At 57.3% G+C, this 115,343-nt stretch carries 91 protein-coding genes, 2 tRNA genes and 2 pseudogenes (2 of these 95 running past the window's edge); 43 read left to right on the top strand and 52 right to left on the bottom strand.

All coding sequences use genetic code 11. The features are described 5' to 3' along the window. Positions 1-353, bottom strand: partial view of a PD-(D/E)XK nuclease family protein gene (locus F1C16_RS08685; protein WP_185283930.1) — the 5' portion only. The gene continues 2,668 nt to the left of window position 1, outside the view; only the first 353 of its 3,021 coding nucleotides appear in the window; the start codon lies at positions 351-353; its stop codon lies off the left edge, out of view. 57 nt (positions 354-410) lie between these two features. On the opposite strand from F1C16_RS08685, the gene F1C16_RS08680 reads away from it, so the two are divergent. Then, entirely contained in the window at positions 411-1,337 is a 927-nt protein-coding gene (locus F1C16_RS08680; protein WP_185283929.1) for an alpha/beta hydrolase, read from the top strand. Positions 1,338-1,423: 86 nt separating this feature from the next. On the opposite strand, the gene F1C16_RS08675 is transcribed toward F1C16_RS08680, so the two are convergent. The 10 genes from F1C16_RS08675 to F1C16_RS08630 form a co-directional block, all read right to left on the bottom strand. After that, positions 1,424-3,289, bottom strand: coding sequence for a glycoside hydrolase family 97 protein (locus tag F1C16_RS08675; RefSeq protein WP_185283928.1), 1,866 nt, complete (start codon positions 3,287-3,289; stop codon positions 1,424-1,426). Between the two features lie 127 nt (positions 3,290-3,416). Next, positions 3,417-5,618, bottom strand: a complete 2,202-nt coding sequence (locus tag F1C16_RS08670) for a GH92 family glycosyl hydrolase (protein WP_185283927.1) — start codon at positions 5,616-5,618, stop codon at positions 3,417-3,419. Between the two features lie 83 nt (positions 5,619-5,701). After that, a complete protein-coding gene (locus F1C16_RS08665; RefSeq protein ID WP_185283926.1) occupies positions 5,702-6,865 on the bottom strand; it encodes a glycoside hydrolase family 76 protein in 1,164 nt (387 codons plus the stop codon). A 109-nt stretch (positions 6,866-6,974) separates the two neighbouring features. Next, positions 6,975-8,114 (bottom strand): SusE domain-containing protein, encoded by a 1,140-nt coding sequence (locus F1C16_RS08660; RefSeq protein ID WP_185283925.1) that lies wholly within the window; start codon positions 8,112-8,114, stop codon positions 6,975-6,977. Positions 8,115-8,231: 117 nt separating this feature from the next. Continuing rightward, positions 8,232-9,839 carry a RagB/SusD family nutrient uptake outer membrane protein gene (locus tag F1C16_RS08655; RefSeq protein ID WP_185283924.1) on the bottom strand — a complete coding sequence of 536 codons (1,608 nt, stop codon included), beginning with the start codon at positions 9,837-9,839 and terminating at the stop codon, positions 8,232-8,234. Positions 9,840-9,857: 18 nt separating this feature from the next. Next, a complete protein-coding gene (locus tag F1C16_RS08650; protein WP_185283923.1) occupies positions 9,858-13,307 on the bottom strand; it encodes a TonB-dependent receptor in 3,450 nt (1,149 codons plus the stop codon). 97 nt (positions 13,308-13,404) lie between these two features. Then, a complete protein-coding gene (locus tag F1C16_RS08645; protein ID WP_185283922.1) occupies positions 13,405-14,457 on the bottom strand; it encodes a FecR family protein in 1,053 nt (350 codons plus the stop codon). A gap of 129 nt (positions 14,458-14,586) precedes the next feature. Then, complete coding sequence (locus F1C16_RS08640; protein WP_185283921.1) at positions 14,587-15,192, bottom strand: RNA polymerase sigma-70 factor; 606 nt, start codon at positions 15,190-15,192, stop codon at positions 14,587-14,589. Between the two features lie 99 nt (positions 15,193-15,291). Then, complete coding sequence (locus F1C16_RS08635; protein ID WP_185283920.1) at positions 15,292-17,487, bottom strand: molybdopterin cofactor-binding domain-containing protein; 2,196 nt, start codon at positions 17,485-17,487, stop codon at positions 15,292-15,294. A 180-nt stretch (positions 17,488-17,667) separates the two neighbouring features. Next, positions 17,668-18,147, bottom strand: a complete 480-nt coding sequence (locus F1C16_RS08630) for a (2Fe-2S)-binding protein (protein WP_185283919.1) — start codon at positions 18,145-18,147, stop codon at positions 17,668-17,670. Positions 18,148-18,287: 140 nt separating this feature from the next. On the opposite strand from F1C16_RS08630, the gene F1C16_RS08625 reads away from it, so the two are divergent. Further along, positions 18,288-18,800, top strand: coding sequence for a vitamin K epoxide reductase family protein (locus tag F1C16_RS08625; RefSeq protein WP_185283918.1), 513 nt, complete (start codon positions 18,288-18,290; stop codon positions 18,798-18,800). Positions 18,801-18,925: 125 nt separating this feature from the next. On the opposite strand, the gene F1C16_RS08620 is transcribed toward F1C16_RS08625, so the two are convergent. The 3 genes from F1C16_RS08620 to F1C16_RS08610 all read right to left on the bottom strand — a co-directional run bounded on the left by F1C16_RS08620 (position 18,926) and on the right by F1C16_RS08610 (position 24,206). Beyond that, the gene (locus F1C16_RS08620) at positions 18,926-20,185 is read right to left on the bottom strand and encodes a TCR/Tet family MFS transporter (protein ID WP_185283917.1); all 1,260 of its coding nucleotides are present in this window, start codon (positions 20,183-20,185) and stop codon (positions 18,926-18,928) included. 75 nt (positions 20,186-20,260) lie between these two features. Continuing rightward, positions 20,261-23,701: an exodeoxyribonuclease V subunit beta gene (locus F1C16_RS08615; protein WP_185283916.1), complete on the bottom strand. Its 3,441-nt coding sequence runs from the start codon at positions 23,699-23,701 to the stop codon at positions 20,261-20,263. A gap of 79 nt (positions 23,702-23,780) precedes the next feature. Continuing rightward, positions 23,781-24,206 carry a thioesterase family protein gene (locus F1C16_RS08610; RefSeq protein ID WP_185283915.1) on the bottom strand — a complete coding sequence of 142 codons (426 nt, stop codon included), beginning with the start codon at positions 24,204-24,206 and terminating at the stop codon, positions 23,781-23,783. A gap of 205 nt (positions 24,207-24,411) precedes the next feature. Here F1C16_RS08610 and F1C16_RS08605 point away from each other — a divergent pair, with 205 nt between their 5' ends. Both F1C16_RS08605 and F1C16_RS08600 read left to right on the top strand, forming a co-directional pair. Beyond that, positions 24,412-24,606, top strand: a complete 195-nt coding sequence (locus F1C16_RS08605; RefSeq protein WP_185283914.1) for a cold-shock protein — start codon at positions 24,412-24,414, stop codon at positions 24,604-24,606. A 486-nt stretch (positions 24,607-25,092) separates the two neighbouring features. Then, entirely contained in the window at positions 25,093-27,045 is a 1,953-nt protein-coding gene (locus F1C16_RS08600) for a DEAD/DEAH box helicase (protein WP_185283913.1), read from the top strand. A gap of 177 nt (positions 27,046-27,222) precedes the next feature. Here F1C16_RS08600 and F1C16_RS08595 read toward each other — a convergent pair whose 3' ends face one another. Beyond that, complete coding sequence (locus F1C16_RS08595; protein WP_185283912.1) at positions 27,223-27,678, bottom strand: PA2169 family four-helix-bundle protein; 456 nt, start codon at positions 27,676-27,678, stop codon at positions 27,223-27,225. Positions 27,679-27,809: 131 nt separating this feature from the next. Further along, positions 27,810-29,285 carry a DUF5723 family protein gene (locus F1C16_RS08590; RefSeq protein WP_185283911.1) on the bottom strand — a complete coding sequence of 492 codons (1,476 nt, stop codon included), beginning with the start codon at positions 29,283-29,285 and terminating at the stop codon, positions 27,810-27,812. 267 nt (positions 29,286-29,552) lie between these two features. Here F1C16_RS08590 and F1C16_RS08585 point away from each other — a divergent pair, with 267 nt between their 5' ends. Beyond that, positions 29,553-30,269, top strand: coding sequence for a bacteriorhodopsin (locus tag F1C16_RS08585; RefSeq protein ID WP_185283910.1), 717 nt, complete (start codon positions 29,553-29,555; stop codon positions 30,267-30,269). A gap of 32 nt (positions 30,270-30,301) precedes the next feature. Next, a complete protein-coding gene (locus F1C16_RS08580; RefSeq protein ID WP_185283909.1) occupies positions 30,302-31,300 on the top strand; it encodes a Brp/Blh family beta-carotene 15,15'-dioxygenase in 999 nt (332 codons plus the stop codon). Here F1C16_RS08580 and F1C16_RS08575 read toward each other — a convergent pair. Both F1C16_RS08575 and F1C16_RS08570 read right to left on the bottom strand, forming a co-directional pair. Next, positions 31,297-32,544, bottom strand: coding sequence for an NAD(P)/FAD-dependent oxidoreductase (locus F1C16_RS08575; protein WP_258049079.1), 1,248 nt, complete (start codon positions 32,542-32,544; stop codon positions 31,297-31,299). The genes F1C16_RS08580 and F1C16_RS08575 overlap by 4 nt on opposite strands. An 84-nt stretch (positions 32,545-32,628) precedes the next feature. Continuing rightward, positions 32,629-33,474 (bottom strand): SDR family oxidoreductase, encoded by an 846-nt coding sequence (locus F1C16_RS08570; protein ID WP_185283908.1) that lies wholly within the window; start codon positions 33,472-33,474, stop codon positions 32,629-32,631. Between the two features lie 107 nt (positions 33,475-33,581). Between F1C16_RS08570 and F1C16_RS08565 the strand changes: the two genes are divergently transcribed. Next, positions 33,582-34,451: an SDR family oxidoreductase gene (locus tag F1C16_RS08565; protein WP_185283907.1), complete on the top strand. Its 870-nt coding sequence runs from the start codon at positions 33,582-33,584 to the stop codon at positions 34,449-34,451. Between the two features lie 182 nt (positions 34,452-34,633). Here F1C16_RS08565 and F1C16_RS08560 read toward each other — a convergent pair whose 3' ends face one another. After that, entirely contained in the window at positions 34,634-35,488 is an 855-nt protein-coding gene (locus F1C16_RS08560) for a DUF1571 domain-containing protein (protein ID WP_185283906.1), read from the bottom strand. A gap of 63 nt (positions 35,489-35,551) precedes the next feature. Next, on the bottom strand, positions 35,552-35,851 hold the full coding sequence (locus tag F1C16_RS08555) for a hypothetical protein (protein WP_185283905.1): 300 nt from the start codon (positions 35,849-35,851) through the stop codon (positions 35,552-35,554). A gap of 107 nt (positions 35,852-35,958) precedes the next feature. Between F1C16_RS08555 and F1C16_RS08550 the strand changes: the two genes are divergently transcribed. Continuing rightward, entirely contained in the window at positions 35,959-36,714 is a 756-nt protein-coding gene (locus F1C16_RS08550) for a glycosyltransferase (RefSeq protein WP_185283904.1), read from the top strand. A 152-nt stretch (positions 36,715-36,866) separates the two neighbouring features. On the opposite strand, the gene F1C16_RS08545 is transcribed toward F1C16_RS08550, so the two are convergent. Both F1C16_RS08545 and F1C16_RS08540 read right to left on the bottom strand, forming a co-directional pair. Continuing rightward, entirely contained in the window at positions 36,867-38,165 is a 1,299-nt protein-coding gene (locus F1C16_RS08545) for an amidohydrolase family protein (RefSeq protein ID WP_185283903.1), read from the bottom strand. 108 nt (positions 38,166-38,273) lie between these two features. After that, positions 38,274-40,508 (bottom strand): S46 family peptidase, encoded by a 2,235-nt coding sequence (locus tag F1C16_RS08540; RefSeq protein WP_185283902.1) that lies wholly within the window; start codon positions 40,506-40,508, stop codon positions 38,274-38,276. 168 nt (positions 40,509-40,676) lie between these two features. Between F1C16_RS08540 and F1C16_RS08535 the strand changes: the two genes are divergently transcribed. Continuing rightward, positions 40,677-41,198: a DUF421 domain-containing protein gene (locus F1C16_RS08535; RefSeq protein WP_185283901.1), complete on the top strand. Its 522-nt coding sequence runs from the start codon at positions 40,677-40,679 to the stop codon at positions 41,196-41,198. Positions 41,199-41,348: 150 nt separating this feature from the next. Here F1C16_RS08535 and F1C16_RS08530 read toward each other — a convergent pair whose 3' ends face one another. From F1C16_RS08530 to F1C16_RS08500, 7 genes are all read right to left on the bottom strand, one after another. Then, positions 41,349-41,846, bottom strand: a complete 498-nt coding sequence (locus F1C16_RS08530; protein ID WP_185283900.1) for a YkvA family protein — start codon at positions 41,844-41,846, stop codon at positions 41,349-41,351. Positions 41,847-41,979: 133 nt separating this feature from the next. Continuing rightward, positions 41,980-45,045: a T9SS-dependent choice-of-anchor J family protein gene (locus F1C16_RS08525; protein WP_185283899.1), complete on the bottom strand. Its 3,066-nt coding sequence runs from the start codon at positions 45,043-45,045 to the stop codon at positions 41,980-41,982. Positions 45,046-45,247: 202 nt separating this feature from the next. Beyond that, on the bottom strand, positions 45,248-46,444 hold the full coding sequence (locus F1C16_RS08520; RefSeq protein ID WP_185283898.1) for a hypothetical protein: 1,197 nt from the start codon (positions 46,442-46,444) through the stop codon (positions 45,248-45,250). A gap of 140 nt (positions 46,445-46,584) precedes the next feature. Then, the gene (locus F1C16_RS08515; protein WP_185283897.1) at positions 46,585-47,418 is read right to left on the bottom strand and encodes a type 1 glutamine amidotransferase; all 834 of its coding nucleotides are present in this window, start codon (positions 47,416-47,418) and stop codon (positions 46,585-46,587) included. Positions 47,419-47,533: 115 nt separating this feature from the next. Beyond that, on the bottom strand, positions 47,534-48,637 hold the full coding sequence (locus tag F1C16_RS08510; protein WP_185283896.1) for a carboxylate-amine ligase: 1,104 nt from the start codon (positions 48,635-48,637) through the stop codon (positions 47,534-47,536). A gap of 261 nt (positions 48,638-48,898) precedes the next feature. After that, entirely contained in the window at positions 48,899-49,909 is a 1,011-nt protein-coding gene (locus F1C16_RS08505; protein ID WP_185283895.1) for a RimK family alpha-L-glutamate ligase, read from the bottom strand. Between the two features lie 158 nt (positions 49,910-50,067). Continuing rightward, positions 50,068-50,778 carry an esterase family protein gene (locus tag F1C16_RS08500; RefSeq protein ID WP_185283894.1) on the bottom strand — a complete coding sequence of 237 codons (711 nt, stop codon included), beginning with the start codon at positions 50,776-50,778 and terminating at the stop codon, positions 50,068-50,070. 136 nt (positions 50,779-50,914) lie between these two features. On the opposite strand from F1C16_RS08500, the gene F1C16_RS08495 reads away from it, so the two are divergent. Continuing rightward, a complete protein-coding gene (locus F1C16_RS08495; RefSeq protein WP_185283893.1) occupies positions 50,915-51,805 on the top strand; it encodes an esterase family protein in 891 nt (296 codons plus the stop codon). Beyond that, positions 51,723-52,439, top strand: coding sequence for a DinB family protein (locus F1C16_RS08490; protein ID WP_258049077.1), 717 nt, complete (start codon positions 51,723-51,725; stop codon positions 52,437-52,439). The genes F1C16_RS08495 and F1C16_RS08490 overlap by 83 nt, the downstream gene beginning before the upstream one ends. 361 nt (positions 52,440-52,800) lie before the next feature. Here the strand turns inward: F1C16_RS08490 and F1C16_RS08485 are convergent, their stop codons facing one another. Beyond that, on the bottom strand, positions 52,801-53,424 hold the full coding sequence (locus tag F1C16_RS08485) for a helix-turn-helix domain-containing protein (RefSeq protein WP_185283892.1): 624 nt from the start codon (positions 53,422-53,424) through the stop codon (positions 52,801-52,803). 164 nt (positions 53,425-53,588) lie between these two features. Further along, positions 53,589-54,023, bottom strand: coding sequence for a DUF3127 domain-containing protein (locus tag F1C16_RS08480; RefSeq protein WP_185283891.1), 435 nt, complete (start codon positions 54,021-54,023; stop codon positions 53,589-53,591). 162 nt (positions 54,024-54,185) lie between these two features. Here F1C16_RS08480 and F1C16_RS08475 point away from each other — a divergent pair, with 162 nt between their 5' ends. Next, positions 54,186-55,145 carry an isoaspartyl peptidase/L-asparaginase family protein gene (locus tag F1C16_RS08475; RefSeq protein WP_185283890.1) on the top strand — a complete coding sequence of 320 codons (960 nt, stop codon included), beginning with the start codon at positions 54,186-54,188 and terminating at the stop codon, positions 55,143-55,145. A 136-nt stretch (positions 55,146-55,281) separates the two neighbouring features. Then, entirely contained in the window at positions 55,282-55,878 is a 597-nt protein-coding gene (locus F1C16_RS08470) for a hypothetical protein (RefSeq protein WP_185283889.1), read from the top strand. Between the two features lie 39 nt (positions 55,879-55,917). On the opposite strand, the gene F1C16_RS08465 is transcribed toward F1C16_RS08470, so the two are convergent. Further along, positions 55,918-56,880 carry a cyanophycinase gene (locus F1C16_RS08465; protein WP_258049076.1) on the bottom strand — a complete coding sequence of 321 codons (963 nt, stop codon included), beginning with the start codon at positions 56,878-56,880 and terminating at the stop codon, positions 55,918-55,920. A 91-nt stretch (positions 56,881-56,971) separates the two neighbouring features. Further along, on the bottom strand, positions 56,972-58,768 hold the full coding sequence (locus F1C16_RS08460; protein ID WP_185283888.1) for a M1 family metallopeptidase: 1,797 nt from the start codon (positions 58,766-58,768) through the stop codon (positions 56,972-56,974). A gap of 395 nt (positions 58,769-59,163) precedes the next feature. On the opposite strand from F1C16_RS08460, the gene F1C16_RS08455 reads away from it, so the two are divergent. The 3 genes from F1C16_RS08455 (at position 59,164) to F1C16_RS08445 (ending at position 62,856) form a co-directional block, all read left to right on the top strand. Beyond that, the gene (locus F1C16_RS08455) at positions 59,164-60,930 is read left to right on the top strand and encodes a murein L,D-transpeptidase (protein ID WP_185283887.1); all 1,767 of its coding nucleotides are present in this window, start codon (positions 59,164-59,166) and stop codon (positions 60,928-60,930) included. A gap of 446 nt (positions 60,931-61,376) precedes the next feature. Next, positions 61,377-61,964 carry a helix-turn-helix transcriptional regulator gene (locus F1C16_RS08450; RefSeq protein WP_185283886.1) on the top strand — a complete coding sequence of 196 codons (588 nt, stop codon included), beginning with the start codon at positions 61,377-61,379 and terminating at the stop codon, positions 61,962-61,964. A 718-nt stretch (positions 61,965-62,682) separates the two neighbouring features. Further along, positions 62,683-62,856, top strand: a complete 174-nt coding sequence (locus tag F1C16_RS08445) for a hypothetical protein (protein WP_185283885.1) — start codon at positions 62,683-62,685, stop codon at positions 62,854-62,856. 103 nt (positions 62,857-62,959) lie between these two features. Here the strand turns inward: F1C16_RS08445 and F1C16_RS08440 are convergent, their stop codons facing one another. Both F1C16_RS08440 and F1C16_RS08435 read right to left on the bottom strand, forming a co-directional pair. Continuing rightward, entirely contained in the window at positions 62,960-63,442 is a 483-nt protein-coding gene (locus tag F1C16_RS08440; protein WP_185283884.1) for a hypothetical protein, read from the bottom strand. A gap of 144 nt (positions 63,443-63,586) precedes the next feature. Further along, positions 63,587-64,999, bottom strand: a complete 1,413-nt coding sequence (locus F1C16_RS08435; RefSeq protein WP_185283883.1) for a DEAD/DEAH box helicase — start codon at positions 64,997-64,999, stop codon at positions 63,587-63,589. Positions 65,000-65,310: 311 nt separating this feature from the next. Here F1C16_RS08435 and F1C16_RS08430 point away from each other — a divergent pair, with 311 nt between their 5' ends. Beyond that, positions 65,311-65,838 (top strand): NUDIX domain-containing protein, encoded by a 528-nt coding sequence (locus tag F1C16_RS08430; RefSeq protein ID WP_185283882.1) that lies wholly within the window; start codon positions 65,311-65,313, stop codon positions 65,836-65,838. A 105-nt stretch (positions 65,839-65,943) separates the two neighbouring features. Here the strand turns inward: F1C16_RS08430 and F1C16_RS08425 are convergent, their stop codons facing one another. After that, positions 65,944-66,501 (bottom strand): hypothetical protein, encoded by a 558-nt coding sequence (locus F1C16_RS08425; protein ID WP_185283881.1) that lies wholly within the window; start codon positions 66,499-66,501, stop codon positions 65,944-65,946. 176 nt (positions 66,502-66,677) lie between these two features. Between F1C16_RS08425 and F1C16_RS08420 the strand changes: the two genes are divergently transcribed. Next, on the top strand, positions 66,678-68,123 hold the full coding sequence (locus F1C16_RS08420) for a 3' terminal RNA ribose 2'-O-methyltransferase Hen1 (RefSeq protein ID WP_185283880.1): 1,446 nt from the start codon (positions 66,678-66,680) through the stop codon (positions 68,121-68,123). 89 nt (positions 68,124-68,212) lie between these two features. On the opposite strand, the gene F1C16_RS08415 is transcribed toward F1C16_RS08420, so the two are convergent. Continuing rightward, positions 68,213-68,662 carry an SMI1/KNR4 family protein gene (locus F1C16_RS08415; RefSeq protein ID WP_185283879.1) on the bottom strand — a complete coding sequence of 150 codons (450 nt, stop codon included), beginning with the start codon at positions 68,660-68,662 and terminating at the stop codon, positions 68,213-68,215. A gap of 73 nt (positions 68,663-68,735) precedes the next feature. Here F1C16_RS08415 and F1C16_RS08410 point away from each other — a divergent pair, with 73 nt between their 5' ends. The 3 genes and pseudogenes from F1C16_RS08410 (at position 68,736) to F1C16_RS08395 (ending at position 73,449) form a co-directional block, all read left to right on the top strand. Further along, positions 68,736-71,378 carry a polynucleotide kinase-phosphatase gene (locus tag F1C16_RS08410; protein ID WP_185283878.1) on the top strand — a complete coding sequence of 881 codons (2,643 nt, stop codon included), beginning with the start codon at positions 68,736-68,738 and terminating at the stop codon, positions 71,376-71,378. A gap of 69 nt (positions 71,379-71,447) precedes the next feature. Further along, positions 71,448-72,221: pseudogene (locus F1C16_RS22985) on the top strand (DNA polymerase beta superfamily protein). A 142-nt stretch (positions 72,222-72,363) separates the two neighbouring features. Then, positions 72,364-73,449: a DNA polymerase beta superfamily protein gene (locus F1C16_RS08395; protein ID WP_185283875.1), complete on the top strand. Its 1,086-nt coding sequence runs from the start codon at positions 72,364-72,366 to the stop codon at positions 73,447-73,449. 195 nt (positions 73,450-73,644) lie between these two features. Here F1C16_RS08395 and F1C16_RS08390 read toward each other — a convergent pair whose 3' ends face one another. Beyond that, positions 73,645-73,884: a hypothetical protein gene (locus tag F1C16_RS08390; RefSeq protein WP_185283874.1), complete on the bottom strand. Its 240-nt coding sequence runs from the start codon at positions 73,882-73,884 to the stop codon at positions 73,645-73,647. A gap of 199 nt (positions 73,885-74,083) precedes the next feature. Beyond that, positions 74,084-75,109, bottom strand: a complete 1,026-nt coding sequence (locus tag F1C16_RS08385) for a LacI family DNA-binding transcriptional regulator (RefSeq protein ID WP_185283873.1) — start codon at positions 75,107-75,109, stop codon at positions 74,084-74,086. Between the two features lie 396 nt (positions 75,110-75,505). Between F1C16_RS08385 and F1C16_RS08380 the strand changes: the two genes are divergently transcribed. The 15 genes from F1C16_RS08380 (at position 75,506) to F1C16_RS08305 (ending at position 98,467) form a co-directional block, all read left to right on the top strand. Next, the gene (locus tag F1C16_RS08380; protein WP_185283872.1) at positions 75,506-78,733 is read left to right on the top strand and encodes a TonB-dependent receptor; all 3,228 of its coding nucleotides are present in this window, start codon (positions 75,506-75,508) and stop codon (positions 78,731-78,733) included. Between the two features lie 27 nt (positions 78,734-78,760). After that, positions 78,761-80,542, top strand: coding sequence for a RagB/SusD family nutrient uptake outer membrane protein (locus tag F1C16_RS08375; RefSeq protein WP_185283871.1), 1,782 nt, complete (start codon positions 78,761-78,763; stop codon positions 80,540-80,542). Positions 80,543-80,654: 112 nt separating this feature from the next. Then, entirely contained in the window at positions 80,655-80,999 is a 345-nt protein-coding gene (locus tag F1C16_RS08370; RefSeq protein WP_185283870.1) for a cupin domain-containing protein, read from the top strand. Between the two features lie 25 nt (positions 81,000-81,024). Next, complete coding sequence (pelA, locus tag F1C16_RS22980) at positions 81,025-83,064, top strand: pectate lyase (RefSeq protein WP_258049075.1); 2,040 nt, start codon at positions 81,025-81,027, stop codon at positions 83,062-83,064. A 34-nt stretch (positions 83,065-83,098) separates the two neighbouring features. After that, positions 83,099-84,631 (top strand): tagaturonate reductase, encoded by a 1,533-nt coding sequence (locus F1C16_RS08355; RefSeq protein WP_185283869.1) that lies wholly within the window; start codon positions 83,099-83,101, stop codon positions 84,629-84,631. A 6-nt stretch (positions 84,632-84,637) separates the two neighbouring features. Further along, positions 84,638-86,287 carry a UxaA family hydrolase gene (locus F1C16_RS08350; RefSeq protein WP_185283868.1) on the top strand — a complete coding sequence of 550 codons (1,650 nt, stop codon included), beginning with the start codon at positions 84,638-84,640 and terminating at the stop codon, positions 86,285-86,287. A 304-nt stretch (positions 86,288-86,591) separates the two neighbouring features. After that, positions 86,592-88,031 (top strand): glucuronate isomerase, encoded by a 1,440-nt coding sequence (gene uxaC, locus F1C16_RS08345; protein ID WP_185283867.1) that lies wholly within the window; start codon positions 86,592-86,594, stop codon positions 88,029-88,031. Between the two features lie 171 nt (positions 88,032-88,202). Further along, positions 88,203-89,216 carry a sugar kinase gene (locus tag F1C16_RS08340; protein WP_219733465.1) on the top strand — a complete coding sequence of 338 codons (1,014 nt, stop codon included), beginning with the start codon at positions 88,203-88,205 and terminating at the stop codon, positions 89,214-89,216. 140 nt (positions 89,217-89,356) lie between these two features. Then, complete coding sequence (locus F1C16_RS08335; RefSeq protein WP_185283866.1) at positions 89,357-90,016, top strand: bifunctional 4-hydroxy-2-oxoglutarate aldolase/2-dehydro-3-deoxy-phosphogluconate aldolase; 660 nt, start codon at positions 89,357-89,359, stop codon at positions 90,014-90,016. Between the two features lie 4 nt (positions 90,017-90,020). Continuing rightward, the gene (locus F1C16_RS08330) at positions 90,021-91,343 is read left to right on the top strand and encodes an MFS transporter (protein ID WP_185283865.1); all 1,323 of its coding nucleotides are present in this window, start codon (positions 90,021-90,023) and stop codon (positions 91,341-91,343) included. A gap of 2 nt (positions 91,344-91,345) precedes the next feature. Next, positions 91,346-91,813 carry a nuclear transport factor 2 family protein gene (locus tag F1C16_RS08325; protein WP_185283864.1) on the top strand — a complete coding sequence of 156 codons (468 nt, stop codon included), beginning with the start codon at positions 91,346-91,348 and terminating at the stop codon, positions 91,811-91,813. Between the two features lie 36 nt (positions 91,814-91,849). Then, positions 91,850-92,863 (top strand): class 1 fructose-bisphosphatase, encoded by a 1,014-nt coding sequence (fbp, locus tag F1C16_RS08320; RefSeq protein ID WP_185283863.1) that lies wholly within the window; start codon positions 91,850-91,852, stop codon positions 92,861-92,863. A 37-nt stretch (positions 92,864-92,900) separates the two neighbouring features. After that, the gene (locus F1C16_RS08315) at positions 92,901-94,559 is read left to right on the top strand and encodes a glycoside hydrolase family 28 protein (protein ID WP_185283862.1); all 1,659 of its coding nucleotides are present in this window, start codon (positions 92,901-92,903) and stop codon (positions 94,557-94,559) included. Positions 94,560-94,776: 217 nt separating this feature from the next. After that, complete coding sequence (locus F1C16_RS08310; RefSeq protein ID WP_185283861.1) at positions 94,777-96,702, top strand: glycoside hydrolase family 88 protein; 1,926 nt, start codon at positions 94,777-94,779, stop codon at positions 96,700-96,702. A gap of 112 nt (positions 96,703-96,814) precedes the next feature. Next, positions 96,815-98,467 carry a glycoside hydrolase 43 family protein gene (locus F1C16_RS08305; protein WP_258049074.1) on the top strand — a complete coding sequence of 551 codons (1,653 nt, stop codon included), beginning with the start codon at positions 96,815-96,817 and terminating at the stop codon, positions 98,465-98,467. 116 nt (positions 98,468-98,583) lie between these two features. Here the strand turns inward: F1C16_RS08305 and F1C16_RS08300 are convergent. Further along, positions 98,584-98,657, bottom strand: a tRNA-Asp gene (locus F1C16_RS08300). 47 nt (positions 98,658-98,704) lie between these two features. Then, a tRNA-Asp gene (locus tag F1C16_RS08295) sits at positions 98,705-98,778 on the bottom strand. Between the two features lie 253 nt (positions 98,779-99,031). Between F1C16_RS08295 and F1C16_RS08290 the strand changes: the two genes are divergently transcribed. From F1C16_RS08290 to F1C16_RS08270, 5 genes are all read left to right on the top strand, one after another. Next, positions 99,032-99,979, top strand: coding sequence for an acetyl-CoA carboxylase carboxyltransferase subunit alpha (locus tag F1C16_RS08290; protein WP_185283860.1), 948 nt, complete (start codon positions 99,032-99,034; stop codon positions 99,977-99,979). Between the two features lie 171 nt (positions 99,980-100,150). Beyond that, positions 100,151-100,999, top strand: coding sequence for an MBL fold metallo-hydrolase (locus tag F1C16_RS08285; RefSeq protein WP_185283859.1), 849 nt, complete (start codon positions 100,151-100,153; stop codon positions 100,997-100,999). A 113-nt stretch (positions 101,000-101,112) separates the two neighbouring features. After that, positions 101,113-101,871: a patatin-like phospholipase family protein gene (locus F1C16_RS08280; RefSeq protein ID WP_185283858.1), complete on the top strand. Its 759-nt coding sequence runs from the start codon at positions 101,113-101,115 to the stop codon at positions 101,869-101,871. 76 nt (positions 101,872-101,947) lie between these two features. Next, the gene (locus tag F1C16_RS08275) at positions 101,948-102,520 is read left to right on the top strand and encodes a 1-acyl-sn-glycerol-3-phosphate acyltransferase (protein ID WP_185283857.1); all 573 of its coding nucleotides are present in this window, start codon (positions 101,948-101,950) and stop codon (positions 102,518-102,520) included. 193 nt (positions 102,521-102,713) lie between these two features. Beyond that, positions 102,714-103,241, top strand: coding sequence for a hypothetical protein (locus F1C16_RS08270; protein WP_185283856.1), 528 nt, complete (start codon positions 102,714-102,716; stop codon positions 103,239-103,241). Positions 103,242-103,346: 105 nt separating this feature from the next. On the opposite strand, the gene F1C16_RS08265 is transcribed toward F1C16_RS08270, so the two are convergent. The 3 genes and pseudogenes from F1C16_RS08265 to F1C16_RS22970 all read right to left on the bottom strand — a co-directional run. Then, positions 103,347-104,012 carry a DUF4159 domain-containing protein gene (locus F1C16_RS08265; RefSeq protein ID WP_185283855.1) on the bottom strand — a complete coding sequence of 222 codons (666 nt, stop codon included), beginning with the start codon at positions 104,010-104,012 and terminating at the stop codon, positions 103,347-103,349. A 51-nt stretch (positions 104,013-104,063) separates the two neighbouring features. After that, positions 104,064-104,510 carry a 16S rRNA (uracil(1498)-N(3))-methyltransferase gene (locus tag F1C16_RS22975; protein WP_258049073.1) on the bottom strand — a complete coding sequence of 149 codons (447 nt, stop codon included), beginning with the start codon at positions 104,508-104,510 and terminating at the stop codon, positions 104,064-104,066. A 136-nt stretch (positions 104,511-104,646) separates the two neighbouring features. Beyond that, positions 104,647-104,775, bottom strand: a pseudogene (locus F1C16_RS22970) (RNA methyltransferase PUA domain-containing protein); the annotation flags it as partial. Positions 104,776-104,910: 135 nt separating this feature from the next. On the opposite strand from F1C16_RS22970, the gene F1C16_RS08255 reads away from it, so the two are divergent. After that, entirely contained in the window at positions 104,911-106,035 is a 1,125-nt protein-coding gene (locus F1C16_RS08255; protein WP_185283854.1) for an SDR family oxidoreductase, read from the top strand. Between the two features lie 86 nt (positions 106,036-106,121). On the opposite strand, the gene F1C16_RS08250 is transcribed toward F1C16_RS08255, so the two are convergent. After that, entirely contained in the window at positions 106,122-106,913 is a 792-nt protein-coding gene (locus tag F1C16_RS08250; protein ID WP_185283853.1) for a S1/P1 nuclease, read from the bottom strand. A 202-nt stretch (positions 106,914-107,115) separates the two neighbouring features. Here F1C16_RS08250 and F1C16_RS08245 point away from each other — a divergent pair, with 202 nt between their 5' ends. Further along, positions 107,116-108,834, top strand: a complete 1,719-nt coding sequence (locus F1C16_RS08245) for a peptide MFS transporter (RefSeq protein WP_185283852.1) — start codon at positions 107,116-107,118, stop codon at positions 108,832-108,834. Positions 108,835-109,118: 284 nt separating this feature from the next. On the opposite strand, the gene groL is transcribed toward F1C16_RS08245, so the two are convergent. From groL to miaB, 7 genes are all read right to left on the bottom strand, one after another. Continuing rightward, entirely contained in the window at positions 109,119-110,765 is a 1,647-nt protein-coding gene (gene groL / locus F1C16_RS08240; protein WP_185283851.1) for a chaperonin GroEL, read from the bottom strand. Positions 110,766-110,816: 51 nt separating this feature from the next. Next, positions 110,817-111,107 (bottom strand): co-chaperone GroES, encoded by a 291-nt coding sequence (gene groES, locus F1C16_RS08235; protein ID WP_185283850.1) that lies wholly within the window; start codon positions 111,105-111,107, stop codon positions 110,817-110,819. 269 nt (positions 111,108-111,376) lie between these two features. Next, positions 111,377-111,781: a preprotein translocase subunit SecG gene (secG, locus tag F1C16_RS08230; RefSeq protein WP_185283849.1), complete on the bottom strand. Its 405-nt coding sequence runs from the start codon at positions 111,779-111,781 to the stop codon at positions 111,377-111,379. Between the two features lies 1 nt (position 111,782). Further along, on the bottom strand, positions 111,783-113,021 hold the full coding sequence (locus F1C16_RS08225; RefSeq protein WP_185283848.1) for a hypothetical protein: 1,239 nt from the start codon (positions 113,019-113,021) through the stop codon (positions 111,783-111,785). A gap of 157 nt (positions 113,022-113,178) precedes the next feature. After that, entirely contained in the window at positions 113,179-113,664 is a 486-nt protein-coding gene (locus F1C16_RS08220) for an LptE family protein (RefSeq protein ID WP_185283847.1), read from the bottom strand. A gap of 94 nt (positions 113,665-113,758) precedes the next feature. After that, the gene (locus tag F1C16_RS08215; protein ID WP_185283846.1) at positions 113,759-115,072 is read right to left on the bottom strand and encodes a sigma-54-dependent Fis family transcriptional regulator; all 1,314 of its coding nucleotides are present in this window, start codon (positions 115,070-115,072) and stop codon (positions 113,759-113,761) included. Between the two features lie 108 nt (positions 115,073-115,180). Next, on the bottom strand, positions 115,181-115,343 hold the 3' end of the coding sequence (gene miaB, locus F1C16_RS08210) for a tRNA (N6-isopentenyl adenosine(37)-C2)-methylthiotransferase MiaB (protein WP_185283845.1). The gene runs 1,298 nt beyond the window's last position; 163 of the gene's 1,461 nt are visible here — the last part of the coding sequence; its start codon lies beyond the right edge, outside the window; the stop codon is at positions 115,181-115,183.

Genomic DNA, 115,343 nt, shown 5'->3' with positions numbered 1-115,343 from the left:
AACTGGTCGAAATCCAGGCGGGCGTCGATGTCGCGCAGGATGTCGAACAGCAAGAGTTGCAGGGCAATGGGTTCCTCTACCTGCACGCCCGCCAGCTCTACCATATAGTCTTCCATGGCCGCGATGCGCGGGCTCCACACGGCCTGGCCTACCTCGGCGGCCAGAGACAGTTCGTTCTTCAAATACACCACCGCCCGGCGCGTGGGCACTACCACCACCACATCCGACAACTCCCCGCCGGGGTAGCGCGCCAGCAGGTCGCGGGCGGCCTGGGCGAGGAAGGGCAGGGGCCGCGCAGTGGGTGGCGCGGTGGTATTTTCGGGAAAAGTAGCAGTAGATCGGGTAGAAGGCATATACTTGGTGCAGCAAACGGCAACTTAAAGGTACGCTACTCCGTCAACCCTCACACCATGAAAAAATTCCTCCTCGCTACGTTCTTCCTCGCGGCTTCCGCTGCGCCGCTCGCTGCCCAGCAGCAAATCCTACCGCTCTATACCGGCACTATTCCCAACTCCAAGCCCAATAAAAGCGTCACCGAAACCGCCGAGAAGCGCCCCGACGGCGGCGAGTTTGTGCGGCAGGTGGTACAGCCCAAGCTGCTGGTCTACCCTGCGCCGGCCGACAAAGCCAACGGCACCGCCGTGGTGGTATGCCCTGGCGGTGGCTACGGTATCTTGTCGATGGTGAACGAGGGCTACCAGGTAGCCGAGAAACTGAACGCCATGGGTATCACGGTGTTTGTGCTGAAATACCGCCTGCCCGACGACCGTACCCAACCTGACAGAAGCATTGCGCCGTTGCTGGATGTGCAGCAGGCCATTCGGATGGTGCGTGAGCAGGCTGCCAAGTTCAACATCAACCCCAACCGCATTGGGGTAGCGGGTTTCTCGGCTGGTGGGCACCTGGCTAGCACAGCCGGTACGCACTTCGCGAAGCCAGTAGGAAACAAGCCTGGCCCTACCTCCGTGCGCCCCGATTTTCTGATTCTGGCCTACCCCGTTATCACGTTTGCCGATAGCCTAACGCATGGCGGCTCACGGGATAATCTGGTGGGTAAAAATGCTTCGACTGAGCAAATAAAGCTGTATTCCAACGAGTTGCAGGTATCGGCCCAAACGCCGCCTACCTTCCTAGTACACTCCGAGGACGACGGGGTAGTACCGGTGCAAAATAGCCTGCTGTTCTACCAAGCCTGCCTGCACCACAAGGTGCCCGTAGAAATGCACCTCTACCCCAAAGGTGGCCACGGCTACGGCTTCTATAACCGCACAACAAAGGACGATTGGGCGGAGCGGCTACGTAACTGGTTGGATATGAACGGGTGGCTGACGAAGTAGCTCGTAATAAAGTTAGATTAAAAAGCAGTGCCCCTCCTTTCTCAAGGAGGGGCACTGCTTTTTAACTGATACCGGTAGCAGCCGGGCTACTCCTTGGTAAACCGACCAAGGTAGCCGCCGCCCTCCACTAGCTTGAGCGTCAGCTTACTTTTCTTGCTGACGCTGCTCTTTTGGATAGCATCTGCCTTTGGGTTACCGGCTTCATCGGCTAATGTAGCGGCCTGGTAGCTGCCCGTGCCAAGAAAACCCAGATCAACAGCGACGGACTGGGCTTTTTCGCCGTTCAGGGCGGCAAGGTACCAAGTGGTGCCGCTGCGGCGCGCCAACAGGGAGAGAGTACCTATTTCACTGGCTGGCAACACAATCGTTTCGTCCCACACGGTGGGCATGTTCACAATCAGGTCTTTGGCTTTGCTGGCCAGCATGTCTTCGGGGTTGGCGGCTACGCACAGAAAGGGCGAGGTGAACGTGGCCAGCGAAGCCATTTGGTGGGCGAACGTAGTGCCTTTGCCAATGTCGCGGAAAGTGAGGGGAGTGTAGTCGCCGTGGCCGGCCAGGTAGCGTGTGAAGGGTAGGGTAGCATTATGGGCCGGCCACACGGTTGCGTTTTCCAGGCCCCGAACACCCTCGCGCGACAGCTCATTGGGCCAGGTGCGCGACTCGCCAGTGGGCTTATTGGCGCCGTGAAAGTCCAGCATCAGCTGTAATTCGGCGGCATCGTGTAGAGCAGCCTGGTAAAAGTCGATAATCTCCTGCGACTCAGTGTCGAAGAAGTCGATTTTTAGTCCTACTACGCCTGTGTCCTTGCAGCGCTTAAAGAAGGCTTTGCGGGCAGTAGGATCTTTCAGGCCGGGGGTGCCGTCGTGGTCGGGGTAGGCTTTCCATACCCACACCTTTACCTTTTGGGCGTCAGAATACGTCACCAACTCTTGCAGCAACGCCCACGGGTCTTTGCCGCCATCGTTCCAGCGCGACCAGCCTTCATCTACCAAGTTATATTGAATGCCTAGCTGCCCGGCCCACTGCGAAAAACGCTTCATGTTCTCGAACGTCACGCCGCCGTTGCCGGCCAGCCACGACCACACGCTCTTGCCCGGTTTAATCCAGCTAGTAGCCAGCCCCTGCGGAAACAGTTTCGGATCGGGTTTGGGCGACACGTTGTGCACAATGTCGCAGTTCACCAGCGTGTTCAGGTCGGACCCTACCTCGATGATGCGCCAGGGCGTTTCGACGGAGCCGGTTTTCTTCGTGTCGCCGGTCAGATGGGCCTTGAACACGCGCTGCCCCTCCGCCACTAGCGACATGCCCGCAAAGTCGGTTAGGCCACCCTCGGTAATGGCCACATAACCCTGCTTGTTGGGTAGCTGCACCGTGAGCGGTGGCCCGGCTTTCTGGCCAGCCGGTACGTCTTCGATGCGCTGCTTTTGATACTTACCTTCGTAGTTGCCGATATCGGGCTGGCTCCACACGATGCTACCCGCAGGTAGGGTGAAGCGGGTATCATCGGCCGTGGTAGTACTGGCGCCGGTTTTGTTGACCACGTAACGCAGCGCCACACCATCGTTGAACACGCGCGTTTCCACTTGAAACCCGGACGTATTACCGCTTCCCTGCACCGGCACAATAGCCTGGTTGTACTGGTTCACGGCTTTGCTGTGTACGCCGCGCCACGGGTAGGTTTCGTTAACCGACGTGCGCTTTACAGCACCGAACGCACGGCCTTCGCCGATTTTCTGCTGATCTACCTGCAAGCCAAGCGTCGAGGGCTCAACGACTGCTTTGCCCTTGTACACTACACGGTATTGCAGCTGACCTTGCGTCAAGAATAGTTCTACCTGAAGCTTCTTGTCAGGACTAAGAACTGAGGTTGGCTTAGTTTGCGCCAGTAAGTGGTGGATAGGTAGGGTTTGACTTAGCAATAGAGCAAAGCCGAACAAGGGAAGTTTGCGCATAGTAGGGTTGAAAGATGGTTAGGGTAAGGTGCGGGACAGATGGAAGCTACAGTTAGAAAGCTAGACTAACTCCCTTCCTTTTTTAAGGAGGGGAATTCTAGCCTAGTCTAGCTTTAACTATAGTTGATTATTGTGTAATAACCGCTACTTCGCCGCCGTCGCGGAATAGCGCATAAGGTACAAAATACCCTTGGTTGGCGGTCCCGTTCACCTGAATGCTGCGCAGGTTGCGGCCCGTGCCGGTGTGCTTCACCGTCAAGGTTTTACCGCCGGGCATGTGCCACTGCACCTCCTCGAATACCGGCACGCTCACGATGTAGCGCGCATCGGCCGCCGAGAAGGGGTAGAGGCCCGTGGAGCTGAACACGTACCAGGCCGACATCTCGCCGGCGTCGTCCATGCCGGAGTAGCCCAGCTGGTTTTTGCCCATGCCGTAGAAGCGTTCCATAATCTCGTCGAGGCGGCGTTGCGACTTCTCGGGTTTGTCGATAAAGTAATAAGAGAAAGGCGTTTCGTGGTCGGGCTGGTTGCCGTGGCAGTACTGCCCAATGAAGCCCGATACGTTGCGAGCAATATAGCTCGGGTTCCAAGGCACCGTAAACAGCGAATCCAGTTTGGCCTCGAAAGCCTGTGGGCCGCCGTATAGCTTCACCAAACCCGGCATATCGTGGGGGGCGAAAAACGACACCTGCCAGGCGTTGGCCTCGCGGTACATGTACTCGTAGTAGGGATACTCTGGGTTGAAGTTCTTCACCCACTGCCCGTTGGCCAAGCGGCCGCGCATGAAATTGGTGCCGGAGTCGAAGACGTTGCGGTAATTCTTCGAGCGCGCCATGAGGGTGCGGTAGTTGGCAGTGTCTTTCAGAATTTTTGCCAACTGCGCCACGGCGTAGTCGTCGAAAGCGTATTCCAACGTTTTCGACACGCCGGCTTTGCCCTTGGTTTCCACCTGGGGGTTAGGCGCTTCTTCGGTAGCGATGTAGCCTTTCTCGATGTATTCCTTGATGTGGGGGCGCGTGCCGCCTTCCACATTGGCGTTGCGCAGAAGTAGGCGGTACACGTCCTGCACATCAAAATTGGTGAGGCCGCGCTGGTAGGCGCCCGCGATAAAGGCCGCGCCATGGTCGCCGTGGAAGAAGGTAGGAATGAAGCCGGTCTTCTTGCCCACGTCGTGCAACGACTTAATGACATCCGTACTGGCCTCGGGCGCGAGCATGCTCATCAGCACGTCCTTGTTGCGGTAGGTGTCCCACAACGACGGCTCGGTGTAGTAGTTGAAGTCGGCTTTCACCACGTTGCCTTTCGTGTCGCGGTACTCGCCGTTCAGGTCGCTGCGCAGGGCCGGCCACAGGAAGGAGCGGTACAGGCAGCTGTAGAACATTTCCTTCTGCTTGGGCGTACCGCCCTTCACGTCTACCCGCGCCAGCATGGTTTCCCAAGTGTCGGCGGCAGCGCGGCGCACCTGCTCAAACGAGCGGCTACCGATTTCTTGCGCCAGGTTTTGCTTGGCATTCTCGATGCTCACGAACGAGATGCCGACGCGCAGCTCCACCGGTTTTTTGCCGCCATCGGGCAAGTGTAGCACGGCCAGGCCATCCTTTGTGCCCGGTCCGCGCACATCCAGGTTTTGGATATTCTCGCTGAGCATTCCGTAGAAAAACACCGTTTGCCGACCGGTTTCCTGAAAACCCTGCACGGCCGCGTCGCCTACCTTTTCCATCGCCCAATTGGTTACCCGCTCGTTGGACTGCGCCAGCTTGAACACGATGCTGCGGTTGTCCTTCTGCGCAAACCGGTACCGGTGAAACCCGGCCCGTAGGGTAGAAGTCAGCTCCACCTGCACGCCGTAGTCCTGCAGCATTACGCCGTAGTAGCCCGGCGAGGCCGATTCGGTTTTCTTGTCGAAGCGCGAGGAATAATCGCCCTTTGCATTGGCGCCCCCCGTTACGGGTAGCACCGGTAGGTGGCACAGGTTCCAGTGGCCTTTGTTGGTGTGCGCAAATGCCACAATCACCGAGTCCTCGTAGTCGTAGCCCGCGCCGGTATGAAACTCCGTGATGGGGCTCAGCTGCACCATGGCATTGGGTAGGGAACTGCCCGGAAACACCAACCCGGCCCACGCGCCGCGCCAGTCTGGGGGCGTGGTGTAGCCCATGTCTTTGGGGTCGTTCAGCGGCCCCGTCCCCATAAAGGGGTTGGCGTATTGCAGATGGCTGCCCAACTTCTCACTACGTCCGCCGTTGGCAGTGCCGGCGGGCGGGGTGGTTTTGGTGCAGGAGAAGACGGCCAGCGCAGAAAGAAGAAGGCAATAGCTAGGTCGTTTCAGCATGAGTTTGGGGGTAATAATAACCCTGACAGGGGCTTGAAATCCTGTCAGGGTTAAGAGTTTTACAATTAAGGAGACAAACTCCTTTACAGCACGTTGCGGGACTGCAAATCGGCCAGCGCTTCCAGCATCATCACGCCGCTCATTTCAGTAGAGCCGTCCACGGTGGTACCGGGTAGGGTAGTCCAGTTAGTGTTGAAGATATATTGCGGCCGGCGCGTGCCTTTGGAATAGAGGCTTTCGCCGTTGAACTTCAGAAAGGACACGTAGTTGGCCCGGTTGGTGGCACTCACGGCCGGCTCAGTAGCCAAAATGGTTAGGTAGCGCACCAAAACACCTTTGAACAAGCCACCGTCGCCGCCACCTTCATCCTTCATAATACCACCCGGCGAGAGCTGGGTGTTGTTGAGCACGTAGGCGGCCGTGCGGTTGGCATCATCGAGGTAGGAGGTTTGCTGGGTGGCGCGGTACAGCGCCACGCCCGCTCCTATAAAGGTGCCCTGATTGTAGGTGAAAAGCCAGTTCTTGTCAATCTGGTTGTTGTTCTCCCGGTTGACCCCGTCCCACACTTCCCCATTGGCAGGATCTACCAGGGTGGCTTTCTGCCAGGCATAAATCTTTTTAGCCCACTCCAGGTCATCGGGGTTGCGGTCGAGCATGTAGAGACGGGCGGCCAGAATGGCGGCGGGAGCGTTGGCGGGCGTGTTTTTGTAGCTGCGCTGCGTTTTTTTCCACGCAATGCCACCGCCCTGCTGCTCGTTCCAGCCCAGCTTAATGTCGTTCCAGAGCAGAGTAGCAATGTTTTTGTACTCCGCTTCCCTGGTCACCTCGTAGGCGCGCAGGCAGGCCAGCGCATGCCACTCCATGTCGTCGTAGAACTCGTTGAGGTAGGTGTTGCCGTTTTTGGCTTTCGCCCCCTGTATCAACTGCCGCATACGGGTAAGGTAGTCGGCGCTGCTGGTGCGCTGAAAGCCGTCGATCAGTATATCGAGGCCGTGCGCTTGCCACCAGTAGTTGAAATTGTTTTGGCCGGCGTTGTTTTGCCGATAGTAGTTGTCGTTGGCGACGTAGAAGTTCTGCTGCAACGCGGCCTGCGCCGAGTCGGCGCGGGCCGACCAGTTGGCTGTGGCCACCACGGGCGGGGCAGTGGGTGGGGCCACGTAATCGTCTACGGGGTCTTTACAGGCGGTCAGTAACAGGCCCAGCAGGGCGCAGCTACCCAGGCGGGAATGCCAAGAAGTCAAGATCATATCGTTCAGTTGCTTAGGAGAAGTGAATTTTGAGCGAGCAGATGGCGAGAAGGTCTATCAGCTATGCCGCTTGTCGCACCTCGCACCGTCTACTCGCTCAACATCCGCATTAGCGCACGGTAATCTGGTGCGTGTAGGGGCCGTCGGGCTGCATGCGCACGGTCACGTCCACGCTCTTCATGTCGGCCTCCGTCTGGAACTTGTAGGTGTAGTCGTACGACGCGGCCGTTACAGGTATCAGGTAATAATAAGCAGCTGGTGTGCTAGCGGTGGCGCGCTGGTTGTCGGAGTTGGTGCTGCCGTAGAACTGTTGGGTGGTAGCGCCGGCCGCGTTTTTCTCTGTGAACCGGAATTTGTAGCGCTCATCCCGGCCCCAGCTTTCCTGGAAGAACTCGATGGGCGTATTCTCCACTTTCCACACACCTTTACCCACGTAGGGCAACTCTACCAGGATCTTGCTTTGGGGTGCAAACCACAGACCTACCGACTCGATTTCGGTAAGGGTAGCGGCGGCGTTGTTGAAATCCAGACGGATACGGTACACTTTAGGCGTGGTGGTGGGGCTGGTGCCCTGGTCGCCTTCTACTAGCTTGTTGCCGTCGATGGCGTAGGTAGTGGGTGTGCCGCTGGTTTGGTCAATCAGCTTCACGTCGCCGGCGCTCAGGCGGGAATACAGCTCAAACACACCAGCCGAGATGCTCTTGAACTGGATGGCCTGGCTCATGTTGGCGCCAGCCTCCGTGCCCGAGCCCGTAAGGTAGAGCGCCGGGGGTAGGGCAGAGAAGCCCGCGGGCCGCTCCAGCGTCATCGTCCGCGTCTCGGTGCCTTTCTGCACGTTCAGGCCTTTCGAGGCATTCACCGTCCAGATCAGCTTGCCCTGCTGCTGCGACTTGATACCGGCAATGTCGGCAATGCGGTTCAGGTCGCCGTGGCTGAGCACCAGTCTGGTGTCCAGACCATTGGTGCCCGACGCAATGCTGTACACGGGCTTCGAGAAGTCGCCGCCTTCCTTGTCAAACACCAACTCGTAGAGCACCACCGTGCCGTCGGCGGCGCGAGCCTGGCCCCACTCAAACGTCACGGCCGCGTTGGAAGGCGGGTCGAGGCGTATGAAGGCGTTGTTCACGGGCGAAATCAAGTTCGATACCGGCGTAATGGTCTCGTCCAGCGCGTTATCGTCGTCGTTGCAGGCCGAGAGGATGCCGGTCAGGAAAAGGAAGAAAAGAAGCAGTATGGGATGGGTTTTCATTATGAGTAGTTGTTGATTGTTCGTTGTTTATTTCTTGATAAGAACGTCATGCTGCTCGGAATAACGTCCTAAATAGAGCAGCATGATGTTCTATCCTAATCACTTCGTCATTTGGGCCTACCAGCCTGGGTTTTGCTCCAGGTTGCCGTTGATGTCCCGCTCGCGCTGAGGAATGGGCCAGAGGTAGTGGCGGGCCGGATCGAAGGTGCGCTGGTCTACGCGGATATAGCCGTTGTCCACGTTCGGGTCGCCGGCTTTGATGCCGTGGGCGAAGCCGTTGAGTACGGTTTCGGCCGTGCGCCAGCGGCGGAGGTCGAAGATGCGCAGGCCTTCCATCGCCAGTTCCACGCGCCGCTCACGGCGGATGGTAGCTTGCAAGCTAGCTTTGTCGCCGCCGGGGAAGGTGAGGGCCGCGGCATCGGTGAAGCCCGCCCGGCGCCGCAGCGCCCCGATGGTGTTGTCCCAGTCGGCAGCCGTGAACTGACCCAGCTCGTTCTTCGCCTCCGCGTGCATCAGCAGCACGTCGGCGTAGCGAATCAGGATCAGGTTCAGGCCCGAGTTCAGGTTGGCGTCAGACGTGGGGTCGAAGTATTTCGAGGAGTAGTAGCCAGTCGGGCTGGCGTCCTGGCGGTCTATAGAGTTGTCGCCGGTACCGGGGAAAGTGCGGATAACGATGGTCGAGTTATCGGGACGACGCCACGTGTAGCCGTCATACACCAGCGTAGCCATGAAGCGCGGGTCGCGGCCCTGGTAGGGCGTGGCCTCGTTGTAGCCCGAGCCGGCTTCGTTGATGGTCTTGCCGTTGGCCATCAGGTAGCTATTCACTAGCTCCTGGGTAGGGGCAATAGACGTCACCAGCTTGCCCTCAGTACGCGGAATAAATTGCCGCTGTACCGAGTGCGTGCGCGTGGGGAAGGCATACTGCAAATCCAGCATGTCCTCGTTGTTGTTCTCATTGCTCGGCGCAAATATGCCCATGTAGCTCGGGAACAACGTGTAGGTACCCATCGAGCCGCTCATCAGCTGCGTCGTGATGGCCACTACATCGGCCCAACGGTCGCCTTCATACAGCAGGACGCGGGCTTTCAGGGCCATAGCGCCGCCCTTCGTGAAGCGGCCTTTGTCCTCGGCTCCATAAGCCGTGTTCACGGGTAGAACGGCGGCGGCGGCATCCAGCTCTTTCAGCACAAAATCCAGTACCTCGGGGCGGGGCGTGCGGGTCACGCTGTTGGCCTCAGACACGCTCAGCTCGGTGGTGATGAGGGGCACGGCGCCGTACCAGGTCATCAACTGAAAATAGTGGAACGCCCGGATGGCCTGCGCCTCCGCAATGTAGCGGGCCTTCAGGCCTGCGTCGAGCGACGTAATCTTGTCGATGTTCGTCAGCAGGCGGTTGCAGGCGCGAATGCCGCCGTAGTGGTAGCCCCACTCGTTGGTGATGCGCGCCTGGTTAGTGCCGTAAGCGCCCTCGGCCACGTTGCGCACGTTGGAGCCGTCTACATCGCTCTTGTTATACGCGTTGTCGGAGAGGGCTTCGTTGAAGAAGAAGTACTCGCTCGGGTAGAGGCCGGCGTAGCAAGAGTTGAGCACGTTGGCTGCGTCGCTGGGCTGCGTCCAGAACGTGGCGTCGGTGGGGCGGTCGGTAGGGGGTAGGTCTAGGTCCTGGCAAGCGGCAAAGCTCAGTCCAAGGCCCAGCAAAAAACTATAGCGAAATATGCGATTCATGGTCATACTGTTGGATCGTTAGAAAGAAACCGTGAGGCCCAGCGTGGTTACGCGTACGCTGGGGTACACGCGGCCGCTGCTGCCTACGCCACCGCCCAGGCCCACGCTCTCGCTGAACTCCGAGATTTCGGGGTCGAAGCCGATGTCACGCAAGTGCGTGATGGTGAACAAGTCCTGGCCCGATACAAACACACGCAGCTGCTGAATACCTGCTTTGGAGGTAAGAGCTGAGGGTAGGGTGTAGCCCAACTGCACGTTTTTGAGGCGAGCGTAGGCTCCGTTGCGCAGCCAGTAGTTGGAGCCCTGGTTGTTGTTGGTAGAGGCTGTGCCCACGGTCAAGCGAGGGTAGGAGGCATCGGTGTTGGTAGGCGTCCACCGGTCGAGGTGCTGCTTGTACACGTTCTCCCAGTTGTTGTGGAACGCTTCCACACCCTCACCACGGATGTACAGATTACGACGGCCTACCCCTTGCACAAACACCACCAGGTCGAAGCCCTTGTAGGTGGCCGTGTAGTTCGCGCCAAACGTCAGGCGCGGAAATGGATTGCCCAGCACGTAGCGGTCATCCTGGTTGATCACGCCGTCGCCGTTGCGGTCCACGTAGCGGATGTCGCCGGGGCGCAGGCTACCAGGCGTCACAAAGGCTGGCTTGGGGCCATTGGCAATTTCTTCCGTGTTCTGGTAAAACCCGTCGGTGCGGTAGCCGAAGTAGGAGTTGATGGGGTAGCCCTCGCGGATGATGTTGGTGGCGTCGCCACCCCGGATGGTTTCCACGCCCTTCGTGTCCCGTACCAGGTTGCGGGTATCGGCTGCGTTCAGCGTCAGGGTCTGGTTGAAACCGCGGGCGGTATTCAGGCGGTAGGTCGCCGATACTTCCCAGCCCTGGTTCTGCACGCTAGCCGCGTTCTGGGTAGGGGCACCAGCCCCAAAAGCTCCGGCCACGGGCAGGTCAATCAGAATGTCGTTGGTACGCTTGTCGAAGTAGTCAAAGCTAACCGACAGGGCATTCTGTAGAAAGGCTACGTCTACCCCCACGTTGCCCATGGTAGCCGTTTCCCAGGTGATGTCGCGGTTAGCAGTGTTGAAATTGACGCCGGCTACCGGCTGGTTGCCGAATGCATACGCGCCCGGTGCCGTGCTAATCGTGCTCAAGTAGCGATACAGACCAATGTTCTGGTTGCCGAGTTGCCCGATAGAGCCACGCACTTTCAGGTCGCTAAACATGGGTTGCAGGAAGTCCAGGAAGTTTTCTTCCAGGGGCCGCCAGCCTACCGACACCGACGGGAAGAAGCCCCAACGCTTGTCGCTGGCAAAGCGCGACGAGCCATCGTAGCGGAAGCTACCCTCGATGAGGTATTTGCCGGCAAAAGCATAGTTCAAGCGCCCAAATACCGAGTTCAGCGCCCACTGCTCGTTGTTGCCGTAGGTGCCGTTGGGGTGGAAGCCGCCACTGGGGTCCGAAATGCCGGTGTAGGTGGTGCCGTTGCTAATCACCCCGAAGTCGTTGCCGGGGATGTTGATAACAGCAATACCAGATCGGTCATCGTTGAAATGCTCACTGGAATAGCCTACCAATGCCTTCACATCGTGCTTGTCGGCAAACAGGTGCTCGTAATTAAGAGTAGTCTGGTAGTTGGTGAGCAGGGTACGCTGCGTGCGATTCGTAACGGCGTTGTTGCCGTCGCCACCAGAAGTAGGCGAGCCGTCGGGGGTCACGTACTGCAAGCTGCGCCGAAACTCGTCCATGCGGTAGTTCCACAGGTCGCCGCCCACTAGGCCACGTAGTTTCAGGCCTTTGATGATTTCGTACTCCGCATTCAGGTTTGCGTAGCCGTTGTCGTCGGCAAAAGTGCGCTGGCCGCCATTGCGCAAGCGGTTCACGGGGTTAGCAGTAGAGGTAGGGGCCGTCAAATAGTTGCCAGCCGAATCTTGCACGGGGTAGATAACGGGAATGCGCACGGCGTCGCCAATAATCCAGTCGGTGCCGTAGGCGTGCTCTTTTCTGTTCACGCGCGCATAGGCCAGAATAGCGCCTACCGACAGCTTATCCGTCACCTGCGTATTCAGGTTCAGGCGGGCGTTCAGGCGCTTGTAACCGTAGTTGTCGCCCACAAACAGGCTGTTTTGGTCCACGTAGCCCAGCGACACCAAGTAGCGTGTCTTGCCTGAGCCACCGCTCAGACTCAGGTTGTGGTTTTGCTGCAACGCCTGCTTTTTCAGCACTGCGTCCAGATACCACTCATTATCACCCCGGGCAACCTGTTCGCGGATCTGCTGAGGCGAGAACTGCGGGGATTGGCCCGAGTTGATCAGGGCCTCGTTCTTGAGCTGCATAAACTCCAGGCCCGTTACCGGCCGGCGCAGGAAGGTAGGCGTCTGCAAGCCCACGAGGGTATTGTAGGTCACCACGGGCTTTTGGTTGAGGGCGCCTTTCTTGGTGGTCACCAGCAACACGCCATTAGCACCCCGCGAACCGTAGATGGCCGCCGAGGCAGCGTCTTTCAGCACCGTAACGCTCTCAATATCGTTGGGGTTGAGAGAGTTAAGTGAGCCAGCAATGCCGTCCACAATGATCAGCGGTGAGGAGTTGCCCAGCGTGCCTACCCCCCGGATGTTGATGTTGAGGCCCGCGCCCGGCTCGGCGCTGCTCTGCTGGATGGTCAGGTTGGGCGCAGTGCCCTGCAACGCCTGCGACACGTTGGTTACCGGTCGGTTTTCCAGCGCCTTTGCCGATACCGTGTTCAAGGCACCGGTCACCTCCGCCTTCTGCTGGGTGCCGTAGCCTACCACCACTACTTCTTCCAGCGCTTTCACGTCCTCGCGGAGCGTGATGGTGAGGTTGCCGCCGGCATCGGCCACGGCTACTTCCTGGCGCACATAGCCTACAAAGCTGAACGTGAGGGTGCTACCCTCGGGGGCTTGCAGCGAGAAGTTGCCTTCTGCGTCGGTGCTGGTGCCGGTAGTAGTACCCTTCACCACCACCGAAACGCCCGGCAGCCCGGCCCCGTTGGCATCTACCACGCGCCCCAATACGGGCGGTGCTTTAGACGCGGAAACGTTTGCACGGGTATTGCCTACGTTGGAATCGATTGCAGATGTGGGCTTAGAAAGCACGCGCAATACCACGCGGTCCTCATCCACATCATACTGAATTTTGAGGGGAGCCAGCAGCTCGTCGAGCACCGCAGACAGGGGCTCGTCCTGCACGCGTAAGCTCACTTTGCGCTCGGCTTTCACCAATTGTTGGCTATACACAAAGCGCACGTTGTAGTGTCGCGCAATCTGGCTTAGGGTAGCCTTAATGGTTTGCGCTTCAACTTTCAGCGTGATTTTTTTCTCGAGCACCGCCTGCATAGGCTGCGAATGGGCAATTGCCCGGCCGGGCAGTCCGCCGCCCAGCACTGCCAGCAACAGCAGCACGCGTAAGCAATACCCGACCAATGGTGGAAGGTGTACAGAATTTTTCATAGGAATAGTGAAAATGGGTAGGTAGGTGGGGGTTAGCGGTGAGGGTAAGGGAGCATGTGTTGGAAAAAATGAAAGTGAAAACGTACTAGACAAAGTGCTAGCTGGCCGGTGCTAGCTGGCAGCCGTTGCTGTGGAGTAGAATCTGTGCATCAGAAATTGAGTAATTGGCACCCAATGACTTGCATAGCAAATTGAGCTTGCCAAACAGGGGCTCGTTGTAGAACGTGATGCTCACCGTGCAGTGCGCTAGGGTGGCCCGGTCGTACACAATATCAACGCCGTAGGCTTTTTCCAGGGCAGCGAGAACTTCCGCCACCGGGCGCTCTTCAAACTCGAAGGGCTGCGGCACCAGCACGGCCGGTTGCGACACTAACTCCTTCGTAAATTGCCGTTTGGCCGCGGAGTATACCGCCTGCTGATTGGGTAGCAACAGTACACCCGCTGCTGCCGGGCGCTTGGGCGTAGCCGACAAATCGGCATCTGCACGGGTTTGCACGGCCACCTTGCCCTCGCGCACCGACACCGATGCCTGCGCCGCATTGTGATAGGCTTTCACCCGAAAGCTGGTGCCTAATACTGTGGTTACCACCTGGTTGGTGAACACCAGAAAGGGCCGCTGGGGATTTTTGCTAACCTGAAAATAGGCTTCGCCTACCAAGTGCACCTCCCGCCGGGCACCGGCCAACGCATCCTGGTAGCGCAGGCTGCTACCAGGATGCAGCGTAACGCGGCTATTATCGGGTAGGCGCACGGCCAGAGGATGTTGCGAAGTGTTGGTTTGCTTCGTCCAGCCATTGGTTACGGTCACGGCAATGGGAGCTTCAGGAGCCCAGGTGCGGCGCACGGCGGGCCAGAGTAGGGCCAATGCTACGGCAACTAGCACCAGGGCCGCGGCTATGCGCAGGGTAGGGGCCTGCCACCAAGCGGCGGGGTGCCGCACCACTTTTGCCTCGGCGGCCACCGGAATGTTCTGGGTAGCTAATCGATGCCAGATGGCGTCTTCCACTGCTTCCTGGTTCTGTCCGGGCAACTGCATCCCCTCCGATTCTTCCAGGCGGTCGTACCACTGCTCCACTGCTACCCGTTCCTGGGGCGTGCAGAGGCCATCGAGGTAGCGTTGTAGTAGCAGTTGAAATTCGGCTTCCGTCACGATTTCGGGCAAGAGTAGAGTAGTGCTTCTATCTACTAAGTCAACAAACTGCTCGGTACCCCTAAAATAAGGTTGTGTTTTTTTGAAAAATAACAGTGAATAATCACTAAGTATATATAATACAGCGGTTTAAATTTTGGTAAACCAAACTAATAAGGGCCAGGTAACCAGCAAAAAATCCTGTAAGTAGCCGCGCAGCAGCTTCAGCGACTTGGTGATGTGGTACTCGATGGCCTTCTCCGATAGATGCAGGCGGCCGGAAATTTCGGGTACCGTGTGGTGCTCCAGGCGACTCAACCGAAACACCTCCCGCGACTTTTCAGGTAGGCGGTCAAGGCTGGCTTTCAGGGCAGTGTTTAGGTCTTGTTGCGCCAACTGCTCCTCGGTGTTATGGGTTGCGTCTGACTGTGCTATGCGGCAGTATAGCGCGTACCCATCCCGCACCCGTTGCGACTTCACATAATTGATAATACGGTAGCGCAGGGCCGAGAACAGGTAGGATTCCAGATGCTGAATATGCCCCTCGGCGCGCTTGGTCCAAAGGGTGGCAAATAGGTCCTGCACCAGCTCCTCGGCCACCTCCCTACTCTTAAGCTTGCGGTAGGCCATCGTGAAGAGCCGGTAGCAGTAGCGCTTATACACTTCCTCAAACGCACCTTCATTGCCCGTCTGCACTGCATCGAGCAAGGCAGTATCCGGCCAGAGAGAGTATTGCAGAAGGCCAGAACGATTCATAAGCAACTGAATGAAAAAATCGGGACTTATAAGTGAAGGTACATTTTTATATTCGTTTATGGAAGAAAACGACAAGTCAATGCTCGTTAAGCGAGAAAGTTACGCTTTACGTGTCAGTTTTTCGGGTCGTAGGGGCAATTCGCGCACGCGTTTGCCGGTGGCGCGGTACACGGCATTAGCCAGCGCCGCGGCCGTAGGGCCTTGCGCGGCCTCGCCCGCACCCAACGGCGGCTCGGTGGGCCGGTCGATTACCGTCACATCCACGTACGGAATCTCGTCGAAGTGAAAGATGGGGTAGGCCTCCCAGTGACGGCTGCGCACTTGGTGCCGGTCAAACTTCACTTCCTCCATCAGCGCCCAACTAGCTGACTGAATCATACCACCTTCCGTCTGGTTTTTCAGGCCATCAAGGTTGATAACCTCGCCCGCATCAATCACGGCCCATAATTGCGGACGATAGGGCGTACCCTCCTCGTGAATGCTGACTTTGGCCACCACCGCCACGTAGGCCGCTTTGTTTTTGTACTGCGCAAACGCAAACCCCAGGCCCTCGTTTTCGCCCGTTTGCTGCTGGCGAGCAATAGCGCGGGCGCGCTCTACCACGGCAATGGCCCGCTTGTCCTGCAAGTTGCGCAGCCGAAAATCCCAGGCGTCGAGGCCGGATTTCTCAGCCAGCTCATCCATAAAGGATTCAATAGCAAACACATTGCCGTACGCGCCCAGGCCGCGCAGGGCCGACACGCGCAGCGGCCCCTGGAAGAAATACGCGTCCACGCGCAGGTTGGGGATGTCGTATAGCGGGTCGGCGTTGCGGTAACCACCCGCGCTGGGGTCGGTGGCTCCGTTGTCTACCGGGCGGCGCGGCTGGGCCAAGTACTGGGCGGGTAGGAGTTTATCGGCATTGCCGCCGGGGCGGTTGCTGTGCGTGTCGGTCCAGACTTGCTGGTGCCAATGCGTGAGGCGGCCGGTGGCGGGGTCGAGGCGGGCAGCCAAGTCCAGCATCATGGCCGAGCCGTAGGGTTCCCAGCAGTGCTCGTCCTCGCGGGCCCACTGCACGCGCACGTGGCGGCCGGGCGTGGCCACAGCCAGCAGCGCCGCATCGGCGGCCACATCGTCGGCGCCGTTGTGGCCGTAGCAGCCCGAGCCAGGCACGCCTTTCACGTGGATGTTATCGGTGGGCATCTTCAGCAGGTCGGCCAGCGCTTCGCGCAGAGGGTACACGCCCTGGCTGTGCGTCCACACCTCCAGGCGGCGCTGGGTGTCGTCGTAGCGGGCCACGGCGCAACTCGGCCCGATGGAGCCGTGCATGAGGTAGGGCTTGTAGTAGCTAGCGCGCAGGGTAGGGGCATCGGTGGGCGTGCCCTTGTCCTGCACGCGCTTAGGCGTGTTGGGCAGGGTACGGAGGTAATCTTTCAGCGGCTGCCCGGCCGGCAGCGCCCTGCCCTCCGTCCAGCGGACGTGCAGCTTGCCCCAATCCTGCGCTAACTTGGCGTCGTACTCGCGCTCGGCCAGCAGGCCCACGAAGCTGCCGTTCACCACGGCCTTCGCCAAGCCTGGCACGGCGCGCTTCAGCTCTTTCTCATCAAACTGAACCAGCTTGGAGTCGTAGTTGAACGGCCGCAGCACGCGGGCGTGCAACATGCCCGGAAAGCGTAGATCCTGCACGTAGTATTCCTGGGCGCGCACCATGCGCTCTATTTCGGGGCGCGGCACTGCCTTGCCTACATATTGATACTCGGCTTTGGGCTTGAGGACTACGGGTAAGCGCACTTCGTCGGTGAGCTGCTGGCCGCTAAGGAGTTGAGCAAAGGTGCGCGTCTGGCCGTTGGGTGCTGTCACCATGCCGTTTTGCGTTTTCAGTTGAAATGCCCGCGCCTGCAACTGGGTAGCAGCTAGCGTCAACAGCTTCTGGCGGGCGGCAGCAGCGGCGTAGCGCACAGCTGTGGCGCTGTTTTCAATGGAACCGCTGCCAGCGGTGTAGCCCTCATTGGGCGTACGGCCGGTTTCGGCCAGAACTACCTCCACACGGTTCAGAGGCAGGTTCAGTTCTTCCGCAGCCATTTGTGCTACGGCTATCCGAATGCCTTGACCCAGCTCAATCTTACCCGTCAGCACCCGCACGCGGCCATCGGCCAGCACCTCCAGCCAGGAATCGATGCGGGGGTAGTCGCCAAGGCTGCCAGGTAGCTCGTCGGCGGCTTCAGTAGCGGCCTTTGCCCATGTAGGGCCAAGCAGGGAAAAACCAATGGTGAGGCAGCCAGTGGTTTGGAGGAAGTGACGGCGGGAGGTAGGCATAGTAGGGTAGGGTGGAATAAAAACAGAGGATATAAATAGAACGTCATTTCGACCAGCGGGAGAAATCTCGCGTGCAGTGCTAATCCAATCGTCAAGAAATTACCAGGAGCAGGCGAGATTTCTCCCGCTGGTCGAAATGACGTTCTCGCAGCTGACGTTCTTCGCTGCGATACATCAAAATCACGGTTTTTTATTGGCTGTCACTACCTTCTGCGCGGCTCGGATGGCGCGGTGCTGCACGCAGCAGCGGCAGAGCACGCGCATCATGCCGTTGCGGATGGTCTCTTCGTCGGCCTGCGGGTACTGCTGCAGGGTCGCCACCGTCGACATCACCATGCCGTTGAGGCAGAAGCCGCACTGGGCGGCCTGCTCGTCTACAAAGGCCTGTTGCACGGGGTGCAGGGTGCCATCGGGCTTCACTAAGCCTTCGAGGGTAGTGATGCGGATGCCGCCCGTTACGTCGTGCACGGGCAGCTGACAGCTTGGCCAGGCCACGTCGTCGAGCATCACCATGCAGGCGCCGCACTGCATCAATCCGCAGCCAAACTTGGGGCCGTTGAGCTGCAATTGGTCGCGCAGTACGTAGAGTAGGGGCGTGGCCGGATCGACGCGCACCGTGTGCTGCCGACCGTTGACGAGAAGGGTAACATCAGCTTCCATAACGAGAAAAGGCTTTAGCACAAGATACTCTGAAACACAACGAAAAGATACCGCCGCTCAGGAAAGCGGTTTGGGCTGGGGCTTAACTAAACCCCCTTCGGCGCGTACTGTGGATAGAACGTTTACCCTAGTTTTTCCTTATGAATCCTACCCAACTAAGCCACGAGTTGCGCAACGGCCAGAGCCCCGATCTGAAGCGCCGCCGCTGGATCATTGGTCTGTCGCTGGTGACGGTGGCCGCCGGCCAAATCGTGACCCTCTACCAGACCGGCATCATCAAGCACCTGCCCGATCCGCCCCTGGATATCTTCGACTCCGATAAAGTAGACGCCTCCGACTACGGCTACAAGCGCCTCGACACGCCCGATGCCGCGCCCATGATGATAACCGGCGCCCTCACGGCTACTCTGGCCGCCGCCGGGGGCATGGAGCGGGCCACTACTACGCCGTGGCTACCCGTAGCAATGGGCGTGAAAACAGTGGTAGATGTGGTAACTAACCTTTCCTTAGCGCGGGAAGAATGGAAAGAAAATAAAGCCCTGTGCTTCTACTGCCAAGCTTCATCGGTGGCAGCGATGGCGGCATTGGCGTTGGCAATGCCAGAAGCGGTGAAGGCTGCTAAGAACCTGTTTGGCGGTAAGAAAACGGCATGACCCCACCCCCGGCCCCTCCCCTCCGGGAGAGGGGTGCGTTCTGGAATACCCCTCGTCTGGCACCCCTCTCCCGGAGGGGAGGGGCCGGGGGTGGGGTAAACGGCAACCGCTGTAACCTCCTTCCCCTAGTGCCCTATGACTATCTCAGGCGCGGGCTCATGGGTAGGCTGCACATAGGTAGCCAATGAACGAGCAGCTAATAGTACGCTGATTAGCACTAAGAAAGCCCCAGCCAAAAAGGGTGCCCCCGGAAACTGCACCGGCGCCTTCGGACTGGTGAAGTAGTAGAAAAGATTGGTCATGAAGGGCGGCCCCACGATGGCAGTAGCGCTGATCAGGCTGGTAAGGCCGCCTTGTAGCTCGCCCTGCTGGTTGCCCGGCACCTGCCCCGAGATGATGCCCTGCAAAGCGGGTCCGGCAATACCGCCCATACAATACGGCACCATAGCGGCAAACAGCATCCAGGTTTTAGGCGCAAAAGCAAACAACACGAAGCCCACCAGGTAGAGCGAGAAGCCTACATACACGGAGCGCTTGTTGCCCAATCGAGGATTCACCACCCGAATAAGGCCACCCTGCACAATGGCCGTGAGCAACCCAATGAACCCCAGCGAATAGCCTACCCAGGCCTCGTTCCAGTTGAACTTCAGCATGGTATAATAAGGCCAGGTGCTCTGCGTGGCGTGGCTGGCGACGTACAGAAAAATCAGGGAGCCTACCAGCCCGGCAATGACGGGGTAACGCTTGAGGCTGAGAAGGGAACCGACAGGATTGGCCCGGCGTAGCTCGAAGGGTCGGCGTTGGTCCAGGGGTAGGGATTCGGGCAGGATGAAGTAGCCGTAGAGCCAGTTCAGCAACGACAAGGCCGCAGCCGTCAGAAAAGGGATGCGGGCGCCAAATTGACCTAACGCCCCGCCAATGGTAGGGCCCAGGATAAAGCCTACCCCAAACGCGGCGCCCACCAGACCAAAGTTCTGCGCCCGTTTCTCGGGTGTGCTGATGTCGGCAATGTAGGCCGAGGCCGTGGTGAAACTGGCCCCCGTGATGCCCGAAATAACGCGCCCTACAAACAGCCACGTAATGCTGGGCGCGAAGGCTAGAAACAGGTAGTCGAGCCCGAAGCCGAGCAACGAGAACAGCAGCACTGGCCGCCGCCCATAGCGGTCGGAGAGGTTGCCCAGCACCGGCGCAAACAGGAATTGCATGCCCGAGTAAGCAAACGTCATCCAGCCGCCAATGCGGGCCGCGTCGCTTAGGGTGCCGTGACTCAGTTGCTCAATCAGCTTCGGCATGACAGGGATGATGATGCCAATGCCCACCACATCGAGCAGCAGCGTCACGAAGATAAAGCCCAGCGCAGCTGGGCGATGAGTAGAAGCAGCCATAACAACGGAGAGGAGAGTGCGCCGCGAAGGTAGGCAAAGTGGCCGGCCGCGTAGAATTCGGCCGGCCACAGCGCGCTAAAACGTCACTATTTCCTGCGTATCGAAGTAGTATAACACGCACTGTACATCGGTGAAGCCCAACTGCCGGAACAGGTCTGCGTAGCGAGCCAGCTGGTGGCGGTGGCGCGGCTCGGGCGGCGGCACTTTAAAGTCAAGCAGCGTCACGCGGTTGGGCTGGGCTGCGTCGAACACCACCCGGTCGGGCTTGTATTCCTGGCGCCGGGTGCCACCTACCAGAATCTCGCGCTCCGTTTCGGGCTGCACCGCCGCGCTGAAATAGTGCGCCAGTTGCGAATGCTCTACCACCTGGTGCAGTTTCTCAAGCAGCTCTGGCCGCTCTTTGGTGCTGATAAGCCCCTCGGCCACCAACTGACCCGCCACGCGGTCTACGTCGGCGGCGTATAGGGTGCGGCGCAGGGCGTAGTGCAGCTTGCGGTTCCACTCCTGCTGCACCTGTTGGGCATCAAAGTCGAAAACCGTATTGGCGTGTCGGCGCAGGCGCAAGCGTTCTTCCCAGGGCGTACTGCTGAGGTTGGTGAGTTGCCAGTTACCCATTGAGTGCTGCGCGGTATTCGCTACCGGCCTATTAGCGGAAAGTTGTTTGGTGTGAGCTGGTAGCTCATCATCCACGACGGACAACTTATTTACTGCCAGTGAATAACGAAGTTGCTCGGCGTCGTACTCGCCCTGCGCCATGAGGTAGCGGTGCAGCAGTTCGGCCACGTTTTTGGCGGATTCGGTGAGGTCGATTTCCGGATCTTCCGCTTTACTACCGGCTTTCTTTTTAGGCTGGCGACTGATGAGGTAGAGGCGATGCTTCGGGCGCGTGAGGGCCACGTACAGCATATTCAGTCCTTCGAGAAAAGTTTTTTCCAGCTCCTCGGCGTACTGTCCGGCCAGGGCCGTGCGCTGCAAAGCCTGCACCTGGGGCACCACGGCCACAGGGGGCATCTCGGCCATGGGTTTGGCCTCGTCGGGTAGGCGGCCCCAGAGTAGGGTGTTGCGATGAGGCGTCAGGCTCCAATCGGCGAAGGGCACAATCACTACCCCATAAGCCAAGCCCTTGGCCTTGTGCACAGTAGTGATGGTAATGGCATCGCGCCCGGCCGGCGCGTTGATGCTCAGCGCGCTTTTTTTCTGCTGCCAGTAGGCTAGGAAGTTGTTGAGGTTGTTGCCGTGGCGCAGGCTGAACTCCAGCGTCAAATCCAGAAACCGGAACAGGTATTCGCTTTCCCCCTCGCGGGCCAGCAGGCCAAACGTGCTAATCAGGCGTTCCGTCAATTCGTAGAGGCCCAAGTTGCCGGTTTCGCGCTCCTGCAAATCGAAGCCTAGGGCCCGCAGCTCGTCGAAAAAGGGTAGGGCATCGGGCACATTGGCTACCTCGGCAATGTGTCGGGCACGGACCGGGGTAGGTGCCAAACCGCGCACCACTTTGTCTACCAGCAACAAAGCTTCCGCTTTGGCCAGCGTATCGGCCGGCTGGTTCAGCACGCGGTACACCGCCACCAGCAAGTTCACCACCTCCGCAAATTCCAGAGAAAGAGAGTCGGCGGAAATAATGTCGTAGCCACGCTCTTTTAAGAACTTCGCTACCCGGCGACTCTGATCGCGACGGCGACACAACACGGCTACATCCTGCTGCCGGAAGCCCTGTTGCAGTGCTTCTTCTACGAGTTGCAGCGTGAGGTAGAGCGTGCTTTCGTCATAGCTCAGCAGCTGCTCGGGTAGGGTAGGGTGAGGGGCATCGTCGTGGGTTAGAAGGAGTTCGACGATAGCCTCACCCCCTTCGTTTTCCGCAGACTGAGAGGCTGGCAACCGATGCGGCGCCTCCTGCCGAAAATCCTCATCATAAATACTTTGCACCAGCGGCAGCTGCGGATGCGTGTCGCTGATATGCCCAAAAAAATCATTGTTAAACGAAATGATTTCCGGAGCCGAGCGGTAATTAGTATTCAAGTTTTTCGCCTGCAATGCCCCGTCCAGCGTGTAGTAGCGGCTTTGCAGCAGGTCGCGCAACTCTTCGTTGGCCACACGGCCATAGAGGTGCTCGGTTTCGTTTTTATAGAGGCGCAGAATCTGCTCCATCTCGCCGCCCCGCCAGCGGTAAATGGCCTGTTTCGCGTCGCCCACGGCCAGGGAAAGATTACCGTTGGCCACAGCGTTTTCTACCAGCGGCAGCAGGTTATTCCACTGCAATACAGAGGTGTCCTGAAACTCATCGATCAGCAGGTGCTGATACCGTTCGCCTAGGCGCTCGTACAGAAACGGCACCGGCTCGCGGAGCACGATGTTGGCAATACGCCGGTTGAACTCAGCAATCAGGACCACATTTCGCTCTCGGCTGAGCTGGTCCACGGCCTTGTTCAGTTCACTCAGCAGTGATACGTGGAAGATGTAGGGCATCATGCCCAACACCAGCAGATAGTCGGGTAGGAGGCGGGCGCGCAAGTCCTCCAACTCTTGGTAGGCTGCCGTAAGGTCGGGTTTTGCGGCATCCACACGCTGCTTGTCGGCGGCGGTTTTCACTTTGCCGCTGTACCATTTATCCTGCTCCACGGTCGCCCGCACGTAGCTGTTAGCTTCTTTGTCGGGTAGGAGGCGTTCTTCCCAGCGCGTCACATAGCCAATAATGCCGCTCTTTCCTTGGTAGAGGTCCGCTTCCGTTACGCCGGCGGCATCCAGCGCCGCCAGCGCCCGCATACTCACCGCCCGAAACTCTTGCTCAATTTCCTCCCGCCGCTTGCGCAGGTTTTCGTGCAGGCGACGGTAGTCCTGCAACGTGAGCTGCTGCAACTGCGCCACGGCCTCGTGCACCGGCTCGGAGAGCAGGAATTGCCCAAACTGCACCAGCTCCTCGGGTAGGGTATTCCAGCTCCGGCCTTCCTCTGCCTTGCTCAGGGCATAGTCGGCCAGAGAACGGGCCAATAGCTTGCTGTTAGGGTCGCGATTCACTTTGTCCAGTAGCAAGGCCACGGCGCTTTGCAGTACGGCTTCGCCATCCAGCTCTACCTCGAAGGCCGCGGGCAACCCCAACTCCCGCGTAAAGGCTTGCACTATACGCTGCACAAACGAGTCGATGGTGCTCACCGCGAAATCGGCGTAGTGATAGAGCACCAACCGGAACGTGGCTGCTGCCCGCCGCCGCAGCTCCTGTTGTTGCTCCTGGGGCGTGTCGGCGCGGAGCGGTAGTTTGCCTTCCACGGCCAGCTCGGTAGCTATATCGCGCAGCAGCGTATCTTCTTTGCCGCTGGCGTTGGGGTAGGCGAAGCGCCGCAAGGCCCCAATAATACGCTCCTTCATCTCGCCCGCCGCATCGTTGGTGAAGGTGATGGCCAGAATGCTTTTGAAGTACGCCGCGTCTTCGGCACCGAGCGCCAGCTTTAAATATTCTTTGGTAAGCTGGTAGGTTTTGCCAGAACCGGCAGAAGAAGAGTAGATGCGGAAGGTGGGTGGCATAGTAGCTAAACAGACGGTATACAAAAGTAACGTAGAAACAGGCGCTACCCGACCGTATCTCGGAATACTAACTGCTTTTCTACCCCACTGGCTCCCACAGCCGCCGCTCTACCTCCGCCTCCACCCGCTTCGGGCGTTGCGTCTGCGGGTCTAGCAGTACCCACTGCGTTTCGGCTTCGCAGAGGAGCACACCATCTTCGGCCCGCTCGATGCGCACGAAGCGCTGGCACTGCGCCCCGCGGATTTCACCAATCCAGGTGGTGCAGCGTAGTCGGTCGTGGAGCAGGGCGGGACGGTGGTAACGTATATGATGCTCCCGTACTACCCATATATAATGCTCCCGCTCGCCCACGGGGAAGGCAGCCAACCAGTGTGCGGTGGCCGTATCCTGCACCCAGCGCACGTATTCTACGTTGTTGGCGTGGTGTAGCTCGTCTATGGCCGAGGCGAGTACTACAATCTCATGGGTAAAGCGGAAGGCAGGGTGGTTGTGGGGGGTAGGCATATTAAGTAGGTACAAATACAACGCAAGTAGGGAAAAACCCGTAAATGATGCTGTTGATAGCTGAAGTCCGCCGAATGGTGTATATTTGGCTCAACTTAAGAGGATGTGACTTTGTTAGCCTGCCAGATGCCTAGAGTTTCAGCAGTTTTCAGTAGCTGCATTTGCTTAAAGAGACTCTTTTTTTAACCCCGTAGTAAGTAGTACAATGGCAACCGGAACCGTAAAATTCTTCAATGACGCCAAAGGCTTTGGCTTCATCAAAAACGACGAAAATGGTCAAGACATTTTCGTTCACATCAGCGACCTGCTGGTAAATGAAATCCGTGAAAACGACAAGGTACAATACGAAGTAGCGCAAGGCAAAAAAGGCCCGAACGCTGTGAAAGTTCAGCTCCTCTAAGGGCTAGCTTACTTTGCACGAGTTTGAAAAGCACGCCCCAGGGCGTGCTTTTTTTTGTCTTAACCACGGATTCTTGCGGATTTTTCGGATGACACGGATTTTGTAGGTGATAAAAACGATTGTCATCCTGAGCAGAGCGAAGGACGTTACGTTAGAACAAGTCGTTGCTACGATAATCGTTCCTGCGTGATAAGGTCCTTCGCAAGCTCAGGATGACAATCGTTTTTATCACCTACAAAATCCGTGTCATCCGAAAAATTCGCAAGAATCCGTGGTTCAGACAATTTTTTCCCTTACCTTTGCACCCGCATTGAGAACGGCCCGGTTCCGCACAGCTTGTGTGGCCCTTAGCTAAGCTAAATAGATTGGCCGCCTGTATCTTCCGTAGTTGCTTCCGTCACTTGTCGTTGTTGTGAGAGTGGGAGAGGAGCGTCGCTGAATTCGCTGTTTTCAGAGCTATTCTCTCCACTCCATCTAACATTAGACATGGAAAAAGTAAAATTTGAAGAGCTTTCGCTCTCCGAGGAAATGCAGCGTGCCATTACGGAAGTAGGCTACGAAGAAGCATCTCCTATCCAAACAGCTGCCATTCCGGTACTGCTCGAAGGCAAAGACGTAATTGGCCAGGCCCAGACGGGTACCGGCAAAACGGCTGCCTTCGCCATCCCCGCCATCGAAAAAGTAGACACCGACTCGCGTGAGGTGCAGGCCCTGGTGCTGTGCCCTACCCGCGAGCTGGCCGTACAGGTTTCGGGCGAAATTCAGAAACTAGGTAAGTACAAGCGTGGTCTGGCCGTAGTGCCGATTTACGGTGGCTCCAGCTACGACCGGCAGTTCCGCGCCCTGGAGCGCGGCGTGCAGATTGTAATTGGTACGCCTGGTCGTGTAATGGACCACTTGGAGCGCGGCACGCTCAAACTCGACCACTGCAAGATGATTATTCTTGATGAGGCCGACGAAATGCTGGACATGGGCTTCCGCGACGACATCGAGACGGTGCTGAAGAAAATGCCTGAGGAGCGCCAGACGGTGTTTTTCTCGGCTACCATGAGCAAGCCCATCATGGACTTGACCAAGCGCTACCAGCGCGACCCGCAAATCGTGAAGGTCAACCATCAGGAGATGACCGTTACGAACATCGAGCAGAGCTACTACGAGGTGCGCGGCCCTCAGAAAAAGGATGTGCTGACCCGCTTGGTAGACATGTACAACCTGAAGTCGACCATCGTTTTCGCGAACACGAAGCGCATGGTAGACGACATCGTGGCTGATTTGCAGGCCAAAGGCTACTTCGCTGACGGTTTGCACGGCGACATGAGCCAGCAGCAGCGCCAGAACACGCTCGATAAATTCCGCAAAGGCACGCTGGAAATCCTGGTGGCTACCGACGTGGCCGCCCGCGGTATCGACGTGGACAACGTGGAAGCCGTAGTGAACTACGACCTGCCCGCCGACGAGGAATACTATGTGCACCGCATCGGCCGTACGGGCCGCGCTGGCAAGTCGGGTCGCGCCTTCACCTTCGTGAGTGGCCGCGACATCTACAAGCTGCGCGACATTATGCGCTTCACCAAGGCTACCATCAAGCAGGAGCGCGTACCTTCATTCGAGGATGTGTCGGAGGTGAAAACCACCCTCATGCTGGAGTCGATTAAGGAAGTGGTGGAGAAGGGCAACCTCGACAAGTACATTGCCCGCGTGCAGCGTCTGATCGATCAGGATAGCGAAGAAGGCATTACGTCGCTAGACATTGCCGCTGCCCTGCTCAAAATGACAATGAAGGAGGACAAGCGTGCGCAGGAAAGCCTCGACGCTACCCGCGCCCACGGTGCACCACGCGCTGGCTACACGCGTTTGTTCGTAACGATGGGTAAGAAAGACCGCATTCACCCACGTGACATTGTGGACCTGATTGCCGAGAATACTTCCCTTACCGCTGGTAAGGTAGGCGACATCTCGCTCTACGATAAGTTCAGCTTTGTAGAAGTGCCCTCCGAGTTTACGGAAGAAGTGACCGGCGCTCTGGGTCGTACCAACATCAACGGCCGGCCAGTATCTTTCAACGTGGCTACGCCGCGTCAGGAAGGTGATGCCCAGCAGGAAGGTGGCCGCGGCGGTTTCGGCGGCGGCGACCGTCCGCGTCGCACGGGCGGCTACGGTGGCGGCGGCGACCGTCGTGACGGTGCCTTTGGCAACCGCAGCTACGGCAACAACCGCGGCGGTGGTAGCTATGGCGGCGACCGGCGCGAAGGCGGTAGCAGCTATGGTGGGAACCGCGGCGGTGGTAGCTACGGCGGCAACCGCGAAGGAGGTGGCTACAAAGGCAACCGCGACGGTGGTGGCAGCAGCTACGGTGGCAACCGGGGTGGTGGCAGCTACGGCGGCAACCGCGAAGGTGGCTACAAGCCACGCCGCGACAACCAAAGCTTTGACGAATAGCATCGCAGATGTTGCAGATTGATGGAATTACATTGATTCAATCAATCTGCAACGCTGAGCTAACAATTGACCAATAAAAAAAGCCGCTGATATGTCAGCGGCTTTTTTGTTTTTGCGAGTAGAATGAATGTACACAAGAAGCTGTGCGATGCATCTAATCGGCAACATCTGCGATGCTTATTTGGAAGCGTCGCGCAGGTCGCGGATTTCGTTGTGGGCTTTTAGTACGCCTTCAGCTTGCTTGTCGATTACCGATTTCAGCTCGGCGGGTAGGCCATCAAACTTCTTGGCTTTCTCGTAAGCTTCTTTGGCGTAGTCTTCGCCACGCTCGCACTCAGCCAGAATGCTGTGACGGTCTTTGCCGGTTACTAAGCCTTTCAGGTTGATGAAAGCGCGGTGCACGGTGCCGGCTACGGTATTGTTGCCTTCGTTGGTGTCTACCTTCAGGTCCAGCTTGTACATCTGGTCTTCCAGCTCCGTGATGTAGCTGGCGCGCTGGGCAGCATATTTCTTGAAGAGGTCTTTCAGATCTGCGTCTTCTACGTCGGTCATTGCTTCCGCATAGCCTTTCTGGCCTTCTTTCAGGGTAGCAATGAGTTCGTTCAGTTCGGATTGGGCTGCTTTAGTGTCCATAATCGTTGGTTCGTTTTTAGGTGGTAGGGAGAATGTATTGTGTGTCTTTGTACTAGCTATTCGCGTGCAGGGTTGCGCCGAAGCCACTACAATCCGTTTCCTTTCCACATCGGCACCAGCCAAGCTTCTGTTTATGGATTGGCCGCAGGAGTCCTGAGCTTATGGCGCTTATTAGCTAGGGCTAGGGTCAGCTCACCAAAAAGGTTGGCCCCGTAAGGCTGGGTAGAGCGAAATAGCGCAGGTAGGTTGTTGGAGCCAATAGTCAGAGGGCCAGCGCGTAGCACCAAGCCGTAGGCAAAATCCTGGTAGCTATTGGTGAGGGAAAGCGGCATGGCTACCTCCAGCCAGCGCATTTCCAGCCGGGGCGTGAGGGCCGCGTAAGAAAAGCGTCGCATGCCTACCGCATAGCGCCCACGCAGGCCCTGGCTGAGAGAAGCATTGGCATATAATTTCCAGAGAAGGTGATAGTCCAGATCTACATTCAGCGTAGTGGGTAGGGCCGCCCGAAATGCATTGCCACGGTTCTGTGGCTGAATCTGGAAGATTTTTTCCAGCTGCTCATTGTAGTTGTCCAGCGTAATATCATTGATGTCTTGGCTATTGATGCCCAGGTTGGTACGCCGAATATCATTATACACCACGGCCTGCTTACGGTAGCGAATGCTGCCTATATCCGTGAGGGCCACCGCCAGACGGTAGCGGTACTTATTGTGGCCGTAGTCCGTTTGCCACGCCCCTTTTTTATCCTGGTAGCGGTATTGTTCCGAATTAGGGCGGTATTCGTACACCACCCCCACATCCAGGCCCCAGCCCGCGCCCGGCGAGCTGCCGGGTGTCAGCCAGCGCCGTACGGTGCCCGCATCCAGATCACGAAACGCGTCGGGGTTGGAGTAGGCGAAGGAGCCATCGAGCCGGTCGAGGTGTACCACCGTATCGGCCAGTTGGGTGTTGCGGTTAGCGGGCGTGGTTGTGTAGTCGAACTGTTTGGATTGGAGGTAGGCCGAGCCGATGCCCATCAACCGCTTCACCGTGATGCCCGCTTTCAGCACGTGGGTTTGCTGGTCCAGTAGTACGCGAGCGTAGGTGGCATTCCACTCCGAAAAGGCGTTGATGTTGAAATTAGCCGTGTTGTTGGTATACGCACCCGCCGTTTCAAATTGATCAACGGCGCTACGCACCAACTCCTGCGACACTTGGTTGCCTTGCAGTGCGGCCCGTGCCCCTACGCTGAGGGCAATGCTGTGGCGCGGACTCAGGCGGAGCATAACGCCCGGCCCGCGCACGTTCAGCCCCACGCTAACCAGCTTGGGGCGGCTGTTTTCCTGCAAGGTCAGGTCGCGGGCCGATAAAGAAAACGACTCGTTTAGATTGCCCAGGCGCCAGGGGCCGGTGTAGCGGTAGGCCGAGTTAGTCGCGTGCCCGTCTACGGCCAGCAGGCGGAACTCGAAGCTCAAACGGCTATCAGCAATAGCAGCTGGGTTCCAATTGGCTTCGTTCAAACCGGCAAAATTACCGTGTGCGCTGTTGAAAAGCATCTGTGCGGCAACCGGCTGACTCGCCGCGGCGCACAGCCACAAACAGCTGCCTTTGAGTACGTGTTTCAGCATGAAGTGTCGGGTAAAGCACCTCGTATAAGGCACTAGTGAAAAGTGTATTAATTGACACTTAATACTATTTTTTTGTCTTTTAGAAAGACATACCTACATCTAGGTATTTTTCAGAAAGAGTTGAGTACTATTTCGCTAGGCAGCTACGGTAGCGCTACCCGTCGAAACACTAGCTCGAATTAACCTAGCTAAGTGGCAGATTAAAAAGAACTTAAAAAGTAGGAGAAAAGTAAAAAGTAGTATTCCCCATTTTTACTTTCTCTCCCGATGGAAACACAAACACTACTCCACTGGCTATATGTCGCCTCTATGGTAGGCGGCGCACTTCTGTTCTGGGTCTGGAGTCGTAACCCCAAAGGCGTCCCGCAATACGAATACAGTATTGCCATGATGATTCCGATTTGGTCGGCGCTGGCATATATGGCCATGGGTCTGGGCCAGGGCAAAACGGAAGTGGCAGGGCAAATCACCCACTACGCCCGTTATATCGACTGGGTAGTGAGCACGCCGCTATTGCTGCTGGCGCTGGCTTTCACGGCCATGTTCTACATACCGAAGCAGGAGCGCAAACTCAACCTGCTGTTTGGCTTGGTGGCCGCCGATGTGGTCATGATTGTGTGCGGGCTGTTTGCTGATTTATCAGAAAACAGCACGGCGCGGCTCCTATGGTACATCTGCGGGGTAGGAGCCTTCCTGTGCGTGCTGTATCTGATCTGGACTAAGCTGCGGCAGATTGCCATCAACAGCGATGCAGAACTGGGAGGTATATATACCAAACTAGCTGGCTTCCTAACCGTTCTGTGGATCTGCTACCCTACCATCTGGGCTGTTGGGCCCTCAGGCCTGGGCATAATCAGCCAAACTACCGAAACCGTTTTGTTTGTAGTGGTACCCTTCTTCTCCAAGGTAGGCTTCAGCATTCTCGACCTAAATTATCTGCGCGATTTAGCCCCGCGTAAGCCCGCCCATCACCACGCGGCGTAACAGAGCGTATACAGCAGGATAACGCCTGCCTTATGAAAGCTTCTGCTCCCATCGCCACCAGTTTTGCACCGCACATGTTGTATTCCTACGGGGCGGTGGTGGTGGCAATGGGAGTAGGTCTGTTGGCTCCAGCCACCGCCGCTATCCTACTAGGACCGGTGTTGCTGCTGGGATTAGCGCTGCTAGGGTTGGCCCACGGCGCCTGCGACCAACTGGTATTGCCAGCCTACCATCCCGTGCGGGGCAAGGCGTGGTGGCTGTATCTGGTGCGTTTTCTGGTGAGCTACCTGGCTTTGGCAGCGGTAGTGGTGGTAGGGTGGTGGCTGTGGCCGAGTGCGGCTGTCTTGTTCTTTTTCCTGCTCACTATCTGGCACTGGGGCTCCGCCGATGCGCCCACGCAACCCCAGCGGCCGGCGCTATGGGTAGCGCATAGCGTACTGCGCGGCACGCTGTTGTTTGTCATCCCGGCTTTTGCCTGGCCTGCCGAGATGCTGCACATCATCAACAGCTTACTGTACTTCACAGGCGGCCAGTTGGTGACGGCAGCAGTATTTGCTAGCGCGGCGCAAGGCGCCGGGTGGGTTGTGCTGCTGGGTCATCTGGGCCTGTGGGTAGGGTATGCCAAGCTGAACGAAGCAAACCGCTGGCGAATTGACATGCTAGAGGTGTTGCTGCTCATAGGGCTGTTTGTGGTCCTGCCGCCGTTGCTGGCGGTAGGAGTGTACTTCTGCTTCTGGCACAGCTTACAGCACGTGCTACGCCTCAATCCGCTGCTGGGCTACACGGCGCCTATAAGTAGTAGACGCGCAAAAGGTTGGGAGCTAATGCGCGAAATAGGGTTTTTCGTGCGCCGCTCGCTGCCTATTCTACTCATCAGCCTAGTAGCGCTGGCCGTGCTGTACGTGCTATTTGCCGCCCGGCTTTCCACTTCCGATGCACTGGTTAGCCTGGCGCTGGTGGTGGCTTCCGTGGTTACTCTACCTCATGCTTTGCTGGTGAGCTTGGTGATGGACCGCAAAGCAGCCAGCTAGACGGTAGGCGCATCGGCCATGGCCCGACCGGCCAGGTAACCCGTAGTCCAGGCAGCTTGGAAATTGAAGCCGCCGGTAATACCGTCGATGTCCAGCACCTCGCCGGCGAAATACAGGCCCGGCACGCGGCGGCTCTGCATGGTTTTCATGTCCACTTCGCCGAGCACCACGCCGCCACAGGTCACAAACTCATCCTTGTAAGTGGTTTTGCCCTGCACGGGTAGGGCAGTACGCAACAGCCCTTCGATGAGGCGGTTCTGCGACTTAATAGGCAACTCATTCCACTTCACTTCTGCACCAATGCCCGCCTGCTCCGTGAGCGTGCGCCACAGCCGCTGGGGTAGGCCGAAGAGCGGATTGGAAGCCACCAGCTTTTTGCCATGCTGCCCCCGAAAATCCAGTAGCCACTGGCGCAGCGAGTCCTCGGTGTGGGTAGGAAGCCAGCTAACCAGGGCCGTGTGGCGATGCGCCAGTTCGTGCAGGCGACGGGCGCCCCAGGCTGAGAGCTTCAGCACAGCCGGCCCGCTCACGCCCCAGTGCGTCACCAAGATAGGACCTTCGTATTCCAGCTTTTCGCCGGCAATGCGCACGCGGGCGTGGGGCACGCTCACGCCCGGCAGGTCCCGCAACGGCGACTCCGGCACGTTGAACGTAAACAGCGACGGCACCGGCTCGGCAATGGTGTGCCCCAACGCCCGCAGCCAGTCGTATTGGGCCGCTTTGGGGGCGCCGCCGGTGGCAATCAGCAGGCGCGCTACCTCTAATTCCTGCGCGTGGGTGCCCGTGAGGTGCAATCGAAAGCCACCCGTAGGTAGAGTAGTAATATACTCGGCGGTGGTGTGCGTGAGGATGCGGACACCCGCTTTATCGGCTGCCGTGAGCAGGGCCTGGACAATGGTTTCCGACGAATCCGTGACCGGAAACATGCGGCCGTCGGCTTCGGTCTTGAGGCGCACGCCGCGGCGCTCAAACCAGCGCACGGTATCTACGGCGCCGAACTGCTTGAAGGGTTCCTTGAGCTGCTTGGCCCCGCGGGGGTAGTGCTGTACCAACTGCGCGGGCGTGTCGGCGGCGTGCGTCACGTTGCAGCGCCCACCTCCCGAAATACGCACTTTGCTCAGCAGCTTGCCGGTTTTTTCAATCAGATAAACACGCAAGTGCGGGTTGGCTTCGGCACAGGCAATGGCCCCAAAAAAACCAGCCGCACCGCCGCCCAAAATAGCTACTACCTCTTTATCGTTCACAAGCGCAAAGATACAAGGTAGGGGACTGAAAACCGGCGCGAAAGCACTACGGTGTGTTGCTCGCTAAGCGGCACAGCCAATGCACTAGCAGTGCTTCATGGCCTCGTTCAGGTCATCAAACTGAAACATATAGCCGGTTTCCTGACGCAGCAATTCGCTGTCGATGCACTTGCCCAGGGTTTCTTCCTCCGCGAAGGTAGGGGGCGCGAGTTCCAGATGAGCCGCGGCGGCGGTGTAGAACTCCTGCCGGGTAGGGTGGTGTGCCGCGCTGGCATTGAAAGTACGCCCCCAGGCGCGCTGGCGGATAATGCGGCCGAGAATGCCCAGACAATCGGTGAGGTGGATGAGGTTGACGGGGGCCTGAGGCTTGGGCAGACCGGTACGGCCCGCCAGGAAGCGGCCAGGCGCGCGTCGGGGGCCAATCAGGCCGGCCAGGCGCACCACGGTGGTGGCGAAAGGTGCATCGGGAGCGGTAAACAGGCTCTCCGCCCGCAGCAATTCCGAGTTGGCGTCGGGGGCGGCCAGGGCGTCGGTCTCAGTCATGGTGCGGGGCTCGTCGGCATACACACCGGTGCTGCTCACAAACAACACGTGGCGCACGCCGCAGCCAATGGCAGCTTGGTATACGGGCTGTAGCAGCTCCACGTAGTGTCCTTTGGCGGCGCTGGGTGGCACGTTCAGTACCAATACCCGCGCGCCGGTGAGCATCGTGTGTAGCGTGTCTTGGTCGGTGGCGGTAAGGGTAGGGCCCAGCTCCAGCAGGTAGGGCGTAATGCCCGCGTCGCGCATTTTCAGGAGTCGGCCGGGCGTGGTGGTGGAGCCAGCCACGGCATAGCCTTCTTCCACCAGCGCCTGAGCCAGGGGTAGGCCGAGCCAGCCGCAGCCCAATACGGCAATTAGGGGTTGTAGGGGGGTAGGAGTAGGAGCCATGCGGGGCTAAAGGTGAAGAAAAATTCTTAGCCGGCATACATCTTGGGCAAATCCGACAAATCCCGTTCTTGCATCCTTGCTGCTTCACCTTTAAAAATCCACCTCCTATGCCAGCCTACTCCCAACCCATGCTCCGCGACAACGCCCTGCAAGGCAAAACCATTGTGGTGACAGGCGGCGGCACCGGCCTGGGCCGGGCCATGACCACCTATTTTCTACAACTCGGCGCCAACGTCACCATCACCTCGCGCAAGCTGGATGTGCTGGAAAAAACCGCCGCCGAACTGCGCGAGCAGACCGGTGGCCAGGTGCTGGCCGTGCAGTGCGATGTGCGCAAATACGACGAGGTAGAGCGCATGCTCCAACAAACCATTGACACGTTTGGGGCCGTCGATATACTCCTAAACAACGCCGCCGGCAACTTTATTTCGCCTACCGAGCGCCTGAGCCACAAGGCGTTTGATGTGATTGTAGACATTGTGCTGAAAGGCAGCTACAACTGCACGTTGGCCTTCGGCAAGCGCTGGATTGCCGACCAGCGCCCCGGCACCATCCTCAACATCGTAACGACGTACGCCTCCGTGGGCTCAGCCTACGTGGTGCCCTCGGCGGCGGCGAAAGGGGGCGTCCTGGCCCTCACCCGCTCGCTGGCTGTGGAGTGGGCCAAGTACGGTATTCGTTCCAACGCCATTGCGCCCGGCCCATTTCCGACGGAAGGTGCCTGGAGCCGCCTCTTCCCCGAGCCGCTAGCGTCCAAACTCGACCCCGCTGCCTCGGTGCCCCTCAAGCGGGTAGGCGACCACCAGGAATTGGCCAACCTAGCCGCCTACATGGTATCGGACTTCGCGGCCTACATGAATGGTGAGGTAGTCACCCTCGACGGCGGCGAGTGGCTCAACGGCGCCGGCGAGTTCAACAAGCTGGAAGCCATTCCAGCCCCCATGTGGGACGAGATTGAGAAGAAAATGCGCCGCTAGACCTCGGATTCCTGCGGATTTTTCGGATTACACGGATTTTGTAGACGATTTCAAACAAAAAGCGCTTGCCAAATGGCAAGCGCTTTTTTGATGGGTAACTCAGAAAAATTAAACAGCTCCGACTACACTGTGCAATCGTCCACAAAATCCGTGTAATCCGAAAAATCCGCCTTAATCCGTGATTATAGTTTATACCCCTTATATCCCTTCGCAAACTCCTCCGCCGCAATAGGCTGGTTGGCGATAATGTTCGAAAACTCGAACCGCTCAAACAAGCCTTTGTCGTCCAGCACTTCTACCACAAGCGGCAGCATAAGCTTCTGATCGACGCAGACGGTGGTGCGACGGCCGTAGCCGTTGGGCACTTGAATGGTTTTGCCGGCCGACACGGGTTTTTCGTACGACAGGCCGTTGCGCTCCACAATCCGAAACTCGCCGCAACCAAACTTATTGGCAATCTGCGTCAGCGTTTCAGCTTTGGCGGGCGTGTAGGATACGTACCGAAACTGCGGGAAATTGGAAAGCAGTACGTGGCACGGCCGGCCGGCCACTAGGGTGTCGCCGGTGTAGCGAAAGGAGCGCTCGAAGGCGTGGTCCTGGCGTTGAGTTGAACCGCGGATGATATCGGAAATGCTGCCAAAACCGGCGTCGAGCAGGCTGTGGTGCTGGTCGCGGCGCATGAGGGTGCCGTTGGGGTCCAGGTTGAGCGTCACGTAGGGAAAGCTGTTGGGGTAGACCCAGGCGTCGCCGCTGTTTTGGCCTGTCACCCACAGGGCCTCAATGCCTTTTTGATTGCGCAGATATACCCGTAGCGGGCTGCTGGTGAGCTTCAAAGACGATTGCGCCGTTACGTATTTGCCTTCTACCCGCTCCTTAGCCCGCACCGTGCAACGCAGCGTCTTGAGGTTGTCGATGGCGGAGCTAAGGCGGCTCAACAGCTGCTCGGTAGAAATCTTATCAGTAGGAACCGGGGCAGCGGCTAGCGAAGAAGTCAGCAAAACAACGGCCAGCGTAACCAGCCGAATAGTACGCATCATAGGAAAAATAGGAAGACGTTAGCAGTCGCCCTCATGCACAAACCGCGCCGAATAGCCCGCTGGCTAGTTGAGGCTAATGCGCGGAAACCGAAACGTATTGCTATCGAACACGAATAGCTCGTGCACTTCAATTTGCCAGAAATAAGGGTACAAAGGCAACTGCTCCAACACAGCCCGCGCCTCGGCCTCCGTTTCCCCGTTGATGGTAAGCCAGCCGTGCCGGTAGTCGGCGCTGATGGCGTAGTTTTCCAGCACACTCTCATCCAATAGCTGGCTCACGTGGGCGCGGTGACTGGGAATCAACTCTATAAAATCCTCGGAAAAGTGAGGGGGTAGGGAGAGTGTGACGATGAACTTGGGCATACAGTGAAGCAGATAATGCTAAGTCGGGTAAACGGTACTATTTCGAGAAAGTTGGCTTTCAGCTGGATTGACGCAACTTTTTAGCGGCAATTGTAGAATAGGAAGGCATGCACTTCTCCATCATCACCCCGACCCGCAACCGTCGGCAGTATTTGCCCGAGGCCATTGAAAGCGTACGCGCTACCGTTTCGGCCCCCATCGATTTTTCCTACGAGCACCTGATCAACGAGTTAGCCAGCGACGACGACACCGCGTCCTACCTGGAGGAGCTAGCCGCTCAGGATGGCCCGCCGCTGCGCTACTGGAAGCAGCCCGAAAAAATGCTGCCTGGCCCTGCCCGCAACCAGATCATCCGCGAGGCGCAGCCCGGCGGCTGGCTGGTGCCCCTCGACGACGACGACGTGATGCTGCAACGCAACCTCTACCACTACGCCGACCTCATCCAGCAGAACCCCGACCGCCCGTGGCTGGTAGCCGACTTCCTGCGCATGGACGAGGAACGTCGCTACATGCTGCGCGAAGACTACTACGCCTGGAAATTTGACACGCCCACAGACATGCTGCGGGCCATTTTTCGGGCCGAAAACTTCATCCAAGGCAACGTGTGCTACTCGCACGAGCTGTTTGATCGGGTGGGCGGCTACAGCGAAGACATTGAAATGGCCGAAGACTTGGAACTGTATGTGCGCTTTCTGCTGGCCGGCCACCTGCCCCTTCTTTCGCCCCACATCAGCCACCTGCACCGCTTCCACACCAACAACATCAGCATAGGCGTAGACGCCGAAAAGCACGGCAACGACCTGCGCGTCATCTACGACCTGCACGCGCAGGAGCTAGGTAAGTTGGGTATTGAACGTCCGTAGACTAACTCATTAGCAGCCTATTTACTCTGTCATCCTGAGCTTGCGAAGGACCTTCTCACGCATGAACGAGTCGTTGGTACGATGGTCGTTCTAGCGTGAGAAGGTCCTTCGCAAGCTCAGGATGACAGATTAGTTTTGATGACAGATTAGTTTTATGGCTGTTTATACAACTTATACAACACACCGCCCTTCATCACTAGCCGCACCTGCCGCAGGGCCGTCACGTCGTGGGTAGGGTCGCCTTGCACTGCCACTAGGTCAGCCAATAAGCCAGTCTGGATGCGGCCCCGATCAACTAAGCCGAAGATGCGAGCGTTGCCGCTGGTGGCTTGGCGCAACACGGTCAGGGGCGTGAGGCCGTAGTCCTGCACCAGTAGCTCGGCCTCGCGCACGTTGTCGCCGTGCGGAAATACGCCCACGTCGCTGCCAAACGCCAGCGTGACGCCGCTTTTCAGGGCGGCTTCCATGCTAGTGTGTTTTTGCTGGACGCGTTCGGGTAGAGCGCCCTGGCCTTTGCGCCAGCCCTGGTATTGGGCAATAGCATCGCCGGCCGCTACGGTGGGGCAAAGTGCTACGCCGCGCTGCTTCATCAGTTTGAAAACTTCCAGCGTGCCACCGTCGCCGTGCTCAATGGTTTGCACGCCGGCCAGCGTGGCGCGGCGCATGCCTTCGGGGGTAGAGGAGTGCGCCACCACAGGCCGGCCGGCGGCGTTGGCCGTTTGCACAATCAGGTTCAGCTCCTCCTGCGAGAAGGTAGGGCGGGCCGGTTCGCCTTTGCCCCAACGGTAGTCGGCGTATACTTTGATGATGTCGGCGCCGCGCCCGATTTGCTCGCGCACGGCCCGCATCACACCCTCGGGGCCGTCGGCTTCTTGGGCGCCCTGGGGTACTTCTACGTCGGTGGAGAGCTTGGGGCCGTAGCTGCCAGTTGCTACCAGCGCCCGTGTGGCCACCAGCAGCCGCGGGCCGGGAATAATATCTTGATCAATAGCTTGTTTGATGCCTACATCGGCGTAGTCGGCGCCCTCTGTGCCCAAGTCGCGGGCGGTGGTGAAGCCGGCCAGCAGCGTGCGTTGAGCGTGAGCCGTAGCCCGCGCCACCCGCAACGCCTGCGACTCCAGCAGCACTTGGTCGTTCCACGGGGTTTCGTTGTAAGGGTGCAGCAACAAATGGGAGTGGCCTTCTATCAGACCCGGCAGAAGGGTAAGGCCCGGTAGATCCAGCGTACGGCCGCCGGCAGGTGTAGGCAGGCTAGGGCCAACTGCTGTAATTCGGTCGCCTTCTACTAGCACCTGCCAGCCAGGGTGTAGCGTTTCACCATCGAAGACGGCGGCGGGGCGCAGGAGGGTAGGAGGAGGTGTAGGTTGAGCTAGCAGTGGTTGTGCGCTGCACAACAGAAAGCCAAGTAGGAAAAACCAGCAGTATCTGTGGCTGTGAGAAAGCGAGAGCATAAAGCGGAAATATATTCTTGGTCAATAAACACAAAAAAGAGACGTCAGTAGCTGACGTCTCTTTGTAGGTAGGGGTAGGGTACAAGAGGTTGTTCTCTACTACTGGCTCTACGCTTTTTGTTTGCGCTTGCCCCTCTTCACTTTCGCTTCCTTCGCTGGTTTGCCGTTGGCTTCCGGTTTGCCTACCAGCGTCATTTCCTGAATGAGGCGTGTGGCGCCGGCGTATTTATCCACTACAAACAGCATGTAGCGCACATCGAGGGTGATGTTGCGCACCTGGTCGGGGTCGAACATGATGTCGGACATGGTGCCTTCCCAGTTGCGGTCGAAGTTGGTGCCGATTAGCTCGCCGCGGCCGTTGATAACGGGCGAACCGGAGTTGCCGCCCGTGGTGTGGTTGGTGGCAATGAAGGCCACCGGCACGGTGCCGTCTACGGCGTAGAGTCCGTATTCTTTCTTCTGGTACAACTCCACGAGGCGGGCCGGCACCTGGAAATCAGGATTGGTGGGGTCAGCCTTTTCCATGATACCGTCGAGGGTCGTGTAGTACTCGTACTTCACGCCATCGCGGGGCTCGTAGCCGGCTACCTGGCCGTAGGCCACGCGTAGGGTAGAGTTGGCGTCGGGGTAGAACGTTTTGTCGGTCTGCATTTGGCGCAGGCCGGCAATGTAGGTGCGCGACAATAGCGTGATGTTGTCGTTGGCAATTTGGTAGGGCGGCAGGATGTTGGCCCGGTAGTTCGTCACGATGGCGCTAGCTAGCTGATAGGCCGGGTCGTTGGTGAGGGCTGCCACGTTGCCTTTAGCTACCTCATCGAGCACAGCGTTAGCGCTTTCCGGCGTCGTCAGTCGGGATTTGCTGTAGAGATAGTCGGCGTAGGCGGTCCAACCGTTTTTACCCGGATACTGCTTCTGCAACGTCTTCACGTAATCGGGTAGCAGGGTAGACGGCGTATTCTCGGCGTACAGCGCCAGCAATGCCGCCGCTACTTTCTGATCGGTAGATTTGCTGTAATTCCGGAAGAAGCCATTTACGCCGGTTTTGAGTTTCTGCACGGCGGCGGTGCGGTCGGCGGCGTTTTTGATATCCACCACGGCCAGCAGGCTATTGGCATACAGCATTAGTTCCACGCCCAAGGCGGCTTCTGTCACGTAGTCGCGTGCCAGCGACACGTCACGCTCGGCGCGGTAGTTTTTCTCAAACTCCGGCAACAAGTTGGCGTAGGCGGCGCGGCGGGCGATATCGCCCTGGGTGGTCCACTGCTGAAAGCGGGCTTCCTGCTCCTGCTTGCGCGCCACGGCATCCAGGCGCTTCAGGCCGCGCATCTCGCCTTGCCACTTCTTCCAGTAGTTGGCCAGCGAGGCATACTTGGCGGCGTACTGAATCCGCACTTTATTCGAAGCCTTCATGTCGGCGTCCAGAATTCGCAGCTTGGTGTCGCGCACCTGCACCTTGGCCGGGTCCGAGAGGGAGTAGATTTCGTCTACCCCCCACGAAGTCAGATACTCGTTGGTGCGGCCGGGAAAGCCAAACACCAGTGTGAAGTCGCCGGGCTTGATGCCGCCGAGCGAGATGGGCAAATGGTGCCGGGGCTTAAAGGGCTTGTTCTGGGGCGAGTAGGGGGCCGGCTTGTTGTCAGGGCCGGCGTAGATGCGGAACAGGGAAAAGTCGCCGGTGTGGCGGGGCCACATCCAGTTGTCGGTGTCGCCGCCAAACTTGCCGATGCTGCTCGGTGGGGCGCCTACCAGGCGCACATCTTCAAACACCTCGGTCACAAAGAGATAGTACTCGTTGCCGCCGAACATAGGCCGCACAAAGGTGCGGTAGTGAGTGCCTTGCACGGCCGCCTGGGCCACCTGCTGGCTGTGCTGCTGCACCAGTCGCTCGCGGGCATCTTCTGAAATACCGGTGGCAGGCACGTCTTGCAGCACTTGCTTGGTCACGTCCTCCATGCGCACGATGAAGGTAGCGGTGAGGCCCTGGTTGGGCAGCTCCTCGCTGGGCGACATAGCCCAGTAACCGTTGGTAAGGTAGTCTTTTTCGACCGACGAATGGCTCTGGATGGAGCTGTAGCCGCAGTGGTGGTTGGTGAGCAGCAGGCCCTGATCGGAAATGATTTCGCCGGTGCAGCCGCCGCCAAACTGTACCACGGCGTCTTTCAGGCTGCCTCTGTTGACGCTGTAAATGTCTTCGGCCGTCAGCTTGAGGCCTTTTTTCTGCATATCAGCTTCGTTGAGCTGCTTGAGCAGTAAGGGAAGCCACATGCCTTCATCGGCACGGGCGGAGGGTAGGAAGAAAAGGAAGGTAAGGGCCAGCAGCGCCAGCCGATTGGTAATGGGCATGAACAAAAATTGGGTGAACGAAAGCCCAAAATACAATTTTTGAAGGGCTTTTATAGCTCGTTTCACAGGTAAACGCTTCACCTGTTTATTCAAAAAAGACCGTCGAAGCAGCAAATTTTGCGTAGAACAAGCAGAATAATTACTTCTACTGTCTTACTTCCACTAGGTATGTTTTTTAACGGTTGGGCCGGCGTAGGCCGCACGGTAATAATGGCTGTTCTTGTGTACGTAGCCATCATCCTGCTGATTCGCATCACGGGTAAGCGTACACTAGCCAAAATGAATGCCTTTGATATGATCGTAACTGTTGCTTTGGGTTCCAGCCTGGCTTCGGTAGCATTGTCAAAAAGCACACGGCTAGTGGAAGGCATAGTTGGCATTGGTACGCTACTGGCACTGCAATTTGTTGTATCGTGGCTGTCGGTGCGCTCTAAAACGGTGCGTAAGCTGGTAAAATCGGAGCCGCGCTTGTTGTTTCACGAAGGCAATTTTCTGGACAGCGCAATGCACGACGAGCGTGTAACGCACGACGAAGTGCGCTCGGCCGTGCGCAAAGAGGGGGGACTGTCGATGGAAAAAGTGACTGCCGTGGTACTCGAAACCGACGGCACCTTCAGCGTTATCAAGCGCCCGGATGATAACAGGGCAGAATCAGCCCTCCAAGGCGTTGACGGAGTTGAGCAGAAGTGAAGATGTAGTTGCGTTTTTCAGCTATTCCAACAAACCTACGCCTGTCTCTCGTCGCATGAAGCACGACGAAAGACAGGCGTGCGTAGGTTTGTTGGAATACTGATGACCAGCAATTAGCTACTAGACTTGTTCAGGAACAAGTCTATTGATTTATGAGTGACCCAACTCCGCTACGGCGGGTAGCTCCTTGTTGGGACGGGCCGGTGCTTGGGCATCTTCGGCTACTTTGGCCGAGGCTTCTTCCCAGCTCTGGAAGTGCTCCAGCTCCACCCGGAAGCGGTCCATAAACCAGGCAATCAGGGCGGCATCATCCAGGAAGCCCAAAATGGGTAGGGCGTCGGGCACCAAGTCAATCGGCGACAACACGTAGAGCAGCACCGCCAGCCCCGACACGATAGTGGAAGTGGAAATCTGGCGGTAAGAGCCGTTGATATAAGACGTTACCAACCGAATCAGCAGCCGGCCCACGTCGATTACCTGTTGGATAGGACCTTTTTTACTGTCTTGGTCGTCGAGCTTTTTTGCTACGTCGTGCAGGGCGGTAGCTACTAGGAAGGGCTTGCCCAGCATTCGGGTAGCACGCCCCATGAAGGCGGAAAAGATGGCGTTTTTGGCGATGCCAAAACCTTTTTCGGTAAGTGAGGACATTGGGATAGAGTAAGAAAATGAGAGTACGAAGGGATGTACGTAACCCCTCCGGTTGCCGTTGTGTCAGGCCCGAAACGCAAAAAAGCCCGCCGAAATCGGCGGGCTTTCTGTGCAGCAGGAGCGCGAGGCGGCGTTACTGCTTGATAAAGCGCTTCACGTAGGTCTGCGTGCCACTATTCACTTGAATGACGTACATCCCGGCTTTCAGCTGACCCAGACCTTGATTCAGTTGCTGATTCAATTGCTCCAACGAGCCAGTACCCGTGGCTACCTGGCGACCATCTACGGCCAGCACGCGCAATTGCAGCGTTTTGGCCGTTTGCTCGGGCAGGTTCAGGCGGATGGCGTTGGTTACCGGGTTGGGGTATACTTCAAACTGGCGGTTGGCCAAGGCCTGCTTGGTGGGCGTCGTTACCCCGAAGGTGTAGCGCGTCTGCACGGGGTAGTGGTCTGTGGTGGTGTTGCCATAGTTGGTCACTAGGTTGGCTACGCTCGTCAAAATCTCGGTCGAGTTGGGCACCACCAGCGGCTCTGTGGCTTTGGTAATGACAACGTGGTCAATTACATCGTTGTAGCCTACCGTAGAGCGTTGGCCGGCCAGGCTTAGGGGTAGTGTCAGAGCCGTGTAGTTGGCTACGTCGGTCGTAAAGGCGCTGTACGACGTAGCGGTGGTTGAAAGGCCCGTTGTGATGGTTTGATCGAGGTCGTCGTTGAAATCACCCAAGATGATAACGTTCTTTCCCTTGTAGTTGGCATCCAGCGCTGCCTTCAGGCCATCGGCAGCGTTTTTCCGCCGCTCATACGAGGTAGATGTTGGGCTGGTGTTGGCTTTGGCATGAATCAGGACGAAGGTGAAATGCTGGGTAGCGCCGTTCAGCGTTACGTCGGCATCGAGCAGGTAGGGGAAGCGGCCCGACGACCAGTAGTTGAACTCGGGGCAGTTCTCGGCCTGCGTGCAGCGGAACAGCGACGAAATAGCTACATTTTTGAAAAGAGTGGTGTTATACACAAAGGCCAGTTTCTGCGCGCTGGCATAGTCGGGATCCTGCGCATTATCGGTATACGAGCCAAAGTCCGATACGCGGTAGGTGTAGCCACCGCCCGGCAGTTGCCGCACAATGGTGCCCAGGCGAGCCGTGTCTACTACCTCCACTAGCCCGTAGATGTCGGCCTTCAGCGAGTTAAGAATGGTGCGCACATTGGCTTGCTGCTGGTCTTTGTTGCTCGGGCCGTTTTGCGTCGAGCCAAACCACTCCACGTTCCAGTTCACCACTTCCAGCGTGTTGGCTGTGTTGTAGGTATTGCCCGATAAGGTGACTGTAACCGAGGGCGCATTTGTAGAAGCCAGGGCCAGGCTACCCGTGTAGCTCTGCTGGTTTTGCGTGGGGCGGAAACGCACCGTCAGGGTTTTTGTCTGGTTATTAGCTTCTTCTACCGTATAGGTAGCAGAGCTGCCGAACGTAGTGCCATCTTTCGACACCTGGAAAGCGGCGCCGGTGGCCGTCACCGTGAAGGGCGCCGTTAGGTTGCGGGGTGTTACCGTGAAGGTTTGCGTGGCCGTAGCATTCGCCGCCACGTAGCCGAAATCCAGGCTGCGGGTCGTCATGGTCAGCAAGGGGGCGGGCGGAGTAGCCGAGTTCGTCAGGCTGATGTCATCCAGCGTCCAGCGGGCACTTTCCTCATCTGAAGAAGTATATATGAAGGCCACATACGTCGTCTGGCCTTTATACTCACTCAGGTCTACACCAGCGGTTTGCGTCCAAGTATCAGAACCAATGGCGGGGAAGCTCACATCCAGATCCGTCCAGGTTACGCCGGTAGCTAGCGGGTTACCTGTGCCAGAATAGTTAGTCGAAACTCGTAGTTTCAAAGGAGGGCCATTGAAAGCTGCCCGGCTCCAGAACGAGAGGAGGGGGTAGGCAAATGTAGATGTATTGAAGGCCGGGGAGATAAACCAGTCCTCGTTCGGAACATTCGTGTTGCTTGCGAAGCCATTGATCTGTATACCGTTAGGCTTGCTGGCTTTGCCGGTGGCATCAGTGGCATCGTGCCCAAAGGGCGTGCAGGCCCAGGTTTGCGCGCCGGTCACGCTATACTGCGCCCAGCCACCCAGTGCGGCCGTACATTCATCAAAATTGAAAACCAGGTTGTTGGGGTCGATGCCCGTACCGGTTACCGCCACGGTTTGGTCGGCGGCACCAGCCGAGGTATTGGTAATCGTGCCCGATACGGGACCAGCCACGGTCGGCGCAAAGCGCACGTACACCATTTGGGCCGTCGCCAGCTCAGCCGCAGCATAGCTCAGGGTAGAGCCAAACGTGCCGGTAGCGGTTTTGGAAACGCTGAAGCCGCTAGGGGCCGTAACAGTAGTAGCGCCCGTGAGGTTGGCCCCCGTGAGCGTGTAGCTGCTGGTGGCAGAAGTAGCTGCCAGGTTGACGCGGCCAAAGCTCAGGCTGTTAGGCGATACAGTAAGGGTAGGCGCGTCGGGTGCCGGCGTATTCCAGGTCAGTGAGAAATCATCGATGGCCGAGGTAGGCCGGTTGTTAGACCCTGTGGTTGGATCTGGTGCTACAATCCGAATCCAGACAACATCGTTAATATTATCGAGTTGATTACCAAAGTCAACGGCGACGGGCGTACTGCTAAAGGTGCTATTCCCGGTTGTGAACGTGGCCCCTACTGGTGTGAAGGCTGTAGGTGTGGCCCCCGTAGCATAGTCTACTCGCCAGGTAGTGGTACGGGTAGAGGTAGCATCCAACGACTGCAACAGGAAATTTAGTTTGAAGCCTGTGCGGGCGCTGGTATTGGCAACTTGGAAAACGAAAGCCGGGCCGGCATTCGTGCTGCCATCCGCAAACGAGCCAGTCTGCCGTACACCGAGCGCCCGGTTGGTGGAGGCACTTTGCGCGGTAGGGTCCGCAGCAGAGGTTAATCCCGTGGCGGAAGCGAAGTTTTTAAAGGCTCCGCTGGTATTATTCCACGCCGTTGCGGCGGTGGTAAGCGTTGCCGCTTCGCCCAGAGCTCCGGCTTTGGCACCCGTGCGTACGCTGAAGCCTGCGGGCAGACCAGTGCCAATCTGGTCGAAATTCTCAGTGAATGAACTGCCGGTTAGTGTTATCTGAGCTGATGCACCTTGTATACCACACAGCATGGTAAAGGCTACAACAGCGCTTCGTATAGTAAGTAAAGAGTGTTTCATGAAAAAACGGATTAGTTACAAAAGAGACACGTAAAAGTACCCACGCTAGGCGCGGCGATATGTTAAGATAGTATTATTAAATAGAATATTACTTGGCAGCTTGCCTATGCGTGGGTGTAAGCAATTGTTAGCTAGTGAATAACACAGAAACGCCGCTCCCCAAAGGAAGCGGCGTCAATGGCTCGCAGTAGTATGCAATAGGCTATTGGGCAAATAGGCCCACCGTGCCGCCTACCCAATCCTTGTTCTTATTGAAGTCCACGCCAATCATGGCGCCGCGGCTGAGGCGGGCCAGGTTGGTGAGTAGCACCGGGCGGGGCGCGTTTTCGGGCCAGTTGTACAGCAAGCGGATTTCACACTTCACCAGCTCGCCATCATCGGCTCGCACCACAGGCTCGTAGGCTACTTTACGCTGCAAGAGGTAGTTATGCTTGTCCTCGATGGCATCCAGCTCGGCGGGCGTCACGTGCAGCTTCACACCGGCTCCAGCAAAGGAAAACAGGGGCTTGAGGACGTAGTTTTCCAGATCGGTGGGGTAGGCGGTTAGCTCGTGCAGGTAGTGGCTGGACGGCACAAACGGGCTGTGCAGCAGCGGCAACGTGTATTTGCTGATGCGGAAAAACCAGTTGGGGTGCCCTACCCAGGTCACGTCCACATCCTCGTCGGTGAGGCGGAACTCCAACGGCAGGTCGGGATAGCGCAGCAGCTCGTCGAAAATCAGGCGGTTGTAGATGCGCTTGATGTCGATGCGGCGGCCGTCTTTTTCATAGTACAGCTGTCGGCCGTCTTTGCGTACGTCGGTGATGCACACGGCTTCTACCCCCAGCTCACGCTTGGTGAGGGCAAAGTCGATGCGGGTTTTCTGCTTGTCCGGAAATAGCTCTAGTAGTACTACGTTTTCCGGGTTTTCGTCGCCCACAATCAGCTCCCGCAGCGCCGCCAAGTAATCTGCCGAACTCAGCCCACCAAACAAGTGCGTCACCGAATCGGGTACCGGAAAAAACTTCCGAAACGTGTGGGCCAGATAGTCCTGAAACACATAGAGCGATGGAAAACCTTGCAGCTCAATCAGCTGCGGCTCCAGTTCGCCTTGCGCATCACGGCACACAGCAAAGTCGATAGCCAGAAATTGGGTGTGCGCGTCTTCGTGGGGTACGCGCTGGGCTGGCGGCACGGCCGCTTCGGTGCGTTCCTTGAAATTGGGCGCTACCAGCACATCAATAATATCCTCGCCCGCCTGCAACAGCTTGTCGCGCAGCACAGAAGGTATGAACACCGGCGTTTCCGCTACTCGAAAATCCAATTGTCCCGGCAGCTCCTGATCCACGGAGTCGATCAGCTCCTGAAACCGTTGCGGCGTGAAAGCCGCGTTATACGTCTGGCGAAATTCAGGAATCATGCGGGGGAGGGGTTGGGGTAAGATAGGGACAATAGAACGTCATGCTGAGCTTGTCGAAGCATCTCTACCGTGAGTAATTTCTGTTGAATGAAACGAAGCGGTAGAGATGCTTCGACAAGCTCAGCATGACGTTCCTGTATTTACAAGGTAACCGGCTGATCAACAGCCGTAAGCGCCGCTATAGATTGTCGCAAAAAGGCCGGCACCAGAATGCGTTCAGTCAACTCAATGGCTTCGGGGTCTTGGAGCAGACGCACCATATCGTCGTATTTCTGCTGACCGTGCGTGTCAATCACCTGCTGGCGACGCTCTGTAGTCAGCATGTAGTGTAGCATGCCTTCGCCATCGGCTTCGGGGTGAAACTGGGTGCCTACCATCTCCGGCGTGAAGCGCAGAGCCATAATGGCCCGGTCGAAAGGCACGTGAGGCCGGTCTTTTTCCATCGCCAGCACCTGCACGCCCAACCGCCGCAAGTGGTCCTCATCGGGATTCGTCACTTGAAAATCGCGCGAGTCGACGGCCATGAACGGGTCAGGCAACAGGCCCAGCAAAGGGTCTTGCTGGCCGGCCTCGGTCATGTGCATTGGGAAGATGCCGAAGGAGGTAGACTTACGGGCGCTCAGCTCGCCTACCTGCAAGTGGCGGCTCACCAGCTGGAAAGAGTGACAAATCAGCAACACGTACTTTTTCTGCTCGTGCGTGCGGTTCCAGGCCAGCAATTGGTCGATGAGCGCAAAGTAGGGTGTTTCCCAAGGCTCGTCGGAGGGTAGGGGTGAGCCGGGCCCGCCCGATGAGAGGTAGATATCGTAGTCGAGGCCCGGCAGCGCCACCTCGGCGCGCACGTTAAACACGTCGTAGGTGACGGGCACGGCCACCTCGGCTTGCAACTGGTGTAAGATCTTCAGAATACAGCGCATTCCCTGATTCGGGAAATTGTTGTACATATCCAGAACGGCAATTTTCAATGATTTCATGCGGTAGCAACTGCCCGACTTGCAAGCCGGGAATAATGGCAAAAAAGCAGAGCAACAGCAAAGATGTGGCCGAACCTGCCTCAGGTTCCAACGGGGAAGCCTGACAGGTAGAACATTACAAACCGTAAGAGGTTTCCTGCACAATGAAATCAACGACTTTCTTCAGGTCACCAGTCTCGCGGAATACCTTTAATTGGCGGTCGGCGCCGGTACCCATTTCCATCATTTTGTGGATGTACTCTACCTCGTGGCGGCTACCCAGCTCATCCAGCACGTCGTCCACAAAGTCCAGCAGCTCCTGAATCAGATTGCGAGTGGGTAATTCTTCCTGCTTGCCAAAATCGATGAGCTTGCCGTCGAGGCCGTAGCGGGCGGCGCGCCATTTGTTTTCGTTGATGAGGGCCTTGCGGTATTGTCGGAAAGTTAGGTTGCTGATCATCAGCTTATACACCTTCGCTACTAGCGCCTGCATGAGTGCAGCCATGGCCACGGCTTCGTCCACGCGCAGCATCATATCGCACACGCGGTACTCGATGGTGTTGAAGAACGGATGCAGACGCAAGTCCCACCAGATCTTCTTGCCATTATCAATACAGCCCGTCTTGATGAGCAGGTTGATGTAGGCATCGTACTCGCTGGCGCTGCCAAAGTGCTCAGGAATGCCCGTACGCGGGAAACGCTCGAATACCTTAGTTCTGAAGGATTTATAACCGGTTTCGCGGCCTTCCCAGAAGGGCGAGTTGGTACTTAGCGCGAAGATGTGGGGTAAGAAATAGCGCAGGGCGTTCATCATGTATACGCCCAACTCGCGGGTTTCTACGCCCACGTGCACGTGCATGCCAAACACCAGGTTGGAGCGGGCGGCATCCTGTAATTCCTCTACAATTTTGTCGTAGCGGGCATCTACCGTAATGGGCTGGTCCTGCCAGCGCGAAAACGGGTGCGTGCCCGCGGCCGCAATTTGCAGCCCTACCCGGTCGGCCAGTTCAATCACCTGGCGGCGCAGGTGCGTTACCTGGTGGCGGGCCTCTTCAATATTGTTGCATACCGTAGTGCCTACCTCCACCACCGACTGGTGCATTTCGGCCTTCACCTGTTCCTGCAAAATCATCTTGCCCCCCTCCACAATCTGCGACATGTGGGAGCGAAGGTCGCGCGTTTCCGGATCAATCGTCTGAAACTCTTCCTCAATTCCGAGGGTGAAAACCGGCTTACCCATGATGATAATAGATTAGAAATGAACGAATAGGGTGGTAGTTAGGGTAGGGTTTTAGGGAAGTTGGAAGCCTAGGCTATAAGATGCCTAAGCTAGTTCCACTCAAAAAAGGAGGGGTGCCCGCAGGGCGGGGTGGTAAAGTCGTTGAACAATACTAGAACTAGAAAGCTAAAAGGACTAACTCTAGCTTTCGTTCTTGCGGTTTTACCACCTCGCCCTGCGGGCACCCCTCCTTAAAAAAGAGGGAAATTCTAACTCTCGCTCTTAGCTTTCTTTCTTAGCAGTAGCCGTTACCTTCTTCGGAGCAGCAGGTTTCTTAGCTGGTGCCGCGCCTGCCGTTGGGTGTACAAATGTGCCCCAAGTAAGGTTATCCTTGCCGGGCTTTTGGGCTTGAGCACGCTTGATGGCCATGTTGGCCGCGGTTTCCACAACCCACTCAAAGTTCTCCTGGCCCACAGAATTGATATCCGCATCGGGGGCAGGGTTGCCGAAGTCAATAGCCAACGGAATACCGTCGCGCACAGCAAACTCTACCGTGTTGAAATCGTAGCCAAGGCCCTGGTTGAGCTTCAATACATAGTCTTTCATGGTAGCCAGCAGCTTTTTGCCCGCGGCGCCCGTGGTTTTCATCTCGGTGGCGTAGCGCTGATGGAACTCGTTGCGGGGCTCGTAAGGCATGATGCGCACATCCTTACCACCAATGCAGTAGCAGCGGAAATAATCGGTAAACTCCACCGCTTCCTGGAGCAACATCACCAGCTGGCCGGTTTCGTTGTAGGCGCTGAAAAACTGCTCGGGATTGTCGAGCTTGTACACGTTTTTCCAGCCGCCACCCGAGTGAGGCTTCATGAATACGGGCCAGCCCAGCTTCTCAAACGCGGCGTCCCAGTCCATCCAGTTCAGGTTGCGGAACGACTGATCTGAGGTGTCGTCGGGGCGGTTTTTGGAGGGTAGGAGCAAGGTTTTGGGCACCGGCACACCCAGTTGTACAGCCAGCGCATTGTTGAAAAACTTCTCGTCGGCCGACCACCAGAACGGGTTGTTGACGACAGCCGTGCCGCCCAGCGCAGCATTTTTGAGGTAGGCGCGGTAGAAGGGCACGTCCTGCGAAATCCGGTCGATAATGACAGCGTAATCGGTTGGAACGCTTTGCTCAACTAGGCCAATCTGCACAAACTCGGCCTGTATGCCACTGGGCGCTTTCTCATTTACGCGGTCAACGAATGCCTGCGGAAAGCTGTTTTCCCGGCCGAAAAGAATGCCAATTTTTTTCATAGTGTTTTAGGGGGTTAGGGTCTTGATTAAGTAGGGCCTCTAGCCCGTCAGAACGCCATTCCGAGCTTGTCGAGAAATCTCGCGTGCTGATGAAAGATAGGAATTCTCACCAAGCGAGACTTCTTCCGCTGGTCGAAATGACGTTTAAAAAGGGAGTTTTACGCTTCAATTTGTGCTAAATATTCCGGGAACATGTCGCGCCACACAGGCCAGTCGTGGGTGCCGTAGGGGCGGATGTCGAGCCAGTGGCGGATACCCTTGCGGTTCAGGATTTCCGACATTTCGATGTTGCCCTGCTTACAAAAGTCGTCTACGGCCGAGCCCAGCACAATGCCTATCTGGTAGAAATTGTCGTCCTGCGCGGCGGGTATGTAGGCTGGTGGGTTGTTATAGTAGAGGTCGTCGTTGTGGTAGCCGCCCAAGAAATTGCTGATGTCAAACTTGGCGCCCATGGAGAACATGTAACTGATCTGCGCTGGGTGGCGGAAGGCAAAGTTGAGGGCGTGGTAGCCGCCAAAGCTGCACCCGGCCACCGCTACTTTGGCCACGTTGTTTTCGCGTTGCAGCTGTGGTACCAGCTCCTCGGTCAGCATTTGGTCGTAGCGGATGTGGTTGTGCAGGCGCTCCTGGGGTGGCAGGTGTTGCCCATACCAGCTGTAGCCATCCACGCTATCAACGCAGTAGAGGCGTATTTTACCACTGTCGATCAACGAAGCAGCAGCTTCTACCAAGCCAAAATCCTTGGCCTGATAATAGCGCCCACCAGAGGTTGGGAAGACGATAACGGGGTAGCCATGCTCGCCGAAAACCAGCATTTCAACGTCGTGACCAAGCGCGTGTGAGTAGAAGGGACGGTAGGTTTCCTGCACGGAAAGAGAGAGTTGTGAAATGGGAGATCAGAAATATTCAGCTATAAACTTTCATTTCTCCGGGTAATCTACGGCATGGAAGCGGAATAAAGTACCTTGCGACCTTAAAATCGTTCGTGAAGCTATTCCCCGGCGAATGAATCAGCCCGTTCCTCTTCCTACGCAAAACACGGCTGTCACGGTGGTTCGCCGTCTGCGCCTCGCCTCGCGAGCCCTGCGCCGCACTGTGCGCTTCGATGTGGTGTTGCCGCCCAGCTATGATGCTGCCGCGCCCGCGCCCTACCCTGTGCTCTACCTCAACGACGGGCAGGACCTGCGCCGCCTGCACTTGCCGGCTACGCTCAATGCGCTCTACCGCCACCGGGCGGTGCGGCCATTTGTGCTGGTAGCCATTCAGGCGGGTGTAAGGGTGCAGGAGTACGGCACCGCCGCCTACGCCGACTACCTGGGGCGGGGCAGCCGCGCCAAGCATTACACCGAGTTTCTGCTCACCGAAATGCTTCCCTATGCCCAGGCGCGCTACCACGTGAGTGCCAATCCGGCGGAGGTAGTAGTGGCGGGCTTCTCTCTCAGCGGGCTGGCGGCCTTCGATTTTGTGTGGCACCACCCCGAGGCCGCGTTGCGGGCGGGCGTATTCTCGGGCTCGTTTTGGTGGCGCCGCCGCGCCCTCGACCAAGGCTACACCGACGCCGACCGCCTGATGCACCTGCTCGTGCGCGAGGGGCAGCCTGCGCCCGGTCAGCAATTCTGGCTGCAAACCGGTACCCTCGACGAAACCAACGACCGCAACAACAATGGCATCATCGACGCTATTGAAGACACGTTGGACTTGATGATGGAACTGGAACAACATGGCTTGCACTCTAACCGAGAGGTACGCTATGTGGAGGTAGTAGACGGCCGGCACAACCAAGTCACGTGGGGCCGCATCCTCCCCGATTTTTTTGCAATGGGCCTTCGGGCCAGCGGAGATACGGGGGTGGCTGACATCGGAAGAACTGCTGGGCAGCCGCCGGGTGTGGGGTAGCCCCAGCCGCTTGGCGCGGCACCGCCGCCGGCTGCGGCCGCAGCCGCCTACCCTACCGCCCTATCCAGAAGCCGCTAGCCTCGCCGATTTTCCCATGCAGCCCGTTATCCAACGGCCACAGCCGGGGCAGTACCCAGCGTATTTCGATGCCTCATACATTCCCCGCGTGCCGATGGGTGCCAACCCGTTGGTGCAAATGGAGCAGCAGCTCCGCGAGGTGCAACAGGTGATGGGCCAACTCACCGACGAGCAAGCCCTTACCAACTACGACCCTGGCAAATGGAGCATTAAGGAGATGTTGCTGCACGTGCTGGATTCCGAAAGAGTATTTGCCTACCGCGCCCTGTGCTTTGCCCGCGGCGAGCAACAAACCCTACCCGGCTTCGACCAGGACGCCTACGCCCCCGAGGCCGGTGCCAATAACCGGCCCCTGGCTGATATTTTATCGGAATATGCCGCCGTGCGGAGCGCCACGCTGGCGCTGTTTCGCTCGTTCACGCCCGCACAGCTAGATAGAGTAGGCTTCACGGCCAGCGGCCCCGTAAGTGTGCGGGCACTGCTGTTTGCCATTCCTGGCCACGAGGCGCATCACCTGCACATCCTGCGCGAGCGATACTTGCCACTGTTGCCGTAAAGCCCTACTTTGCGCACAACAAGGGCATATTTCTCCGCGTTAAGGGAGAAACTTAACCTGATTCTGCCACCCCTAACCCAGTGTACCATGGCCAAAGCACAAGACGCCCGCAAAGAGAAAAAAAAGGAGCCTGCCAAAACCACCAAGGAAAAAAAGGCTGCTAAAGACGAAAAGAAAAAGCTCCGCGACCGGGCAGAGTAGCGGTGAAATTGTGAATGCAAAAAGCCGTCTGTCATCCTGAGCTTGCGAAGGACCTTCTCACGCTAGAACGACCATCGTAACAACGACTCGTCCAACGGGCAGAAGGTCCTTCGCAAGCTCAGGATGACAGACGATTTTTTGCATTCACAACTTCGCTATTTCACAGTGTATAATACGGCTCCCGCTCCTTGTCGTGGTGGCGGATGTAGCCGTGGAGCGTGAGTTTGATGAGGGTGCGAAAGGCCCGTCGCTTCCCGATATTTAGCAGTTTCATATACTGCGGCAGCGTGATGCGCGTGTGCGTGCGTAGGTAATCCAGTACGGCCGACTCCTCTTTGTTTAGTGGCATCCACTCCACGCCCGTGCTTGGCTCACTTCGTTCTAACACCTTCTCGGTGAGGTTGCTGGCTTGCACGCTTTCATCTCGCACACGCACATAGCTGCGCCAGTCGCCATCGGCTACCTGGGCACGGTGCGGCTTGTGCGGACTTTCCGGAACCGTTACAATCAGCACGATTCGGTCGTCTTCCTCTACCTCCCGAAAGCGCAAATCGGTAAGCGGCGGATCCACGAAGTGCTCGGCTGCTTGCCGCAACACGTAGATTTCCTCCTCCGCATCGCGCACGCCCACCACGCGCCCGTCGTCGTCGACGCCTACCAACACCTGCCCGCCGTGCGTGTTGGCCAACGACGCCAGCGTGCGGGAAATACGCGTGGGGTGGGTAGTCTTCTTCTTGAATTCCAACCGCTCGCCTTCGCCTTGCTTGATTAATTCTTGCAGCATTTTCTTACGCTATTTGCTAGTAGCTGATGGCTGCTAGCCTTCTGTAAGTATGAAACGAGAAAAAGCCACTTTCCGGTCGGAAAGTGGCTTTTTCTTGTAGGCAAGCCTACTGGAAATTTAAACGACAAGCCAATAGCTAGCAGCCATCAGCTAACAGTTTAAAATTAGAAAGGCAGGTCGTTGTCGTCGTCGCCGGCGATGGGGGCAGCGGGTTGCGCCCGCAGGTTGGGGTTTTGGTTTTGCTGGGCAGGAGCAGCGGCGCGAGGCGCAGCAGCTGGCTGCGAGTAGCCACCACCAGCGGCCGGAGCCGAAGCACCACCCGAAGCAGCCTCTAAACGCCACGCTTCCAGGTTGGTGAAGTACAACATCTGGCCGTTTTTATTGAAACCACGACCACGCAGGTTGAAGGTCACTTTAATCTCGTCACCGATTTTGTAGGGGTCGATGAGCGCGGTTTTGTCTTGCACCAGTTGAAACTTGATATGCTCAGGGTACTGACCATCTATAACCTCCAGTACGAACTCGCGCTTGCGGAATTTCTCGCTCACCTGTTGCTCGTCGAAAATCTCGTGCAGGCGGCCGGTAGCATCGTAAGCCATAAAACAGAATATTAGGGAATGTGAAAACAGTTAATCAAACGTACGAAAAAAAACCGACGGCGGCCACGTTGGGCGGGTATCTTGTACGGGGTAGAAGCCGGGAATGGGTAGGATAGTTTGCGTACTTTTCGGCCGATTTCTCCCACTGTTTTTCGTCTGCTTATGTCTAATACCTGGGCGCTGGCCCTGCACGGTGGCGCCGGCACCATTGCCCGCACCTCCATGACTGCCGAGGCCGAGCGCGCCTACCGCGCCGCCCTGCAAGAAGCCCTCGAAGCCGGCGCCGATGTACTCCGCCGCCACGGTTCCGCCCTCGACGCCGTGGAGCAAGCCGTGCGCCGCCTCGAAGACTGCCCCCTGTTCAACGCCGGCCGTGGGGCCGTGTTCACCCACGAGGGCCACCACGAAATGGACGCGTCTATTATGGATGGTCGCACCGGCCTGGCCGGCGCCGTGGCCGGCGTGCGCGCCGTGCAAAACCCCATTCGGGCTGCCCGCCTCGTGATGGAGCACACCGACCACGTGCTGCTGGCCTACCCCGGTGCCGATGAGCTGGCCCGCCAGCACAACCTACCTACTCAACCCGCCGAGTACTTCTTCACCCAGCACCGCTACGACCAGTTGCAGGAGGCGTTGCAGGAAGGCCGCATGCGCCTCGACCACTCCCAGGCCCAGCTACCCAACGAAGACCCCAAAAAGAAAATGGGCACCGTGGGCGCCGTGGCCCGCGACCAGCACGGCCACCTGGCCGCCGCCACCAGCACCGGCGGCATGACCAACAAGCGCTACTCCCGCATCGGCGACTCGCCCATCATCGGCAGCGGCACTTGGGCCGACGACCGCACCTGCGCCATCAGCTGCACCGGCCACGGCGAGTATTTCCTGCGTGCCGTAGTGGCCCACGACATTGCCTGTCTGATGGAGTACCGCGGCCTGAGCCTGGCCGAAGCCTGCCGCATCGTAGTACACGACAAGCTGGCCCCGGTAGGCGGCGAAGGCGGCCTAGTAGCAGTAGACTCCGCCGGCCACGTGGCCCTACCCTTCAACTCCGAAGGCATGTACCGCGCCAGCCTAACCGATACCACTCCTATATATATAGGTGTCTACGGCGACGAAGGGTAGGAACTATATATAATAAGGAGTGGATGGCTGCAACGGGTTGTTATTGGTGGCTACTCCTTATTGTATATAGCAGTGTAATTTTTGCTCATATACTCATAATATAAGAATAGATCGGGCAGTTCAGCTACCTCCCCTTATGATAGAAGGTTACATTTATGGATTAGGTATTCTATTACTATTTCTCTTTATCGTGGCCGGTGGGCTGATGAATTTTGTGGTTCTCCCTTGGGTAATATTAAAGGCATTCTTCTGGAGTGATTGGGCACCACAAGCTTTAAAGAATGTAGTATGCTGGGCCTTGGGGGCGATATTACTTGTATTCTTCGTGTCCTTGGGCTGGAACTGGCACCTAAGGCAGGAGGTGGAAGCCGAGCGCCACTGGCCGCCTGTACGTCTTACAGTACAACAACCTGGTCTGTTAGCTTTTCCTTTAGGTCGAGGCAGAATTGAACAAGTTCATTATGGCAAAGAACCTGTATTAGTAGTATCAGGTGACTTAGCCGTTGAAGGTAGGTTACGAGCATATTTTACAGCTAGCACTGGTTCCGTGTCCCGCAATGAAACCAATACCGTGAAGGTGAGTACTGAAAAAGAAGATGCTACACAGGCCACGGGACGGTCGGTCTATGATCCTAGCAGTCGTACGGTAAGTGGATCTTTTAGCTTCGTGTTGCCATCAGGTAAACGGCTATCTATTTCATTTCCGCCTACCCCGATTGTTGCACATCAATAGATAGATTACAAAATCTAATGGATAAAGAGAGCCGCCCTTCTAAATTAGATTTAGAAAGGCGGCTCTTCCTTCATAGATAAGCTTAAGAACTCCTACACCTGTCCCGGCTGCTCGACAGTCACCGTTTCGGCAAAGTTGGTTTTGCCGGCGTAGAATTTTCGCTCGTCGATATCGTACACGTTGCCTTTGGCCAGCACGTGCATCGTCATGTTCTCCACGGATAGCGCCGCGCCTTTTTTTAACGACGGCCGCATTGTTGTGCTGAATGGTATGGCCATCCATGATGATGACCAGGTTGGAGCCGATAGTCTCGATGATGTTGCCGCCGGTGATGAGCACGCCCGTGTCTTCACCCAGCCCAATGCCGATGAGCTTGGGGTGCAGGCTCACGGCTTCGATGAGCCGGCCGAAGCGGCCGCGCTTCACGAAGTGCGAGTCAATCACCACGTCGTCGATCAGGCCCAGGCCGCTGCCGATTTTCACGGCGCCCTTCATCAGCGCATCCGGCACAGAGCCGCCCCGAATCATAATCTTCGACATGGCCATGGCCCCGGCGCTGGTGCCGGCCACCACAAAGTTCGACTCGCGGTGGTAGCGGGCGTTCAGGATTTCCAGGAACTCGCCTTCCCCAAACATCTCGCGCAACCGCGACTGGTTGCCACCGCTGAACATCACCACATCGGCGCGGCGCAGACGCTCCAGGTACATGGGGATGCGGGCGTGCTCGGGCGTACGGATATCCATCACGCCCACGTTGCGGCAGTTCAGCATGCCGAACGAGGAAACGTAGATCTTGCCGATTTCTTCCGGAATCATGGAGGCCGTGGTCACTACCTCTATGCGCGGGTCCTCCTTGCCCGACTCCTGCACCACACGGCGCAGAATGCCTAGCTCAAAAAAGTTGAGGTAATACTTTTTGCGCACACTAGCGCTGGAGTAGGTGCCTTTATCTTCGTTGCCACCGATGGCAATCAGCTTACCGAGGGGTTTTTGATTGTTCAACGTTACGACTGTTTTTTTATCAACTCACAAAATACAACGCACCGGTCCAGGCTGCAAGCATCGGGCCGGAGTAATGATGCCTGGTTTAGGGTTATCTAAGCAGCGCATCGAGGGTGTTAGTGGCTACGGCGTGGTAGTTGGGCCGTGCCTCCGCATAAATTTGCCGGGCGCGCTCCTGGCCGCCGGGGGTAGCCAGCACTGCCCGGTAGAGCGGCACCAGAAACTTGCGCCGACCCACGCGCACCAGAAATTGGTGCAGGGCCGCGTCGGCCGGGGAGTAGCCGGCGGCCAGCGCCAACGGGAACCACGCCGCCAGGATTTCGGCGTTGCCGGAATGGGTAAGGTCGAAGGTGTTGTCCAACTCTGCCAGTTGGGCGTGCGTCAGGGAGTGGGGGAGACCTTGCAGGAAGTGTACCCACTCGTGGCTGCTCCAGTCGGCAGTGGATAGGGTAGGAGCCGCTTTGCCCTCCATCCATTGTTGCCGGGCGGCATCTACTGCATCGAAGCGGGCGGAGGCTACGGGCGGCGCCACCCCCGGCACACCCGGACCGTTTATCCAGGCATCGAGCTGAAGCTTCTCTTCTAGTCCGGGCTCTTGGTCTAACAACGCTTGCCGCAGATAAGTTATGAAGCTCGCTGTATCCATGGACTGAAAGCTGTGGCGAGTGAAGTACTCCTTAATAAAGGAGTCGAGGCGCGGGCGGCCTACCAAGTGCTCTAAGGTGAGCAAAAAGTAGTCGCCCTTTTCGTAGGCAATTTCGGTCATGCCCTCGTCGGGGTCGCGCCCGGTCAGGTGCAGACGCAAGTGCGTGTCTGCACTAGTAGGGCCTAGCTCTACGAGGGTATGCTGCAAATCGGTAAAGCCTAATACTTGCAACATATCGGCATACGTGCGGCCATATAGCTGCTCCATAATACGCCGCTCGAAATACACCGTAAAGCCCTCATTTAGCCAGAAATCGTCCCACGTGGCGTTGGTAACTAGATTGCCCGACCACGAATGCGCTAGCTCGTGAGCCACCAAACTAGTTAGGCTTCGGTCCCCGGCTAAAATCGTGGGTGTAACAAATGTTAAACATGGATTTTCCATACCACCAAATGGGAAAGAAGGCGGAAGTGTCAACAAATCGTATCGACCCCAGCGGTAGGGGCCATACAAATCCTCGGCGGCGGCTACCATTTTTTCTAGGTCCACAAACTCGTGCGTGGCTAGGGGTAGAGTAGCCGGTTCAGCGTAGATGCCAGTGCGCTCACTTAGCGGCGCAAAGGCCAGGTCGCCGACGGCCAGCGCCATGAGGTAGGCCGGAATAGGGTAGGGCTGCCGAAACTGATAGCGCCCGGCCGCATCAAGCTGCTGCGGATTATCGGTGGCGCTCATTAGGGCCAGCAGGTGGGCGGGCGTTTCAATGTGCGCCTCGTAGGTGAAGCGCACACCCGGCGAGTCTTGGCACGGCAGCCAGGTGCGCGCCAGAATGGCCTGCGACTGGGTGAACAGAAACGGCTGCTCGCGCCCGGCCGTTTGCTCGGGCGTCAGCCACTGCAAGGCCGCCGCGCCCGGCGTGGTGCGGTAGCGGATGGTCACGTGCTCGGTGGTTGGCTCTAGGGTAATGCGCAGTGCCTGTCCCAGCACCGGATCGGTGGGAGCTAGGCTGAAGGGAGTAGGCTTACCCTCGGGGCCGCCGAGTAGCACGGCCTCCACCAGCAGGTCGCGGGTGTCAAGGTAGAGCTCGGTGGCGCCGGCTGGATTGTGGAGCTGCCAGGTAGCATGACCCGCCAGGGTACGACTAGCAAAATCAACACGCAGCTGTAACTGTAAATGACGAACGCCTACCTCGCCCAAACGGGCATAGCTGTGCGAGTCGGAAAGAGCGGGAACGAAAGAAGTCATAAAAGAAATAGAAAGCGGCCGACAGTCCAATGGTTGTTGGGCCGCGTGGCGTGAGTACGGGTAGGGTATACGACTGGCGCGCCAAGCAGAGACGGAAGGCTACCATTAAAATGCGGAAGAACAACTGAGCGCCACACGTGCCGCAACACCCCCCCCCGACGCTCAGTGAGACGACCTACTCATCCGGAGGGCCTGCCCAATTGTAGACTGAAGATGTGCGTGGGTGAGACAAAACTCCTACCTTGCATGTTGATGAGATGAGCCCTGCCTCGGAACGCAATAACCCTACGGTAGCGTTTGGAGTAGAACGGGCACGCGCCGCATCCGATGGTCGGGAATAATAATTCCTTGGCATCTGACGGAGCTGCTATCATTTCTTCCACTTCACCGAATTCATGAAATCACTGTTTCACTCCGCTTTCCTGACCACACTGCTCTGCTGGCTTTGCGGCCTGACGCTCTTGGCGTCGGCTACCAGCTGCAGCCAGGAGCAGAAGGCGAAAGTTCAGGAGGCGCTACCCGGCGTACTCACCGGCAACCAGGGCCCGCAGCCCACGCTCGATAGCGTGTATGTGGCGCGCCAGATGCTGGCCGAACCCGCCTTCAAAAGTCAGCTCGACTGGGCCAAGAAGTTTTACAAAGCCCGCGACTACCGCCTGGGCTGGTTTAAAAACCACGAGGTAGTACCGCAGGCCAAGAAGCTACTTGAGGTCATCAATCAAGCCGGCGATGAAGGCTTAGATCCGCAGAAATACAAGATCAAAAACTTCGATAAGCTCTTTGCTGAGCTAGATAAAGCCCGTGGTGATACCACCCAGCGCAACAGCCTGGAGAAGCAAATCGACGTGGCTTTATCGGGTACTTACTTCACCTGGGCCTCCGATTTCTATCGAGGAACTGTAAATCCCCGAGAAGTTAAAAACATTGATTGGGACGTGAAACGCAATAAAATCAAGTTGCACAAGGCCCTCATGACCATTTTGCAAGAGCGCGAAAGCACGTATCCCTACTACGAGTTCGAGCCTCTGCACCCTGAATACGACCGGTTGAAAAAGGCGCTAGCTGAGTACCGCACTATCCAGCGAAACGGCGGCTGGCCTACCCTGCCGGCAGGCACCAAGCTGAAGCCAGGCGATACGTCACCGGCCGTGGCGTTGCTGCGCCGTCGCCTGCTCGATGAGCCGGGCACGCCTGCTCAAGGCGTTGCTACGCCTGTGCAGACGGTAGCCAACAATGGACCATCCAATGGCCCCGCGCCGGCGCCCGCCGCCCAGCAATACGACAGCGAGTTGGTGGCTGCCGTGAAGAAGTTTCAGCAGCAAACTGGGCAGCGGACCGATGGTGTTGTAGGCGGAGAAACCCTGCGCTTGCTCAACATACCGCTCGACAAACGCATCGATCAGATCGTGCTGAACATGGAGCGCTGGCGCTGGATTCCGAAGCGTTTCGAGCAAAATTATCTGCTCGTAAACATCCCGGACTACAAGCTACATGTAGTGGAGGAAGGCAAGGAAGTGATGAACATGAATGTCATTGTGGGCAAGACTTTGAACGCAACGCCGGTCTTCAGCGACAAGGTGGAGTACGTGGTATTGGCCCCCTATTGGAACGTGCCGTTCAGCATCATCGATAAAGAAATGCGTCCGAAACTGGTGGCTAATCCGCAGGCCTACCTCGACCGTTTGGATATGGAAGTGGTGAAGGGTTGGGGTGCCAAAGCTACTCCCATCGACCCTACTACGGTGGACTGGGCGAACCTCACGCAGGCGAACTGGAAGTACACGTTGCGCCGCCGTCCCGGTCCCAAAAATGACCTGGGTGACGTGAAGTTTATCTTCCCTAACTCCAACGATATCTACCTCCACGACACGCCCCACGACGAGCTGTTCAGCCAGACCAAGCGTAACTTCAGCCACGGCTGTGTGCGCGTAGCCGAGCCCATTAAGCTGGCCACTTACCTGCTGCGCAACAAGCCTGGCTACGATGAAAATACTATTCTAAGTACTATCGGAGAGCGGCAGGAAAAGTACATCACCCTACCCGAAAAACTGCCTGTATACTTGGTGTATTTCACGGCGTGGGTAGACGATGCCGGCCACCTGAATTTCCGCGACGACATCTACGGACACGACAAGAACCTAGCGAAAGAATACTTCAACTAGGGTCTTTGGATAGCTTCATCTTCAGTTGAACCTTCTCTATCGTTGCAGGGCTCAATAAAGCTGATAAGCCCTCTGACAGATTCGTTTCAGCTTAGAGTACCTGGACGCAAGAACGATTAGTTTGCGGGCCGCCGAAGGGAGAAAGAAGTTATTACAGTTTACCTCAAAGCCGACTGCGCGCATAGCGTCAGTCGGCTTTTTGCATGTAACCACGGTAACTATTCAATGGCAATAGCTACATCTGCTACTAATAAAATAAGGACGGCAATTAAATAGGGGGAACATGTAGATTACTCTTGTAAATACATATGTAAACTACAGATTACTCTTGTAAATACATATGTAATCAAGATAAGGAAGAGGATAGGTAGAGCATCTTGCTAGCGCAAACACGTGGGTTGCGTACATTTGTGAAGCTAACACTACACTATTCTTGCAGCTTTGGTATGATTGAACGCATCCGGCAGATTCTGGCTACACGCGCACTGTCTCCTACGCAGTTCGCGGATACTATTGGTATCGGCCGGCCCGTAGTCAGCCACATCCTAAATGGGCGAAATAAGCCCAGCCTGGAGGTGATGCAGAAAATAATGGATGCTTTCCCTGACTTAGCACTGCCTTGGCTGCTGAAAGGAGAAGGCCCTATGATGGCATCTGCGCCAGCCGAAGCAACTGCTACTAATACGTCGGAGACCGTTCCTACGATCGTAGCAAGCCCCAGTAAGAAAAAGCAGCGTGCAGCCGCCCTGGTTCCATCGGAGCCCAGCAGTCAGGCTGTAAAGCCCAAAAAAGAGCCTACAAGCGCTCCGTCCCCGCAAATAAGCGCTCCTGAGCGTGAAGAAAGCACTGTTGCCGCCCAGGTGCCCACTACCCCTGAGCTATCGATTACACCGCCTGCACCAGTTGCACCGGCAGCTTTAGAAGTTACTACGCTACCCGCCGCACTAGCCGCTGCGCCTACTAATAAGGCTATTCGACGCATAATTATCTTCTATCAGGATGGTACGTTCACGGACTACCAACCGGAGAAGTAACTTGTGCTATTTATGCTTCTTAGCAAATAAGAGTTCTGATGTGGCAAGGATGTTGTTGAACGCTCGTAATTGCAATAATCCAATTTGGCAGGCTGGCTATTTCTTCTCTATACCAGTAAATGGTTGTGGTGTGCTATAAGATGCTTGCAAGTGTTTCAATGCGTTGGCAAAATTGGTTGTGTCTGGTGCTGATTTGCTAAGTAAGCTCAGCTAACAGAATGATTATATGCATTTATATTTTGTTATTTTTCAGATACTTAACATACTTATGCGGAAGTGTGGCTTTATTGTTTATGCGTTAGTATGTAGTCTTATTTAATATTGAAATAGTTATATAGATTAGGTTGGTGGTTCCTCGGTGAAATGCATAGTAACAGTGCTAAAATCCTTGACAGTTAGATTGGCTTGTTAAAACAATAAATCCTACTCGTTTTATTTGGCCAAAGCTGTTAGTAGGTGTTTTTTATTATTAGCTGTCCCATTTCAACTTAACAAAAGTAACATGACTTTAGGAAGGGTCATGGTAGGTCAACAGGAAGGACATTTGTTGACCAGTGACCAACAGCAGGCTTTCATCAAGAAGCGGCGGAGAATAAGTGACTGTTGACTTTTGTAATAAGTAGCACTAGTGCTGGTTGGACATCAACTCAAAACAAAAGCTGATAAGCGTGAGAAAGTCCGGCTTGGCGTTATTCGCGTTGATGCTTACCTTTGGGCTATGAAAACGTCTCGCCTGTTTCTTCTGCTTGCTGCCAGCGCCACGCTGCTATTTGCTTCTTCTTGCGCGCAACAGCCCGATCCTGAGAAAGACCCCGATGCTGATGCTGCCTACAAGCGCAGCCACCGCCCCGAAATGTACCGTGAGGCGCAACGCAGCAACGTAAACTACTAACCTATCTTTTATCTGCCTTTATCGGCAGAGTTGGCTGTTATACAAAAAGCCCCGCCGGATCGACTCCGGCGGGGCTTCTGTATAGTAGGTGGTAGGACGTTTACTAATAAGCGCTAACCGGAGCCAAAGCAGGAATAGGCAACAGCGTAGGCAGTGTGATGGCCTGTAGCAATGGCTGCTCCAATAGGTCGGCCCAGGTGCGGAGGTAGAGTACTACATCGTCGCGCTGGTTGTGGCGCAGTGCGTTGCGCCGTTCCAGGGGTAAGGCACCGCGAATAACCGGATCGGCAAGGCGCTCTAGATGCGCGAGGTCCTGGCGGGTGAAGCCCGCTGCCAGCATTTCGTCGATGGTATCATCGATGGGTAGGCCGCTGGAAGGGCAATAGTCGATGAGCTGCCGCTCCCAGTCGCCGTAGCGCTGCATAGCCCGGCTATGGATTTCGGCTTTGGTGAGGTGGGTGATAGTCTGCGCTAGGTGGCCGCAGTTGCAGCTACCCATGTGGCCCCACTGGTAGGGCGCTTGCGTGGCCAGACGCTGTGCCGTGGCGCGCAACGCCTGAATGACGGGAAGAGTGCTGATAGCCATACAGAAATAGAAAAAGAGTGTTCGGAAATATAAGCCGATAGCCGGATTTTTTGTTTCCTTTTGACCCCACTAGAGCATAAAAAACCCGAACGCCTCCAGACGTTCGGGTTTTTTATGCTCTAGTGGGGTAGGAACCTGACGAGCTTAGCGCTGCCCGCCGCTGTCGCCTCGGAAGCGACGACGGTTGCCACCGCCACCGCTGCTGCCTGCCGTTGCGGGCCGATTGCCGCCCGTAGCAGGGCGAGAGGAGCCACTGGCGCTAGGCCCGGCAGTGCGGCCAGCCGAACCTTGTCCTTGCCCACCAGAGCGCCCGCCTTGGCCGCTACCGCCCCGGCCGGGCCGCGGCGGACGCCCCGCCGGACCTTTGGGCCGCTGAATGTTTTTGCCGCTGTGCAGCATCACGGGTTCCACACTGTTGGTCTTATAAGGATGCTCGAACACCACGTCAATCTGACGCTTAATCAGGCGCTGGATGTCCTGTAGGTAGGCGCGTTCCTCTTCTTCCACAAACGACAGCGCCATGCCATCGGCGCCGGCCCGGCCCGTGCGCCCAATGCGGTGCACGTAGGTTTCAGGCTCGTTGGGCATTTCGTAGTTGACAACGTGCGTCAGCTCATCCACGTCGATGCCGCGGGCGGCAATATCAGTGGCTACCAGCACGCGGGTAGTGCCGGCCTTGAAGTTGCTGAGCGCCCGTTGCCGATGGTTCTGCGACTTGTTGCCGTGGATGGCTTCGGCCGGAATATTGGCCTTTGCCAGCGTCTTCACCACGCGGTCGGCGCCATGTTTGGTGCGGGTAAATACCAGCACGCGGCGGATGTTTTTATCGGCCAGCACGTGTTCCAGCAAGGCGGGCTTATCGTTTTTCTCCACTAAATACACAGCCTGCGATACCGTGTCGGCGGTGCTCGAAACGGGCGTTACGGCTACCTTCACCGGGTTGGGGCGCAGCAGCGAGTTGGCCAGCTCTTGAATCTGACCCGGCATGGTAGCCGAGAAAAACAGCGTTTGCCGCTTGGCTGGCAACTTAGGTAGAATACGCTTGATGTCATGGATAAAGCCCATGTCCAGCATGCGGTCGGCCTCATCTAACACAAACACGTCGAGGTGACGTAGGTCCACGTAGCCCTGATTCATGAGGTCGAGCAGGCGGCCGGGGGTAGCAATCAGCACCTCCACGCCGCGCCGTAGCGCCTGCGTTTGGGGCAGCTGGCCTACCCCGCCAAAGATAACCGTGTGGCGCAGCTTCAGGTGGCGGCCATACGCCCCAAAACTTTCCCCGATCTGGATGGCCAATTCGCGGGTAGGCGTGAGTACCAGGCAGCGAATGCGGGAGTGCGAATGCTGCGCTACCTGTGCCGTTTGGTGCAGAATCTGAAGAATAGGAACTGTAAAGGCGGCTGTTTTGCCGGTACCGGTTTGAGCCACACCCAGTAGGTCGTGGCCTTCCAGCACCTGCGGAATTGCCTGCGCCTGAATAGGGGTAGGCGTCGTATACCCTTCCTCGTGCAAAGCGCGCAGGATGGGGTCAATCAGATTGAGTTCGTCGAAGGACATTAAAAAAAGTAGGAAAATGCCCGTTAACGGGCCACTGGCCTCAGGCCAGCGCGTGAATAGAGCCCGCAAAGGTCGGAAGGTTTGCGGTAGAAATTGGTGCGCACCAGAAAATCAGGCAGAGCCAGACCACCAATGCGGGTGCAAGCGGTAACAGGAAAGCGAGCGTTGTGCTTGATTAGCAGCCTGCTATCGACAGCAAGAGGTAGAAAGCTGCGGGCATTGCCGCCGTATCTACCGCAACACGACAAGCTACCGGCCGTTTTTGTTCGTATTGGCTGATAATCTTTCACGAACCGTTTTTTTTGCCTTCCATGAAAATAACTGATCGAAAAATCGCTTACGATGGTCACTACAAGCTCAGCAAGCTAACAGTGCAGGACGGCGACAAAGAATTGCAACGAGAGCGTTTTGAGCCTGGGCAGGCCGTGGCCGCGTTGGTTTTCGACACGCAAAAGGAAAAGTTTCTGCTGGTGCAGCAGTATCGGGTAGGCGCCGAGGCCGACGTGCTGGAAATCGTAGCGGGCATGATAGACCCAGAGGATAAAAATCCCGAAGAAGCGCTGCGCCGCGAAATACAAGAGGAGCTAGGTTACCCCGTTGATGCACTGATACCTATTGCCGAAGTGTATGCTTCTCCCGGTAACTCAGCCGAGCGGCACTATATCTACTACGCCGAAGTCAGCAAGCAAACAGGAACTGGCGGTGGTGTCGCCAGCGAAAATGAACACCTCGAACTCGTGGAGTTGACAGCAGAGGAATTATATAAGGAAAAGCCTCTGGACGCGAAAACACTACTGGCAACACAATGGTACCAATTGTTTAAACAAAAGGATATATAAAATTTTATATTTATTTCGTACAACATTTGTATAAAAACCGAAATCCCGTGTTACCTGATGGATTAGGTGACACGGGATTTTATTGTCAGATCAAAATCTACTTTATTATTGGGTGTTTACTACATACTCAAAGTCTTGCTTGAGCTTTGCATCGTTAAGTGTCACATATACCGTCTGTTGATCATTGATTTTAACAAATGGTATACTTCGTTTACTCATATATAAGTCACGATTCCAAAAACGACCTTGCCCTTCTGGTAAAGAAGGTACGGCTAGCAATTCTTTGCCAGCTTTATCACGAGCGGTAACGCTGAGCAGAGCCGGGTCGGCGTTCTGTGCGCCGCGCCGATACATAGTAACTACCAGCATTCCACCAGCCGGTAAAGCCTGAAACTTGCGTTGGTAGGTGCTATCGGCCCAGTTATTTATTCGGCGCAGTTCCGTGATTTCTGTGAGCAGCTCGGCGTAGGGACGATAGGCTAGACGCGTGACGGAGGCCGTTACTTCAGCTTCCTCATCGGTGTTTTTGGTGACGTTGAGAACGTAAGCACATTCTTCGTCTTTCTTAGGACGTAGGTATTTTTTGCGCGGCGTGCCCGGTAGCATTTGGGCAGAAGCTTCAAAGCTTAGGAATAAAGCGAATAGAAAGAAAAACTGCTTCATGAAAAAGGATAAAGAGAAAGCGGTAAGCAGCCCATATAGCATGGGCAAAATTAGAAAAGAGCAAATTGAGTGCCTGATGCGTGTCCTGTAGCTGTAAAATGCCCCAGTGAATGTGCTTGTAATAAAAATACCCGTTCTTGTAATATTGGCACTTCGCCATTCTATCATATAATGATATGCTCCTTACAATTACTACCACCCACCAGCCTGCTACTGATCTGGGCTATCTATTATATAAGAATCCCGCCCGCTTGCAGTCGGTGGATATTGCCTATGGGCAGGCGCACGTGTTCTACCCCGAAGCCACGGCCGAGCGTTGCACCGCCGCCCTGCTGCTCGATATCGACCCCATCGCGCTGGTGCGCAACCACCGGGGGCCGGCCGGCGAGGGCTTTGCCCTGGAGCAGTACGTCAACGACCGGCCTTATGCTGCGTCATCGTTTCTGAGCACGGCCCTGGCTAAAGCGTTCAACACGGCCATGAACGGCACCTGCAAGGACCGCCCCGAGCTGCCCGACGTTTTGTTGCCGCTGGAAGCCACCGTGGCGGCCCTACCCGCCACTAGCACCGAGCAACTCCGCCGCCTGTTTGCGCCCTTGGGCTACGAGATAGAAGTGGAGGAGCATCCGCTCGACCCGACCGTGCCGCAGTGGGGCGCCAGCCGCTACCACACGCTACGCCTGCGCCACTCGGCCCTGCGTCTGCGCGACCTGCTGAGCCACCTTTACGTGCTCATTCCGGTGCTCGACCGTGGCGACAAGCACTACTGGATAAGTCAGGACGAAGCCGAAAAACTGCTGCGCCGCGGGGCCGAGTGGCTGCCCCAGCACCCCGACCGGGAGTTTATTACGCGGCGCTACCTGCGCTTTGCCGAGTTTGTCAACCCTACCCTTAGACGGCTACTAGCCCTGGATGCCGAGGCCTCGGACGATGCGCCGGAACTGGAGCCACTCACTGAAGCAAATGCTACTGTAGAAGCTGCGGAAACTGCTACCGCGCCCGCTGAAACCGCCGCCAAGCAAAACCTGCACGATCTGCGCCTGGACCGCGTGGCGGAGGAAATCAAGGGGATTGGCGCCACGAGGGTGCTGGATTTGGGTTGCGGGGAAGGTAAGCTGGTGCGCCGGCTGCTGAAAAACCCAAAAATCGAGCACATTCTGGCAATGGACGTGTCGTGGCGGGAGCTGGAGCGGGCCCAGCAGCGCCTGCACGTGGCCGAAATGCCCCCGCGCCAGCGCGAGCGGCTCACGCTCACACAAGGCTCCCTGCTCTACCACGACCCGCGCCTGGCCGGCTACGACGCGGCGGCGGTGGTTGAAGTCATCGAGCACCTCGATGAAAGCCGGCTGGCGGCATTTGAAGAAGTGGTATTTGCCCGCGCCCGCCCCGGCGCCGTGCTCGTCACCACCCCCAACGCCGACTACAACCAGCGATACGAATCCCTCTCCGCCGGCGACTTCCGCCACCACGACCATCGCTTTGAGTGGACGCGGGCGCAGTTCACCACCTGGGCCGAAGGTGTGGCCGAGCGCCACGGCTACCGCGTGCGCCTGGAGCCATTGGGCCCGGCAGAGGCGGAGGTAGGAGCCCCGTCGCAGCTGGCTGTATTTGAGGTAGGGTAAGAGAGTTGGTTGGATTACAGGCTAATGATAGTGCCGTCTCCGGCCGCGTAGCGGCCATAGGTTTGTAGGGAAGGCACGAACTTCTATCACTAAGATTTACGGCCTTGAACCTCGTCCGGCCAATCTAATAAGCCGCCATTCTTTGTATAAACTCCATCTCGTAGAAATCGATCAATAAAAGTTGCAAGCGAATCGGTCAGAGTAACATTCATATGGTGAATCTGATAGCCAGAAGATTGAGAAGTTAGCTCAACCTCCCATATATCACAATAAGTCAAATACTCGGCTACATAAAACTGTTGAGGCTCAAACTCCCGCTTCTGCTCAAGTATTTCTTCAAGCGGAATAATTCGAAACATATCCTCGGCTGATTCAAAGCCATTGCAAAACGAGTAAAACGCTTTGAAATCAGCTGGGAGAGTCAAGCTCATTTCCTGCTCAAATTGTTGAATCAGTTGCTTACTCGCGCCAGGATACAGTGTGATATCTGTTTGACTCAGATTAGCTTTGAGCGTCGAGAGTAACCCGTGAATTGTCATTCTATTCAGGTGATAAACGGATAATGACCTGTTGCCAAGGCGCCGTCTGTCTCTATTTCCTTTTGTCCTCTATATGCCCCAAGATACCCTTAAGCTCCCCGAGCTCTCCCTGGTTTTGCTCATCGGCACCTCAGGAGCAGGCAAAAGTACGTTTGCGCATCGCTTATTTCAGCCCACGGAAATTGTATCGTCGGACCGGTGTCGGGCTTTGGTGTCCGATAATGAGAACAACCAGGCGGCTACGTCAGATGCCTTTGCCTTGCTGCACTACCTGGTAGGGCTGCGCCTGAAGCGCGGTCTGCTGACGGTGGTAGACGCCACCAACGTGCAGCCCGAAGCCCGCAAAACCCTCGTGCAGCTGGCCCGCGATTACCATGTGCTACCCACCGCCATCATCCTCGACGTGCCCGACCGCGTGGCTGAGGACCGCAACCGCCAGCGGGCCGAGCGCCAGCACCTGGGCCGCCACGTAGTGCCCCAGCAACGTCAGCAGCTGCGCCGAAGCCTCAAGACGCTCCGGCAGGAGGGATTCCGCCACATCTACCACCTGCGCGGCCCCGAGGAAATTGACGGCGTGCAGGCTATTGTGCGCGATCCGCTCTACAATAACCGCAAGCAGGACACCGGCCCGTTCGACATCATCGGCGACGTGCACGGCTGCTACCACGAGTTGGTGCTGCTGCTCACGGAACTGGGCTATGTAGTAGAGGAAGAACCGGTGACCGATGCGCGGGATTTAGGCGTGCGCGTGACGGCGCCGGCCGGTCGCCGTGCCCTGTTTTTGGGCGACTTGGTAGATCGGGGGCCGGCCTCGCCGCAGGTGCTGCGGCTGGTGATGCGCATGGTGCAGCACGGCCTGGCCCTGTGCGTGCCCGGCAACCATGACATCAAGCTGCTGCGCTACCTCAACGGCAAAAACGTGAACGAACAGCACGGCTTTGCCGAAACCGTGGCCCAGTTGGCCTCGGAGACGGATACATTTAAAGCGCAGGTGCGCCAGTTTTTGGATGGGCTGGTGAGCCATTATGTGCTGGACGGCGGCAAGCTGGTGGTAGCCCACGCTGGCATGCGCGAGGAAATGCAGGGTAGGGGCTCGGGGGCCGTGCGGGCCTTTGCGCTGTTTGGCGAAACCACCGGCGAAATCGACGAGTTTGGTCTGCCCGTGCGCTACAACTGGGCCGCTGAGTACCGCGGCCGCGCCACGGTGGTGTACGGCCACACCCCCGTGCCCGCGCCTGAGTGGCTCAACAACACCATCGACATTGATACCGGCTGCGTATTCGGTGGCCGCCTCACTGCCCTGCGCTACCCCGAGCGTGAACTGGTATCGGTGCCGGCGCAACAAGTGTACTGCGAGCCGGTGCGTCCGCTGATAGCTGTCGGCTCTCAGCCGTTAGCCTCTTCTAAAACGAACTCGAACGACGAGCTATCAGCTGATAGCCAGCTGCTAACAGCGCAACAGGAAAGCGACGACCTGCTTGACATCCGCGATGTGATGGGTAAGCAGATCATCCAGACGCGGTTGCTGCCTTCCGTCACGATTCGGGAGGAAAACGCGGTGGCGGCGCTGGAGGTGATGTCGCGCTTTGCCCTAAACCCAAAGTGGTTGCTGTACCTACCGCCTACCATGTCGCCCACCGAAACCTCGGCGTTGCCCGATATGCTGGAGCACCCCGCCGAAGCCTTCGACTACTTCCGCCGTCAGGGCCTGGAGCGGGTGGTGTGCGAGGAAAAGCACATGGGCAGCCGCGTGGTGGTGGTGCTGGCGCGCAGTGAAGACGCCGCCCGGCGCCGCTTTGGGGTGGTAGGCGAGGGGCCGGGCAAGTGCTACACCCGCACCGGCCGTAACTTCTTCACCAACGAAGCCCTGGAAGAAGCCTTCCTTACACGCTTGCAGGATGCCCTCACGGCAAGTGGCTTCTGGGAACGGTTCCAGACCGATTGGGTGTGCCTAGATGCCGAGCTGCTACCCTGGTCGGCCAAGGCGCAGGAGTTGATTAAGACGCAGTACGCCGCCGTGGCGGCCGCCGCTACTGCCGCCCTACCTCTGGCCGAAGCCGCCCTGGCGCAAGCTGCCACCCGCGGCCTCGATGGGGTAGAAGCCCTGCTGGCCCGCACTTCGGCCCGCCGCACCGCCGCCGACCACTACGCCGATGCCTACCGCCGCTACTGCTGGCCCGTGGAGAGCCTCGCCGACCTGCGCCTGGCGCCCTTCCACCTGCTCGCTACCGAGGGCCGCACCTACTTCGACAAGGACCACGCTTGGCATATGGAAACCCTGCGCGCGATGTGTCTGGCCGATGAAAGCCTGCTCCGTGCCACGCCCTACCGCGTGGTGCATCTGCAAGATAGTGCCGACGTAGAAGCCGCTACCCAATGGTGGCTCGACCTCACGGCCAGCGGCGGCGAAGGCATGGTCGTAAAGCCCTATGACTTCATTTCGACCACTAAAAAAGGCCTCATCCAACCTGCCCTCAAGTGCCGCGGCCGCGAGTACCTGCGCATCATCTACGGCCCCGACTACCTCCTGCCCGGCAACCTGGAGCGCCTGCGCGAGCGAAACGTGAAGTCCAAGCGCAACTTGGCCCTGCGCGAGTTCACCCTCGGTGTGGAAGGTTTGGAGCGTTTCGTGGCCGGCCAGCCGCTGCGGGCTGTGCACCAGTGTGTTTTCGGCGTGCTGGCACTAGAAAGCGAGGCCGTGGACCCGCGGTTGTAGGTATGTAGCGGCTACCCGCAAGATCTGCAGCAGAAAGCTCATCACTTCACTATTTTTTCTTTCTGGCTCATGCACGCCCGCATCCAAACTGCCCTCCACCAACTCGAAGCCACCCACCACATCCGCATCCTCTATGCCTGCGAGTCGGGTAGCCGGGCCTGGGGCTTCCCCTCGCCGGATTCTGACTACGACGTGCGCTTTCTCTACAGCCACTCGCCCGACTGGTACCTGACCCTCGACGCCGGCCCCGACACGCTCAACTTCCCCGTGGACAACGAGCTGGACCTAGCCGGCTGGGAGCTGCGCAAGGCCTTGAAGCTGCTGCGCGGCGGCAACGCGGCCTTGTTCGAGTGGCTACAGTCGCCGGTGGTGTACCGGTAGGCGCCTGGATTTCGGGAGGCGCTGGGCCCCTTGCTGCCGGCGTGCTGGAACCCGCGGGCCGGGCTACATCATTACCTGGGCCTGATGCGGCGCGGGGTAGAGGACGATCTGACCAGCCAGCATGTACGCTTGAAAAGCCTATTCTACGCTCTGTGCTCCACGCTGGCTGCGAGTTGGATTCGGCAACGCCCTGATGAGGTGCCGCCGATGGAGTTCCGGCCGCTCCGTGAGCTATTGCCAGCCGCGCTGCACAGCGTAGTAGACGAGCTACTCGCCCGCAAAGCCACCGCCGACGACAAAACCACTGTGCCCCGTCCGGCCATGCTAGTCGAATATCTGCAAGCTGAGTACGAAGCTACCCTAGCCGCCCGCGAAACTCTACCCGTCACTCGCCAGCCTGACCCCACGGCGGCGCTAGACGTGCTGTTTCGGGCGTGGCTACCGGACGCGGGCACTATGTAGGGACGCATATTCGCGTCTCGGCGTCAGAACGACCGGACGGATTTATGGTAGAACCACGCCGCCGTTTTCCACCAGAACAGCCCGCTCTAATTAAATAACATCAGCAACGACGAGACGCGAATACGTGTCTCTACACCCGCCCATGACTATTCTCGACCTGCGCCAACGCGGCCTGCTTCTCTTCGAAGCCATCAGCGGCAGCCGCGCCTACGGTACCCACCTGCCGCACTCCGACACCGATCTGAAAGGCGTGTTCATCCTACCCGAAACCGAGTTCTACGGCCTCGACTACGTGCCGCAGGTGGCTAATGATACCAACGACGAGGTATTTTACGAGCTGCGCCGCTTCGTGGAACTGCTGCTCAAGAACAACCCTACCGTGCTAGAGCTGCTCGGTACTCCCGAGGACTGCGTGGTGTATAGGCACCCGCTGTTTGTAGCGTTTCGAGCCGAAGATTTCCTCTCGAAGCTGTGTCGCCAGAGCTTTGCCGAATACGCCGTAGCGCAGATCAGGAAGGCGAAAGGACTGAACAAGAAAATCAACCATTCTGAGCCGCCTAGCCGCAAATCAGTGCTGGATTTCTGCTACGTGACGGTGGGTGCAGGCGCGCAGCCGGTAGCCATCTGGCTGGAACGGCGCGGCTACGGGGCCAGTCAGTGTGGCTTGGCCAATGTACCACACCTCACCGACTTGTATGCCCTATTCGTAGACGAAACTCCCGACCAGCGCCACGGCTACCGCGGTCTGGTGCGCGACCCCGATACCTCGCAGGACGTGCAGCTCTCGGCCGTGCCGAAAGGGGAGGTGCCGGCGGCCTACCTCAGCTTCAACCGTAACGGCTATAGCACCTACTGCCGCGTGTACCGCGAGTACAAGGAATGGGAGCAGAAGCGCAACCCCGAGCGCTACCAAAACACCGTGCAGCACGGCAAAAACTACGACGCTAAAAACATGCTCCACGTGTTCCGGCTGCTGCGCATGGCCGAGGAAATTGCCACCGAAGGCCGCCTGCACGTCCGCCGCCCCGACCGGGACTTCCTCCTACAAATCCGCCGCGGCGAGTTTGAGTACGAGCAATTGGTAACCGAAGCCGAAACGTTGGTAGAACGGGTAAATACCGCCTTTGCTACCTCCACGCTACCCGAAACGCCCAACAGAGAAGCAGTCGAGCAACTGCTGATTCAAACGCGGCGGGCGTGGTACACTATGCGTCAGCACCCGGCATAGAGGCACAATATGTTGCCTTGTCGTTAAACGACTTGCGACAGCATCATTCGCATAAACGCCATCAGCAACGGCGAGATAGACGATATTGCATTTCCACACCATAAGTAACCATATAATAAGGTAGGGCGCCCAGCGCGAGAAGTGTCTCTCGCGTTGGGCGCCCTGCCTTATCGTATGGCTATGCCTATGACGGTACTAGAAGCGGCGGGCGCGCACTGTGGAGCGGAGCTTGTGGCTGCGTTTCTTGTGGAAGAATTTCAGGCCCTTACGATTTCCCTTCCGGAAGCCTCTGTACACTTTGTAGCTCGGGCGGTGCGTGTATACGCGGCCTTTTGCTTTGGCCCGGGCATAGCGCGTGCCGGGATTAGTGGCCTCAGCAGGCTGAAGCCCACTTAGCAAAAACAAGGCGAAAACGAGCAGCAGGGCTTTGTACATGCGAGCAGAGAGAGTATGATGAGAGTAACAAAGAATAGAACTCTGATAAGAGTAGAAAATTGCGTGCCAGATCCCCAGGGAATAAGAAATAACACGGTGCGGCCTTTTTAAAAATGAAAAGCCTCCCGGGTGGAATCGGGAGGCTTTTAGTCGTAAGGCGTGCCTGGCCAGGCCGGGGTGGGAGCAGCGGGCCGGCGACTTACGAGTGGACGACCGACCGGGTGGATTCTCGGACAATCAAGCGCGTGGGAATTTTGACGGTAGAGGGTGGGGCAGCTTTTTGTTTCTTTTCAATCAGTTCAATTAGGCGCTCTACGGCTACCTGCCCGATTTCCTGGGCAGGCTGCACGACGGTGCTGAGCGCCGGGTTTAGAAGGTCGGCAGCGTTGAGATTCGTGAAGCCAATCAGCGATACGTCGTCGGGAATGGCGATGCGGCGCTGATGCAGCGACGCCAGGCAGCCCAGCGCCAACCGGTCGCTGGCTGTGAAAAAGGCGTCGGGTGGGGTAGGGAGGGCCAATAGCTCGTCCACCATCGGCCCGGTTTCGTCCTGCCCGAAGCTGCCGTAGCGTACCAGAGCCTCATCGTAGGGTAGGCCGTATTGCTCCAGGGCGGCACGGTAGCCGGCCAGGCGTTCCTTCGTGATGCTCAACCACGGCGGAATAGTAAGGTGAGCAATACGCTGACGACCAGCTTTAATTAAGTGTTCGGTGGCAGCAAAGGCCCCACCAAAGTTATCGGCCACAATGCGCGTAGTATCTAGCTCGTGCGATACCCGGTCGAATTGTACAATGGGTAGGCCCTGCTCCTGCAACGCCCGCAGGTGCGATACATCGGAGGTTTCGCTGGATAGCGAGATCAGCAAGCCGTCTACCTTCCGGTCCATGGCCTGCTGCATGTTGGCCGCTTCCCGCTCGTACGACTCCTGACTTTGGAAGATAATGACGTGGTAGCCCCGGTTGTAGGCAATGGCCTCAATGCCGTTGATGGCCTGCGAAAAGAAGTAATTGGCAATCTGCGGCACAATCACGCCAATGGCCCGACTACGATTTTCCTTCAGGCTGAGCGCAATGGGGTTGGGGCGATAGTTCAGCCGCTCGGCATACTCCAGCACCAGCTCTTTCGTCTCCTGATTTATCTCGTAGCTACCCCGCAACGCCCGCGAAACCGTGGAAGTTGAGATGTTCAGAGCGCGGGCGATATCCTTTATAGTGACGGTACTCAAAGTAAACTATACTTCTAAAATGCAATTTTAAGGAGAGGGGTAGATGGGATTGAGGGTAGGGGTAGAGGAGCGGGAAAAAGGCTTCGGGAGCAAATCTAACAACTTATTGCATAACAACAACTCGCTTTGACATCGTTCCCGGCAACGTTTGCGGTAATAAATGCTCGCAAGCGTTTTCTTTCCTTGATGCTGCAATGTAATCTTAAAGAGCCGGGTTATGCACCCAATCTCAAAAAAAATATCACTGCTTCTCAGAATAGGTACGAAATCGTTTACTCCGCTTCAGGGCCAGTGCCAAGGCCATTTTTACTGCAACGGCTCACGCAAAGTTGCACTAGCATGGTAGGCAAATTTTCGCGCATCACTCCAATTCCTACTCTTATACATTCTGGTTTCATGAAAAAATATCTACTGTCGCTCTGGCTACTGCTGGGGATAGTGTCGCTGGCTGTAGCCCAGCAACGACAGGTAACGGGCGTGGTACGCTCGGCGGATAAGGCTGAGGCCTTACCTGGCGTAACGGTAGTGGAAGTAGGTACCACCAACGGTGCTACCACCGACGGCGAAGGACGTTTTGTACTGACAGTAGCCGGACCCGCTGCTAAGATTCGCCTAAGCTACATCGGGTTTGTATCGCAAGACGTGACGGTGGGCACGCGCAGCAGCATCACCGTAGAGTTGCGCGAGGACTCCAAGGCCCTCGACGACGTGGTGGTAATCGGCTACCAGGCCGTGCAGCGCCGCGACGTAACAGGGTCCGTGTCGTCGGTTAGTGCGCAGCAAATCAAAGATATACCCGTTAACTCGGCCGCTGATGCATTAGCCGGCCGCTTGGCCGGGGTGCAGGTTACGGCTTCCGAAGGCCAGCCGGGTTCCGATGTGCGGATCCGGGTACGGGGTGGCGGTTCTATCACACAAGACAACTCGCCGCTGTACGTGGTGGACGGGGTGCAGGTGGAAAACGCCTTATCGGTACTTTCTCCGCAGGATATTGCCTCCGTTGACGTCCTGAAGGATGCCTCGGCTACGGCTATCTACGGCGCCCGCGGTGCCAACGGCGTAGTAATTATCACGACCAAAAATGGCCGCGAGGGCAAAACAACGGTGTCCTACACTGGCTTTGCTGGCGTCCGCACCATCACCAAAACATTGGATGTTCTGAATCCGGCGGAGTACCTCGACTACGCTTACGAGCGCTCAGCACTGTCGGGGGCTAGCTACCTGAGCGGATTCAGGACCCGCTTTGGCAGCTCCAACTTCACCAGCGATACACTGAACCTGCTGCGTAATTCGCCCTTCCTCGACTGGCAGGATCGGGTGTTTGGCCGCCGCGCTTTCCAGCAGACACACAACCTGACGGTTTCGGGTGGTAGCAAGAGCACTACCTACTCTATTAGCCTGACAGATAACGAGGAGAAGGGTATTCAGTATGGTTCCGACTACAACCGCAAGCTGGTAAACTTTCGCTTCGACCACAAAGCCACCGATAAGTTCCGCATTGGCTTTAATACGCGTTTCAATAACCAGGTAGTGAAGGGTTCGGGCACTTCTACCAACGGCGCTACCACTACCTCGCGCTTGCGCAACGCGGTTACCTACGTGCCATTAGAGACGACGGGTACCACTGCTATAAACCCCGCCGACCTAATCTTCGACGACGATTTGTATAACAACTCGGGGCAGCTGGTGAATCCCATTCTGGCCATCGACAACGAGTACCGCCAGGATAAGCGTTTGCTGATCAACCTCAGCGGCTACGCCAGCTATAACTTCACCAAAACGCTGCAGTTCCGCTCCACGGTGGGGTACGATAATACCAACCGTCGCATCGAATCTTTTAACGGTCAGTTCTCGCCCAGTATCCGCAGCAGCAACTACGCTAACCTGCCCTTTGCCTCCATTGCGACGAGTGTGCTGGGTACGATTAATAACTCAAACGTACTGACGTATTCCCTCACCAAAGGCAAACACGCTTTCGATGCGTTGTTGGGGGAAGAAATTTACCAGCAGCTGCAAACTTCGCAAAATATTCAGACCAACTTCCTACCCCTGGAAATTACGGCCGACAAGGCCATCAATAACATCAACCAGGGTGTGCCGCCCACGGGCTACACACAGCCCTACCCCTCCACTGACCAGCCCATCAACTCGCGGTTGCTCTCGGGCTTTGGCCGCCTGAACTACAGCTACGACGATAAGTACCTGCTGACGTTCACGTTCCGGGCCGACGGCTCATCGAAGTTTGCGCCCGGCCGCAACCGGGTAGGCTACTTCCCGGCTGCTTCAGCGGCGTGGCGGATTTCGCGCGAGTCATTCATGCAGAATTATACCTCCACCATTTCGGATCTGAAGCTGCGCCTGAGCTACGGTTTGGCCGGTAACAACCGCATCGGCGACGGTCTTTATTTCTCCTCTTTCACACCAGGCAATGCGCAGTACGCTCTAGGAGGAATTGTGCTGCCCGCTACTTCGGCTACCTCACTGGCTAATCCCAACCTGAAGTGGGAAACTACTGCCTCCAGCAACGCGGGCCTCGACCTGAGCCTGTTCAACAACCGGGTGCAGCTTACGGCCGATGTGTACTACAACAAAACCCGCGACTTGCTGATTAATCTGTCGATTCCCTCTTCCTCGGGCTACCCTTCGCAGCTGGTCAACGTAGGGGCTACCTCGAACCGCGGTCTGGAGTTGCAGGCTACCGCCACGGCGGTGCAAACCAAGAACTTTACCTGGACCACCAGCGCCAATATGTCGTTCAACCGGGGCCGGGTAGAAAGCCTCGGGCCGCTACAGGCACTACCACCGCAGTATTCGGGCTGGGCAAGCACCGCTATTTCTTCCGACTACTTGGTGCGGGTAGGACAGCCGGTGGGGCTTATGTACGGTTACGTAACCGATGGCTGGTACACCACCGACCAGTTTGAAGGCTACACCAACGGAAGGTGGGTACCTAGGAACGATGTGGCAAGCGACCAGGGGGTAATTGGTGCCGCCATTGCGCCGGGCTCGCTACGTCTGAAGGACCTCAACAAAGACGGCGTGGTGAATGAGCAGGACCGCACGGTAATAGGCAACGCCAACCCTAAGTTTACGGGTGGTCTGAACCAGCAGTTTTCCTACAAGAATTTCGATGCCAGCATCTTCCTGAACTTCGTGTATGGCAATGATGTGTACAACGCCAACAAAATTGAGTTCACCTCCTTCCTGGCGCAAAACACACAGAGCAACGGGTTGGGCATCCTGGCCGACCGCTACCGCACGATTGACGCCAGCGGCCAAAACATCACCGATCTAGCTACGCTGGATGCCGTGAACCAGAATGCCAAGATCTGGTCGCCCCCGCGTCAGTTGCTGGCGCACTCTTGGGCTATTGAAGATGGTTCGTTCCTGCGCATCAACAACGTTACGCTCGGCTACACACTGCCGAAGGCGCTGGTTGAGCGGGCCAAACTCACGCAGTTGCGCTTTTACGTGACGCTGAACAATCTCTACACGTTCACTAAGTACTCGGGCTACGATCCGGAGGTGAACACCCGCCGCGCTACGCCGCTGACGCCGGGCGTTGACTACGCTGCCTACCCCCGCAGCCGCGCCTTCCTGTTCGGCGTGAACCTTTCGCTTTAGTAATTCCCACAGATCTGTCCTAGAATCATGAAACATATACTTCGTCCTGCCATTCTTGCAGCCACTCTAATGGGCTCTTTGGGGGTAGTTTCCTGCCAGGACTACCTCGATGTGACGCCGGCAGCCCTCTATTCGCCAGAGGATATTTTTAGCAGTGTCAGCAGCGCCACCAGCACCGTTCTGGGGGTGTACGACCCCCTTTCGGGCGACCAGGGCTATGGCATTCGCCTAAACATGTACTACCCCTTCGATACGGACGAGATGCTCAGTAGCCCCGGCGCTTCTGACGCTGGTCGCCGAGGCATCTCCCGCTACGGCGCCATTCCGACCAATAGCGAGATTTCCCGCCCTTGGGACAACCTGTACCAGGGTATTGAGCGGGCGAACATCTGCATCAAGTACATTCCGCAGATGGCGCAGTACACCAGCGGCTCGGCCACGGATATGGCTGCCGTCAAGCGTCTGCATGGCGAGGTATTGGTGCTACGGGCACAGTACTACCTGGAGCTGATTCGCAACTGGGGCGACGTGCCAGCACCCTTCGAACCGTCGGTAGCAGGCCAGAACTTCAACATTCCCAAGACCAACCGCGACGAGATTTACGAGCAGCTCCTCGCTGACTTGTTGCAAGCGGAGGATCTGCTGCCCTGGCGTACGGAGATTGGCGCCAAGGACGAGCGTATCACCAAAGGGGCTGCCAAGGCCTTGCGGGCCCGCATAGCACTGTACCGTGGCGGCTATTCCGAGCGCCAAAATGGGCAGATGGAGCGCGGCTCCAATTACCAGCAATACTACCAGATTGCCCACGACGAGTGCGCTCAACTAATGGCCCGTCGTGATCAACACACGCTGCTGCCCAAAGCAGAGGACGTGTGGCGCGCTATCAATGCACGTACGTTGGAAACAACTGAGATTCTGTTTCAGGTAGGTTCTGGAGGAGGTAATAGCACCTCTGATAGCAAACTGGGTACTTACAATGGCCCACGTCTTAACAACTCGCCTAAGTTTGGTACCACCAGTGGTGCTGTCACGGCGCTGCCCAACTACTTCTATGCGTTCGACTCTACGGATACGCGCCGCGACCTGAACGTGACCAAGTATACCATTGAGAGCAACGATCAACAGAAAGCCACTGAAATTCTGCGCTTGACCGATGGCAAGTTCCGCCGCGACTGGCGTGTGCCGCTGCTACCTGGAAACGCGCAGAACCTGGGCTACAACTGGCCTCTGATCCGCTTCGCCGACGTATTGCTGATGTTTGCTGAGGCTGAAAACGAGCTGAATGGCCCGACGGCAGCTGCCAAAGCTGCCTTCGAAGAAGTGCGCAAGCGAGGTTTGGGTACCAACATAGGTACTACTCCCAGCGACAAAGAAGGTTTCTTCAATGCGATTGTGAAGGAACGCTACCTGGAGTTTGGGGGCGAAGGTATCCGAAAATACGACTTGCTACGCTGGAATCTGCTGGCTACAAAGATTGCCGAAACCAAGGCCACGCTGCGGGCTATGCAGGCCGAAACCGGCACGGGCGCCTACGCGAATGTTCCACAGTACATGTACTACAGAGTAATAAATGGAGAGGTGCAATTCCTGAACTCCTTCTACCGACCCACGCCGGATAAACCGCCGGTGGTGGCTGGAACCACAATAACCCGCCTCAACTGGCGGCAGGGACTGGTAGGTTCAAGTGCCACAACATTTATCAATAACGTGGCGGCTGAATACCAGCCAAACAAAGGCAAAGAGTTGGTGCCTATTCCACAAACGGCTATTGATACCAACCCGGCCCTGGTGCAGAACTTCGGCTACTAACCAACTGATTTTTGCTTCCGCTAGCTTCGGTTGTTGGCGGGAGCAGGACAGTGCAGGACATTGCCCACACTGTGCCTGACTACTTTTTCTTCCGTTTGTTGTCCCTCTTTTCATGAATACTTCCCCTTTCACTACCTATACTACTACCTGGCAAGACCTGGGCGGCGGCCTGCGCCGGCAGGTGCTCACCTACGGCCCGGAGCTGATGCTGGTGAAGGTAGCCTTTGAGGCTGGGGGGGTAGGCGCCCCGCACCAGCACCCCCACGTGCAGATCAGCTATGTGGAGAGTGGCGTGTTTGAGGCCACGGTAGGGGAGCATACCCAAGTGCTACGCACCGGCGACACGTTCTACGCGCCCTCCAACGTGCGCCACGGCGTGGTATGCCGCGAGGCGGGGGTGCTGCTGGACGTGTTCAACCCCCTGCGGGAAGACTTCTTACAACCGTTGGAAGGGTAGGGCCATGCACAACAGACCACAACGAATGACTCGATTTTTTACAGTATTGCTCCTGCTGGTTACAGGAGTAATCGGGGGAAGAAATTCCCTCGCTTATGCGCCGACGGTTAGGGTAGCGCAGGATGGTTCGGGAGATTTCCGAACCATCCAAGCCGCCCTAAACAGCCTGAGCGCCCACGCCGAACAGCAGCGGGTAGTCTATATCAAAAACGGCACCTACCCCGAGAAGGTCTACCTCGACGGCAAAGACCACGTGACCCTGCTCGGGCAGAGCGAAAAAGGCGTGGTGATTACTGTGAGCCAGGCCCGCGACGCTTACCGCTGCGAGGGCAACCTCGATGACTGGGGCGTGGCTACCCTCAACCTGCGCAATTCCCCCGACGTGACGCTGGAGAAGCTCACCGTTGTAAATAGCTACGGCTTCAACGCCGCGGGCGACATCACCATCGACTGTCCCGCCGATGCCAGCGGGCAGAAGAAAATCAGCAAAACCGGCCACCAAATGGCCCTGCGTACCTTCCCTGGCACTACCCGCTTGGTAGTGAAGAACTGCACGTTCCGAGCCCTGGGTGGCGATACTGTGAGCCCCTGGGACGTGGAAGCCGGCTTGTACTACTTCAAGGACTGTACCCTGGAAGGCGGAGTGGATTTCTACTGCCCCCGCGGCTGGGCCTACGCCGAAAACTGCCGCTTTATCTGCCACAACAGGAGCGCGGCCATCTGGCACGACGGCTCGGCAAACAAAGATTCGAAAACGGTGCTGGTGAACTGCCGCTTCGAGGGCGACGACAACTTCAAGCTGGGCCGATTTCACCGCGAGGCGCAGTTTTACCTGATCGGCTGCCGCTTCCCCAAGAATATGGCCGATGCTGATATTTACTGGGCTGAGTCAGGGCCGGGGGCCAAGCAGTGGGGCCGGCGCGTGTACTACGCCAACGCCCGCCGCCGAGGCGGCAACTACGCCTGGATGGCCGACAATCTGGCTGCGGCTGAGGGTAGCCCGACCATCAAACAAATAACGCCCAACTGGACCTTTGGCGGCCGTTGGAACGTGGACCCGAAAGCACCCGCCCTACCCGCGCCGCCCGTGGTGGTCGTAGAAAAAGACTCCGTAGCCGAGCGTATGTTGCTCTATCAGCGTAGCGTAGGCGGCTGGCCCAAGGCTGTGGGCGACGTGAAAGTGAAGTATGACCACCCCCTGACGGCCGCGCAGAAAGCCTCCATCCTGGACGATAAAGGGCGCAACGACCCTACCATCGACAACAACGCTACTACCCGCGAAATCCGATACCTGGTGGAGGCCGCCAAGCGGACTGGCAACCTGGCCTACCGCCGCGCCGCCGAAGATGGCATTCGCTACCTGTTGAAAATGCAGTACGCCAACGGCGGTTTTCCGCAGTACTACCCCGACCACAGCAACTACCGCCACCAGATCACCTACAACGACAACGCCATGATTCAGGCGATGCAGGTGCTGCGTGACCTAGCCGAGCAGCGCGGCGACTATACCCTGCTGGACCAGGGCCTGGTGGAGCCCGCCCGCAAGGCCGTGGCCCGCGGTATTGACTGCATCCTAAAAACCCAATACGTGCAGCACGGCCAGCTTACGGCCTGGGCTGCGCAGTACGACGAGAAAACCCTGCAACCCGCCAAGGCCCGCGCCTTCGAGCTGGCTTCGCTCAGCGGTGATGAAACCGTGGCCATTGTGAAATTTCTAATGGACATCAAAAACCCTTCGCCGGAAATTAAAAAGTCCATTAAAGCCGCCGTAGCGTGGCTGAACAAGGTGAAGCTGGAGGGCTACGCCATCCGTGACGTGACCGACCCCAAGCAACCCAGTGGCCGCGACCGGCTGATTGTACCCGAGGCGGGCTCTACCATCTGGGCGCGCTTCTACGACCTCGACACCAACCGTCCCATCTATGTAGGCCGCGACAGCCAAGTGCACTACTCGCTGGCCGAGATTGAGAACGAGCGGCGCGTGGGCTACGGCTACGCTGGCACCTGGCCCGCCAAGCTCCTGAATCGGGAGTACCCGAAGTGGGAAAAACAGTGGGCCAACTAACCTTCCAATTGTATACTCTTTTAGTCTGCTTTATATGAGAAATCTGTCGCAACGTCTGGTCGCCGGAGATGCACCGGTTGCCGTAGAAATGCCCCAGGCCTCCCTGTTTGCGTTGCCCGAGAAAGTATTGCAGTTCGGTACCGGCGTGCTGTTGCGCGGCCTACCTGACTACCTCATCAACAAGGCCAACCAGAAAGGCGTGTTCAATGGCCGTATTGTAGTAGTGAAATCCACCGACGGCGGCGACATCACAGCGTTTGAGCGGCAGGATGGGTTGTATACCGTTGGTATTCGAGGGATAGAGGACGAAGAAACGATTGAGCGCAACGTGGTGTGCGCGGCCATCAGCCGAGTGCTGTCGGCCAAGAGCCAATGGGCCGAAGTGTTGGCCTTTGCCGCTGCGCCGGAGCTGCAAGTAGTCATTTCTAATACTACGGAGGTAGGCATTCAGTTTGCCCCCGACGATATCCGGCAGGACACCGCCCCCAGCTCGTTTCCGGGCAAGCTGCTGGCCGTGCTCTACACCCGCTGGCAGGCATTCGGTAACGACCCCAGCAAAGGCCTGGTGATTGTGCCCACCGAGCTGATTCCGGCAAACGGCACGCAGCTGGAGAAGATTCTGCTGGAGCTGGCCCACCGCAACCAGCTCGAAAGCGAGTTTATTGACTGGCTGGAAACCGCCAATACCTGCTGCAACTCCCTGGTAGACCGGATTGTGCCGGGCCTACCCGATGCGGACGCTCATCAGCAACTAACTGAGGAACTGGGCTACCAGGACGACCTGCTGACCATGTCGGAAGCCTACCTGCTGTGGGCTATTGAGGGCGATGCGCGAGTACGGGAAGTGCTGTCGTTTCACAGCACCGACAAGGGCATATTCATCCAGCCCGACATCAACCAGTTCCGGGAGTTGAAGCTGCGCCTGCTGAATGGCACGCACACCCTGAGCTGCGGCCTAGCCTTTCTGAGCGGTTTTGCTACCGTGCGCGCCGCTATGGAAGATAAGGCCATGGCCGGTTTCATCTCCAACCTGATGCTGGCCGACCTGCTGCCCGGCATTCCCTACCCCGTGGATGAGAAAATTGCCCAGCGCTTTGCCATGCAAGTGCTCGACCGTTTCCGCAACCCCTACATCGAGCACCGCTGGTTGGCCATCACGCTCAACTACTCGGCCAAGCTGCGCATGCGCGTGCTGGCCGACTTGCTGCACTACTACGAGCGGTTTGGCAAAGTGCCGCAGTACGTGGCGCTGGGCTTTGCGGCCTACCTGCTGTTTATGCGGGCTACCGAGCAGCATAATGGCAAGTGGCACGGCGAGCTGCACGGCGAAAGTTATTCGATTGAGGACTCGCAGGCCGGTTATTTTGCCAATCTTTGGGAAAAGCACGCCGACGAGCCAGCGGAAGTAGTCCATGAGGTACTCGCCAACGAAACCCTCTGGGAGCACGACCTCACCCAACTGCCAGGGTTTGCCAACCGCGTCACCTACTTCCTGCACCAGCTGCTGGAAGTGGGCGGCCATGCTGCCGTGAAAGCGTGCTTTATTTCAAAAGCTGCTGTGAGCTAAATAATTATGAAGCATTTAGTTGCCAAAATTCATCCGGCCGACAACGTACTGGTAGCCCTCACGGACCTACCCGCCGGCACACCCGTAACCTGGGACGGCACCACCGTTACCACCACCGAAGCCATTCCGGCCAAGCACAAGCTGGCTCTGCAACCCCTCGCCTCCGGCGACCCCGTTACCATGTATGGGGTGCTGGTGGGTAAGGCTGCCTCGGCCATTGGGGTAGGCGGCCGCCTCACCACCGCCAACCTGCACCATGCCACCGATGCCTATGCCGAAAGCGGCCAGCGCCCCGCCTGGCAGGCACCCGACGTGAGCCGCTGGCAGGACCGCACCTTCCTGGGCTACCATCGTGCCGATGGCAAGGTAGGCACCGCCAACTACTGGCTGGTGATACCCATGGTATTCTGCGAAAACCGCAACATCCAAGTGCTGGAAGACGCCCTGGTAAAGGACCTGGGCTACGCTCGCCAGAAGTCGTATCAGCCCCAGACCCAGGAGCTGATTGCGTTGATGCAGGCCGGCAAATCGGTGGAAGAAATCCTGAGCGTGGACTTGCAGGCCGCCGAAAGCAGCCGCCAGAAAGCCCGCCTGTTTCCGAATGTGGACGGTATCCGGTTCCTGACCCACGAAGGCGGCTGCGGCGGCATCCGGCAGGATGCGCAGTCGCTGTGCGGCTTGCTGGCCGGCTACATCACTCACCCCAACGTGGCCGGCGCCACCATCCTCAGCTTGGGCTGTCAGAATGCCCAGGTGACCATGTTGCAGGACGAAATCAACAAGCGCAGCCCGCAGTTCAGCAAGCCGCTCTATATGATGGAGCAGCAAAAGATGGGCACTGAAGAAAACATGATCAGCGCGGCGCTGCGCCAAACGTTTACTGGCCTGATGCTGGCCAACCAGCAGCACCGCCAGCCGGCCCCACTCAGCAAGTTGTGCATAGGGCTGGAGTGCGGCGGCTCCGATGGCTTCTCGGGCATTTCGGCCAACCCCGCGGTGGGGCACGTGTCGGATATGCTGGTGGCGCTGGGCGGCTCGGTTATTCTGGCCGAGTTTCCGGAGCTGTGCGGCGTGGAGCAGGAAATCTTGGACCGCTCGGTGAACCAGGAAACGGCGCAGCGTTTCAGCTCGCTGATGAAAGCCTACGGCGACGCGGCCGTGGCCGTGGGCTCTGGCTTCGATATGAATCCCTCGCCCGGCAACATCCGCGACGGCCTGATAACCGACGCGATGAAATCGGCCGGGGCGGCGCGCAAGGGCGGCTCCTCGCCCGTGGTAGCCGTGCTCGACTACCCCGAGCTGGTGACCCAGCCCGGCTTGAACCTGCTCTGCACTCCCGGCAACGACGTGGAGTCTACGACGGCTGAGGTAGGGTCGGGGGCCAACGTGGTGCTATTTACCACCGGCCTGGGTACGCCCACCGGCAACCCCATCGCGCCGGTTATCAAGATTGCGACCAATACACCCCTGGCCAAGCGCATGCCCGACATCATCGATGTGAACACCGGCACCGTGATTGACGGCGAGGAAACTATCGAGCAAGCCGGCGAACGAATCCTGGAGTACGTCATCCGCGTGGCAAGCGGGGAGGAGGTAGCCGCCGTCCGCCACGATCAAACTGACTTTATCCCTTGGAAACGAGGGGTTTCCTTGTAAGATAAAGGATAAAAGAACGACAAGCTCCCCTCCTCAGATGAGGAGGGGACGCGGCGAGTTTACTCGCCGCTGGGGTGGTTGAAGTCGTTGCTGACGTTGTTTAGTTGAACAGATATAATGAGTATTCCAAACATAAAAAGAACGTCATGCTGAGCCTGCCGAAGCATCTCTACCGCTTCGTCTGATAGCAACTAGATTACTCACGGTAGAGATGCTTCGACAAGCTCAGCATGACGTTCAACCCCAAAAAAACCAACCGGCTAACCACCGCTTTCCTACCCACTGCCTAACCCAGTAACTCAGCATGAAAAAGCCCTTCCTTGGTCCGGATTTTCTGTTGCAAACGGAAACCGCCCGGCAGCTCTACCACGTGCACGCCGAGCACCAACCCATCATCGATTACCACTGCCACCTGCCCCCCGACCAGATTGCCGAAGACCGGCAGTTTGAGAATCTGACGCAGATCTGGCTCTACGGCGACCATTACAAGTGGCGCGCCATGCGGGCCAACGGCGTAGACGAACGCTACATCACGGGCGACGCCTCGGACTGGGAAAAGTTTGAGAAGTGGGCCGAAACCGTGCCCTATACCGCCCGCAATCCGCTTTACCACTGGACGCACCTGGAACTGCAACGCTACTTCGACGTGCACGAGCTGCTGGACAAAGACAGTGCCCGCCGCATCTACGACGAGTGCTCCCAGAAACTGCGCACGCCCGAATACTCGGTGCGCAACCTGCTGCGCAAGATGAATGTGCGGGTAGTGTGCACCACCGACGACCCTGCCGATTCGCTGGAGCACCACCAAGCCATTCGCGACTCGGATTTTGAGGTGCAGGTGCTACCTACCTTCCGGGCTGATAAGGCGATGTCGCCGGAAGATGCGGAGGCCTACAACGCCTACCTCGATAAGCTGGGCGCGGCCGCAAGCGTTGACATTCAGGCGTTTGCCGATTTGGAAAAAGCGCTGCTCCAGCGCCACGACTTCTTTGCTGAGATGGGCGGCAAGCTCTCCGACCACGGCTTGGAGCAACTCTACGCTGCTGACTATACCGAGGAGGAAATCGACACAATTTTCAAGAAAGTACGCGGCGGTGAGACGCTGGATTCCGCTGAAGTCTTGAAATTTAAGTCCAAAATGCTGGTGCTGCTGGCCGAGATGGACTGGGAAAAAGGCTGGACCCAACAATACCACATCGGGGCGCTGCGCAACAACAACGCCCGTAAGCTGCGCCAGCTCGGCCCTGATACGGGCTGGGATTCTATTGGCGACTTCCCGCAAGGCGTGGCCCTGTCGAAGTTCTTTGACCGGCTGGATACCCAGGACAAGCTCGCCAAAACCATCATCTACAATCTGAACCCCGCCGACAATGAGCTGATTGCCACCATGATCGGCAACTTCAACGACGGCTCGGTGGCCGGTAAGATGCAGTTCGGCTCGGGCTGGTGGTTCTTGGATCAGAAAGACGGCATGGAGCGGCAGATCAACGCCCTGTCGAACATGGGCCTGCTGAGCCGCTTTGTAGGCATGCTCACCGATTCGCGCAGCTTTTTGTCCTACCCCCGCCACGAGTATTTCCGCCGGGTGCTGTGCAACCTGCTTGGCAACGACGTGGAAAACGGCGAGCTGCCCGACAACATGAACTGGCTAGGCGAAATGGTCAGCAACATCTGCTACGGCAACGCCAGCACCTACTTCGGCTTCACGCCGGTAGAGGAGAAGGTGGCCGCCGAAACGGCGTAGGGCGTGCAGTACGTCTGTCATCCTGAGCTTGCGAAGGACCTTATGCCCGCAGAATGGGTCGTTGGTAAGATGGACGTGCTGACGTGAGAAGGTCCTTCGCAAGCTCAGGATGACAGATGTTCACCAACTCAAGTTACTAGTAACCAACAACACGCATTCAATCCATCTCTTTTGAAACAAGTCGTAACTTTCGGCGAAATCATGATGCGGTTGTCGCCGCCGCTCAACCTCCGCCTCACGCAGGCCGCTAGCCTGGACGTTACCTACGGCGGGGGCGATGCCAACGTGGCCGCCGCGCTGGCCCAACTAGGCCAGCCCGCCGCTCACGCCGGCTGCTTTCCCGACAATGACCTGGGCCGCGCTGCTGCCCAGCACTTCCAGCGCCTGGGCGTAGATATGCACTCCTGCGTGTTTCGTGGGCAGCGGTTGGGGCTGTACTTCCTGGAGGTAGGGGCCTCGTTGCGCGGTAGCAAAATCGTGTACGACCGCGCCGATTCGGCCTTTGCGAACCTTGACCCCGCGTGGTTCAACTGGGATGAAATCCTGAAAGACGCCCAGTGGCTGCACTGGACGGGCATTACGCCCGCTATTTCGGCCAGCGCGGCTCAGGCTACCCGCGAGGCTATTCAGGCCGCTCGCCGCCTGGGCATCACTGTGTCGGCCGACGTGAACTACCGCCGCAACCTGTGGCAGTACGGCCAGAAAGCACAGGACGTGATGCCCGAGCTGGTAGCCGGCTGCGACGTGGTAGTGTGCACCGAAGGCGACGCCGAGGACTTGTTCGGCATCCGGCCCGAGGAAGGTAGGGAAGACCGCTTCGTGAGCATGTGCGAGCAGCTGCAACAGCGTTTCCCGCAGATCAAACAGGTAATTGCTACCCGCCGCGAAACGCAGAGCGCCTCCCACGAGCGTATCCGCGGCCTACTCTACGACCAAGGCGCCTACCACGAAACCGCACCCTATGATATTGTGCCCGTGATAGACCGTATCGGCGGCGGCGACTCGTTCATCTCGGGCTTCATCTACGGCTGGCTGCACTTCGATCAGGACCCGGCGCGGGCGCTAGGCTTTGCTACGGCGGCCTCGGCCCTCAAGCACACCATCGTTGGCGACATCAATCTGGTGACGGCCGCGGAGGTGGAGCACATTGTGCAAGGCAACGTGACGGGACGACTGCTCCGGTAAGGTTCTTACTAGTTAGGTATCAAACTGATTTGCAGGGTGATACTGAATAGCGCATAGCTACTCACCGCTCTTTCCACTTAGCGCTTAGAACCAGATAGGCGCTGTATTCGCTCTTTTCTCATTTCTACCCTACCTCCCTTATGGCTCGATTTTCACGTGCAGATGCATTAAAACAGTTACTGGCGCACCCGCTGGTTCCAGTCTTTTATCACCCCGATGTAGCGCACGCCCAGCAGATTGTGCAAGCCTGCTACAACGGCGGTATCCGTGTCTTTGAATTCACCAATCGGGGCGCGCAGGCCTTCGATGTATTTACACAGTTGCAATCGTTTGTGCAGACCAACTGCCCGGAAATGTTACTGGGCATCGGGACGATTTATGAGGGGGAGGAAGCCCAGCGCTTCATTCAGGCCGGCGCCGATTTCGTGGTGCAGCCCGTCACCACTGAGTCGGTGGCGCACGCGTGCAAACACGCCGACGTGGCCTGGCTGCCCGGTGCCATGACCTTGAACGAAATCTACCGTGCCCACCAACTGGGTGCCGATGTGGTGAAGGTGTTTCCCGGTAACACCGTGGGCCCCAGCTACATCAAGGCCGTGCGCGGCCCCCTGCCCGATGTGCCCCTGATGGTGACCGGCGGAGTAGAGCCCACCGAGGAAAGTATTGGCGAGTGGCTGGGCGCGGGCGTGCAAGCTGTGGGTATTGGCTCTCAGCTCTTTAAGGGCGATGCGGGCGCCGAGGCCCTGACCGCTAAGGTGGCCGGTCTGGTTCAATTTATTCAGCAACGCGCTCAGCAGTAGACTCATGGAGAAAAAACTCGGAACCTACCGCTGGACCGTTGTGGCGCTGCTGTTCTTCGCCACTAGCATCAACTACCTCGACCGCCAGGTAATTGGCCTGTTGAAGCCTACCCTCGAAACCCAGTTCAACTGGACGGAGAGCAGCTACAGCTACATTGTCATGGCTTTTTCGGCGGCCTATGCTATTGGGCTGCTAGCCTTTGGGCGCATCATCGACTTCATCGGCACCAAGAAAGGGTACATCATTTCTATTATTGCCTGGAGCGGAGCGGCCATTGCCCACGCCTTTGCCTCCAGCACACTGGGGTTTGGGGTAGCCCGCGCCGCGCTGGGTCTGGGTGAAGCCGGCAACTTTCCGGCCGCCATTAAAACCGTAGCCGAGTGGTTCCCGAAGAAGGAGCGCGCTCTGGCTACGGGCGTTTTCAACTCCGGCGCCAACATTGGGGCCGTAGTAGCGCCCATCATGGTGCCCTGGATTCTGGGGAGCTACGGCTGGGAAGAAGCCTTTCTGATTACTGGTGGCATTGGCTTTATATGGCTAATTTTCTGGTGGATATCCTACCAGATTCCGTCTAAGCAGCCCAAGCTGTCGGCCGAGGAATACGCCTACATCCACAGCGACAACGAGCCGGAAGCCGCCGAGGGCGACCATGGCAAAACCATTTCGTGGGGCCGGCTGCTGAGCGTACGCCAGACCTGGGCCTTCGTATTCGGCAAGATGCTCACGGACCCCATTTGGTGGTTTTTCCTGTTCTGGCTGCCATCCTACTTCGCTACTACCTTCGATCTGGACCTGAAAAAGCCTAGCCTACCCTTAGTGGTTGTGTATACTCTGACGACGGTAGGCAGCATCGGTGGCGGGTACTTTTCTTCCTACCTCATCAAGCGGGGCTGGAGCGTGTATAAGGCTCGCAAAACTGCCATGCTGGTCTTTGCCCTGCTGGTAGTGCCCATCATGCTGGCGCGCTACGCTACCAGTATCTGGCCAGCCGTGGCCCTGATTAGCCTGGCCGCCGCCGCGCACCAGGCTTGGAGCGCCAACATCTTCACCGTGGCCTCGGATATGTTCCCCAAAAAGGCTGTCAGCTCTATTGTGGGCATCGGCAGCATGGCCGGCTCGGTGGGCGGCATCCTGTTTCCGCTGCTCATCGGCTATCTGCTCGACACCTACAAAGCGGCCGGTAACATCAACGGCGGCTACAATATCATCTTCTTGATTTGCGGCTCGGCCTACCTGCTGGCCTGGGTGGTGATGCACCTGTTTGTGCCGCGCATGGAGCCGGTGAACCTGGGTGAGCCAACTATATCAAAAGCTGTAACCACATAACCATGAAAATAATAACGATTTTTTTGCTCCTCCTGCTGGGTGGGGTAGGGGTGGCCTTTGCCCAAACCCCCACTGCCAAAGACAAAGCCGCCGCGCAGGAGGTAGAGCGCCTGGAGCGCCAACGCTTTGATGTCCAGGTGAAAAAGGACTACGCCTTTCTGGAAAAAGTCTTCGCCGACGACCTCATCTACACCCACGCTAGCGGCAAGCAAAACGGCAAATCGGACTACATCCAGAGCATCCGCGACGGCAAAAGTCAGTACGAGAAAATCGACGTGGAAGCCCTGAACGTGCGCGCCTACAACAATGGGCAAGCGGCCGTGGTGAACGGTACCATCACCATTACCTTACCCCCCACGGCCAAGGCCAACCCCAATCTGGCCCACCTTAAGTACGTGGTGGTACAGATCAAAGATCCCAAGAAAGGCTGGCAAGTGGTCCTGTGGCAGTCGCAGAAGCAGCCTAAGTAACCGCTGCCGCTAGTCAACATTTCTAATCTACTTATCATGAGTCATCGTCCGCTAGAAGATACCATCGCCCAGCCCGTGGGCACCACTCTGGAGCGCTACATCATGCGTACCCAGAGCGAGTTTCCGTACGCCACCGGGGAGCTGTCGCAGTTGCTGCGCGATATTGCTCTGGCCGGGAAAATCGTGAGCCGGGAGATTAATCGGGCGGGGCTGGCGGAAGTAGCGGGTGCCTTTGGGCAGCAGAACGTGCAGGGCGAGCAGCAGCAAAAGCTAGACGTGGTAGCGAATATTCGCTTCATTCGAGCGCTTACCAACGGCGGTCAAGCCTGCGCGGTGCTTTCCGAAGAGGAAGACGGGATTGTGCATACCGGCAACGTGCAGGGCAAGTACGTGGTAGCCATCGACCCGCTGGATGGCTCGTCTAACATTGATGTGAACGTGAGCATCGGCACTATTTTCAGCATCTACCGCCGCGTGTCGCCCTACGGTGCGCCGGCCACAGAGGCCGATTTCTTGCAGGGCGGGCGCCGACAGGTGGCGGCAGGCTATATCTTGTACGGTTCCAGCACCATGCTGGTGTACACCACCGGACACGGCGTGGCGGGCTTCACCTACGAAAGCTCTTTGGGTGAGTTTTTCCTCTCGCATCCGCGCATGCTCATTCCGGAAACCGGGAGTATCTTCTCCTGCAACGAGGGCAACTGGCACGACTACCCTGAGTACGTGCGCGACTACCTCTCGCGCTGCAAGGAGCGCCGGTGCAGTGGCCGCTACGTGGGCTCCTTGGTGGCCGACTATCACCGCAACCTGCTGGTAGGGGGCATCTACCTCTACCCGCCCACCCAGAAAAACCCCGATGGCAAGCTGCGCCTGCTCTACGAGTCGTTTCCGCTGGCTTTCGTGATTGAGCAAGCGGGGGGTAGGGCAGAAGCTGGCCCCGGCCTGGGCCGGGTGATGGACCTGATGCCCACGCACTTTCATCAGCGCACGCCTCTTTTCACCGGGTCCTACTCGCTGGTAGATGAGCTGCTCGGCATGGAAACCACCTAGTTTTTTCGCCTTCTTTCGCACACTAAATTCCCAGATAATGACGTATCAATTCCCCTTTCTACTCTCCGTAGCTGCTGTGCTGGCCGGAGCGGCGCCCGCCACCGGGCAGGTCCGCCCTACCTTCACCGTGAAGTCTACTCAGTTCTCGGCCGATACAGTGAGCCTGCTCAACTACGGCGGCAAGGCAGATGGCCAGATGCTGAACACCAAGGCATTTCAGCAGGCTATAGCCGCCGCCAGCCAGAAGAAAGGGGTAGTGTTGGTACCGGCCGGCCTGTGGCTAACGGGACCTATCGAGTTGAAAGACAACGTGAACCTGCACTTAGCCAAAGGTGCGCTGGTGCAGTTCACGACTGATAAGAGCCAGTACCCACTCATCAAAACCAACTGGGAAGGGGTAGACGCCGTGCGCAACCAGTCGCCCATTTCGGGCATGGACCTCACCAACGTGGCCATCACCGGCCCGGGCGTGTTCGACGGCAACGGCGACGCGTGGCGCCCCGTGAAAAAAGACAAGCTGACGGCCGGACAGTGGAAAAAGCTGGTGGCCTCGGGTGGCGCCCTGAATGAGAAAAAGGACTACTGGTACCCCTCGGAACAGGCCCTGAAAGCCTCTACCATGCCGGAGCCGGGCGTCATCAAGCCGGGCAAAACGACAACGGCCGATTTTGCGGATATTAAAGACTTTCTGCGGCCCAATATGCTCAGCCTGCAACGCTGCAAACAGGTGTTGCTGGAAGATTTCACCATCCAAAACTCGCCGGCCTGGACCATCCACCCGCTCTTGTGCGAGGACGTGACCATCCGCCGCGTGACGGCCAAAAATCCCTGGTACGGCCAGAATACGGATGCCCTGGACCTGGAATCCTGCCGGAATGGGCTGGTAGAGGACTGCACTTTCGACGTGGGCGACGATGGTATCTGCATCAAATCGGGCAAAAACGAGCAGGGCCGCAAGCGCGGCGTGCCCACCGAGAACTTCGTGTTTCGCAATTGCAAAGTCTACCACGCCCACGGCGGCTTCGTGATTGGCTCGGAGATGTCGGGCGGGGCGCGCAACTTGTTTGTCTACAACTGCTCCTTCATCGGCACCGATGTAGGCCTGCGCTTCAAGACCACGCGGGGTAGGGGCGGCGTAGTGGAGAAAATCTACGTCGACGGCGTGGCCATGACTGACATTGCCGGGCAGGCCATCCTGTTTGATATGTACTACGCGGCCAAGGACCCGGTGCCCGCCAACGGCGAAGCCGAAGCCCTACCTGAAATCAAGGCTGAACCGCTGAACGAGGGCACCCCGCAGTTCCGCGACTTCACCATCAACAACGTGGTGTGCAAGGGCGCCGAAACCGGTATTCTGATTCGGGGCCTACCCGAAATGAGCATCAAGAACATCCTGATTCAGAACACGGTGCTGGAAAGCGAAAAAGGCATGGTGTGCCAGGAGGCCGAAGGCGTTACGCTGAAAAACGTGGCTTTGCTGAGCAAGGATACCAAGCCCGTAATGGAAATCCAGAATAGCCGCAACGTGTTGGTAGACAACTTGCAATACGCCAACAGCGCCGACCTGCTGGTGCGCCTCAGCGGCGACCGGACCAAGGGCGTACGCCTCACCAACACCGATACCAAAGCTGCCAAGAAAGACGTGGAGCTGGGCCAAAAAGTGTCGAAGAAAGTCATCACGGTATCAAAACGATAGTCGTCAGAACGAAACTCCCTTCCTCAGCCGAGGAGGGGATGTTGCGACTGTAGTCGCAACTAGGGTGGTGGGCGTCGTTGCTGACGTTGTTTGCTTGTCATTCCGAACGGAGTGAGGAATCTGAGTAAGCACGTTATAGCTTCTCACTCAGATTCCTCACTCCGTTCGGAATGACAACCGCCCGGCCTCGCTGCTGCTAAAATTTACTTTTCCTGATATGTCTTTTCTCCGCCTTCTTCTTTCTGGCTTGCTACTGACCTCGGTCGCAAGCGTTGCCCAAACGCCTGCCTCCGCGCCGCCCATGTCGCAGCGTATGGCCGATGCGTTCATCTCCTGGTATCCCGATTCTATTGTGATTGGCAACCGCAAAACGGCCCGCTGGGACTACGAGCAGGGCCTGATGCTGAAGGCATTAGAACGCGTCTGGCAGCGCTCCGGCGACGGCAAGTACTTCACCTACATTCAGAAAGACCTCGACCAGTTTGTGCAGCCCGACGGCAGCATCCGCACCTACAAACCCACCGACTACAACCTCGACAACCTAGCTACCGGCCATGCCCTGCTGCTGCTGAGCCAGGTTTCCCTACCCAAGAAAACCGATAAATACCAGAAGGCCGCTCAGCTGCTGCACCAGCAAATTGAAGGGCAGCCGCGCACCAAAGCGGGCGGATTCTGGCATAAAAAGGTGTATCCCAATCAGATGTGGCTCGATGGCCTGTATATGGCCGAGCCGTTCTACGCCGAGTACAGCCAGGTGTTCAACCAGCCCGAGGGTTTTGACGACGTAGCCAAACAGTTTGCGCTGATTGAAAAGAATCTGGTAGACCCCAAAACTGGCCTGCTCTACCACGGCTACGACGAAAGCCGGGAGCAAAAGTGGGCTAACAAGCAGACCGGACAGTCGCCCAATTTCTGGGACCGGGGCATGGGCTGGTACGCCATGGCGCTGGTCGATGTGCTCGATTACTTCCCCAAAGACCACCCGCAACGCGCTCAGCTTATCAAGGACGTGCAGCGACTAGCGCCGGTGCTGGCGAGGTATCAGGATGCCAAAACCGGTACCTGGTCGCTGGTGGTAGACCAGGCCAGCCGTAAGGGCAACTATGCCGAGGCCTCGGGTAGCAGCATGTTTGTGTACGCGCTGGCTAAGGGCGTGCGCATGGGCTACCTCGATAAGAAATACCTGCAAACCGCCCAAAAAGGCTACGACGGCCTGCTGAAAACCTTCGTTTCGACGGAAAACAACGCGCTGGCGTTCAATGGCACCGTGAGCGTAGGCGGCCTCGGCGGTAACCCTTACCGCGACGGTAGCTACGAGTACTACCTCTCCGAACCCCTGCGCAAAAACGACCTGAAGGGGGTAGGGCCGTTCATTCTGGCGAGCGTGGAAATGGAAATTGCCCGCGAAAACAGCGTGGGCCAGGGCAAAACTGTGGGGCTGGACTACTACTACAACCATGAACTGCGCCAGAACCCGCTGACAGGGCAACAGGAACAGTGGCACTACACCTGGGAAGACCGCACGCACGGCGGCTTCTGGCTGTGGGGCAATCAGTTCCGGGAGCTGGGTGCCCGCACCGTATCGGTACCCACGGCGCCTACCCCCGCTGCCCTCAAAGGTGTAGACGTCTACATCATCGTTGACCCCGATACCAAGAAGGAAACGCCCCAGCCTAACTTCGTGCAACCTGCTGATAGCAAGATCATAACGAACTGGGTGAAAGCCGGCGGCACGCTCGTGCTGATGGCCAACGACACGTCGAACTGTGAGATTCCGCACTTCAACGAACTGGCGAAAAACTTCGGCATCCAGTTCCTACCCCAAAATGTCAACATGGTGAAGGGCAGCCAGTTTGAGCAGGGCCGCGTGGATATACCGGCCGGCAATGCTATCTTCAAAAATGCCCGCGCGGCTTACATCAAAGAGTTAGCGCCGCTGGGATTGTCGGGGCCAGCCAAGGCCAGCGTAACGCAGGGCCGTAACGTTATCATCGCTACGGCCAAGGTAGGGAAGGGTACCGTCTTCGCCGTGGGCGACCCATGGCTGTACAACGAGTACGTGGATGGTCGCAAGATTCAGGCCGTGTATCAGAATTTCGACGCTGGTAAAAACCTGGCAGAATGGCTGCTGCGGCAGAAGTAGTTGATTTTGTCCTACGCGTTGAACTTCATGCTGAGCCTGTTGAAGCATCTCGCGTGCTGATGTTGATTTATTAATTAGACGCCAGCACGCGAGATGCTTCAACAGGCTCAGCATGAAGTTCTTACTATATAATAAGTGCAACTTGTTGATGCGCAACCTATTCTTTCTACTCCTTTTCCTACCCTCGCTCTCCTTGGCGCAAACCAGTATCCTCTCCAAGGTATGGGTGCCCGACCTAGGTAATGGTACCTACAAAAACCCGGTGCTCTACGCCGACTACTCCGACCCCGACGCTATCCGGGTAGGGGAGGACTATTACCTCGTATCGTCGAGCTTCAACAGCGTGCCTGGCTTGCAGATTTTGCATTCCAAAGATCTGGTAAATTGGACGTTGGTCAGCGCGGTGTTCGGTGAGCAACAGCCCGCTGAGCGTTTCCAGAAGCCCCAACACGGCGGGGGGGTGTGGGCACCGGCCATTCGCTACCACAAAGGCCTCTACTACATCTACTACCCCGACCCCGACCTGGGTATCTTCGTGACCCGCGCCCAGCACCCGGCCGGCCCCTGGGAGCCGCCTATTCTGGTGAAAGAAGCCAAAGGCTGGATTGACCCTTGCCCCCTTTGGGACGACAACGGCCGCGCCTACCTCGTGCACGCCTTCGCCGGCTCGCGGGCAGGCTTTAAGAGTGTGCTGGCTGTAAGCGAGATGTCGGCCGACGGCCTGCAACTACTTGGTGATGAGGTATTGGTGTTCGACGGCCACACCAAACATCCTACCCTAGAAGGCCCCAAGTTCTACAAGCGCAACGGCTACTACTACATTTTTGCGCCGGGTGGGGGCGTCACGCCGGGTTGGCAATTGGTGATGCGCTCTAAAAATGTGTTTGGTCCGTACGAAGACCGCATTGTGCTGGCCCAGGGCAACACGACCATCAACGGCCCGCACCAGGGCGCTTGGGTCGATACCAACACCGGCCAGGACTGGTTTCTGCACTTTCAGGACCAGGGCGCCTACGGCCGGGTGGTGCACTTGCAGCCCATGCGCTGGCAAAACGACTGGCCCATCATCGGCGACGACCCCGATGGCGACGGCACCGGCCAGCCCGTTTTGACGCACAAAAAGCCAACTATCAAGGGCAAAGCGCAGCCGCTAGCTACGCCTGCTACCTCCGATGAGTTCGACGCACCCGAGCTGGGCTTGCAGTGGCAGTGGCACGCCAACCCGCAGGATGGTTGGGCTTTCCCGATGCCCGCACAAAGCCAGCTGCGCCTCTATACGGTGCCGGTGCCGGCCGATTTCAAGAACTTCTGGCAGGTGCCGAATCTGCTGCTGCAAAAGCTACCCGCCGAAACCTTTACTACGACCACCAAAGTCACCTTCACGCCGCGCTTGGAAGGGGAGAAGGTAGGGCTGGTGATGATGGGACTGGACTACGCCTACCTGTCGCTGACCAACGAAAATGGCCAGCTCCGCGTCGGTCAGACCGTTTGCCGCAATGCCGATAAGCTAACGCCCGAAACCACGGCGACGCCCGTGGCTACGCTGCCCACTGGTCAGCCCGTGTACCTACGCGTAGCTGTACGCTCTGGCGCTAAGTGCCAGTTCAGCTACAGCACCGATGGCACCACGTTTCAGCCGGTAGGCACTGAGTTTCAGGCGCGGGAAGGCCGCTGGATTGGAGCCAAAATGGGCCTGTTTGCCCTCCGCCCCGGCCAGACCAACGACGCCGGTAGCCTAGATGTGGATTGGTTTCGGATAGAGTAGGGAAAGGCGTTGGGCTGAACGATACATCCAAGCCTACCTTAGTAAATGCAGTATGAACTAGCCGAAACGTAAAAAAGCCCCTGCATCATCAGATGCAGGGGCTTTTTCTAGAAGAGCGGTCCGGACGGGACTCGAACCCGCGACCTCCGCCGTGACAGGGCGGCATTCTAACCAACTGAACTACCGAACCTTCTAACTTTAACGGAGCAACTCGCTGTTTCTCTGGGCTCACAAGAGCGGTCCGGACGGGACTCGAACCCGCGACCTCCGCCGTGACAGGGCGGCATTCTAACCAACTGAACTACCGAACCAGAATACTTTGTGTGCTGAAAAACCGTCTGTCTTTCCGTTAAAGTGATGCAAAGGTAGGGGGATGACGGACATTGTCAAACCCCGACGCGCATTTTGCGCAAAAAAAGTGCCTTCGCCGGCGTTTATCGCTGTTTGTCAGGCAGATTATTTTTTGCTTCATGTTTCCCAAAGTTGATTTAGGGTCGATGCATAGGTTTCGCTTACCTTTGTCTTCTATTCTTTTTCCGCAACCCGCGCATTCTTTCCTCTGCAATGCTCCTCGATTTCGAACAACCCATTGCTGCCCTCGAAGGCAAGCTCCGCGAAATGCAACAACTGGCCGACGACAGCCAGGTAGATGTATCGGAGGCGGTAGCCGCCCTGGAAGCTAAAATAAAGGCCCTCAAAAAGGAAACCTACGCCAACCTCACCCGCTGGCAGCGCGTGCAGCTCTCGCGCCACCCCGACCGCCCTTATACCCTAGAGTATATTGAGGGCATGACCGACAAATTCATTGAGCTACACGGCGACCGGACCGTGGCCGACGACAAGGCCATGGTAGGCGGTTTTGCTGAGCTGGGTGGTCGCTCCGTGATGTTTATCGGACAACAGAAGGGGCATAATACCAAGCAGCGTCAGTTCCGCAACTTCGGCATGCCCAACCCCGAGGGCTACCGTAAGGCGCTGCGCCTGATGAAGCTGGCTGAGAAGTTCAACAAGCCCATTATCACCCTCATCGACACGCCCGGCGCTTTCCCTGGCCTGGAAGCTGAGGAGCGGGGCCAAGGTGAGGCCATTGCCCGCAACCTCAAGGAAATGTTCCTGCTGAAGGTGCCCGTTATCTGCGTCATCATCGGCGAAGGTGCCTCGGGCGGAGCCTTGGGTATTGCCATCGGCGATAGGGTGATGATGCTGGAAAACACCTGGTATTCAGTGATTTCGCCCGAGTCGTGCTCTAGCATCTTGTGGCGCTCCTGGAACTACAAGGAGCAGGCAGCCGAGGCCCTCAAACTCACGGCCACCGACATGCTGGGAAACAAGCTCATCGATGGCATCATTAAAGAGCCCCTGGGCGGCGCCCACATCGCCCCCGATAAGATGATTGCTACCCTCAAGAAAACCTTACTCAAAACCCTCGACGAGCTGGAAGCTATTCCGCACGAGGAGCGAATCAGCCAGCGGATCGACAAGTTCTCGGCGATGGGCGTGGTAGTGGAGTAGGATCCAAGTACATAGCGTATAACAGAAGTGTCATCCTGAGCAGCGCGAAGGACCTTCTTACGCAAGAACGACAGGCGTAACAACGACTCGTTCTAACGTGAGAAGGTCTTTCGCACTGCTCAGGATGACATTTTTTTAGTTATTTACGCCTACCCACTCAACCTCCTACCCATGACCTTACACACGATTGATACCGGCTTTTTCAAACTCGACGGCGGCGCCATGTTTGGCGTGGTGCCGCGCACGATGTGGGAAAAGCTGAACCCACCAGATGCCAACAACCTCTGCACCTGGGCCATGCGTTGCTTATTGGTAGAAGACGGCAACCGCCTGATTTTGGTGGATACGGGCATGGGCAACAAGCAGGACGCCAAATTCCGGAGCCACTTTCACCCGCACGGCGACGCGACGTTGGAAAGCTCCCTGCGCGAGAAAGGCTTCACCGCGGCTGATATCACCGACGTTTTTCTGACGCATCTGCACTTCGACCACTGCGGCGGCGCTGTAGTGCGCACCCCCGACGACAAGCTGGTGCTGGCCTGCCCCAATGCTACCTATTGGAGCAACGAGGCTCACTGGGATTGGGCCGTGACACCCAACGCCCGCGAAAAGGCCAGCTTTCTTAAGGAAAATATTTTGCCCATCCAGGAAAGTGGCCACCTGCAATTCGTGGACCCTACCCAAGGCGTACCCGGTGCACTGCCGGCCTTCCGGGAAATCATTTTTGCCGATGGGCATACCGAGAAAATGATGGTGCCCGTGCTGGAATATAAGGGCCGCACCGTGGCCTACATGGCTGATCTATTGCCCAGCGTGGCCCACATTCCGCTGCCCTACGTGATGAGCTACGACATGCGCCCCCTAGTCACGCTCAGCGAAAAAGAACAGATATTGCGCCATGCCGCCGAGGAAAACTGGGTGCTGCTGCTAGAGCATGACCCTACGGTGGAAGCCTGCACCGTGCAGCTAACGGAAAAAGGCGTGCGCGTGGCCGACACGTTCCGGCTGGATGAGTTGTAGGCCGGTAGGGTAGGGACTGCACGATGAAATGAGTGAGAATAAGTTAACGCTTGCCCATTTCTAACCGTTAAAGCTGCAAAATTGACTAGTTCACTATCTCACCATTTCACCACATGCTGGCACTAGCCTTATCGGGTGGCGGGGCGCGGGGCATTGCGCATTTGGGCGTGCTAGCGGCGCTAGACACGCTGGAACTACCGATTGGACGAATGGCCGGCGTATCGTCGGGTGCCATTGCGGGGACGTTTTATGCAGCGGGCTTTGCGCCGGCCGAGATTCTGCGCATGCTCACCAGCGTCAATATTGCCCGGCTCACACGCTTGGCGCTAAGTCGCTACGGCTTGTTGCATCTAACGGCCGTAGAGCAACTGTTTATCAGTCATTTAGGTGTCAATGCCAACTTCGCCGACCTGCGTATACCCCTCACGCTAGTAACAACCGACCTGACGGAAGGCGTATCGGTGGAGTTTTCGGAGGGGCCGCTGATTCCGCCGTTGTTGGCGTCGGCGGCGGTGCCTATCGTGTACCGGCCAGTGGAATACCAGGGTAGGCAGCTGGTGGATGGCGGCCTGCTGAACAACTTGCCCGTGAGTGCGGTGGAGGGTAGGGAAATGCCGGTGGTAGGCATTAACTGCAACCCCAGCAACCGGGCGGCGCGCATCACCACGTTTCGTAGCCTGATTGAGCGGGTGCTACACTTGGCCATCAGCACCAATACCATGGCTAGCAAGCAGCGCTGCGACCTGCTGCTGGAGCCTGAAGAACTGCGTACTTATCGGACCTTGCAGTACCGACAGGCCCAAACGCTATTCAACATTGGCTACCGCCACACCATGGACAAGGCCAAGGAATTAGCGGCCTTGCTGGGGTAGCGCGTTATTTTTTCTAGTTTTGACGACTGTTTTTCTTGCTGCCCCATTTTTTGGGGTTGCTTCCTCTTTTTATTCTATGGCCGCCCGCAAAACGTCTACGTTCTGGTATCTGTTCTCGAAATTCTGGTTTTGGATAACTGGCTGGCACCTAGGGCCGCAAGTACCGCCTGGCATCAAAAAAAGCATGATGATTGCCGCGCCCCACACCAGCAACTGGGACTTTATGTTTGCCCGCGCCGCCTTCTTCCTGATGGATGTGGACGTGAAGCTGACCATCAAAAAGGAGTGGACTACCATTCCTGTGCTCGGCGCGTTGGTTCGCTCCCTGGGCGGCCTGGCCGTAGACCGTAGCCGCAACAACAGCCTCGTAGATGGCATGGTGCAACTCTTCAACGAGCGCGATGAACTGGTGATTCTCATTACGCCCGAGGGCACGCGCAAGTACCAACCCAAGTGGCGCAAAGGCTTTTACCATGCTGCCGTAGGTGCCGGTGTGCCCATCCTGCTCGGCTACCTCGATTATAAAAACAAAGAAGCCGGCGTAGGCCCTGCCTTCTGGCCTACCGGTGATTATGAAAAGGACCTAGAGGAAATCAAAGCCTTCTACCGTACCAAGCAGGGCCGCTTCCCGGCGCAGGGTATCCGTTAGGTAGGAAATGGTGAATAGCAAGCTGCCAAGCGTTATAGGTTTGTTGTGATACGCGGCGCTAACCGCACAACTGGCCTACAGTCGCTACGTGGCCGCTTTGCAACGTAGATATACGTACCTTGAAGTTCGCTGCTGAGCGTGTGTATTCCGTACGGTACTACACACGCTCACGCATCCTCCCACCCTGGTTCCTATGGAAAAGCTGCAAATATTCCTCGTTATCCTGGCTGGGCTAGGGGTTTTCATCTGGCGCATGGTGCAGAAAGCCATTGAAACTACGGCCCGCGAAAGTCAGGAGCGGCCCCGCCCCAAGGTGCCCAGCCTACCCGATACTTCGTTTAAAGAGCTATTAAAGCAGATGCAGGCGCAGAATCAGCCGGCACCTACTCCCTCACCCCAGCAACAGTCGTCAGCGCCGACCACGCCCGCGGGCCGGCCACTACCCCCTGAAACCACTCCCCAGCCCCGTAGCTTGGAGCGCACCGAGGTAAAGCAGGTTTCTCTGGAAGCAAAAGCCACGGCTCGTGCCAATCAAGAAGTTGCGCCGCGTGCACGCCGCGCCGCTACCTTGCCGCGCGCAACCACCACTATCCCGAATGCCTACAACCGGCCAGTCAATACCACAAACTCTACTCGGCGTACGGTGCGCGACACGCTCCGCAGTGCTGCCGATATGCGAGCAGCCTTTGTACTGAGTGAAGTCCTGCGCCGGAAATTTTAGGAATTAATTGAGGATCAGCTTACAAAAAGATTGTCAGTTACTCCGTCGAGCTTGCTGAAGTATCGCTACCGCTTCATTGTATTCGATAGAGCAGAACGGTCCTTTCTACTCCTGCGTAAGCGCATACGTCACCAAGTTAGCGCCCATTTTCAGGGCTGATTCGTGCACGGCGGGCGTGTCTTCAGGGTAGGTGCCCAGGTCTTCCCACCCGTTGCCCAAGTCGCACTCGAAGCTGTAGAAGCATACTAGGCGCCCTTTGTAGAGCAGGCCAAAGCCTTGCGGACGCTTGCCGTCGTGCTCATGCACTTTGGGTAGGCCCTTCGGAAAATCGAATTTCTGGTGGTAGACGGGGTGGGAGAAGGGCAGTTCCACGAACTCCAGCTCAGGAAACACCTTCTTCATCTCAGGGCGGATGAACTTGTCGAGGCCGTAATTGTCGTCGATGTGCAGGAAGCCGCCGCCCATCAGGTAGCGCCGCAGGTTTTTGGCCTCCGCCTCCGTGAAAGCCACATTGCCGTGGCCCGTCATGTGGAGGAAAGGGTAGGTGAGCAGTTCCGGCGAGTCCAGCTCCACGGTGGCTTCGTCAGGCGCAATGTTGGTTTTGAGCGTCTGGTTGCAGAAGCGAATCAGGTTGGGTAAGCTGGTTTTGTTGGCGTACCAGTCGCCCCCGCCGCCGTAGTGCAGCTTGGCAATTTTGAAGCTGGGTGCCACGGGCGCAGCAGCCAGTAGGGGTAGGACGCAAAGCAGCGCGAGCAGTAAGTTCTTGAGCATTATTCTACTAAATATTCCCGCAGAGGTAACGTAACGCTTCGTGTAAGCCGTTCAACCTGGCAGTAATTTAACAACGTGCACAGTATGGACGGCGGCTAGTGCGGCCGTTTCGGTGCGTAGGCGCGTGAGGCCCAGCGCCACCGGTCGGATACCCAACTGACGGGCCGCAACAATTTCCTCGGGCGTAAAGTCACCTTCGGGGCCAATGAGGATGCAGCAGGTAGGCGCGTTGCCTGCCACGTGGGCCAGCTCCATGCGCTCATCGTCGGCGAGGTGGGCAATGAAGGTAGTAGCCGGGGCGAGGGTAGGGAGCACGCGGGCGAAGTCCGTTAGCTGGTCGAGTTGGGGCAGCCATGCTTGCCCGGATTGCTTGAGAGCACTCACAGCAATTTTCTCTAGCCGGTCCAGCTTCAGCTCGCGCCGCTCGGAGCGGGTACAGCGCAGAAACGTGATGCGGTCGACACCGATTTCGGTGGCTTTTTCCACCAGCCACTCCATACGGTCGAGGTTTTTTGGTGGAGGCCACAGCCAGGTGCACGGCGTAGTCCCGGCGTGGCACCTGGGTTTCGCTGGTGATGCGCAGTTGGCAGCGTTTGGGGTTGGCGTCCGTCACCTCTGCCTGAAATACGCTGCCTTGGCCGTTCACCAGTGACACCGCATCACCCGCGCCGAGACGCAGTACGCGTACTGCGTGTTTGCTTTCGTCTTCGGGTAGGGTGTAGGCGGGTAGGGTGAGGTCAGGAGCATAGAAGGTATGTGGCATACGGCAAATCTACGGCGAAATGCCGGGCGTTGCGGCGCAAGCTGTCTACGCAAATAGAACCTCAACATAACATTGTACTACCGACTTGCCGTACATACTAAACCAATACACTCTACCTAACACCCACAACCGAATATGAAAGTCAACCTAAAAAAACTGAAAGAACAAGTTATCGTTATCACTGGCGCTTCGTCGGGCATTGGCCTTGTTACGGCGCGTATGGCTGCCAAAGAAGGCGCCAAATTAGTGCTGGTAGCCCGTAGCGAAGATGCTCTGCGTCAGCTTACCAGCGAGCTGAAAAGCCAGAACGCACAGGCAACCTACTTGGTAGCCGATGTGAGCAAACAAGAAGAGGCACAGCGCATTGCACAGGTAGCCAAGGAGCAGTTCGGCGGTTTCGATACTTGGATAAATAATGCCGGCGTCTCCATGTATGGTAAAGTGGAAGAGCAGTCGGTGGAGGATATGCGGCAACTGTTTGAGATTAACTTCTGGGGACTGGTATACGGCTCGTTGGAGGCAGTGAAGCATCTGAAGCAGCAGGGCGGCGCCCTCATCAACGTGGGTAGCGTACTGTCGGATGTGACGGCCGTCCTGCAAACCATGTACAGTTCCAGCAAGCACGCCGTGAAGGGGTTCACCGATGGTCTGCGCATGGAGTTGCAAATGGAAGACGCTCCGGTATCGGTCACACTCATCCAGCCCGCAGCTATCGACACGCCCTACCCGCTGCACGCCAAAAATTACATGGACAAGGTGCCCAAGCACGCCCCGCCTGCCTATGCTCCCGAAACTGTGGCGCGCGCCATTCTCAAATGCGCCGTTGCACCAGCGCGCAACGTGGAAGTAGGCGGTGCCAGCAAGCTCTTTAAGGGCATGGAAGAATGGACGCCTACCCTGCTGGACAAGTTTATGGAAACGAGCTTCTCGGAAATGTCTAAATCCGACCAGCCTGCTCGCCAGAACCACAAAAGTGGCCTATACCAAGGGGTAGGGGAACTGAAAGAACGCGGAAATTATCCCGGCCATACTCGCGAGGTGAGCACCTACACGCAAGCTCGTCTGCACCCAGCTATTACGGCTGCCATTGTAGCCGGCGCTGGCGTGGCAGTAGCCGCGCTGGCAAGAGGCCGGAATAAAGATAGCAAGGCGTCTACCCCGCAGCGTAGTACGAAAAGTGCCCGTAACGCTACGGCTGCAAGTGCTACCAAGCATAGTCCGGCTATGCCAGAATCTGGTCCGACTGTGACGCCAGTTTAGGTGCAAAGACGCTTTAGTTCCTAATAAGAAGGCCCCGCCAATTCGTTGGCGGGGCCTTTCTGCTGGAAAGCTGACTATCTCAACTTCTATTTCAATGCCTCGTTCAGTACGCCTGCCAACCGGATGCCGGCCTGCTGAATGCGTTGTTTTACCTGCGGGCCATGCTCGGGAAAATAGGCCCAGCCGTAGGTTGGGTTCTGGGCAGCTTCGCCATAAATCTGTTCGCAGAGTTGGTACGACTCGTAGAGCCACTGGGTCATATCATCATGCTGCCACTGGCGGCGCAGGCGAGCTGGCACGTGGTCGTACTGCTGGCCCATCTCAGAGTAGCTCAGGCCCTGATAATCAAGCAGGCCGCTGTCCCAAAGGCTGTGCAGATTGGTCTCCTTGCCGCGGTAGGTAAGCTTGATGCTGTTGCCGCCCCTGTCCTCTAGCCGGCCCGCATGCAAGGGCTGGTGCACGTCGCCCACTAAGTGAATGACGAATTTCAGCGCCACAGCGCGCTCCGCTTTGGGCTTGTGCTTATCCTTCAGAATGGCAAGGTTATCCTGAAGCGCTTTGTAGGCGTTTGGAATCGTTTGGCTTTTCAGGTTCTCGATGTACTGATCGTGGTTGAGGCCGCTAGGTGTGTTCACGTAGTGCCAGGGACCAGTGCCTTTATACTCGGGGGTAGGGGGGTAGAGAATTTCGTCGGGCCAGGTGCTCACCAGCGTTACCGTCTCGGTGCCGAGGAGGGCCTTTATCTCACGTTGGGCTTTGCGGGAGAGGTGGTGCTCGGCTAGGCGGCCTACAGCCCGATGGCCTTCCACGCCCCAAGCGAGGCAGAAGCTAAACGGAACAAGCAGTAGAAAAAGCAGCGGCAGAATGCGTTTGCGCATAAGAAAAAGAAAAGAAAACGTGATGCAGTTACAAAGCTAGTGCTTAAAACGCTACCTCGTTGGCGAAAGCAACGTGGCAAAGTCGGCGGAAAGCCGTACGGGTTGCCTCTGCGGCGCAGTAGGGAAAGTTTTGTAGCTTTACCAACCCCCGTTTGGCTCCGGCCGCGGGCGTTCTGTTTTCTGTCCACTTTACTTTCTCTTCATGCAAACTGCTACTGCTGCGCAGGGACAACCCTCGCAGGCCAGTCACCCGAAGGGCCTCTACATCCTGTTTATGACGGAGATGTGGGAGCGTTTCAGCTACTACGGCATGCGCGCCCTGCTCATTCTGTACATGACCCAGGCGCTGGTTTTCAACAAGGAATTTTCCTCGCTGATTTATGGCAACTACACCAGCCTCGTGTACCTGACGCCTCTGCTGGGCGGCTATATGGCCGACCGCTATTGGGGCAACCGCCGCTCCATCCTGATTGGCGGCTTAATGATGGCTATTGGGCAGTTTAGCCTGTTTTTCAGCGCCAGCAGCTACCAATCAACCAGTGTGGCAATGCCGCTTTTTTACCTGGGTCTGGGCCTGCTGATCTTCGGTAACGGATTTTTTAAGCCCAACATATCATCCATGGTAGGCTCGCTCTATCCCGTGGGCGACAAGCGCATCGACTCGGCCTACACCATTTTCTACATGGGTATCAACCTGGGCGCGTTTTTCTCGCCGCTGGTGTGCGGTACGCTGGGTAATACGGGTAATCCCGAGGACTTTAAGTGGGGCTTTTTGGCCGCTGGTATTGGCATGCTCATCGGCTCGCTGACGTTTGAGCTATTCAAAAACAAATACGTTGTGACGGCCGAAGGTGCTCCGTTGGGCGCCAAGCCTGAGCGCACCGTAGAGCACTCACCAGTAGTGCCAGTGCAGACCGACGGGCCAGTGCGGGCTACTACTGTTGCACAACCGGCCAAAACCGGCCTTAGCTCTGGGCGCATCCTCGCGTTTATAGGGATATTCGCGGTAGTCTATGGCGTCATTGCCTGGCTCATGAATTACGACTGGATTGGAGCGCTGGTGTTTGCGTCAATGATTGTGATGCCCTTGCTCATCCTGTCCGACTCGTCGCTGACGGGTAGGGAAAAGGAGAAAATCTACGTTATCCTGATCCTGAGCTTCTTCGTGATATTCTTTTGGGGCGCCTTCGAGCAAGCCGGGGCTTCCCTCACGTTCTTTGCCGACGAGCAAACGGACCGGAACCTGGGTTCCTACGTTGTGCCAGCTTCTTACTTTCAGTCGGCTAACGCACTGTTTATCATCATCTTTGCGCCTATTTTTGCAGTGATTTGGACGTTCATGGGCAAGCGCGGTATCGAACCGTCTTCGCCCCTCAAAATGTCCATCGGTCTAATGCTGCTGGCTGTGGGCTACCTCATCATTGCCTTCGGGGTGAAAGGGGTAGAAGCTAGCACCAAAGTGAGCATGTTCTGGCTGATTACCATGTACATGCTGCATACATTCGGCGAGTTGTGCCTGTCGCCCATCGGGTTGGCGTTGGTGAACAAGCTGGCGCCTGCCCGCTTTGCTTCGTTGCTGATGGCTGTGTGGTTCCTAGCCACTGCTGCCGGCAACAAGCTGGCTGGCGTGCTCAGCGGCTTGTATCCTCCCGGCCCCGGCGAGTTTGCCAAAGCTGCCCAAGAAGGCATCGACCTTCCCGCCATCCTCAATGGCGCACAGCAAGCCAGCGCCACCGTTGTTGAAAAGCTGCAAAGCCTGGAAGTGCCCTATCAGTGGCCTACGTTCCTGGGTATCGAAATCACCAACCTCTACCAGTTCTTCATGATTTTCGTGGCCCTGTCGGCCGCCGCGTCTATCATTCTGTTTTTCCTCTACCGTCGCCTCGCACGCATGATGGAAGAGCCGGTAGTAGCGAAATAACCTACCCGCTACACGTAACAGAAAGCCCCGATGCAAGAACTGCGTCGGGGCTTTCTGTTGAATTAACGCTCGTGTGTCATCCTGAGCGGAGCGAAGGACCTTCTCACGGTAGAACGAGTCATTGGTGCGATAGTCGTTCTACCGTGAGAAGGTCCTTCGCTCCGCTCAGGATGACACACGAGCGTTAATTCAACAGAAAACGGCCCCGCAACCAACGTTGCGGGGCCGTTTCTATAAGCATCCGATTCAGCGAAATCTGCCGAATCAGCGACAATCTGCGATGATTACATCATGCCGCCCATGCCACCCATGCCGCCCATACCAGCGGCACCGCCGCCAGCACCGCCTTTGTCTTCCTCAGGCTCGTCGGTGATAACTGCTTCCGTGGTCAACAGCAGGCCAGCAATGCTGGCTGCGTTTTCCAGGGCCAGACGCGTTACTTTGGTGGGGTCTAGGATACCAGCGGCTACCAGGTTCTCGTACCGGTCTTCGCGGGCGTTGTAACCGTAGTCACCTTTGCCGTCGCGCACTTTCTGTACTACTACCGAGCCTTCGCCACCGGCGTTAGCCACAATGGTGCGCAGGGGAGCTTCGAGGGCCGTGCGGATAATGTTCACGCCGGTACGCTCGTCGCTGTTAACGGTGTCAACTGCTTCCAGAGCATCCAAAGCACGTACCAATGCTACACCACCGCCGGGTACCACGCCTTCCTCAACGGCGGCGCGAGTAGCGTGCAGGGCATCGTCTACGCGGTCTTTCTTCTCCTTCATCTCTACCTCCGTAGAAGCACCGATGTAGAGGATAGCCACACCACCCGACAGCTTGGCCAAGCGCTCTTGCAGCTTCTCCTTGTCGTAGTCGGACGTAGTGGTGCCGATTTGGGCTTTGATTTCGTTTACGCGAGCCGTAATGGTCTCCTTATCACCGCGGCCATTGACAATCGTCGTGTTGTCTTTGTCGATGATGATCTTCTCAGCCTGACCCAAGTACTCTAGCGTAGCGCTGTCGAGCTTGTAGCCACGCTCTTCGCTGATAACCGTACCGCCCGTCAGAACAGCAATGTCTTCCAGCATCGCCTTACGACGGTCGCCGAAGCCAGGAGCTTTCACGGCAGCAATTTTCAGCGAGCCGCGCAGCTTGTTTACTACCAGCGTAGCCAGCGCCTCACCGTCTACGTCTTCCGAGATGATAACCAGCGGCTTACCCGTCTGAACTACCTGCTCCAGTACGGGCAGCAGCTCTTTCATGGTGCTCACTTTCTTGTCGTAGATCAGAACGAAGGGGTTTTCAAACTCCGCTTCCATCTTCTCCGGGTTGGTTACGAAGTAGGGCGACAGGTAACCACGGTCAAACTGCATGCCTTCCACCGTTTTCACTTCGGTTTCAGTGCCACGCGCTTCTTCTACCGTAATAACGCCTTCCTTGCCTACTTTGTCCATCGCGTCGGCAATCATCTTACCGATTTCCGCGTCGTTGTTGGCCGAAATAGTGCCAACCTGCGCGATTTCCGACGAATTCTCAATTTTCTTCGACTGCGACTTCAGGTTCTCCACAACGGCTTTCACCGCCTTGTCGATACCACGCTTCAGGTCCATCGGGTTAGCACCGGCAGCTACGTTCTTCGAGCCAGCCGTGTAGATAGCCTGGGCCAGAACGGTAGCAGTGGTCGTGCCATCACCAGCCTGGTCGGCAGTTTTGCTGGCTACTTCTTTCACCAGTTGAGCGCCCATGTTTTCGATGGGATCTTTCAACTCAATTTCTTTGGCTACGGTTACACCATCTTTGGTGATGGTGGGGGCGCCAAATTTCTTGTCAATAACCACGTTGCGGCCTTTGGGGCCCAGGGTTACTTTCACGGCATTCGCCAGTTTATCCACGCCGCGCTTCAGACGGTCGCGGCCTTCGGTATCAAATTGGATGTTCTTAGCCATCTTGGTATTGAGGGGGAATTACTGCAAAAAAGAAAGGAAAGGGGTGTCGACTTACAGAACGGCAAAAATGTCCGACTCCTTCATAATGAGGTAGTCTTTGCCTTCTACAGTGATTTCAGTGCCGGCATATTTGCCATACAGCACCTGGTCGCCCACGCTTACCTGGGGCTTAATGGCAGTGCCATTGTCGGCCACTTTGCCTTCGCCTACGGCTACTACTTCGCCGCGCTGGGGCTTCTCCTTGGCCGTGTCGGGGATGATGATGCCAGATTTGGTCTTTTCCTCGGCAGCGGCCGGCGCGATGATAACGCGGTCAGCCAGCGGTTTAATGCTTAGTGACATATTGGTTGTTTTGGGTGAAAGTGAATGTAAAACTAAGGGGTGCTGGTAGAGGAACACTTCTTATGCCAGCCCACCAAAACCTGACAGAATGAACGCCCAAACTTGATTTTCGGGCTTTTTAGCCTGTCAGGACTGCCATACGTGGCAGGGTGGCGGTGGTTGTGATGGCACTGTGTCTTCTCGGCGAGATGCACGAATGCCATAAAAAAACCAGCCGCTTTTCAGAAAAGCGGCTGGTTTTATAGTCAGGTTCGATACGTGTGGAGTGATTACTCTGCGGCTGGAGCGGGGGCGGGAGTAACCGGGGCCGGCGCAGCTGGTTGCTGAGCTGGTGCGCCGGCCGGGGCCGGTGTGGCGCCCGTGCCAGGGATGGCGGGCGCTGAGGGTAGGGTAGGCGTTTCGAGGGCGCGCTGCTGGTTGATGCTGCGAACGGGACCATTGCCGCCACCGCTAGCCAGCATGTGGCTACCCAGCGACAAAACCATCAGGGCAATAGCAAAGCCCCAGGTTAGTTTTTCCAGCAGGTCGCCGGTGCGTTTCACGCCCATAAGCTGGGCCGTACCGCCCGCACCAAACTGGCTGGAGAGTCCGCCGCCCTTGGGGTTCTGGGCCAGAACCACCAGCGCCAGCAGCAAGCAAACGATAAAGACAAGAACAAGCAGTGCGTAATACATACTATTCCGAAGATTTCAGTTGTGCAATTTGGTCGGCAAAGTACGCCTTTTTTTCCGGCTGCCGCACCATCAGGCGCTCATATATTTCAATGGCCTTGGAGGTTTTGCCCTGCTTCACCATAATTTTTGCCAGACTCTCTGAGGCCAGCGCGGGGGTAGCGCTGGTGCTGGGTACCGATAAATCGGTTTGTTCCTCAGCGGGTGGTACCACGGCTGGCGCTTTTAAACGAGGCTGGTTTTTGAGGAATTGGTCGATGATAGCCAGGGTTTTACGCGGGGCCGGCTGTTGTGCTGCCACATGATCTAAGAGCAGCGCATCGGGGAGGAAGAAGCCAGTGTGCGGTAAGTCGGTGGTGTAGGTGTCGTGCGGTTGCAGGCTGGTGCCCAAGCGGCTACCCAGGTCTAAGCCGTAGCCAATGCTAGGGTCGGCGTAGAATGGCGGACTGGCTGCGGTACGCGTAGGTGGGGTAGGAGTCTCGGTAGCGGGCGTGTCGTCGAATAGCTCATAAACGGCTGGGGCTGGTAGCCTTGAATCGGCCAAGCCAAACTCAAAGCGCGAGGACCCCGCGTCGGCCGGCGGCCGAATGGGCGGTGCCGTGGCGGGCAGTAAGTCTTCTACTACAACAGGAACGGCGGCTTCGTGGGTAACTTCCTTCGCAGTTTTCGTAACGGCTTCAGCTTCTGTTATTTCCTCAGCAGTAGGCACTACCTCATCCGTTTGCTCCACTAGCTCAGCTTCCGGCTCGGCTGCAATATCTAAGGCTGGCGGAGAATCGCCAAGCGCTGGCAATGAAGTAGCAAATACTTCATTTGAGTCCGAAGCGGGGACATCAGTCTCGGCAGCAACCAAAACTTCCTCCTCAACTGGCTCAGCGGGTACCTCAACAAGTACGGAAGCTACCGGCTGTTCTTCCGTCGTTGGCATTTCGGCCAGGGGTAGCTCAGGAACGGCTAGCTGAACTGATTGCACAGAAGCAAGTGCTGAAGTAGCAGCAGGTAGCAGCACGTCGGGTTGCTCAATGAGCAAGCGCAGCAACTGGCGGTCGGCGGCGTAGGTAGCCGCCCGACGCAAGCGCTGGCTGGCCAGCATACTACCCTTGTCGTGCGCGGCTTTGGCGAGCAGTAAGTGAGCGGTCTGGCAATAAGGAAAGGCCGTAGCCAGCTGCACCAGCTCCTGATTTTCGGCTTCCGATATAGAGCCGACATGGTCCAGAATATGCAGCAGCGACGCGCGAGTCATCTTTTAAAGCGTTAAGTGTTAAGAGTAACTATCGCAGAACGTCATTTCGACTATAAGAAAAAAATCTCACGTGCGATGCTAACTCAATCGTCAGAAATTACTGTTGCACGCGAGATTTCTCCCTACGGTCGAAATGACATTCTGCAACAGTCCTATATCACCAGTTGGCCACCGACTTGTTGAATACGTCGGTGATGATGTTGGTGGTAATTCTGCGGATAGAGGATGGGTCGCTGTTGATTGCGACAATGGACTGCGATGCGGGAAAGTCGCCGTTGCTCTGGAAGGTTTGCTCGAAGCTCTGCGTATCGTCCTTGGTATTGATGAATTTCACCCGTACCTGGATGGTAAGGCGGTTCACGCCGGCTTGGTCCACGTTGCCCTCACGCTGAATAGCGGCCGGGGCAAAATCGTAGGCAATAATCTGACCTTCAATCTGTAAGTCACCATCGCGCTGCTGTATCTTGAGCGGCGTGTTGCGCTGAAAGTAATCCTTGAAATCTTCTGTAAACTGCTGCGACAGCGCCGAAGGGCCATTACTGGAGTTGTTTTGGAAGGTAGCAATGGACATAGTCTTCACCGACGGATCAATGTTGGTACCGGTGAAGGAATAAACCGAGCAACCACTTAAGATTACGCTCATAGCTAGTAGCTGATAGCTGATAGCTTTTTTGTACTTCCTATTCAGGAAATTAAAGGCTAACAGCCAATGGCTAACAGCTAACAGCTCAGAAAACCTACGCTTGTTCCAAATCATATTGTTTGAGCTTGCGGTACAACGTGCGCTCGGAGATGCCCAGGTCGTGGGCGGCGTACTTACGCTTGTTGTTGTGCTTTTTTAACGCTTTGATAATCATCTCCTTTTCCTTGGCTTCTAGGGAAAGGGTTTCCTCTTCCGTCTCGTGCGGAATATCTTCAACGCGCTGCTCCTCTTCTTCGTATTCGGTGGCGTCTTCTACCTCAGGGTGCATGAAGTAATCCGACGAAGCGCCGGCCGTATCGGGGCGGGCGTTCAGGCGGCCTCCCTCGTAGGGTGCCACGTTAAGGTTCGTAAACAGGTGGCTGTTTTGGCGCAACAGTTCCTGCGCTTCCTGGGGCCGCTGACCGGCAGCCAGGTCCAGCACCAACTTCTTCAGGTCGGTCATGTCGCGGCGCATGTCGAAGAGCACCTTATATAATAAGTCGCGCTCGGAGTAGGCGTTACCCGCGCCGTCGGTGGCCGGACCCGCCGCGCTCAGCAGCATGGGCAAGTTGCTGCTCTGCTCCTGGGGCAGGTACTGGCGCAGGTGGGTAGCATCCACCTCGCGCTCCATTTCCAGCACCGACATCTGCTCGGCCACGTTCTTAAGCTGGCGAATGTTGCCGGGAAAGCGGTAGCGCTGCAATTCCCGCACAGCCTCCGGCGACAGCGAAATGGGCTTCACGCGGTAGCGGTCGGCGAAATCGGTGGCAAACTTGCGGAACAGCAGGTAGATGTCGTCGCCCCGCTCGCGCAGGGGCGGTACGGTGATGGGCACCGTGTTGAGGCGGTAGTAGAGGTCTTCGCGGAAGCGGCCGTTGCGCACGGCTTCCAGCAGGTTCACGTTGGTAGCGGCTACTACGCGTACATCGGTTTTCTGCACTTTGGAAGAGCCTACCCGAATAAAATCGCCGTTTTCCAGGACGCGCAACAGACGGGCCTGCGTACCCAGCGGCATTTCCCCAATTTCGTCGAGAAAGATGGTGCCGCCGTTGGTCACCTCAAAATAGCCCTTGCGAGCCTCATTGGCACCGGTGAAAGAGCCTTTTTCATGCCCAAATAGCTCCGAATCGATGGTCCCCTCGGGAATAGCGCCGCAGTTGATGGCAATAAACTGCCCATGCTTGCGGGGCGACAGCGCGTGAATAATCTTGGAAAAGGACTCCTTACCGGAGCCGCTCTCGCCCGTTATCAGCACCGTCATATCGGTAGGCGCTACCTGCGCCGCCACCTGAATGGCGTAGTTCAGCGCCGGCGCATTACCGATAATACCGAAGCGCAACTTTATACTTTGAATCTCAGATGGTGTCAAGGTCGTGGTAGGTTTTCGTAGAGTAGACGAAAAGCGGAGTGTTCTATTTGGCGTGTAAATGGATGTATCAGCAAGCGTAGCATGACGCTTGCTGATACATCCATTACTCTATACCGCTTCTCCCAATAGTGCCCCGCCGGTCGTGCTGCTCACGAATACGTTCACGTAATCGCCTTTCTGGAAGCTGCCTTTTGGGAAGATAACCACCTGGTTCTGGCTGTTGCGGCCGCTCAGGTGCTCTTTGGAGCGCTTGGAGGTGTTCTCTACCAAT

It is taken from the genome of Hymenobacter sp. NBH84 (assembly GCF_014217645.1).
GTDB lineage: Bacteria > Bacteroidota > Bacteroidia > Cytophagales > Hymenobacteraceae > Hymenobacter > Hymenobacter profundi.
Note: the sequence above shows the minus strand (reverse complement) of the source record. Positions and strands in the feature narration are given on the sequence as shown.

What these genes read in the sequence shown, in the direction of transcription:
- F1C16_RS08680 (WP_185283929.1), top strand. Translation starts at nt 411, where the DNA reads ATGAAAAAATTCCTCCTCGCTACGTTCTTCCTCGCGGCTTCCGCTGCG.
- F1C16_RS08675 (WP_185283928.1), bottom strand. Translation starts at nt 3,289, where the DNA reads ATGCGCAAACTTCCCTTGTTCGGCTTTGCTCTATTGCTAAGTCAAACC.
- F1C16_RS08670 (WP_185283927.1), bottom strand. Translation starts at nt 5,618, where the DNA reads ATGCTGAAACGACCTAGCTATTGCCTTCTTCTTTCTGCGCTGGCCGTC.
- F1C16_RS08665 (WP_185283926.1), bottom strand. Translation starts at nt 6,865, where the DNA reads ATGATCTTGACTTCTTGGCATTCCCGCCTGGGTAGCTGCGCCCTGCTG.
- F1C16_RS08660 (WP_185283925.1), bottom strand. Translation starts at nt 8,114, where the DNA reads ATGAAAACCCATCCCATACTGCTTCTTTTCTTCCTTTTCCTGACCGGC.
- F1C16_RS08655 (WP_185283924.1), bottom strand. Translation starts at nt 9,839, where the DNA reads ATGAATCGCATATTTCGCTATAGTTTTTTGCTGGGCCTTGGACTGAGC.
- F1C16_RS08650 (WP_185283923.1), bottom strand. Translation starts at nt 13,307, where the DNA reads ATGAAAAATTCTGTACACCTTCCACCATTGGTCGGGTATTGCTTACGC.
- F1C16_RS08640 (WP_185283921.1), bottom strand. Translation starts at nt 15,192, where the DNA reads ATGAATCGTTCTGGCCTTCTGCAATACTCTCTCTGGCCGGATACTGCC.
- F1C16_RS08635 (WP_185283920.1), bottom strand. Translation starts at nt 17,487, where the DNA reads ATGCCTACCTCCCGCCGTCACTTCCTCCAAACCACTGGCTGCCTCACC.
- F1C16_RS08630 (WP_185283919.1), bottom strand. Translation starts at nt 18,147, where the DNA reads ATGGAAGCTGATGTTACCCTTCTCGTCAACGGTCGGCAGCACACGGTG.
- F1C16_RS08625 (WP_185283918.1), top strand. Translation starts at nt 18,288, where the DNA reads ATGAATCCTACCCAACTAAGCCACGAGTTGCGCAACGGCCAGAGCCCC.
- F1C16_RS08620 (WP_185283917.1), bottom strand. Translation starts at nt 20,185, where the DNA reads ATGGCTGCTTCTACTCATCGCCCAGCTGCGCTGGGCTTTATCTTCGTG.
- F1C16_RS08615 (WP_185283916.1), bottom strand. Translation starts at nt 23,701, where the DNA reads ATGCCACCCACCTTCCGCATCTACTCTTCTTCTGCCGGTTCTGGCAAA.
- F1C16_RS08610 (WP_185283915.1), bottom strand. Translation starts at nt 24,206, where the DNA reads ATGCCTACCCCCCACAACCACCCTGCCTTCCGCTTTACCCATGAGATT.
- F1C16_RS08605 (WP_185283914.1), top strand. Translation starts at nt 24,412, where the DNA reads ATGGCAACCGGAACCGTAAAATTCTTCAATGACGCCAAAGGCTTTGGC.
- F1C16_RS08600 (WP_185283913.1), top strand. Translation starts at nt 25,093, where the DNA reads ATGGAAAAAGTAAAATTTGAAGAGCTTTCGCTCTCCGAGGAAATGCAG.
- F1C16_RS08595 (WP_185283912.1), bottom strand. Translation starts at nt 27,678, where the DNA reads ATGGACACTAAAGCAGCCCAATCCGAACTGAACGAACTCATTGCTACC.
- F1C16_RS08590 (WP_185283911.1), bottom strand. Translation starts at nt 29,285, where the DNA reads ATGCTGAAACACGTACTCAAAGGCAGCTGTTTGTGGCTGTGCGCCGCG.
- F1C16_RS08585 (WP_185283910.1), top strand. Translation starts at nt 29,553, where the DNA reads ATGGAAACACAAACACTACTCCACTGGCTATATGTCGCCTCTATGGTA.
- F1C16_RS08580 (WP_185283909.1), top strand. Translation starts at nt 30,302, where the DNA reads ATGAAAGCTTCTGCTCCCATCGCCACCAGTTTTGCACCGCACATGTTG.
- F1C16_RS08570 (WP_185283908.1), bottom strand. Translation starts at nt 33,474, where the DNA reads ATGGCTCCTACTCCTACCCCCCTACAACCCCTAATTGCCGTATTGGGC.
- F1C16_RS08565 (WP_185283907.1), top strand. Translation starts at nt 33,582, where the DNA reads ATGCCAGCCTACTCCCAACCCATGCTCCGCGACAACGCCCTGCAAGGC.
- F1C16_RS08560 (WP_185283906.1), bottom strand. Translation starts at nt 35,488, where the DNA reads ATGATGCGTACTATTCGGCTGGTTACGCTGGCCGTTGTTTTGCTGACT.
- F1C16_RS08555 (WP_185283905.1), bottom strand. Translation starts at nt 35,851, where the DNA reads ATGCCCAAGTTCATCGTCACACTCTCCCTACCCCCTCACTTTTCCGAG.
- F1C16_RS08550 (WP_185283904.1), top strand. Translation starts at nt 35,959, where the DNA reads ATGCACTTCTCCATCATCACCCCGACCCGCAACCGTCGGCAGTATTTG.
- F1C16_RS08545 (WP_185283903.1), bottom strand. Translation starts at nt 38,165, where the DNA reads ATGCTCTCGCTTTCTCACAGCCACAGATACTGCTGGTTTTTCCTACTT.
- F1C16_RS08540 (WP_185283902.1), bottom strand. Translation starts at nt 40,508, where the DNA reads ATGCCCATTACCAATCGGCTGGCGCTGCTGGCCCTTACCTTCCTTTTC.
- F1C16_RS08535 (WP_185283901.1), top strand. Translation starts at nt 40,677, where the DNA reads ATGTTTTTTAACGGTTGGGCCGGCGTAGGCCGCACGGTAATAATGGCT.
- F1C16_RS08530 (WP_185283900.1), bottom strand. Translation starts at nt 41,846, where the DNA reads ATGTCCTCACTTACCGAAAAAGGTTTTGGCATCGCCAAAAACGCCATC.
- F1C16_RS08525 (WP_185283899.1), bottom strand. Translation starts at nt 45,045, where the DNA reads ATGAAACACTCTTTACTTACTATACGAAGCGCTGTTGTAGCCTTTACC.
- F1C16_RS08520 (WP_185283898.1), bottom strand. Translation starts at nt 46,444, where the DNA reads ATGATTCCTGAATTTCGCCAGACGTATAACGCGGCTTTCACGCCGCAA.
- F1C16_RS08515 (WP_185283897.1), bottom strand. Translation starts at nt 47,418, where the DNA reads ATGAAATCATTGAAAATTGCCGTTCTGGATATGTACAACAATTTCCCG.
- F1C16_RS08510 (WP_185283896.1), bottom strand. Translation starts at nt 48,637, where the DNA reads ATGGGTAAGCCGGTTTTCACCCTCGGAATTGAGGAAGAGTTTCAGACG.
- F1C16_RS08505 (WP_185283895.1), bottom strand. Translation starts at nt 49,909, where the DNA reads ATGAAAAAAATTGGCATTCTTTTCGGCCGGGAAAACAGCTTTCCGCAG.
- F1C16_RS08495 (WP_185283893.1), top strand. Translation starts at nt 50,915, where the DNA reads ATGAATCAGCCCGTTCCTCTTCCTACGCAAAACACGGCTGTCACGGTG.
- F1C16_RS08485 (WP_185283892.1), bottom strand. Translation starts at nt 53,424, where the DNA reads ATGCTGCAAGAATTAATCAAGCAAGGCGAAGGCGAGCGGTTGGAATTC.
- F1C16_RS08480 (WP_185283891.1), bottom strand. Translation starts at nt 54,023, where the DNA reads ATGGCTTACGATGCTACCGGCCGCCTGCACGAGATTTTCGACGAGCAA.
- F1C16_RS08475 (WP_185283890.1), top strand. Translation starts at nt 54,186, where the DNA reads ATGTCTAATACCTGGGCGCTGGCCCTGCACGGTGGCGCCGGCACCATT.
- F1C16_RS08470 (WP_185283889.1), top strand. Translation starts at nt 55,282, where the DNA reads ATGATAGAAGGTTACATTTATGGATTAGGTATTCTATTACTATTTCTC.
- F1C16_RS08460 (WP_185283888.1), bottom strand. Translation starts at nt 58,768, where the DNA reads ATGACTTCTTTCGTTCCCGCTCTTTCCGACTCGCACAGCTATGCCCGT.
- F1C16_RS08455 (WP_185283887.1), top strand. Translation starts at nt 59,164, where the DNA reads ATGAAATCACTGTTTCACTCCGCTTTCCTGACCACACTGCTCTGCTGG.
- F1C16_RS08450 (WP_185283886.1), top strand. Translation starts at nt 61,377, where the DNA reads ATGATTGAACGCATCCGGCAGATTCTGGCTACACGCGCACTGTCTCCT.
- F1C16_RS08445 (WP_185283885.1), top strand. Translation starts at nt 62,683, where the DNA reads ATGAAAACGTCTCGCCTGTTTCTTCTGCTTGCTGCCAGCGCCACGCTG.
- F1C16_RS08440 (WP_185283884.1), bottom strand. Translation starts at nt 63,442, where the DNA reads ATGGCTATCAGCACTCTTCCCGTCATTCAGGCGTTGCGCGCCACGGCA.
- F1C16_RS08435 (WP_185283883.1), bottom strand. Translation starts at nt 64,999, where the DNA reads ATGTCCTTCGACGAACTCAATCTGATTGACCCCATCCTGCGCGCTTTG.
- F1C16_RS08430 (WP_185283882.1), top strand. Translation starts at nt 65,311, where the DNA reads ATGAAAATAACTGATCGAAAAATCGCTTACGATGGTCACTACAAGCTC.
- F1C16_RS08425 (WP_185283881.1), bottom strand. Translation starts at nt 66,501, where the DNA reads ATGAAGCAGTTTTTCTTTCTATTCGCTTTATTCCTAAGCTTTGAAGCT.
- F1C16_RS08420 (WP_185283880.1), top strand. Translation starts at nt 66,678, where the DNA reads ATGCTCCTTACAATTACTACCACCCACCAGCCTGCTACTGATCTGGGC.
- F1C16_RS08415 (WP_185283879.1), bottom strand. Translation starts at nt 68,662, where the DNA reads ATGACAATTCACGGGTTACTCTCGACGCTCAAAGCTAATCTGAGTCAA.
- F1C16_RS08410 (WP_185283878.1), top strand. Translation starts at nt 68,736, where the DNA reads ATGCCCCAAGATACCCTTAAGCTCCCCGAGCTCTCCCTGGTTTTGCTC.
- F1C16_RS08395 (WP_185283875.1), top strand. Translation starts at nt 72,364, where the DNA reads ATGACTATTCTCGACCTGCGCCAACGCGGCCTGCTTCTCTTCGAAGCC.
- F1C16_RS08390 (WP_185283874.1), bottom strand. Translation starts at nt 73,884, where the DNA reads ATGTACAAAGCCCTGCTGCTCGTTTTCGCCTTGTTTTTGCTAAGTGGG.
- F1C16_RS08380 (WP_185283872.1), top strand. Translation starts at nt 75,506, where the DNA reads ATGAAAAAATATCTACTGTCGCTCTGGCTACTGCTGGGGATAGTGTCG.
- F1C16_RS08375 (WP_185283871.1), top strand. Translation starts at nt 78,761, where the DNA reads ATGAAACATATACTTCGTCCTGCCATTCTTGCAGCCACTCTAATGGGC.
- F1C16_RS08370 (WP_185283870.1), top strand. Translation starts at nt 80,655, where the DNA reads ATGAATACTTCCCCTTTCACTACCTATACTACTACCTGGCAAGACCTG.
- pelA (WP_258049075.1), top strand. Translation starts at nt 81,025, where the DNA reads ATGACTCGATTTTTTACAGTATTGCTCCTGCTGGTTACAGGAGTAATC.
- F1C16_RS08355 (WP_185283869.1), top strand. Translation starts at nt 83,099, where the DNA reads ATGAGAAATCTGTCGCAACGTCTGGTCGCCGGAGATGCACCGGTTGCC.
- F1C16_RS08350 (WP_185283868.1), top strand. Translation starts at nt 84,638, where the DNA reads ATGAAGCATTTAGTTGCCAAAATTCATCCGGCCGACAACGTACTGGTA.
- uxaC (WP_185283867.1), top strand. Translation starts at nt 86,592, where the DNA reads ATGAAAAAGCCCTTCCTTGGTCCGGATTTTCTGTTGCAAACGGAAACC.
- F1C16_RS08335 (WP_185283866.1), top strand. Translation starts at nt 89,357, where the DNA reads ATGGCTCGATTTTCACGTGCAGATGCATTAAAACAGTTACTGGCGCAC.
- F1C16_RS08330 (WP_185283865.1), top strand. Translation starts at nt 90,021, where the DNA reads ATGGAGAAAAAACTCGGAACCTACCGCTGGACCGTTGTGGCGCTGCTG.
- F1C16_RS08325 (WP_185283864.1), top strand. Translation starts at nt 91,346, where the DNA reads ATGAAAATAATAACGATTTTTTTGCTCCTCCTGCTGGGTGGGGTAGGG.
- fbp (WP_185283863.1), top strand. Translation starts at nt 91,850, where the DNA reads ATGAGTCATCGTCCGCTAGAAGATACCATCGCCCAGCCCGTGGGCACC.
- F1C16_RS08315 (WP_185283862.1), top strand. Translation starts at nt 92,901, where the DNA reads ATGACGTATCAATTCCCCTTTCTACTCTCCGTAGCTGCTGTGCTGGCC.
- F1C16_RS08310 (WP_185283861.1), top strand. Translation starts at nt 94,777, where the DNA reads ATGTCTTTTCTCCGCCTTCTTCTTTCTGGCTTGCTACTGACCTCGGTC.
- F1C16_RS08305 (WP_258049074.1), top strand. Translation starts at nt 96,815, where the DNA reads ATGAAGTTCTTACTATATAATAAGTGCAACTTGTTGATGCGCAACCTA.
- F1C16_RS08290 (WP_185283860.1), top strand. Translation starts at nt 99,032, where the DNA reads ATGCTCCTCGATTTCGAACAACCCATTGCTGCCCTCGAAGGCAAGCTC.
- F1C16_RS08285 (WP_185283859.1), top strand. Translation starts at nt 100,151, where the DNA reads ATGACCTTACACACGATTGATACCGGCTTTTTCAAACTCGACGGCGGC.
- F1C16_RS08280 (WP_185283858.1), top strand. Translation starts at nt 101,113, where the DNA reads ATGCTGGCACTAGCCTTATCGGGTGGCGGGGCGCGGGGCATTGCGCAT.
- F1C16_RS08275 (WP_185283857.1), top strand. Translation starts at nt 101,948, where the DNA reads ATGGCCGCCCGCAAAACGTCTACGTTCTGGTATCTGTTCTCGAAATTC.
- F1C16_RS08270 (WP_185283856.1), top strand. Translation starts at nt 102,714, where the DNA reads ATGGAAAAGCTGCAAATATTCCTCGTTATCCTGGCTGGGCTAGGGGTT.
- F1C16_RS08265 (WP_185283855.1), bottom strand. Translation starts at nt 104,012, where the DNA reads ATGCTCAAGAACTTACTGCTCGCGCTGCTTTGCGTCCTACCCCTACTG.
- F1C16_RS22975 (WP_258049073.1), bottom strand. Translation starts at nt 104,510, where the DNA reads ATGGAGTGGCTGGTGGAAAAAGCCACCGAAATCGGTGTCGACCGCATC.
- F1C16_RS08255 (WP_185283854.1), top strand. Translation starts at nt 104,911, where the DNA reads ATGAAAGTCAACCTAAAAAAACTGAAAGAACAAGTTATCGTTATCACT.
- F1C16_RS08250 (WP_185283853.1), bottom strand. Translation starts at nt 106,913, where the DNA reads ATGCGCAAACGCATTCTGCCGCTGCTTTTTCTACTGCTTGTTCCGTTT.
- F1C16_RS08245 (WP_185283852.1), top strand. Translation starts at nt 107,116, where the DNA reads ATGCAAACTGCTACTGCTGCGCAGGGACAACCCTCGCAGGCCAGTCAC.
- groL (WP_185283851.1), bottom strand. Translation starts at nt 110,765, where the DNA reads ATGGCTAAGAACATCCAATTTGATACCGAAGGCCGCGACCGTCTGAAG.
- groES (WP_185283850.1), bottom strand. Translation starts at nt 111,107, where the DNA reads ATGTCACTAAGCATTAAACCGCTGGCTGACCGCGTTATCATCGCGCCG.
- secG (WP_185283849.1), bottom strand. Translation starts at nt 111,781, where the DNA reads ATGTATTACGCACTGCTTGTTCTTGTCTTTATCGTTTGCTTGCTGCTG.
- F1C16_RS08225 (WP_185283848.1), bottom strand. Translation starts at nt 113,021, where the DNA reads ATGACTCGCGCGTCGCTGCTGCATATTCTGGACCATGTCGGCTCTATA.
- F1C16_RS08220 (WP_185283847.1), bottom strand. Translation starts at nt 113,664, where the DNA reads ATGAGCGTAATCTTAAGTGGTTGCTCGGTTTATTCCTTCACCGGTACC.